The organism is Sphingobacterium sp. UBA7249 (assembly GCF_002472835.1).
Lineage (GTDB): Bacteria > Bacteroidota > Bacteroidia > Sphingobacteriales > Sphingobacteriaceae > Sphingobacterium > Sphingobacterium prati.
The window spans coordinates 13,599-128,941 of sequence record NZ_DKST01000007.1 but is presented as its reverse complement, the minus strand read 5'-3'; the positions used below and the strand labels follow the sequence as shown (position 1 = coordinate 128,941).

89 protein-coding genes (1 of these 89 only partly in view) are annotated in these 115,343 nt (G+C 42.7%); 37 read left to right on the top strand and 52 right to left on the bottom strand.

Going from position 1 to position 115,343, the window contains the following annotated elements; all coding sequences use genetic code 11:
- A protein-coding gene (locus B4A24_RS04535) for a DUF2268 domain-containing putative Zn-dependent protease (protein WP_293943044.1) crosses the window boundary here: on the bottom strand, window positions 1-289 show its beginning. 656 nt of this gene lie to the left of the window's left edge; only the first 289 of its 945 coding nucleotides appear in the window; its start codon is at window positions 287-289; its stop codon lies beyond the left edge, outside the window.
- A gap of 34 nt (window positions 290-323) precedes the next feature.
- Window positions 324-1,460, bottom strand: a complete 1,137-nt coding sequence (locus tag B4A24_RS04530) for a glycerate kinase (RefSeq protein WP_293943043.1) — start codon at window positions 1,458-1,460, stop codon at window positions 324-326.
- Between the two features lie 647 nt (window positions 1,461-2,107).
- Between B4A24_RS04530 and B4A24_RS04525 the strand changes: the two genes are divergently transcribed.
- The 3 genes from B4A24_RS04525 to B4A24_RS04515 all read left to right on the top strand — a co-directional run bounded on the left by B4A24_RS04525 (window position 2,108) and on the right by B4A24_RS04515 (window position 4,476).
- Window positions 2,108-2,542, top strand: coding sequence for a hypothetical protein (locus tag B4A24_RS04525; protein WP_293943041.1), 435 nt, complete (start codon window positions 2,108-2,110; stop codon window positions 2,540-2,542).
- 56 nt (window positions 2,543-2,598) lie between these two features.
- Window positions 2,599-3,051, top strand: a complete 453-nt coding sequence (locus tag B4A24_RS04520) for a hypothetical protein (RefSeq protein ID WP_293943039.1) — start codon at window positions 2,599-2,601, stop codon at window positions 3,049-3,051.
- A 303-nt stretch (window positions 3,052-3,354) separates the two neighbouring features.
- Window positions 3,355-4,476, top strand: coding sequence for a glycoside hydrolase family 26 protein (locus tag B4A24_RS04515; RefSeq protein ID WP_293943038.1), 1,122 nt, complete (start codon window positions 3,355-3,357; stop codon window positions 4,474-4,476).
- A gap of 9 nt (window positions 4,477-4,485) precedes the next feature.
- Here B4A24_RS04515 and B4A24_RS04510 read toward each other — a convergent pair whose 3' ends face one another.
- The 17 genes from B4A24_RS04510 to B4A24_RS04430 all read right to left on the bottom strand — a co-directional run bounded on the left by B4A24_RS04510 (window position 4,486) and on the right by B4A24_RS04430 (window position 23,541).
- On the bottom strand, window positions 4,486-5,484 hold the full coding sequence (locus B4A24_RS04510; RefSeq protein WP_293943036.1) for a mannose-1-phosphate guanylyltransferase: 999 nt from the start codon (window positions 5,482-5,484) through the stop codon (window positions 4,486-4,488).
- A gap of 24 nt (window positions 5,485-5,508) precedes the next feature.
- Entirely contained in the window at window positions 5,509-5,946 is a 438-nt protein-coding gene (locus B4A24_RS04505; RefSeq protein WP_293943034.1) for an adenylyltransferase/cytidyltransferase family protein, read from the bottom strand.
- 115 nt (window positions 5,947-6,061) lie between these two features.
- Window positions 6,062-6,511, bottom strand: a complete 450-nt coding sequence (locus tag B4A24_RS04500; RefSeq protein ID WP_293943032.1) for an adenylyltransferase/cytidyltransferase family protein — start codon at window positions 6,509-6,511, stop codon at window positions 6,062-6,064.
- A 17-nt stretch (window positions 6,512-6,528) separates the two neighbouring features.
- Window positions 6,529-8,118: a capsule assembly Wzi family protein gene (locus B4A24_RS04495; protein WP_293943030.1), complete on the bottom strand. Its 1,590-nt coding sequence runs from the start codon at window positions 8,116-8,118 to the stop codon at window positions 6,529-6,531.
- A 1-nt stretch (window position 8,119) separates the two neighbouring features.
- On the bottom strand, window positions 8,120-8,908 hold the full coding sequence (locus B4A24_RS04490; protein WP_293943028.1) for a WecB/TagA/CpsF family glycosyltransferase: 789 nt from the start codon (window positions 8,906-8,908) through the stop codon (window positions 8,120-8,122).
- A 9-nt stretch (window positions 8,909-8,917) separates the two neighbouring features.
- Window positions 8,918-9,988, bottom strand: coding sequence for an acyltransferase family protein (locus B4A24_RS04485; RefSeq protein WP_293943026.1), 1,071 nt, complete (start codon window positions 9,986-9,988; stop codon window positions 8,918-8,920).
- 13 nt (window positions 9,989-10,001) lie between these two features.
- Window positions 10,002-10,886, bottom strand: coding sequence for a glycosyltransferase family 2 protein (locus B4A24_RS04480; RefSeq protein WP_293943024.1), 885 nt, complete (start codon window positions 10,884-10,886; stop codon window positions 10,002-10,004).
- 2 nt (window positions 10,887-10,888) lie between these two features.
- A complete protein-coding gene (locus B4A24_RS04475; RefSeq protein ID WP_293943022.1) occupies window positions 10,889-12,016 on the bottom strand; it encodes a polysaccharide pyruvyl transferase family protein in 1,128 nt (375 codons plus the stop codon).
- Window positions 12,009-13,124 carry a glycosyltransferase family 4 protein gene (locus tag B4A24_RS04470; protein WP_293943020.1) on the bottom strand — a complete coding sequence of 372 codons (1,116 nt, stop codon included), beginning with the start codon at window positions 13,122-13,124 and terminating at the stop codon, window positions 12,009-12,011. Before B4A24_RS04470 ends, B4A24_RS04475 begins: the two co-directional genes overlap by 8 nt.
- On the bottom strand, window positions 13,111-14,370 hold the full coding sequence (locus B4A24_RS04465) for a hypothetical protein (RefSeq protein WP_293943018.1): 1,260 nt from the start codon (window positions 14,368-14,370) through the stop codon (window positions 13,111-13,113). Before B4A24_RS04465 ends, B4A24_RS04470 begins: the two co-directional genes overlap by 14 nt.
- Window positions 14,348-15,460: a polysaccharide pyruvyl transferase family protein gene (locus B4A24_RS04460; protein WP_293943016.1), complete on the bottom strand. Its 1,113-nt coding sequence runs from the start codon at window positions 15,458-15,460 to the stop codon at window positions 14,348-14,350. The genes B4A24_RS04465 and B4A24_RS04460 overlap by 23 nt, the downstream gene beginning before the upstream one ends.
- Complete coding sequence (locus tag B4A24_RS04455; protein ID WP_293943014.1) at window positions 15,460-16,446, bottom strand: nitroreductase family protein; 987 nt, start codon at window positions 16,444-16,446, stop codon at window positions 15,460-15,462. Before B4A24_RS04455 ends, B4A24_RS04460 begins: the two co-directional genes overlap by 1 nt.
- Window positions 16,443-17,984 carry a lipopolysaccharide biosynthesis protein gene (locus B4A24_RS04450; protein ID WP_293943012.1) on the bottom strand — a complete coding sequence of 514 codons (1,542 nt, stop codon included), beginning with the start codon at window positions 17,982-17,984 and terminating at the stop codon, window positions 16,443-16,445. Before B4A24_RS04450 ends, B4A24_RS04455 begins: the two co-directional genes overlap by 4 nt.
- An 18-nt stretch (window positions 17,985-18,002) precedes the next feature.
- The gene (locus tag B4A24_RS04445) at window positions 18,003-20,366 is read right to left on the bottom strand and encodes a GumC family protein (RefSeq protein ID WP_293943010.1); all 2,364 of its coding nucleotides are present in this window, start codon (window positions 20,364-20,366) and stop codon (window positions 18,003-18,005) included.
- Window positions 20,367-20,432: 66 nt separating this feature from the next.
- Complete coding sequence (locus B4A24_RS04440; protein WP_293943008.1) at window positions 20,433-21,242, bottom strand: polysaccharide biosynthesis/export family protein; 810 nt, start codon at window positions 21,240-21,242, stop codon at window positions 20,433-20,435.
- 31 nt (window positions 21,243-21,273) lie between these two features.
- Complete coding sequence (locus B4A24_RS04435; RefSeq protein ID WP_293943006.1) at window positions 21,274-22,029, bottom strand: tyrosine-protein phosphatase; 756 nt, start codon at window positions 22,027-22,029, stop codon at window positions 21,274-21,276.
- Window positions 22,030-22,164: 135 nt separating this feature from the next.
- On the bottom strand, window positions 22,165-23,541 hold the full coding sequence (locus B4A24_RS04430; protein ID WP_293943004.1) for an exopolysaccharide biosynthesis polyprenyl glycosylphosphotransferase: 1,377 nt from the start codon (window positions 23,539-23,541) through the stop codon (window positions 22,165-22,167).
- A 1,462-nt stretch (window positions 23,542-25,003) separates the two neighbouring features.
- Between B4A24_RS04430 and B4A24_RS04425 the strand changes: the two genes are divergently transcribed.
- The gene (locus tag B4A24_RS04425; protein WP_293943002.1) at window positions 25,004-26,914 is read left to right on the top strand and encodes a polysaccharide biosynthesis protein; all 1,911 of its coding nucleotides are present in this window, start codon (window positions 25,004-25,006) and stop codon (window positions 26,912-26,914) included.
- Window positions 26,915-27,024: 110 nt separating this feature from the next.
- Entirely contained in the window at window positions 27,025-27,204 is a 180-nt protein-coding gene (locus tag B4A24_RS04420; RefSeq protein WP_172393880.1) for a hypothetical protein, read from the top strand.
- 155 nt (window positions 27,205-27,359) lie between these two features.
- Here B4A24_RS04420 and B4A24_RS04415 read toward each other — a convergent pair whose 3' ends face one another.
- Entirely contained in the window at window positions 27,360-28,172 is an 813-nt protein-coding gene (locus tag B4A24_RS04415; RefSeq protein WP_293943000.1) for a rhamnogalacturonan acetylesterase, read from the bottom strand.
- Window positions 28,173-28,480: 308 nt separating this feature from the next.
- Between B4A24_RS04415 and B4A24_RS04410 the strand changes: the two genes are divergently transcribed.
- Window positions 28,481-28,666 carry a CsbD family protein gene (locus B4A24_RS04410; protein WP_046675215.1) on the top strand — a complete coding sequence of 62 codons (186 nt, stop codon included), beginning with the start codon at window positions 28,481-28,483 and terminating at the stop codon, window positions 28,664-28,666.
- Between the two features lie 512 nt (window positions 28,667-29,178).
- Entirely contained in the window at window positions 29,179-30,495 is a 1,317-nt protein-coding gene (locus B4A24_RS04405) for a L,D-transpeptidase (RefSeq protein WP_293942998.1), read from the top strand.
- A 55-nt stretch (window positions 30,496-30,550) separates the two neighbouring features.
- On the opposite strand, the gene B4A24_RS04400 is transcribed toward B4A24_RS04405, so the two are convergent.
- The 4 genes from B4A24_RS04400 to B4A24_RS04385 form a co-directional block, all read right to left on the bottom strand.
- Window positions 30,551-31,549 (bottom strand): OmpA family protein, encoded by a 999-nt coding sequence (locus B4A24_RS04400; RefSeq protein WP_293942996.1) that lies wholly within the window; start codon window positions 31,547-31,549, stop codon window positions 30,551-30,553.
- 57 nt (window positions 31,550-31,606) lie between these two features.
- On the bottom strand, window positions 31,607-32,212 hold the full coding sequence (locus B4A24_RS04395; protein WP_293942994.1) for a hypothetical protein: 606 nt from the start codon (window positions 32,210-32,212) through the stop codon (window positions 31,607-31,609).
- Between the two features lie 237 nt (window positions 32,213-32,449).
- Window positions 32,450-34,204, bottom strand: coding sequence for a hypothetical protein (locus B4A24_RS04390; RefSeq protein ID WP_293942992.1), 1,755 nt, complete (start codon window positions 34,202-34,204; stop codon window positions 32,450-32,452).
- Between the two features lie 17 nt (window positions 34,205-34,221).
- Window positions 34,222-34,413: a hypothetical protein gene (locus B4A24_RS04385; protein ID WP_293942990.1), complete on the bottom strand. Its 192-nt coding sequence runs from the start codon at window positions 34,411-34,413 to the stop codon at window positions 34,222-34,224.
- A 651-nt stretch (window positions 34,414-35,064) separates the two neighbouring features.
- On the opposite strand from B4A24_RS04385, the gene B4A24_RS04380 reads away from it, so the two are divergent.
- The 3 genes from B4A24_RS04380 to B4A24_RS04370 all read left to right on the top strand — a co-directional run bounded on the left by B4A24_RS04380 (window position 35,065) and on the right by B4A24_RS04370 (window position 37,949).
- A complete protein-coding gene (locus tag B4A24_RS04380; protein WP_293942988.1) occupies window positions 35,065-36,627 on the top strand; it encodes a hypothetical protein in 1,563 nt (520 codons plus the stop codon).
- Between the two features lie 56 nt (window positions 36,628-36,683).
- Window positions 36,684-36,848 (top strand): hypothetical protein, encoded by a 165-nt coding sequence (locus B4A24_RS04375; protein WP_172393872.1) that lies wholly within the window; start codon window positions 36,684-36,686, stop codon window positions 36,846-36,848.
- A 747-nt stretch (window positions 36,849-37,595) separates the two neighbouring features.
- The gene (locus tag B4A24_RS04370) at window positions 37,596-37,949 is read left to right on the top strand and encodes a helix-turn-helix transcriptional regulator (RefSeq protein WP_293942986.1); all 354 of its coding nucleotides are present in this window, start codon (window positions 37,596-37,598) and stop codon (window positions 37,947-37,949) included.
- Window positions 37,950-38,217: 268 nt separating this feature from the next.
- Here B4A24_RS04370 and panD read toward each other — a convergent pair whose 3' ends face one another.
- Genes panD through B4A24_RS04355 form a run of 3 tightly spaced genes read right to left on the bottom strand, consistent with a single transcriptional unit; the run spans window position 38,218 to window position 40,616 of the window.
- Window positions 38,218-38,586: an aspartate 1-decarboxylase gene (gene panD / locus B4A24_RS04365; protein ID WP_293942984.1), complete on the bottom strand. Its 369-nt coding sequence runs from the start codon at window positions 38,584-38,586 to the stop codon at window positions 38,218-38,220.
- A 1-nt stretch (window position 38,587) separates the two neighbouring features.
- Window positions 38,588-39,655, bottom strand: a complete 1,068-nt coding sequence (locus B4A24_RS04360) for a DUF6695 family protein (RefSeq protein WP_293942982.1) — start codon at window positions 39,653-39,655, stop codon at window positions 38,588-38,590.
- Window positions 39,648-40,616 carry a PLP-dependent cysteine synthase family protein gene (locus tag B4A24_RS04355; RefSeq protein ID WP_293942980.1) on the bottom strand — a complete coding sequence of 323 codons (969 nt, stop codon included), beginning with the start codon at window positions 40,614-40,616 and terminating at the stop codon, window positions 39,648-39,650. Before B4A24_RS04355 ends, B4A24_RS04360 begins: the two co-directional genes overlap by 8 nt.
- Before the next feature lie 363 nt (window positions 40,617-40,979).
- Here B4A24_RS04355 and B4A24_RS04350 point away from each other — a divergent pair, with 363 nt between their 5' ends.
- The 3 genes from B4A24_RS04350 (at window position 40,980) to B4A24_RS04340 (ending at window position 47,059) form a co-directional block, all read left to right on the top strand.
- Window positions 40,980-43,958, top strand: coding sequence for a SusC/RagA family TonB-linked outer membrane protein (locus B4A24_RS04350; protein ID WP_172393867.1), 2,979 nt, complete (start codon window positions 40,980-40,982; stop codon window positions 43,956-43,958).
- 11 nt (window positions 43,959-43,969) lie between these two features.
- Entirely contained in the window at window positions 43,970-45,652 is a 1,683-nt protein-coding gene (locus tag B4A24_RS04345) for a RagB/SusD family nutrient uptake outer membrane protein (protein ID WP_172393866.1), read from the top strand.
- A gap of 306 nt (window positions 45,653-45,958) precedes the next feature.
- The gene (locus tag B4A24_RS04340) at window positions 45,959-47,059 is read left to right on the top strand and encodes a PAS domain-containing sensor histidine kinase (RefSeq protein WP_293942976.1); all 1,101 of its coding nucleotides are present in this window, start codon (window positions 45,959-45,961) and stop codon (window positions 47,057-47,059) included.
- Window positions 47,060-47,294: 235 nt separating this feature from the next.
- Here B4A24_RS04340 and B4A24_RS04335 read toward each other — a convergent pair whose 3' ends face one another.
- From B4A24_RS04335 to B4A24_RS04310, 6 genes are all read right to left on the bottom strand, one after another.
- Window positions 47,295-48,998 (bottom strand): RagB/SusD family nutrient uptake outer membrane protein, encoded by a 1,704-nt coding sequence (locus B4A24_RS04335; protein ID WP_293942974.1) that lies wholly within the window; start codon window positions 48,996-48,998, stop codon window positions 47,295-47,297.
- A 15-nt stretch (window positions 48,999-49,013) separates the two neighbouring features.
- Window positions 49,014-52,022, bottom strand: coding sequence for a SusC/RagA family TonB-linked outer membrane protein (locus tag B4A24_RS04330; RefSeq protein WP_293942972.1), 3,009 nt, complete (start codon window positions 52,020-52,022; stop codon window positions 49,014-49,016).
- 110 nt (window positions 52,023-52,132) lie between these two features.
- The gene (locus B4A24_RS04325; RefSeq protein ID WP_293942970.1) at window positions 52,133-54,142 is read right to left on the bottom strand and encodes a DUF2264 domain-containing protein; all 2,010 of its coding nucleotides are present in this window, start codon (window positions 54,140-54,142) and stop codon (window positions 52,133-52,135) included.
- An 11-nt stretch (window positions 54,143-54,153) separates the two neighbouring features.
- Window positions 54,154-55,473 (bottom strand): BNR repeat-containing protein, encoded by a 1,320-nt coding sequence (locus B4A24_RS04320; protein ID WP_293942968.1) that lies wholly within the window; start codon window positions 55,471-55,473, stop codon window positions 54,154-54,156.
- A 132-nt stretch (window positions 55,474-55,605) separates the two neighbouring features.
- Window positions 55,606-56,850, bottom strand: coding sequence for a DUF2264 domain-containing protein (locus tag B4A24_RS04315; RefSeq protein ID WP_293942966.1), 1,245 nt, complete (start codon window positions 56,848-56,850; stop codon window positions 55,606-55,608).
- A gap of 10 nt (window positions 56,851-56,860) precedes the next feature.
- Window positions 56,861-57,976 carry a glycoside hydrolase family 88 protein gene (locus B4A24_RS04310; protein ID WP_293942964.1) on the bottom strand — a complete coding sequence of 372 codons (1,116 nt, stop codon included), beginning with the start codon at window positions 57,974-57,976 and terminating at the stop codon, window positions 56,861-56,863.
- 294 nt (window positions 57,977-58,270) lie between these two features.
- On the opposite strand from B4A24_RS04310, the gene B4A24_RS04305 reads away from it, so the two are divergent.
- Window positions 58,271-62,326 (top strand): hybrid sensor histidine kinase/response regulator transcription factor, encoded by a 4,056-nt coding sequence (locus B4A24_RS04305; protein ID WP_293942962.1) that lies wholly within the window; start codon window positions 58,271-58,273, stop codon window positions 62,324-62,326.
- 86 nt (window positions 62,327-62,412) lie between these two features.
- Here the strand turns inward: B4A24_RS04305 and B4A24_RS04300 are convergent, their stop codons facing one another.
- From B4A24_RS04300 to gldL, 7 genes are all read right to left on the bottom strand, one after another.
- Complete coding sequence (locus tag B4A24_RS04300; protein ID WP_293942960.1) at window positions 62,413-63,081, bottom strand: helix-turn-helix domain-containing protein; 669 nt, start codon at window positions 63,079-63,081, stop codon at window positions 62,413-62,415.
- Window positions 63,082-63,165: 84 nt separating this feature from the next.
- Window positions 63,166-64,326 carry a homing endonuclease associated repeat-containing protein gene (locus B4A24_RS04295; RefSeq protein WP_293942958.1) on the bottom strand — a complete coding sequence of 387 codons (1,161 nt, stop codon included), beginning with the start codon at window positions 64,324-64,326 and terminating at the stop codon, window positions 63,166-63,168.
- 196 nt (window positions 64,327-64,522) lie between these two features.
- Complete coding sequence (locus B4A24_RS04290; RefSeq protein ID WP_293942956.1) at window positions 64,523-65,494, bottom strand: hypothetical protein; 972 nt, start codon at window positions 65,492-65,494, stop codon at window positions 64,523-64,525.
- Between the two features lie 2 nt (window positions 65,495-65,496).
- A complete protein-coding gene (locus B4A24_RS04285; protein ID WP_293942954.1) occupies window positions 65,497-67,356 on the bottom strand; it encodes a RagB/SusD family nutrient uptake outer membrane protein in 1,860 nt (619 codons plus the stop codon).
- An 11-nt stretch (window positions 67,357-67,367) separates the two neighbouring features.
- Window positions 67,368-70,562 carry a SusC/RagA family TonB-linked outer membrane protein gene (locus tag B4A24_RS04280; RefSeq protein WP_293942953.1) on the bottom strand — a complete coding sequence of 1,065 codons (3,195 nt, stop codon included), beginning with the start codon at window positions 70,560-70,562 and terminating at the stop codon, window positions 67,368-67,370.
- A 272-nt stretch (window positions 70,563-70,834) separates the two neighbouring features.
- Window positions 70,835-72,370, bottom strand: coding sequence for a gliding motility protein GldM (gene gldM / locus B4A24_RS04275; protein ID WP_293942951.1), 1,536 nt, complete (start codon window positions 72,368-72,370; stop codon window positions 70,835-70,837).
- 30 nt (window positions 72,371-72,400) lie between these two features.
- Window positions 72,401-73,213 (bottom strand): gliding motility protein GldL, encoded by an 813-nt coding sequence (gene gldL, locus B4A24_RS04270; protein ID WP_293942949.1) that lies wholly within the window; start codon window positions 73,211-73,213, stop codon window positions 72,401-72,403.
- Window positions 73,214-73,520: 307 nt separating this feature from the next.
- On the opposite strand from gldL, the gene B4A24_RS04265 reads away from it, so the two are divergent.
- Together B4A24_RS04265 and B4A24_RS04260 are read left to right on the top strand one after the other, a co-directional pair.
- Window positions 73,521-74,600: a mechanosensitive ion channel family protein gene (locus B4A24_RS04265; protein WP_293942948.1), complete on the top strand. Its 1,080-nt coding sequence runs from the start codon at window positions 73,521-73,523 to the stop codon at window positions 74,598-74,600.
- Window positions 74,601-74,690: 90 nt separating this feature from the next.
- Window positions 74,691-75,761, top strand: a complete 1,071-nt coding sequence (locus tag B4A24_RS04260) for an endonuclease/exonuclease/phosphatase family protein (protein WP_293942946.1) — start codon at window positions 74,691-74,693, stop codon at window positions 75,759-75,761.
- A 24-nt stretch (window positions 75,762-75,785) separates the two neighbouring features.
- Here B4A24_RS04260 and B4A24_RS04255 read toward each other — a convergent pair whose 3' ends face one another.
- Complete coding sequence (locus B4A24_RS04255; RefSeq protein WP_293942944.1) at window positions 75,786-76,568, bottom strand: DUF4249 domain-containing protein; 783 nt, start codon at window positions 76,566-76,568, stop codon at window positions 75,786-75,788.
- Window positions 76,569-76,573: 5 nt separating this feature from the next.
- Complete coding sequence (locus tag B4A24_RS04250; RefSeq protein WP_293942943.1) at window positions 76,574-78,898, bottom strand: TonB-dependent receptor; 2,325 nt, start codon at window positions 78,896-78,898, stop codon at window positions 76,574-76,576.
- Window positions 78,899-79,197: 299 nt separating this feature from the next.
- Here B4A24_RS04250 and B4A24_RS04245 point away from each other — a divergent pair, with 299 nt between their 5' ends.
- The 3 genes from B4A24_RS04245 to B4A24_RS04235 are packed head-to-tail and all read left to right on the top strand — an operon-like array spanning window position 79,198 to window position 82,359.
- Window positions 79,198-80,325: an acyltransferase family protein gene (locus B4A24_RS04245; protein ID WP_216660721.1), complete on the top strand. Its 1,128-nt coding sequence runs from the start codon at window positions 79,198-79,200 to the stop codon at window positions 80,323-80,325.
- Window positions 80,326-80,334: 9 nt separating this feature from the next.
- Complete coding sequence (locus tag B4A24_RS04240; protein WP_293942939.1) at window positions 80,335-81,513, top strand: aminopeptidase C; 1,179 nt, start codon at window positions 80,335-80,337, stop codon at window positions 81,511-81,513.
- Between the two features lie 57 nt (window positions 81,514-81,570).
- Window positions 81,571-82,359, top strand: a complete 789-nt coding sequence (locus B4A24_RS04235; protein ID WP_172393845.1) for an HAEPLYID family protein — start codon at window positions 81,571-81,573, stop codon at window positions 82,357-82,359.
- 192 nt (window positions 82,360-82,551) lie between these two features.
- On the opposite strand, the gene B4A24_RS04230 is transcribed toward B4A24_RS04235, so the two are convergent.
- Window positions 82,552-83,787 carry a tyrosine-type recombinase/integrase gene (locus B4A24_RS04230; RefSeq protein WP_288811809.1) on the bottom strand — a complete coding sequence of 412 codons (1,236 nt, stop codon included), beginning with the start codon at window positions 83,785-83,787 and terminating at the stop codon, window positions 82,552-82,554.
- 524 nt (window positions 83,788-84,311) lie between these two features.
- On the opposite strand from B4A24_RS04230, the gene B4A24_RS04225 reads away from it, so the two are divergent.
- Window positions 84,312-84,758: a response regulator gene (locus B4A24_RS04225; protein ID WP_288811807.1), complete on the top strand. Its 447-nt coding sequence runs from the start codon at window positions 84,312-84,314 to the stop codon at window positions 84,756-84,758.
- A gap of 97 nt (window positions 84,759-84,855) precedes the next feature.
- Window positions 84,856-85,575, top strand: coding sequence for a helix-turn-helix domain-containing protein (locus tag B4A24_RS04220; RefSeq protein WP_293942935.1), 720 nt, complete (start codon window positions 84,856-84,858; stop codon window positions 85,573-85,575).
- A gap of 139 nt (window positions 85,576-85,714) precedes the next feature.
- On the opposite strand, the gene B4A24_RS04215 is transcribed toward B4A24_RS04220, so the two are convergent.
- From B4A24_RS04215 to B4A24_RS04205, 3 genes are all read right to left on the bottom strand, one after another.
- On the bottom strand, window positions 85,715-86,335 hold the full coding sequence (locus tag B4A24_RS04215; protein ID WP_293942933.1) for a helix-turn-helix domain-containing protein: 621 nt from the start codon (window positions 86,333-86,335) through the stop codon (window positions 85,715-85,717).
- A 427-nt stretch (window positions 86,336-86,762) separates the two neighbouring features.
- Complete coding sequence (locus B4A24_RS04210) at window positions 86,763-88,709, bottom strand: fimbrillin family protein (protein WP_288811800.1); 1,947 nt, start codon at window positions 88,707-88,709, stop codon at window positions 86,763-86,765.
- Between the two features lie 36 nt (window positions 88,710-88,745).
- Entirely contained in the window at window positions 88,746-88,892 is a 147-nt protein-coding gene (locus B4A24_RS04205) for a hypothetical protein (protein WP_172393839.1), read from the bottom strand.
- Window positions 88,893-90,091: 1,199 nt separating this feature from the next.
- Here B4A24_RS04205 and B4A24_RS04200 point away from each other — a divergent pair.
- Together B4A24_RS04200 and B4A24_RS04195 are read left to right on the top strand one after the other, a co-directional pair.
- Window positions 90,092-90,265, top strand: coding sequence for a hypothetical protein (locus B4A24_RS04200; protein ID WP_172393838.1), 174 nt, complete (start codon window positions 90,092-90,094; stop codon window positions 90,263-90,265).
- A 43-nt stretch (window positions 90,266-90,308) separates the two neighbouring features.
- Window positions 90,309-91,814, top strand: coding sequence for a FimB/Mfa2 family fimbrial subunit (locus tag B4A24_RS04195; RefSeq protein WP_288811794.1), 1,506 nt, complete (start codon window positions 90,309-90,311; stop codon window positions 91,812-91,814).
- Window positions 91,815-91,963: 149 nt separating this feature from the next.
- Here the strand turns inward: B4A24_RS04195 and B4A24_RS04190 are convergent, their stop codons facing one another.
- Window positions 91,964-92,761, bottom strand: a complete 798-nt coding sequence (locus tag B4A24_RS04190; protein WP_172393836.1) for a tyrosine-protein phosphatase — start codon at window positions 92,759-92,761, stop codon at window positions 91,964-91,966.
- A gap of 393 nt (window positions 92,762-93,154) precedes the next feature.
- Between B4A24_RS04190 and B4A24_RS04185 the strand changes: the two genes are divergently transcribed.
- The 7 genes from B4A24_RS04185 to B4A24_RS04155 all read left to right on the top strand — a co-directional run bounded on the left by B4A24_RS04185 (window position 93,155) and on the right by B4A24_RS04155 (window position 102,719).
- Window positions 93,155-95,131 (top strand): polysaccharide biosynthesis protein, encoded by a 1,977-nt coding sequence (locus B4A24_RS04185; RefSeq protein ID WP_293942930.1) that lies wholly within the window; start codon window positions 93,155-93,157, stop codon window positions 95,129-95,131.
- Between the two features lie 183 nt (window positions 95,132-95,314).
- Entirely contained in the window at window positions 95,315-96,370 is a 1,056-nt protein-coding gene (rfbB, locus tag B4A24_RS04180) for a dTDP-glucose 4,6-dehydratase (protein WP_288811789.1), read from the top strand.
- A 2-nt stretch (window positions 96,371-96,372) separates the two neighbouring features.
- Window positions 96,373-96,927: a dTDP-4-dehydrorhamnose 3,5-epimerase gene (rfbC, locus tag B4A24_RS04175; RefSeq protein ID WP_293942926.1), complete on the top strand. Its 555-nt coding sequence runs from the start codon at window positions 96,373-96,375 to the stop codon at window positions 96,925-96,927.
- 80 nt (window positions 96,928-97,007) lie between these two features.
- A complete protein-coding gene (gene rfbD, locus B4A24_RS04170; protein ID WP_172393833.1) occupies window positions 97,008-97,865 on the top strand; it encodes a dTDP-4-dehydrorhamnose reductase in 858 nt (285 codons plus the stop codon).
- A gap of 23 nt (window positions 97,866-97,888) precedes the next feature.
- A complete protein-coding gene (gene rfbA / locus B4A24_RS04165; RefSeq protein ID WP_172393832.1) occupies window positions 97,889-98,749 on the top strand; it encodes a glucose-1-phosphate thymidylyltransferase RfbA in 861 nt (286 codons plus the stop codon).
- 450 nt (window positions 98,750-99,199) lie between these two features.
- A complete protein-coding gene (locus tag B4A24_RS04160; protein ID WP_293942922.1) occupies window positions 99,200-99,802 on the top strand; it encodes a LuxR C-terminal-related transcriptional regulator in 603 nt (200 codons plus the stop codon).
- 85 nt (window positions 99,803-99,887) lie between these two features.
- A complete protein-coding gene (locus tag B4A24_RS04155; protein WP_293942920.1) occupies window positions 99,888-102,719 on the top strand; it encodes an MSCRAMM family protein in 2,832 nt (943 codons plus the stop codon).
- Here B4A24_RS04155 and B4A24_RS04150 read toward each other — a convergent pair.
- Genes B4A24_RS04150 through B4A24_RS04140 form a run of 3 tightly spaced genes read right to left on the bottom strand, consistent with a single transcriptional unit; the run spans window position 102,716 to window position 105,437 of the window.
- The gene (locus tag B4A24_RS04150; protein ID WP_293942918.1) at window positions 102,716-104,119 is read right to left on the bottom strand and encodes a hypothetical protein; all 1,404 of its coding nucleotides are present in this window, start codon (window positions 104,117-104,119) and stop codon (window positions 102,716-102,718) included. The genes B4A24_RS04155 and B4A24_RS04150 overlap by 4 nt on opposite strands.
- Complete coding sequence (locus B4A24_RS04145; protein WP_293942916.1) at window positions 104,094-104,894, bottom strand: hypothetical protein; 801 nt, start codon at window positions 104,892-104,894, stop codon at window positions 104,094-104,096. The genes B4A24_RS04150 and B4A24_RS04145 overlap by 26 nt, the downstream gene beginning before the upstream one ends.
- A 24-nt stretch (window positions 104,895-104,918) precedes the next feature.
- Complete coding sequence (locus tag B4A24_RS04140) at window positions 104,919-105,437, bottom strand: hypothetical protein (protein WP_293942914.1); 519 nt, start codon at window positions 105,435-105,437, stop codon at window positions 104,919-104,921.
- A gap of 186 nt (window positions 105,438-105,623) precedes the next feature.
- Here B4A24_RS04140 and B4A24_RS04135 point away from each other — a divergent pair, with 186 nt between their 5' ends.
- Window positions 105,624-106,685, top strand: coding sequence for an acyltransferase family protein (locus B4A24_RS04135; protein WP_293942912.1), 1,062 nt, complete (start codon window positions 105,624-105,626; stop codon window positions 106,683-106,685).
- 137 nt (window positions 106,686-106,822) lie between these two features.
- Here the strand turns inward: B4A24_RS04135 and B4A24_RS04130 are convergent, their stop codons facing one another.
- Together B4A24_RS04130 and B4A24_RS04125 are read right to left on the bottom strand one after the other, a co-directional pair.
- Window positions 106,823-108,172 (bottom strand): amidohydrolase, encoded by a 1,350-nt coding sequence (locus B4A24_RS04130; protein ID WP_293942910.1) that lies wholly within the window; start codon window positions 108,170-108,172, stop codon window positions 106,823-106,825.
- Between the two features lie 115 nt (window positions 108,173-108,287).
- The gene (locus B4A24_RS04125; RefSeq protein ID WP_293942908.1) at window positions 108,288-109,148 is read right to left on the bottom strand and encodes a helix-turn-helix domain-containing protein; all 861 of its coding nucleotides are present in this window, start codon (window positions 109,146-109,148) and stop codon (window positions 108,288-108,290) included.
- A 234-nt stretch (window positions 109,149-109,382) separates the two neighbouring features.
- On the opposite strand from B4A24_RS04125, the gene B4A24_RS04120 reads away from it, so the two are divergent.
- The 6 genes from B4A24_RS04120 to lepB form a co-directional block, all read left to right on the top strand.
- Complete coding sequence (locus B4A24_RS04120; RefSeq protein ID WP_293942907.1) at window positions 109,383-110,060, top strand: response regulator transcription factor; 678 nt, start codon at window positions 109,383-109,385, stop codon at window positions 110,058-110,060.
- Window positions 110,057-111,337, top strand: coding sequence for a sensor histidine kinase (locus tag B4A24_RS04115; protein ID WP_293942905.1), 1,281 nt, complete (start codon window positions 110,057-110,059; stop codon window positions 111,335-111,337). Before B4A24_RS04120 ends, B4A24_RS04115 begins: the two co-directional genes overlap by 4 nt.
- Window positions 111,338-111,407: 70 nt before the next feature.
- Window positions 111,408-111,857, top strand: a complete 450-nt coding sequence (locus B4A24_RS04110; protein WP_293942903.1) for a PepSY-like domain-containing protein — start codon at window positions 111,408-111,410, stop codon at window positions 111,855-111,857.
- Between the two features lie 463 nt (window positions 111,858-112,320).
- Window positions 112,321-112,794: an LIC11966 family surface protein gene (locus tag B4A24_RS04105; RefSeq protein WP_293942901.1), complete on the top strand. Its 474-nt coding sequence runs from the start codon at window positions 112,321-112,323 to the stop codon at window positions 112,792-112,794.
- A gap of 298 nt (window positions 112,795-113,092) precedes the next feature.
- Entirely contained in the window at window positions 113,093-113,827 is a 735-nt protein-coding gene (locus B4A24_RS04100) for a hypothetical protein (RefSeq protein ID WP_293942899.1), read from the top strand.
- 35 nt (window positions 113,828-113,862) lie between these two features.
- The coding region (lepB, locus tag B4A24_RS04095; protein WP_293942897.1) for a signal peptidase I at window positions 113,863-115,343 on the top strand (1,481 nt) is incomplete at its 3' end.

The window sequence follows — 115,343 nt, the reverse complement described above, 5'->3', positions numbered from 1 at the left end:
TATTCGCCCTGACTGATTTCCAAAATTTGGGGTATTCAGCAATAAGCTGGAGATAAAGGCTGTCATTATAGTTGCGTAACTTCATAAATGCCTTTAATCCTTTTGAAGCCTTATCAATATATAATGAGTTTATAAAATGTGTTTTAGCATTAAAGTTCTCAGTTGTTTGAATGCTATCATAGGCATTCCAAAAATTTTCGATGTCTGAAGTTATTATTTTTCTATTAATTTCCTGCGCATAAGTATTTGTGAAAATAAGTAGCTGCACTAAAAATAGTATCGTTTTCATTTTGCTGTATTTAAAGGTGAGTTTGGGATAAATTTTATTGTATAGTTTGTATCAATAAACCTAGTTGTTTTGCGGTCCGCTGAAGATTTAAACTAGTATGTTTAATGGCCTGTTGTAGTTCCTCAGGACTGTTGCCAATAGCAAGTAATGTTGTGAAATAGTCTTGTAATCGTTTGTCTATGGTTCTCGGAATGCTACCGGCAAGACCGATGATAGGTTTGCCGGCTTTCTTAGTCAAGCCTGCCAAGACTACAGGAGCTTTACCTGCTAAGGATTGTGAGTCAATACTGCCTTCGCCGGTAATAACCCAGTCAGCCTGTTTAATCAACGTCTCAATTTTGGTTAGCTTACAAAAATATGGGGCTCCCTTCTGCATGTCTGCTTTCATAAATACGTTGAAAGCTGCACCCAAACCTCCGGCAGCCCCTCCTCCATTGACCTTATTCAATGATTGTCCCGTTGTCTTCTTTGTCAAAAGATCGAGTTGGGACAGGAATGCTTCTAAAGCAACGACGTCTGCGCTGCTTGCTCCTTTTTGTGGCCCAAATACAGCAGCAGCCCCTTGTGGGCCTAATAATCTATTCTCAACATCGCAAAGTATGGTAAACTTTATGCCGCTAATCTTTTTATTGAGTTTTTCTAAATCTAGTTGCACGATGTCTTTGTAGTTTTGTGGACTGGCTTGCAAAACCTTACCGGACCTATCTAAGCATGCTAATCCTAAAGCCTGCAACATACCTAAGCCTCCATCTACCGTGGCCGATCCGCCAAGGCAGATAATAAATGAGCGAACTCCCTGTGCTATATTATGCGCTATAAGCTCACCGAGCCCCCATGAACTTGATTCCAGTGGGCTCTTTAGCTTACCTTTGATCGACTTAAATCCTGACGTTTCGGCGACTTCGATAATCGCAGTTTTGTTGTCATGGAGTAGGCCATAATGTGCCTCTGTGTTTTGAAGGTAGGCGCCTTTCACTTCATGCTTATGCATGCTCCCTTTCAAATGCTTGGTCATTAGAAAGGAAGTATGATCGCCACCATCAGCGATAGGGAATTTAATAAATTTCGCTTTTAATAGACTTTGGTTCAGACCTTCGGCGATAGCCTCTGCGGCTTGTTCTGCAGTAAGGCTCCCTTTAAAACTATTGGGGGCAATTAAGATTTTTTTCATAGAAATTTGAATAAACTTCAAGGTTTAAGAGAGTAGGTCATGGTTTTCCTTCAACAAAAATATCATCCATGATACCTGATTCAGGATACTCAGGCATGATTAAGCGTATGTCAGGACCTGCTAATAGTTGCATACCGATTTCCGGCGCCTCCCGATCAACAGGAAAAGAAACCGGGCTACATTTATGTAGTAACCAAATTAGGAAAAAAATAGTGTATTGCCAATCTTTAATAATAGGTTTTTGTGCGCTCAATATAAAAATAAATACGTGGGACGAGGTTTCCTATACCAGGGACGGAAGGTCTATTTTCAGGGATAAAAGTTCCAGTTTTAGGGACGAGTGACCAATACGAGGGGTGAATGACCAATACGCGGGGTAAACTGCAAAAATCCTGATGTTTACAAATCACGAGAAACGGCAGCATGAATCAGTTTACTTCTAGAAATAGCATTAGTAAGACGAGATATTTTACTAATTATATTAGTATTTTATGCTAAAATCTCTTATCTTTGTGAAATTAACCAGTTGATAAGTTGTTATGAGCCACATTTTTTGCGGTTGACCTTTCGGATGCTGTTTTTGATTTATGGATTAGTATAGAGGGGTAGTAAGTTATGATATTCAGTTATAGACAAAATATATAAGTATGGGTACACTGGAGCAGCTAAAGCCTGCCAAGAAGAACGATGAGCTTCTGAAGGCTATTTTTGAAGATAATTTCCCGGACTTTCTGCGGTTTATGTATCCTGATGCAGATGCTGTTTTTGATCTGGAGCGTGGGCTCACCTTTATGGATAAGGAATTGTTGGAGATTATTCCTGATCGAGAGCGCAAAAAAGGTAAGCGTATGGCGGATCTTTTGGTCAAGGTTTTTTTACGAGACGGTACCGAGAAATGGATTTTAGTACATACGGAAATAGAAGGCGGCAATGACCATGGGTTTTCACATCGGATATTTCAGTACCATTACCGTCTATTAGACCGTTATCGTGTTCCAGTTGAGACCATACCATTTTTACGGGCGATCGTGGCCAGCGCCGGCCTGCTACATATAGTTATTCTGTGTTCCGTACTTCATTAGAGTTCCGTTATCTGAGTTATCAGATATTCGATCACAGCGAGAAAGAGTTGCTTGTTATGGACAATATTTTTGCGTATATTGTATTGGCCTGTCAGAAGTCTTTACAGGAAGATAAGCTTCCTGAGGAAGAACTGGCAGAGCAGCGTAGCACGATTGCACGCGCACTGATACATACAAATAAATATAGTAAAGATCGTATAATGAGCTTTTTAATTTTTTTGAAGAGTTTTCTTTTTATACGGGATAAGGAAATAAATAGTAAATTTGACCAATACATTTATCAAGTGACTGGAGGCACAATTGAAATGGGAGTAATCGAAACAATAAAAAGACAGGAACGAGAGAAAGGACTTAAGACTGGAATTGAAAAAGGATTCAAAACTGGAATTGAAAAAGGTAAACGTGAAGAAGCTATTGCCATTGCATTAGAGTTCAAAAAAATGGGCATTGCTATAGCTGATATTGCTAAAGGTACAGGGCTATCTGTAGAAGAAATCGAAAAACTGTAATAAACTTAATTTTAAGGTTTATAAATAATATAATAAAGCCATTCTCGCTAGGGAATGGCTTTTATTTTTCTTAGTATCCGGCACGAGATGGTATTGTACTATGGTAGCAGAATGGTTTTCTTTAGGGACGAAAGGTCTATTTTCAGGGATAAAAGCTCCAGTTTCAGGGACGAGTGACCAATATGAGGGGTGAATGACCAATACGCCATCATAAACGAAGCAATTATCTGTTTTCTACTAATTGCTTTTATTTTTCAGATTTTTAGTGTAAATTAATATAAATCAATCTTTTATTTGTTCTACATGGATACGTACTCAAGCCAAATTACACATATTACACCTGAACATGCGCATAAAAGTCTTGCCCCATCTAATCCGTATATCACTCATCAGACTCGGAATTTGCTCTATCAGCTTAATAAAATTGGGCAAAGTGAACAGGTGCTATTGGGGCATCAAAGTACCAATACGCTGGGGCGGAAGGGTATTACAAATATTGGAAACTCGGATATTAAAGATGTATGTGGTCAGTTTCCGGGGATGGTCAGTTATGATCTGGGCTGGATGGAACTGAATAATGGTGCAGTATGGCTAGAAGGGCGCGTCGCTCATCTTATCGATGCCATCAAATATTGCTGGAAAATAGGCTTGCCCATCTGCTTGTCTTGGCATACGCGCAACCCCATCGATAAGGTGTATGACCAAAAAAACCGAAATGCCAAAGGAAAAATCAAAGATTTGGGAAATACAGTGGCTCAGATCCTTACTGATCCTACAGTAAAAAAGACTTATCTGTCTTGGTTAGCGATGTTGGCTGATTTTTTCGGACAGCTGCAGGACGAGAACGGCAACTTAATTCCGGTTTTATTCCGCCCATTCCACGAATGCAATGGGAGGTGGTTTTGGTGGGGCAAAACGGCCTGTTCGGCCAAAGAGTATATCGAACTCTACCAACTCACGCATGATTACCTGACGAAAGAGAAAAAGGTAGATCATCTATTATGGGTATACAATACCGACAAGGTTTTTTCGGAGGCCGATTTTATGGAGCGTTACCCGGGTGATGCCTATATCGATTTGCTATCGCTAGATTTTTATGATTCCCCGCGCTACAGTACGACTGCTTTTCGGCAGAATCTTGACAAATCAATGGATGTCCTTGTCGATTGTTCGAAACAGTTAAAGAAGGGTTGCTTCATTGCTGAAGGTGGTCTGAAAAATTATAGCGATGCACATTATTTTACGGAAAGATGTGTTCATTATTTTAATAAGGATATAATCGCCTTTATTTTTTGGGCCAATACTGCTAAGAATTATTATGTTACTTATGCAGGTGATCCGCAACAAGGCGATTTTTTAGAAATGCTCAAAACGCATCCGATTTTGTTGGCGGATGAGCTCGGCAAAATGAATATATATCGTTGAGTAGCTGTGTTATTCAATTAATTTGCTTTGGTGTCTTTCTAATATATTGTAGATATGTTTCACGTCTTGTGATTTTTCTTTTTGAACCATCAGCAATGCATCCGCTGTGGAGACGAGTATGGTATCTTTGAGCCCAACGAACGCAGTATATTGCGTTGTTCCAATGGACATGTTGCCAAATTCATCCACAGGATGACCAACATCAACCAAATAGTCATATAAGGACTCGAATGAGCCCAAATCTGACCATTCAAATGCGGTCTTTACAACCCTAATTTTTGTGGATCGTTCCATCACGGCGTAATCGATACTGATGGAGGGTATTTCTTTGGAAAGTGCTCCATCAAGCCAACCTTCAGAACTGGATTTCCATGTTTTTAAGGCGGCGGAATAAACGTTGGGAGCATGTAGTTTTAATTCTTCCAGTAAGGTATCCGCCCGAAAGCAAAACATCCCGGAGTTCCAAAGGAAATTGCCGCGTTCCAAAAATGATTCTGCCGTATCCTGATTTGGTTTTTCGCGAAAAGAACGTACCTGATCGTCTTCGTATTCGATATATCCATAGCCGGTCTCTGGCTTGGTGGCCTGAATGCCGAAGGTAACCAGGTAGCCTGAGCGTGCTTTGTCGATTCCGGCAGTGATCGCCTCTGTATACGCTTCGTCGCCGATAATTAAATGATCGGAAGGTGTCACTAAAAGGATATCGCTGGGATCAGAGGCCAGGGCAGCAAAGGCAATGGCTGCTGCGGTATTGCGTGGGGAGGCTTCGATAATCTGCTGATGGGCAACCTGCATGCTGTCTAAGGTCTCTTCGCTCAATTTATAATTGTCTCTGTTGCCAACGACTAATAGGCTATCGGTCAGGAATTGATTGCGTTTGATGGTCATTCCAAAAAGGGAACCTTCTTTAAACAGATTTAAATATTGTTTAGGCTGATTTTTGCGTGATAGCGGCCATAGGCGGCTGCCAACGCCACCACTAAGGATGACATGTTTGATCTTATTCATAATTTATCGTTAAAATGTAGGATGTTAAATCATTGCTTTACTGTTCTTAAAGGATTCTTTTTCGGCTACGACCTGCCGTAGACCATGGCTGGAAAAGCGATGGGTACGTTTGTTGTAGTGGATGTTGATGTCTTTCTGAATACAAAGTTGCCTTCCTGTAAAATCACAATCGCGGTATTCTTCCCCAATGATACGGACCTGGATAGGTAAGGCCAGGAGCATATCAATCAAATCCTGCTCTGTCTCGTAGGGAATAATTTCGTCCACATAGCGGCAGCCTTCTAACTGGATATAGCGTTCAACAATGGTCTGGCTCGGCTTATTTTTTGTTGGATTGATCTCGGCAGGATCGGTATTGAGACCGACAATGAGGTAGTCGCAGTGGACTTTGGCCTCTTCTAACATCATAATGTGTCCGGCATGTAGGAGATCGAAAACTCCAAAGGTTATTCCAATTTTCATCTAATTATCTTTTTTAATGGCTGATGAGAGCTCGCAAGCTCGGTTTCATTTTTTGATCTATTAATGGTCTAAAGGTGATTAGTTGCTTATTGTTAGCTAGTATGACCAATGGACACTATGCACTGGCTTCGTTGTCTTGGATGGTCGGACTAGTCCACTCTTTTTCGGCAACTAGACGCCTTAATGCGGAGCTTGAAAAGCGATGGTCGCGGCTGTTATAATAGAGGATAATACCCTTTTCTTCACAATAGAGCCGACCTGTAAAATTTTTCTCCCGATATTCATCGCCTAAAATCCGGACATCAATGTTAAAAGATCGCAAGACGTCTTCGAGATCTTGCTCGGTGGCATAGGGAACAATCCGGTCAACATATTTGCAGCCTTTAAGCTGAATGTAACGTTCGACGATAGACTGCGTAGGTTTGTTTTTTTCTGGTCTATCTAAAGTCGGGTCGGTCTGTAGGCCACAGATTAAATAATCACAGTGGTTTTTTGCATCTTCCAGCATTTTGATATGACCTGCATGCAGAAGGTCAAAAGCAGAGAATGTAATTCCAATTTTCATTTCTTTTGATTTTATAGTTAAAAATAACGATTCACATGTAGTAGGAGGCCTGATCCACTATAGAACAATTTACCCTGATCGGTCGCAAAGGTGGCACCGATGCGGGTTTTGTGCAAGAATTCTCGTTCGGCACGGAGCAGGAAGGAAAATTGATTGACGGGTGTAAAGGAATCTTTATAGGGGGTATGAAAATGAGACCCTGTTGATTTTCCGTATTCACTGGTGGCAAATGTACCATAGTGTCTGGCTAACGTTAGCTTACTGATTATATACCATTGATATAGGCTGAACTTGGACCCCAGATGGCCCGCAACCACCCTATTACTAATAAAGAAATCTTTAGGATAATGGGCCTGGCCGGGCCTCACGGATTGTGCCGTGGCAATTAATGGGCTGCCCATTCCTAGCCCCTTATAGGACCAGCCCGCCAGATATTCTGAATTGTTATAATAGTCTTCGTCGCCAGATTGGGTAGGCTTGGACCAGGGATAACCGGCCTGATCTTTAGAATAAAAAAACTCGATTAATAGGCTCTGCCAATCAAAAGCTTTACCTGATTTGTCGTGAAAGGACTTATTGCTGAGCGTAATGCCGTTTAGCCCATCTTTTATGTTGGCCAGTTTTGATAGGGCACCTACATCATAAAAATTTTGCCGATAGACCAAGAGTTTTATATTCCCAAAATCATAGGAGACTCCAAGGTCTATCGACCCTTGGTGATTGCCCATTTTTGAGCGAGGTACTGGACTGCCTTTGCCTCCAAAGGCCTTCCCGAGAGAAACATAGCTCAGGGTTTGAAATAAATTGAGATCAAAGGCTTCTCCATAACGTTTCTTTTCGCCTCCAAATTGGGCCTGATGGTTAAATCCGCCTATCAAATTCAATTTCCAGCTGGGTTGACCAAAACTGAGGTAAAATGATTTCTTAAGGAGATAGGTTTCCAGTTCATAATCCTTAGTGGGTACGAGAAATGCACTGGGATTCATCTCCGATTTGCCCATGTAACCTATGGCAAAATTACCTTTAAATGCGAATATTCCGCCAAACCAAGGAAGACGATAGTAATCGGGGATACTGATCTCCGCTTTCGGAACACCGAGTGCATTCCCCGAAACAGCGAAATTTCCGGAGCTGAGCAGGCTGTCGCCGTTTAATCCCATGACTTCCTTACTACGACCTAGACGGAATTCGGCCGCATGATATTTGAGCTTGACATGGGCTTCAATCAGATCGCCATTGACTTTTTTGCCTAAATTGGCCCTTCCTTCCAGGGCATAACCCCAATCAAAGGAACGTGGACGCTGCCCCGGCTTTGGGTTAGCATAATTTTTAAAGACGCGTCCAATAACACCGGAAGAGGCCCCTTCAAGTGGGATGGATCCGTACTGGTTGGCACGCATCCATAAAGGTACGCCTTGATCATTGATATATCCGGCATTGACTTCCAGAAAAAAATGGGAATTACCTGTACTATCCTGTTGTGCCTGGATTTGTAATCCCGGATAGCTAATCTGCAGGAGGATTAACAGTAAAGCATACAGCCAGATCCCTCTTGTCGATTGAGCAAAGTATCGCGTGAATTGTATAACATAGTCTTTTCGCATCATATTAGGGTTTAGGTGAATCAACGAGTTCGCTTGCGGGATGTGGTGCAAAAGGATTGCGGTACCGTCGAAGCTTTTCTTTTAGGATTAAATAAAAGAAGGGCATATCGTCGAGGATGTACCGTTTCCATAAGCGTCTTGGTTCTTTCACAAGACGGTATAGCCATTCTAATCCCAGGCGCTGAATCCAAAGTGGCGCTCTTTTTAGTGTGCCTGCTTCAAAATCTATCGTGGCACCCAAGGCCATAAATAGTTTGATGCCTGGAAGTTGGCTTTTGTATTTATATATCCATTTTTCTTGTTTAGGGGCGCCAACCCCAACCACCAGGACGCTCGCTCCGGATTGATTAATCAGCGCAATGATTTCCTGACATTCTGCTTCATTTTTTTCAAAACCAAAACTGGGAGAATGGGCTCCTACCACCATATGGCGGCCTACCTTTTGGTTGATATTAACTGCTGCCTTATGGGCTATCCCTGGTGCGGCTCCCAGTAGGAATAGGCCAATGTCTTCATGCGCTTTGTGATAATGATAATACATGGGAAACAAGGTGGATCCTGGAATGACTTGTTGCACAGGTCTTCCTAATAGGCGTAAGCCTAGTTGTACAATATTGCTGTCGCAAATGATCCATTCGGCCTGATTATAAATCTGGTAAAATTCATGGTCCTTCTGTAGTTTCATTAAATGGTCTACATTAGGGGTAATCAGAACACCACTATCCATTTGCGCCAAGAGTTGTGGAAGCTGGATATCGAGCATCTCTATATTGAAGATAGGTTGTGTTTTCATATGCATTGCTTAAACGTTGGAACCAAATTTTTTGCGGAGTTTTACAAATGGCATTTCTACTTTATAAAAAGAGAAAAGGGAAAATACAATGGTGAATATCGTCACAGACAACTGCCATTGCAGCCCGTATTTTGCAAAGTACAAGGTTGATAGGGGAATGGCTAGCCAATGAAATAAATAGATGGAATAGCTCAACTTGCCAATATATACCAGAATAGGATTGGCAAAAAGACTCCAATTGATCTTACGCTGTGTCGCGTAAACAATATGGACAATCAAGGGGGCCAAGCATATGCCTTGAATCGTATACCGTAGGGTTTCTCTGAACGCTTCGTCACGCCATAGGAAGGTAAGGAGGAGCCCTAGAAGGGAAATAAAAAAAATAAGTTTACTGCTCAGTATACTATAAATCCGCTCTTTGTGCTTGCTCATATACAGCAAATAAGCCAGTAGGGAACCATATAGAATGGAATCTATACGGGTGTGGGTTAATGAATAATTGTATTTTTCATAGATCGCTGGATCTTTTAATTGGATGACGTAATAGAAGCGGAATAGTAAAGGGATAATCAACAAGAATGTACAGAGTAGGATATGGGCCGCGCTATGCTTGTAGGTCCAGAAAAGCATGAGGGGATAAAAGAGGTAATAATGTTCTTCAATGGATAGCGACCATAAAATTTTAAATGTGCTCCAAAGGGGATGTTCTTGTTGATAGTTGATAAAATAAACATAAAAGTAATTTTCAAAATAGAAGAGCGCTGCTCCAAGCTGCGCAGTAATGAGTGGCACCCGGTGAATCAATAGTATGATAACTATGGTAAGGGTAAAGAATAATAGGGCCGGGTAGAGCCGGAATGCTCTCCGGATATAAAAATTGACAAAATTGATGGTATGGGTTGTCTGAATTTCATGAAGAAGAAGTTTGGCAATGAGAAATCCACTGATGAAAAAGAAGACCGTGACCCCAAATCCCCCTGGAATTAAGTGCCCCAATCCGACATGGGATAAATATACAATGAGAATGGATATTCCTCTAATCCCATCAAGTTGTTTTATATTTTTATTGTCTAATAACATAGTATAAATTCGCTTATTTAACTCTTCTGTTTTCTCTATCGACCAAAACTTGTTTGTATTTGAATATTTTTTCTAAACCAATGAGGATATTGCTTCTATGTGCGAGTAACTGCTTGGCAACGTAGGCTTTTAGCCCGAACTTATGGGCATTGGATACGAAGTACAAAACAGAGTATTGATAACTGGACAGGTGGTAGCTTCTTAGTAAATCATTGACCCGAATGGTCTCATCAAAGCGGGATTTGAAATAGTCTGGATTTACGGTATTGACAATACTACCTTCTCGGACGGTTACGGTATAGAGGAGTTCTTCTTTGACGGTGAAGGAGCTGCATAGGATACCGCACATGCAGGAAAACCACATGTCATTTCCTGCGATGACTTCAGCAAATCGGATCCGATGTTGTTCGATAAAACTGCGCCGATAGACTTTGCCCCAGGGTACTGAATATTTGTAGCGTACATCCATCTTGCCCCGCTGTTGAAAATTGGTGATCAGCTCATTGAAAAAATGATGACGATGGCTTGTTTGATAGCTTTGCGAATCGACAGAATTTACTTTGTAACATATTAAATCTTTATCATAGGCTGGAATACGGTCGAGCTCATGGGCAAGTGCATGGGTAAAGTAGTCATCTGAATCTGCAAAGAGAACATAGGTGCCACGTGCCATCTCCAGGCCGATATTGCGGCTGGCTCCGGCACCTTTACCGATGCTATTAAGGTGTAACTTAAAGTTGTAGGACTTTTGCAGATCCTGTAATTTTTCCTTTTCGCTTGCTTGGCTGGCGTCATCAACAACGATGATTTCTAGATCTTCGCGCTTGGGAATTGACTTCATGAGCCGGTGGAGCAATTCAGCTGAATTTTTGTGGGGAATGATGATGGAGTAAGTCATAGCTAGGTAATAAAAATATCGTTAATCGTTTGATTGGATAGGGTGCTATACTGTTGTTCGGCACGTTCAAGTTGCTCGAAATGCGCTTGCCGTCGAACAAGGATATCGCTGAGCTGGCGCGTAATATCTGATGCTTCTTGCTGCGTATCTAGTAGGAGTGACTGTAAGCCTGCGTCAATAAATATCCCTTTAATCTTTACATGTTTATTGATATCGGTTACTATGATGGGCAGGCAACCGTATTTTGCCGCCAAGAGCGCAACATGTAATCGATTGGTGAGCACTGCTGCTGCGGATTGATAATAATGCGCATTTGCGAGCCCTAATTGCTGCTCATGGAAGTGAATCGTTGCATCGGTTTGGATCGCTGTATAGAGTTGCTGGCTAAAGGCTGCATCCGAGGCGACTTGATAGACGATTTCAAACTGGTATTGATCGGCATTTTGACGTACAAGGGCTTGAATAAGTTGGAGCAGATCTTGCTGATAGCCAGCAGCGCTGCCTTGATGGACGGCGCTCCGAAAAGAGAGCAGGATCTTTGGCCGGCTGTCTTTTCCGGTATCTCGCGCTGGAACTGGAGTTGTTTGTGGTTGGAATGTCCAGCATAGATCAGGAAAAATCTTGGCTTGTGATATGCCCAATCTTTGGGCATATTGAAGTGATAGACTATCCCGAACATAATAATAGCGTACAAAAAGAGCCCTAAAGCGTTCGCCGATGTCGCCAAGGGGGCTTAACGGACCTAGCGAAAAGCCGATCTTAATAATCCGTACGCCTAAGAGATAGAGCAGCAGGTAAAATAATCCTGATAGTATATATTTTAATCCGGTAACATTTGATGTGGTTGACTGATCTCCTGGGGGGGAGGCAAGAAAATAGACCTGTTGTTGGGGTGTGAAAATTGTTTGTACAGCACATTTTAGTAATTGGAGATGGAATCCTAACGGCCGGGAACTTGATTTTTCGGTTTCTTGCAGGGCTAAAATCTCAGCATAATAATCGGGCATGCCTTTGTCGCTTACAACGACCTGACTGAATTGCCGAAAGAATTTGAGCAGGCTTTTATTGATCAGTTGGTCGCCAATATTATGGTATTGTGTATATCCTTTATAAAACAAAATGTTAGGCATGGTTAATTAGGCTTTGGTAAAATGTATAATATTGCTTTTCGATTTTCAGGATATTAAAATTTTCGGCATAGTCCCTGCGTTTTTGCTGTATCGATGGATCGTTTACAGCTGAGTTGTTGAGGTGTAGGCGTAGCAATTCACTGAGATGATCTTCATCTTTGGCAATGAATGTTGGTTCTATTTGCTCAATCAATTCGGTCAAACCGCCACCATCTTGCATGACCAGGACGGGCTTCCCCAGATGGAGGCACTCGATGGCTACCAGCCCAAAAGGTTCGGAAACGGACGGGAAGACACAAACATCCATAGCCTGTTGATAGGCATGCACATTTTTTTGATAACCGGTAAAATAGATGCGATCGGTTAAATTTAGCGCTTCAACCAACCGCTCGAGCTTTTCTCTCTCTGGGCCGTCGCCAACTAAAAGTAGGGCGGCTTCTGGGTAATCTGTACTTATTTTGGCAAAGCTCTGGATGAGTAGGTCTACACGCTTCCAGCTGATAAACCTACTGCTTGTCCCAATGATATATTTGCCCTTGCATGCGGGATACTGCTCAAATACGACACTGCTGTCAGCATGTTGGACAAAATGTACACCATTGTAAATGACTTTATTGTAGGTGGTTTGCAGCCCTTTGTCCACCCAATATTGTTTGGAGTATGTGGAGTTGTTGACGATACCTTTGCAGTGATTGTTCATCTGCCACACTTGTAATCCTGCTTTCATTTTATGGTAATAGCTTTGCTTTCTCCGGATCGCGCCGGCAGTATGTACAGTGAAGATGACAGGTATACCTGACTGTGCCAATGTGCGCAAGAGGAGTGGCTTGAAAATATGAAGCTGCGCAATATCGTAGTCCTTGACAATGTTGTGGATGTTTTGATAGCGGGAAATGCGCAGATCAAACGGTTTAAGGACTTGAAAGTGTATTTTAACGTCGAGATCCAGCATTCTTCTGTTGGCTACCTTATCTTTGGCCTGGCAGCATAAAATGGCTACTTCGAGGCTCGGGTTTTGTAATTGAGCCTGAACCAGGTAATACAGGTAACTTTCTATACCCCCAAAGAGAAAATCGTGAACGACATGTAATATCTTAAGTTTTTGCATGGCTAGTGGACTTTTGCTGAAGTTGATAATGATATAATAAGTTGCCTTTGCTTAACATATATAGTGCTAAACAGAGCGTGGGGATGGTGCCCAATAGGGTAGAACCTGCAATATTCCCGATAAACAGAAAATAAATGTAATATTTAAGGTAGCTGTATTGCGGCGCGACTTTTAGCCGTATGACTTTAAAGAGCAAGACGCCGAAAAATAGCAAACCCAAAATACCGAAATAGAGAAAGATGGAGGCATAACCTACATCGGCAGGGATCAGCCCCTGACTACGCCCGTTTTTATCGACAAAATCTCCATAGCGTGACTTGCCTAGGGAAAACATGCCATTGCCAAAAATATCATTTAACGAGCTCCGGGAAACATCGTTAAAATAAAATTTGTAGGCCGCAAGCCGGACATTGTCATCCCCGTCCTGTTGGGATTCCAGCTCTTTATTGGTTCGTTCTTGTAGCCCCTGAAAGATATTGGCAGCAAGAATGGGTAGTATAAATACCAGGCTCCCCAGAACAATAAGGGCACTAAGTTTTTTGGCGAAACTCGACCCTTTCAGGTAAAATAATAATCCGAGTAGTATGCTAATCACAATGGTCTGACGGCCTAATTGAAGCACGATGGTGATAAAAAAGATCACGATCAGTAGGAGCCATTTGTTCTTGTTGCGCTGCATCTTATACTTATTTATGGCAAGGAAAAAGGCCAGATACAAGGGGCCGCCACCTATGAGTGTCAAGCGGATTCTCGACAGGCCTCGTTCGGTATCGATTTCCTTCCCTATTTCGCCATAACCCAAAAATAACCGTGTTGGTGCAACAGCTAGTGCGATGTAAAAGCAGACTATAAAGAGCGCTGTAAACCACCATAATAATTTCTCCACTTCCTTCGTTTTAAGGTTGCGCTGAAGCAAATAATAATAAAGCAGGAAGGAAAAAAAGGGCAGGCAGGAGAGCAGCGTATCGATAATACTCTGCCCCCAGGTCATCATACAGACCAGTGAGGAGAGGAAGATGATCCCAATAAATAAACGAATGGGATTTGAAAATACATCTTTGTAGCGACTGTTGAAAAATCCAGATGCTACTGATCCCATCAGATATAGGAGAACAGGGTAAAAAAATAGTTTCCAGATATCGTCTGTAAACCCTAATGGCCGGAATAAACGGACATAAAGTAAACTGAACAATAGCACGAATGCGCCTGCGGAGCTAAGTTTGTTATGCCTGCTGAAGATCTCCATCGTACTGAAAGGTCAAAAAGTTGTCAGCAAAAGTGCGTTCCACTTCCAGCGCAGCCATGGACACGCTATAATCTATGGTCCACTGGGTTACTTGGGGGAGGTCCTGAATACTGTTGATAACCCTATTTTCGAGGCTCAGTTTTTTTACAAGATTGAGGACACGGTGGGGGTTAGACGGCTTGTAGACACTATAAAAGTCTTTTTGAAAGTTAATAGCGAAGGCTGTCCCATGAAATGAATTGGAGACAACAAAACGGCATTGGTCGAGTACATCCAAAAATTCGGCGGGCCCCAGGTCTGCAAGGGTATACTGGATGGGCAGCTTGGTTTTTACTTTGAAAAGGGAAACAATCGGTAAGGATAATTCTTGTGCGATACGGTGGGCAATTGCAATGGTTTTGCTATCGTTATCAAAGGTGTAGAGCAAAATAAATTCTTTTGGTAACCCCTTTACCGGTTGGCGGATGCTTAGCCAATTGCTTTTGTTAAGTAAGAGGGTTGGATCCAAGACGACCTGCACATCCTGTTTAATGGGGTTAAGCTGCTGTCGTAAATATTCTTCCCGTACGGCGACTGCTTGATAACTGTCGAGATACCGCTTCAGTTGCTGGAGCTCCAAGGCATTAAAGTCACGGGCGCCCGCACTCGATGCGTAAGCAAATTTGCGGGGTGAATGATTGGTATCCAAGAGATAAACAGGGTCCAACTGGCCTCCGGTAAACTGGGGGTTCCAGAGCTGATCACTGCCACTCACTAAAATGTCGAAGCTAGATGAAACTGCACGAAATTCGCCGATATGATGTACTGGCGATGTGAGCGGAATATAGTGCTGTAGAAAAGCGTTAAACTTTTTTTCCTTTTTATAATTGCGCCTGAGCAAATAATAGCTTATAAAATGTTTGACATTTTGCAGTGGCGTTTTTCCCCTATCCCACAATTGATGGCTATATTTTTTGGTTAGTGCCTCCTGTTGATAATCAATACAATAGCAATTAGTGTATTTCTGATTCAAAAATTGACATAAGGCATAGGCTTGCAACATGCCGCCATAGTTATAAACATTGTGAAAAGTAACAATTCCGATTTTCATTAGGCAAAAAATTTAGTGATTTGATCGACTTCTAACCGTGGTGAAGAGGCAATTTCTAGCGTGTCTGGTAAATAGCCCGCCGAGATTACTAAACCAATCCGTTCATTATCGGGTATATGAAGAAGCTTGTGTAAACGCGTATCCCGTTTATGGTCTACGCTCCAATTAAGCGGGCAGGCTCCAATCTCATGGTGATGAAGTGCATTGAGCAATGACATGGCAAACATGCCTGTATTTATGTAGGATTCATTTCGGTCATTTGGCCCTTGAAAATAGGATATATTGGCCGTCAAAATAAATAGCGTGCTCGCCAAATGTCCAAAGCCCCGGTTGCCATATTGAAGTTTAAGTACTTCTTCTTTTACTTCGGGCGAGGTGATTACATAAATTCGATTGAGCTGCCGATTGCAGGATGTTGGTGATTTCATGGCGAGACTAATACATTTTTTTAAGATTTCTGCGGGAATGGGCCTGCTGGAATAATTGCGGCATGAATAGCGTGACGATGAGAATAGATCAAAAGGGTGATCCTTGTATTTGAAATATTCTTCCCGTGTAAATCGTAGTTGGTGAACCTGAGGGGCTTGTATAGTTGAATTGGCGAATTCCTGATACTTCTGGGTAATCTCTTCGGGCAAAGTATAAGCTTGTTCCTGATGAAAGTAAAAATATTCTGCCAATACGTTCTTGCTATGCTGATACTCTAGACACCTGATGTCATAACCTTCCTTCTTAAATTTTTGTAAGAGTTCAATGAGATCCTTGATGACAGGTAGGCCAAATCCAAGTCTAGTCTCGGGCATGGTTAAGCCTTTCTCAATCACATGGTATAGGATAGTCAGACGACCTTTGTAAGCATCCTCGTTAGAAAATAGCTGTTTTACATTTGAATAGTTGTAAAATCTGACCAGATCATAGTAATAGATGCGGAAAACACGCATGTAAACTAATGCGTTCTTACCTAATATAGCTTTTAAACGATTCATACACTAAGACTTATATTTTTTTTCTTTATCTTTTTAATAGCCGCATTCAGCATCATCCGCTCCGATGCATTGATGCCCAATAGGTAGATGCTGAGGAACATGACGATGGTATTGAGCATGACAGTAAGAAACAGGCGGAGGATGGAGAAATTAAGACAGTATTGAAGTAAAATCATGGTACATACGGCAACACTCGATACCAATATAACCTTGATAATGACCTCACTGAAAAAACGATTGATTCCTATTTTGGTGACTTTATGACAAATGATTAAACGCAATGTCAGCGATACAACTTCCATGCTGCTCATGGCTAAAAGTACCTGAAATACAGTACAACCGAATTGCAGCAAAATATAGGTTATGGGGACGATCAGAATAATAGTGCTGCCCACAATAGATTGATACAGCTTGATGTTTCCGCTGGCTTGCACAGCGGATTTTAATCCCGTTGATAGCTGGTTGATGACTGCATTGATCAGGATAACTGTACAGAAAAGACCGGTTGTTGGTGGTATTTTCGGAAGCCAAAGGTGAAGGACGCCATTCATCTCGGCAATGAGGGGAATGACAACAAATAGCAACAATAGGGTGGAACTTTTGGACGACAGCAAAGAGAGCTTGGTCATCCTTGCCCGGTCTCCAATTCCCTCACTTTTCATGATCTGTGGATTTAGGGCTTTGGAAATGATCACAGAGAAAGACTGGAGCTGGGAATTCATTTGCTGTGAAATCGCATATGTACCATTCATATTAACGCCCAAAAAGCGGTTTAGCACAACCGCAATGCCTTGGCTGGAGGCGACATAACAAATCGATCCAAATAGATTCCAGGTGGCATAGGATAGCATTTCACGAAAGAGATATCCTTCTCTTAACCATTTCATCTGTATGCTGGACTCCTGGTATTTTATTCGGCACCATAGTGATTTTGCAATACGGATCACAATGGTGGTAAACACGATGCCGGCACTGTAAGCAATCAATTTATGCGCGCTGAAAAAGGTGATATAATACGCTGCCACTAGCTTGAGCATCGTCTCGACGATGCCAATGATGGCGTCAAATCGCATGTCTTCTTTGGCATTGATCAGTGAATCATATGGGACAGCATTGACAGTAAAAAAGGTGCTGATGACCATCATATGGTAGCAACAGGTAGCTTCAAACTGCTTGTCGGCCGGAATTTTAAGAAAACCACCCAAGAGCCAAATGCTAAGTACTTCAAGGACGAAGACAAGGATAAGGCTGATCATAAAGTGGATGCTCACACTCGAATTGAATATTTTCGTTAACGTATGGCTATCATTTTTACCGAGATGATACGAAAGGTAGCGTTGGGTGGTGATGGTCATGGCTCCATTGATAAAAGCAAGCATCAGGATAACGCCTGCGATCAGGTTGTAAATACCAAAATCGGCAATGCCCAGTGCACTGATTAGGATCCGGGTACTGTATAATGTGACAAAGGCCGAGAAGATAAGTTTGCCATATAGAAAACTCGTATTCAATAATATTCGTTTAGCGGGGTTATTCATGGCGTGATTGCTTTATTTTTATTTCTTGTTCCAAAATTTCCACCAGGGCTGTTTCTCTTCTTGCCCATAGTCGCCATAACCGTAGCCGTAACCATAGCCATAATTTCGCTGATAGCTGCCTTTGGCCTGAACATCATTGACCACAAACTGTATGGGTTTGATTTTTCCTTTCTTTTCCAGATCGTTTGGAATAAATAACTGCTCCTTGAAAGTGAAGTCTTGACGGATGATATAAAGACAGACATCGGCATAGCGATTTAATAGTTGTGCATCAGTAACGAGTCCCACTGGCGGAGCATCGATGAGAATGTAATCGTAACGGTCTTTGAGGCTGTTTATCAGGTCTGCTGTCCGTTGAAGCACCAATAATTCGGCCGGATTAGGGGGAATAATTCCGGCTTGAATAAGGTCCACAAGCTCATGTTTGCCCGATGGGGTAATGATTTCATCTATTTCCATGTCGGGACGGACGACATAGTGCGAAAATCCAGTCCCTGCGTCAATAGATAATTTGGAAGTTAAGGTGGGTTTCCGAAGGTCGAGCTCCATCAATACCACGCGTTTATTTAGTAAGGCTAGTGTGACGGCTAGGTTCAAGGCAATGTAAGACTTCCCTTCGCCGGACATGGATGAGGTAAATAGGATGGTTTTACCGCCCTGCAATACAAACTCTAGATTGGTCCGCAATGCCCTAAACTGTTCGGCTATAGGTGATCTTGAAGTCTTGGTGATCACAACCTGCTCATGGCTTTGGTTGTGTGCAATCGCTCCCAGGACTGGCAGATTGCTCCGGCTCGTAATATCTTCTATCGAACGAATACGGACATTAAGCAGGTCTTTGAGGTAAATAATCACTAATGGCGTGATCAGGCCTGCCAACAATCCCAATACGTAGATAAGCTTTTTTTTCGGAGCGATGGGAAATTCATCTGCCTTGGGTGAATCAATAACTTTGGCATTGGCGACGTTGGCTGTTCGGCTGATAGCTGTTTCTTCCCATTTTTGTTGTAGAAATATATATTGCTCCTGTTTGATCTGTTGCATCCGCGTAAGATCGATAAATCCGCGCTCGATGGTAGGTACTTCTGAAAGTTGATTTGTCAGCAAGTCGCTTCTTTGCTGTTGTTTACTCCGCGATAGATCCAGTTGTTGCCTTGTATTTTGAATATTGGCGATCATATCTGCACGCAGGCCCTGCAATTGTTTGTCAATATTTTGAATAATCGGGTTATTGACTGTATTGCCCAATAGTAATCTTTCACGTTGTAAAACCAGCTCATTGAAGCGCGGGATCAGGGTGTTGAAGGAAATATCTTGCGGGATAATAGATGCCGGGACTATCCGTGGATTGCTGCTGTCCTTAAGATACTTGCTTATATCATCTAGTATGGCAAGCTGCGTTTCAGCTTCGGCGAGGGATTTGCTATACTCCGAAGAGGTATGCAAGAGGATCTTGCTCTGTTCGGAGATGTCAGACAGGCGGGCATTCTTCTTATAACCGGATATTTTATTTTCTACCCCTGCGAGTTCCTCTGTGACAAATTTAAGTCGTGCATTGATGAAAGAAAGGGTCGAATCAGCAACTGCATTTTTATCATGCAAATTTCGTTCGATGTACTTTTGAATCAGGGTCCGCAAGATCTGTTCGCCGCGCTGGGCAATGCCGTGATTTAGCGTTAGGTCTATAGTTGACACATTTTTATTGGTAACTTCAATATTGAGCGATTCTGCTAGGCTTCCGACCGCTTTTCTGATGGGGATAACAGAAAAGCCAAAGGTCATTCCTTCAACAGTAGGATATTCTTTTTTGTGCAGGATCACGGTGCCTACGCCGGGTAGGCGAAAGCCCTTGTCATAGGTGGTGCGAAAGCTCGTGTCTGCATTGGACAATTCGACGGTTTTGCTGTCAATTAAAAGGGCCGTAAGGCTCATGCCGTCACGAATAGAGTCCGGATTTGAAAGTATTTGAAGTTCAATGGGAGCCAACATGACTGGAGCATTATGTACCTGTCCGGCGTTGAAATAGGTGATATAGGTTTTTTCGGCAAGTACCGCTTCCCGAAAGAGGTCAGCCGTTTTTAATACCTCTACTTCATTGTCGACAGAATTTTTTGCGCCCATAAGGCTTGAGAGATCCAGCAAGGCTGAGGGCTCCACCATTCCACCCTTTTTATCGTCCGATACAAGTAATTTGGCCTTAATGGTGTAGGTCGGGTTAGTATACCGAAGGTAGAGATAAGCCAGGCTTAAACCGACGAGTGCACATAAGGCAAACCAATACCAGTTGCTATAGAGTCGCCGAATAAATTGGATCAAATCACGATTGTCCGATTTGGTATCTTCAAAAGTTAATTCGTCTTCCCAGTCGTTTATTTTCTTCATATAAAAGATCGTTAGAGCGTGTCAGTTTAGTAGTTGAATGAAAATACAATGATGGATTTGGATACATCAATGTATACGGGTGAATACGACGACTAATAAAGATAAAAATGAGCCTACTAGTGCAAAAGTTTGCGTCCGTGAAGCATTATTCATTGCCGCCTTGCCTTTTCCAGGCTCTACATAGATTACGTCGTTTTGTTTCAGATAGAAATATGGAGAACTAAAGAGCTTACTGTCGTTAAGATTGAGTCGGACGAGCTCTTTTTGTCCATCGTGATCCCGTGCCAGAAGCACGTTGTCTCTACGGCCATAAATGGTCATATCCCCCGCTAGTCCCATCGCGTCAAGAATGGTGACTTTCTCATTGGGTAAACTATAGGTCGCTGGTCTAGTGACTTCCCCCAGGATGGTGACTTTGAAATTGGCGAAGCGCACAAGCACATTCGGATCATTATAATATTTTTTTGCCAGATTGGTGATCTTTTCTCTGGCCTGAAAGGTGGTTAATCCCTTGACGTAAATATCGCCCAACAGGGTAATATTGATATAACCGTTTTTGTCGACCAGATAACCCGATATCAGTTGATTACCCACATTGCTAGCTGAACTGGCACCTACAGCCTGTACAGGCGTGGCCTGATTGGAAATGGCTGCCGAGGTAGGGTCTGAGGTCTGGATGGTAATATTTAATATATCATCCTGTTGGATGGTAGGATCCGTAAAGGCTGTCGACGCACGCAATAAGCGGGTTGAATCGGCCGGAAGATCGTTAAAGTAAACCGTTTTTTTTACTGAACAGGACTGTAGTGAAAAAAAGGTAAGTAGGAGATATAATAAATACTGGGCGTTGTGTAAATGGATTTTAGGAATACTCATGTTAATAGTGTTGTAGTTGTAGAATTGTAGTTTATTGTTGTAGAACAGCGTGCACCTGTCCTCCTAATTCTTGGTTTTTTAGCTTACAATTTTTAAATAAGATGTTGATATTGTGGGTTGTATAGTACTGTTCCAGTACCTTGGTATGTTTGCTATGGTGCACATCGGTGCCAACGAAATCGATTAGTCCTGCATCAATCAAGTGTTGGGCTGCTGTTTTTTCCCGGGAGCCATAGTACCCAGAGAGAGAGAGCAGGTTAAGCTGCAGGTAACATCCGCGATCACGCAATCTTTTGATTTTTTCTATGGAATCATGGTAATAGATATAGCGTTCTGGATGAGCCAATATGGGCTTGTAGCCCAAGGTCAGCAGCTTAAAAATATCCTCTTCGATGGTTCGGCTTTCGTGTATGTAGGACATTTCTATCAAGATGAAATTTCCGGGGAGTGTCAGCAAATCCTGCTCTTTTGCGTTGGATATGAGGGAATGAAAGTGGCTGTCAACCATGTATTCTGCTGCGTAGCCCCCATTCACGTTATATTGTTGCTGTAGGATTTGGTATGCAGTTGCGATAGATTTGGGCGTATTGGGATGTACTTCCTGATATATATGGGGCGTAAAGTAGAATGTGGATATGCCTAGTTGCATGAGTGAATCTATTAAGGCAACGCTTTGGGTAATGGAGGTACTACCATCGTCTATTCCCGGGAGTATATGCGAATGAATATCAACCCCAAGCCATTCTAAATTGTATTTCGAAGTATTACGTTTGAAAAAATGCCACATGTGTTTATTTGTTTTTGATTACTCCGCGAGCCTGAAGATTGTAGAAATACCCGGCCGGAGCGACCGGCCGGAATATCTCCCTACAATCACAAGTCAACACTTGAGTTCTTTGATATTTTAATTTGTTTATTCATTTTAAAATGCATTTTCTTCTCCTTTAATCATATTGATCGCTGTCATACAGACAATCTTAAAATCCAGCATGGCAGACCAGTTGCTTAAGTAGTCCAAGTCGTATTCAACTCTCTTTGCCATGAGCTGTGGGTCTTTGGTTTCGCCACGATATCCGTTAACCTGTGCCCAGCCCGTGATACCGGGTTTGACAAAATGACGTACCATATAATGCTGAATTAGTTTGCTATAGTGTTCGGTATGTGAAAGCATATGCGGTCTTGGTCCGACGACACTCATCTGTCCCAAAAAGACGTTGATAAATTGTGGAAATTCGTCAAGATTGGTCTTTCTGAGAAAGCGTCCAATTGGCGTGATGCGGTTGTCATCTTTTGAAGCCTGTTTGGCATGGGAATCTTTATTCTGAACCATACTCCTGAATTTGAAGCAATCGAAAGATTTATTGTTGCGGCCAGAGCGGGGCTGTCTGAAAAAGATGGGGCCTGGGCTTTGTATTTTAATAATAATGCCAACTAAGGGAATCATCCAACTTAAAATAAACAGCATGACGAAGGATGAAATCAAAAGGTCAACGAAACGCTTTTTTAACCTGTTTTCCATGGATGACATGGGCTCTTCATGCGATTTTAGTACCGGAAGCTGCATGGTCAAAGCTTCTTGACGACCGTTCCCATACGCAATGTTGGCGGTAATCGTGGGAACAAAATTGAGCTGTACGCATTGGTGATCTGCGGCTAGGATTAGTTCTTGACTGCAGTCTGTAATATCATTTGAACCAATGAGAAATACATCGTGAATACCCGCTTTGGAAACTTCTTCAAAGTAGCGCTTAAAGATGTCAATCTTTTTTTCTTTACTGAGGTCTTTTTCGTCCGATTCAAAGGGAATTGTGTCTACTGTGTAGAAAGCATTTTGCCTGGAGAAAGCGGCTGCAATGTTGTCTAAATTTTCATAATGGCCGATCAAAGCTACTTTTTTATTCCACTTAAATCGTTTTGGCAATTTAACATAAATGTAGGTGAGCAAAAATCGGGAAATCAAACAATACAGAAAAACGATGATCGTAAGGGAAATCAGAAAGGAACCGATGCCCGTAAATGGGTGTGCTAAAAGTGCGTAGCCTGAGAAGATGATCATCAAAGCTATTGCAGTTTTCAGGGTGGCTCTGTAGATGCGCTCAATGTGCTCGATCGTTGCGTCATTATACAGATGGTGGATGAGCGATAGTGCCAATGCGGCCAGATTGAACATGGCCCAGAATGAATAGTAGTTACTTGAAATGACCTCCGCTGTGTCAATGAATCCATTAGCTGTGCTCCATGAATTTACAAGTAAAAAAGACAAATTTAAGCAAATGGCGTCTGTTATTATCAGTAACATTTTAATACAAGTTAACGCACGGTTTTGAACATATTTTAGCATAACACTGAATGATTAGTCAAATTCAATGGATGATAAGGTTGTTTTGAAAACCATCACGATAACTATATTAAATAGTGTATTTAATGTTATATAAGAATGTAAATTTTCCTTATATAACATTTAAATGAACTAATGTTTTAAATATCTTAATTTTTTAAAAAAATAAGATTCATTTTCGTGATTTTAATTTTCTTAGTTAGCCATATTATCCAAAATAAATTTTAGCCTGCCGCTTTGATTTGATAGCGACAGGTGATTTGCGGTTTCCCGCGTACTCAGTGTTGTTTGTAGATTGTAGATCTAAGTTGATCATTTCTGTACAAATGGCAGGCCAATTATTAGTGAATTTGTTTATTTTAAATAGTTAATTATTGAAAAATAATGTTTTTGATTGGTTTTTAATGTTTTAGTTATTTATAAAATATAATATTTTGATTTTTTATTCATTTTTGTTAGTGATATTGTATTGAAAACAGGTCAATCATTTAAAAAATGTACAAAAAAATAGATATTTACATATTATTTAGTGCTTAAATTGATATTTATATAGAAATAACGCTAATTATTGTTTTTAATTTTGTTTTTCTTGTTGATATTACGCGATAATATGTAGATAATATATTTATTGTGTATTAATTATATGTTATATATTTGTTTGAATATGTTTTTTATTAAATTTTTATTGTTTTTTCTGTAAAAAAATGATTTTTTTCACGTGTTTTTTTTAATTTTTCATTTTTTTTAGGAGAATATATGTTTTTATTTGGTTCTTTTTGCCAATGTTATAGCCGGAAGGTATTCATGGGCTCTTGCTTAATTTAGCTGTTGGAATGTCTTTATTTTTGGACAGCGGTCTGGTTAAACTTTCAATTTCAGTATTGTGCCGCATGGTAAATGGCTTTCCGCAGGATATTATTTTGTGCTAATGAAAAAAGTACTCTGCCTCTACAAACTTTAGCTCCGTAGATGTGTGCTAGGTATTAGTGGATACACAAGTTTTTGGTGTTCATAATTGTAGCCAGAAATGGAGCTGAGCTTAGGGAGAGTGATTTGTGCCGATACACCGGGTATACCTCTTGTATTATTGATTGACAGTCCGGGGACACGGCCTTGAAGTTCTTGAAAGAAAGATTCCCGTTGGGTGTCAGAGATATTCGATCCGGCGACGACAGGAGTGGAATATCCCAGTGTTATCTTTTAATTTAGTAACTTCGCCTGCGATTAATTATTTTGAAAAGCCGCGGTGAATACCGCTATCGTTACAAAACCTGCTGCTTAAAAATGTTTTTTTGGAATTTGACTGATAAGAGGAATTTAGGTACGATAAATGTAAGGATTGTCTTTAAAATATTTAATTACTGAAAGGGATACTTTTTTATCGTATTTCGCGATTAAAGTATATAATATCTTATATAGTTAGATGAGTAATTTGTGGAAAGAGGGCTTATCCATTAACAAGCCGCGTTGGATAATTCTACTGTTGGACATGGCGGTGGTGGCCACTGCTTTTTTGGTCAGCTATGTGCTTATATTCAAGCATAGAGGAGCCGTAGAGCTAGACAATATGGGTAGGCAATTGCTACTTGTATCGTTGATCTATTTGATTTGGTTCTGTATCTCAGGTTCATATAAGAGCGTTGTCCATAAAACCGGGATCCGCGAATTACAACGTATTGTCTTGACGGTTGTGTTGGCATACTTTTCCGTTGAACTCATTTCTAAAACCATAGAATGGCTGTTTCCTTCCTATGGGGATATGCTTCCTTTCTCGGATACACAGCTTTTATTTCATGCATTGATAGCTGGTTTTGGCATGACCGTTAGTCGTGTGCTTTACCGTGCGCTGTATCATGCATTGATGTGGGGTAATAAAGATAACCGTATTCCGGTGATTCTTTTTGGTGCCGGCAATATGGGCAATACCACTTTTCATTTTATCCATACCACCTCGCGCAACAAATACCGGATCGTAGCCATTATGGATGATAATCCCCATCGCATCGGTAACCGTATTCAAGGGTTTAAAATTCATGATATTAATGCTTTAAATAAGGATTTTGTACAGCGGCATGGGAATGCATCCGAAATTATCATTGCGGTGGATGACCGTAACCCTGAACGCTTAGATCAAGTTTTTAAACTCGCCGAACCGATTCCCTTAATTGTAAAAATTATCCCGGATACCGCCCGGCTATTGGCCGGGGAGGTGGCGACAAGACAGATCAGGAGCCTGCGTATCGAGGATTTGTTGGGCCGTAAAGCGATTGACCTGGACAATCCTACTATTGCCTCTGAGATGAAAGGCCAGATTGTGCTTGTCACTGGTGGTGCCGGCTCGATCGGTGGTGAACTGGTCCGCCAGCTCGCTCATACGGATCTAAAGCAGCTTATTGTGCTGGACCAGGCGGAATCGGCTTTGTATGATATTCAGCAGGAGCTCAGCGGCTCCCATCATTTTTCGCGTTGTGCCTTTATTGTAGGAAATGTTAGGGATGAGTCTTTTATGGATACTTTATTCCAGTTTTATCGTCCTACTTATGTATTTCACGCAGCAGCCTATAAGCATGTGCCCTTGATGGAGGCTAATCCTTATGAGTCTATTTTAACAAATGTATGGGGATCCTATAATGTAGCGCGACTTGCTGACAAATATGGGGTGTCCAAATTTGTGATGGTCTCTACTGATAAGGCGGTGAATCCCACAAATGTCATGGGCGCTACCAAGCGTGTTGCTGAAATTGCAATCTCAACTGTCAATATGCACTCCAGGACTAATTTTATTGTGACCCGCTTTGGTAATGTATTGGGTTCCAATGGTTCGGTCATTCCATTGTTTGAAAAGCAGATGCTCAAGGGCGGGCCTTTGACAATCACTGATCCAAATATAACCCGCTATTTTATGACGATACCCGAAGCCTGTCAATTGGTACAGGAGGCTGCGGTAATGGGAAAAGGCGGTGAAATATTTGTTTTTGATATGGGGGAGCCTGTGAAGATTATGGAACTGGCTAAGAAGATGATCAGACTCAAGGGGTATCATTATCCCGAAGATATCGATATTAAAATCGTTGGCCTCCGGCCCGGAGAAAAAATCTACGAGGAGCTTTTGGCTAATGGGGAGAATACGGAGAAAACCTATCATGAAAAGATCATGATAGCGAAGGTGAATACACCGGATTTAGCCTTCCAAAAAGCGCGTGTAGAACGTTTATGCGAATTTGTAAAAAATGCAAATTCCAATGAGGACAAAATGAATTTGGTCAGATTGGTCAAGGAAATCGTTCCTGAATACAGGTCTCAAAATTCTCTTTTTGAAACATTGGATAAATAAAAATTGACGCTGTAGGGCTTTCCTGGCGTTTTGTTTTGATGGACGCTAGAAAGTATTGCACACTAAAATAGAAAATCGTAAATTAGAGCACACTAATACTATTGCCCCGAATGGATAATAATAATCCGCAAGACTTATCAACAGAATCTGACGATCGTTTATTGAATACATATTCAGCCGGAGACCCTGATCATCCTGATTGGTATATCTATGAATATGAAAACCACCGCAAGGTACTCGTAGAAGTAGACCCCATATCGGGCAAGATGCACTTTCTTAGGCAGCTCTGATTATTGCCCCGCACTTCGGAGACAGATCATACAATTATCTTTCGTCAGTTTCCTTGCAAGATAAGAATGCATAAAAAACTCCCCAATCACCGAGCGATGAAGGGGAGTCACTTTAATTAACCTAACTATGAAAACACTTAATTCGAATTTCGTATCTATTGCAGTTTTTCTTTTAATGCGTTGAAAACAAGGGCTGCCACGGCGGTACCGCCAGCTGCCTGAAAATGGGTATTGTCCTTTTGCCCTTCGGGGTAAGCCTTGTACTTTCCGGAAGGAATATTCATAAAGTAATTTTGAGTCACGTATGCTTGACCTTTGCTGGTAAACAGGTTCATGGAAAGCGCATTCAGGTCGATGCAGCGTACATTTTGCTCTTTCGCGATTGCTAGCACTGCGGCGGGATAATCGCCATGGACGTTAGCTAATTTGCCTTCTTTCCATGGATAATTGCGTGCCACCGGTGTCAATAGGATAGGTATAGCGCCTTTCTGCCTGGTTTGAAGGGTGAACAAACGCAAAAACTCCTTATAGCCTTCGATAGGTACATAGCGTTCGGTATGGGATACTGAGCCATCATTATGTCCAAACTGCATCATCACAATGTCACCCTTGTTTAGTCTATCATATACCTCACGCCATCTTCCTTCCTGAAAAAAAGTACGGGTGCTTCGGCCGCCCTTCGCCCGGTCGTCAATCCGGACTACATCGGTTTTGCCAATCAGATGGCGTAGCTGCGGCAAGCTGTCCGGTGCAAAAAATGCTTGGAACATCTGGCCCCATCCGACCAGGGGAAAACGTTTTTCCATATATCCCTCTTCAAGCGAATAGTCAGCGACAGTGGAGTCTCCGATCAGGTAGATTACCACCTCTTTCTTGTTGTTAAGAAAAGATGAAAATAACAGCAGGCAGGCTAATATAGAAGCTTTGATGGCTATCGGTACTTTGTTGATTGCTGCAGTGGTGCTCATGGATTTATAATTTGGTTACACAAGGATAACAAACTTGGCTGTCACTTCCAAGCTAGTTCTATGCAATCGTTGCCGGTCATAAAAAGGCATGGTCCCTGCCTTTTCCACTGACACCAAAGATAGGTATGCTATAAAAACGAACGTCGTCCGATAGGATAATAAAGGGATGGCTGGAATATTCCTGCACGCGATGAAGATTGCCTGAGTACATTCATTGTAAAATAGGATTTAACATTATAATAACATAATTTCTTAAACGATTCGGGCTGTAGGCTGTTCTATTTATAAAAAAACGAAAGGAAAATATTATGAGTGAATTAACATGGAAAGGCCGTTGGAACGAAATCAAGGGTAAAGTAAAACAACAATATGCAGATCTTACAGATGATGATTTACTGTATGCAGAAGGCAAAGAAGACGAATTGGTCGGTAAACTTCAGAAGAAGACCGGAAAAACACAAGATGAAGTGAATAGCTGGTTGAACGGTTTGTAGAGATAAGTGTTTTTTTGTGATAAGCAAAGCGGATAGCATTCATGTTGTCCGCTTTTTTTCGTTAACGTAGGGGGGGGGGGGGGGGGGNNAATAACCAATTATAAACCTAATAAGGTATTGCAAATATAATTTCTTTTATTGTTATTTCCTAAATTTTTGTCAATTAAATTCTGTTTTTAATACAAATTTAACATTTTATTATGAATAATATGATGAAAATCATGTTTTATGATATTTTTTGGTATTATTTTGATTTTATTTTCTGGTTATTCGTTCATTTTTTATTTATTTATGGGTGTTTTATTGTTTTTGTCTTGAGTTTTTCAATGAATTTGTTTAATATTTAAAAGTATATTTGTTTTTTTAGCGTGTTCTGCCCTAAAATGATTAAAAATATTGGTTTCCTGCCAATGTTTTGTAATATTTTCACTTCAGTACAAGCGCAAGCATTTGTAGACTACAAAGAGTCCTGCTGCTAAACTTTTTCTATCGCAGACTTGTTGATAAGGTATATGAAATACATCAACACTTATTTATTCGGAATCTTGTTGGCAGCACTTATATTAACAGGTTGCCGTGACCGCAACGCAAAAACGCAATCAGCAAGCGATAGGGAGGCGGACCTGACCGAGCAGGCTGAAAATACCGATTTTACGCTGGCCTGGCTCAATGCGCTATTCTACGAAGAAGATTTTGAGCGCACATTAAAATCAGATCTGCAGCTCAATAAAGAACAGGTCACTGCCCTAAAGGCGGCGGCCAGTGCGGCTGTCGGGGAGTTAAGTGAGGACGAGGAAGCCTCGACCAAATCGTTTAAAGCGTCCATCAAACAGGCGACGACAGAAATTGTGCGGATCCTGGGCGAACAAAAAGCCGGACAATTCTTTCATTTTATAGCAGCACGGTACGCGGATGAGCAGAACAAGCTGCCCTTGCAGCCTAATCAGGTCCCCGAAGATACACGGATCGTTGTCAATGCACCAGCTTTTCGGATGGATGTATTTCAGCAGGGAAAGCTGATCAAAACCTATAAGATCGGCGTCGGTTATCCTGAATTTCCTTTGCCAACGGGCGTGCGGAAGGCGACCAACGTAATCTTTAATCCTACCTGGACGCCACCAGATGAACCATGGGTAAAAGGTAAGGTAACGCCTGGGGAGAAGGTGCCAGCCGGGAGCAAATTAAATCCCTTGGGTCCAATCAAAATTCCTATTGGCATGCCTTCGTTGATTCATGGCGGAAAAGACGCGTCCAAGCTAGGGGCCTTTGCGTCCCACGGTTGTGTGGGCCTGACGGATGCGCAGGTGCAGGATTTTACCAAAGTACTGACCCAGGTAGCGGGCAGTCCAATTTCAGCTGAAGAAATCGCTGACTACGAAAAGAAAAATACGAAAACTGAATCGGTCAAATTAAAACAACCGGTGTTGGTGGAGCTGCGCTACGAAACCATTGTCGCGCAGGATGGCCAGCTGCATATCTATCGCGATGTATACGAACGGGGTACCAATACTATTGAGAATGCGACCCGTGTGCTTGACGCCTACGGGGTTAAATTTGAGAAACTCAGCGAGCAGGAAAAAAGCAACCTGACACAGGCTCTGAATGAGATGAATCAGGACGCGCGTGGCAATAAGATTGCGGGGGCTGATCACCCAGATCAGGGCCCTGCAGAGGATAGTGCCCAGAAAAGAGAGGCCGCCAAAGAGAACCGTAAGGAAAAGGGCCAGGTCACCCGGAAAGTCCTTGGACAGCAGGATATTGCTGTGCCGATAGCAGCGCTCAAGGATAAGGGCTATCCAGCTCCCGTAGCATATAATGCTGGTAATTAAGGCTTTTACGACTATACAGCGTTTTCTATCGAGTAAGGCGCTGTATAGTCTGATTTTATTTGACCTTAACCAATTCTACACGGCGGTTTTTAGCTCTGTTATCTTCTGAATCGTTGGCAACAAGAGGCCGTTCAGCCCCATAACCTTTTGCTGTTAAACGTGATTTGTCAATTTTTTGCCCCACCAGAGCGTTGAGTACGGCATGTGCGCGCTCATCAGAAAGTTTTTTATTATGTGCTGCGTCGCCAGTATTGTCCGTATGTCCTTCAATGGCGATTTTGAGCGTAGGATTGTTTTTCAAGGCTTCTGCAATCTGAATGACCAGGTCTGTTCCTGCTGTGGTAATACTGGATTTGTCTGTATCAAAGGTGATGTAGACAATTGATTTTCCTGTTTCTGAAAGATCCTTGCTAATATCATCTGCCGTGATTTTGCGGATCGTCTGTTTAAAATTATTTTCCTGTAGTATGTTGAGCTTGGCACCTGCATTATCCGCCGTATATTGAATAAAAATATTGCCCTGATTTTTGCTGCGGATCACGTATGTGCGGATCTGCTGATCGGCATATCCGATGTCGCCCTCATCACCTTTGTAGGGGTCTTGTTTATGGTAACGCTCGTATTCTTCGGGAGTGATGCTGCCATCAAAAATTTTCACGGCACCAATGGAGGCCAGATAATCTTCCATACTCTTTTCAAAGTAGCGTTGTGAAAACTGTGTCCCCTGTTCGTTGGTGATATTGGCTTTGTAGAGTCTTCCTTCGTAGGGTTTCATCACACCATTGATCGCAAAATAACAGACATCGAAATCCTTATTGATGGGTTGGTTCATTTCTTTATATCCTTTTGGAGGAGTAAAAAAGGGAAATACACCGATATCCGAATCTGAATAGGGGATACTGGCGAGGTCGAGCGTCGTTGATGTATCGATTTGTGCAGGCTCCTTCGCTGCTGAAGTATCTTGTTGAATGGGAGCTGTTGTGGTTTCTTTTGGTTTTTGATTACAGGAACCCATAACTGCTGCGAGTGCAAATAATAGTACTGTTCTTTTCATGATCCGTTTTTTTTCTCTTTTGCATAGACAAATTTTATGCCTAAAGGGTAAATAAAACTATGCGCCCTTCTTATAATAGAGATATGGCCTGCGCGAATCGTCTGGTTTGCGCGCTGTTCTCGGTAAAACTTTTTTCTCCAAGAGCTCAAGACCAACATATTTCTTGAGTAGTGCATACAGACGCTCGGGCCTGATCACAATATGATGTGTTACCTCCAGGTCAATTGCGATTTGATCAATCGTCCGTGCGGTTAAAAAGTAGTCCGAAGTATAGATCAGCTGTGCAAGAAATTTGCGTTGATGCCTAAGGTCGGCATTGATACCATCTGGCTTGGATCCCGGCCTTTCCTTATGACGCGGTTGCTCGAAAGAAGACAGAAATATAACCTTAAACTTGACCAAGTTTGGTAGGTCCTTTGTATGGGGAGGCAATTGCTTTTTCGGATTGAAAAAATCCGAAAGTGATATGCAGAGCGGTGTGCAGAGCCTTGCGAAACTATCAATGGAGAGTGATGAGGACTTTTTGAGTGCACTTCGTAGAGTTGAAAAGGATAATCCCGTAAAATTTGCTAAACCTTCCAAGGGTAATCCGGTTAAATCCATAAGCTCTGTGATCCTTCTTGATACAAGTGCCGCTACATCATGATCCGTTATCTTTCCCATATTTTTCAATTCTTTTGTTTAATCGTCGATCTGATAGTATCAAATCCTATTGATCTGTTTTGCTATTTCTAAATTTAGAAGTATAAATAGATTCCTACTAATTGGTTAATTGCTGAGCCCGAAATCGAGCTGATATTAAAAACAAAGACCGGCAAAGGGATATGCCGTCTAAAAGGAAATACGTGAAAAAGATGACTTCTACCGAATCAAGTGGTAGAAGCCATACTTTTTTAGTAATTATTTATTTTGGATACAACGTACTGGGTAGCCCGCACGTTTGAAATAGTTCTGTACATCCCAGCCACCATTTTCGAATCCTCGACCCTGTAGTGCTCTGTCATTACCGCCAACTTCCATATTTAGCCAATAGATTGCTGAAGCTTGTCTGAGGACTTGAGATCCATCTACAGTACTTCGATGACCCGCAGCAGGAAAGCTTAATTTAATTTCGCTGCTCTTTTTACTGGTCATGATATGTGCTGCAGTAAAATCGGAAAGTCCTGTTGATGTACCTGTATTCGGAATCCAGGTTCCGATAGACGTGTGGCGGGTATTGTTACCCAAAGCAGTGTACTCTGCCTGACTAGGCAGTCTGTCATTCAAGCCACATGGATCCAACGCTGCTTTGACAGGAGCGGCTGCAGTACCACTGTTCCAGGAACCATCAGCAGCAGGTGTCGTATTCCAGCCTGCGATGGCACCATCGCCGCTGTATGCATTTGCTACAGGTACTTGACGGCCCCATTGATAGTAATTACCGTATAGCGCTTGTACAGAAGGAACGGCATCCGGATTATTGGTCGCCGGGTTTACATTTGTTACGCCCAGGTTGTAACGATCCCAACGGTAACCGCCGATCACAGCGTAGCGGGCATCAGCTGCCGTAGCGCTTCTTGTCTCATTGGCCGCATTGACATAACGGTCGCTGTTCAAACGGATGCGTAGTGTATAAGCTTTTCCCGGTTCTAATGTGCTCGCTGTAAATTCAAAAGGAGTGACTCTTGTATTGACATCATGTCCTATTTTAATACTTCCTGCGTCAATTGCGACAGCAAAACTGGTTGTGCCGGTGGTCGCAGCTGTATTCAGGATATACGACTTGGCCGTTGCATTAATACCTGAAACGCGGAAAGGTGTCGCGGCCTCGCCACCAATGACAGCTCCTGTGCTGAGGTCTATGGATGAATTTTTGTTTAAGCCGCCCGCATTGGATACTTCAGCATTTACAGGAGTCTCGGATAGGTATCCTCCCCTGACATAGTTGCTTGTGCCAAATGTACCTGTTGCATCTGCCGTGTGCAGCTGAATGCTTACTTTGGAAAATTTATGCTGCAAAGTAGCCGCTAAAGCTGTAGGTTGCCCGGTTGCTTCGATTTCTTTTTCCACAAGCGCATACATAAAATCGGCACCTTGCTCTTCGAACGAGTCAAAGGTCAATGTCAGTGCTTTGCTTAGGTCGCCCGCGGCATTGATGTTTGATGTTGGTGCCGCTGGTGGTGCATCCGTTGCAGAACCTAGCGAATAAATCACAAACTTGTAAGTTTGTCCTGCAGTCAGCTGTCCGGCAAACATTACGGCGTCTGGCTGGGCGCTGCTGCCGATGGCCTGGTCGATGTAAGTTCCATCAAGTTGGTAAGCGACAACCCGATATTTTACCTCGGTGGCAAATGGTACAGCGGCTTTCACATTCGTACCCGCTTTTAACGAAGGCTGTGAAGTAGCGCTTAGGTCTTCAGATAGTTCAGCAGTGATTGTAAACGGACCGGATTGAATTTCTTCAACGGCTATTATTGGACTGCTTGTCCGGTTATTCTGCGCTTTGGTAACGGAACTTGGTGCAAATTCGGCACCTAAAGCTTTAAAAGTGATACCGTCTGTCTTGTTTTCGACTGGCGTAGATTCGCTGTCCTTACTGCAGGAAGAGGCTATCAATAATAGCACCATAGCGAATGATATTGTTGTTCTTGTAAATTTAAACATTGTTCTTTTCATGTGTAAGGTTATTAAAATTATGGTGTCCACCATTCGCCATTATCTGTGCCTGCATTCGGATCTTTGATCTCACTGCCACCCGGTGTGAATCCACCGTCGTCTACGCCTGGATTTACGGCAGAGCCTGCGGCAATACCTTGTTCCATCTCTACCTGTAACCGCTCGATGGCAGGTCTGAGGTAAATGTTTTTTTCAGTTCTTTTTTTCATGTGTATTTTATTATTTGGTTTTATCTTATTAATGAAGTCCCTTATAATTACCCAGCATCCGTTGAGAGATTGAGGGCCAGTAGTATCTACCGACAAGACTCTTCTTGCTATCCTGCGGTTGCTGGCATTGAATCCCGACGATTAAAAAATTAGTGCTTCGATTTTAAATTTCTCTTCATTTTAGTCTTGGCTTGTACTGTAAAAATAATTATCCGTTGTTTTGATTATTCATTACATTGATAATGTAGAGCCTTGATACATTGTAACATATCGTATTTCCTCTGTCAAAGATAGTGGAGAACAGAAAGAATCCTTAAAATACAGCTATCACATTGATATCACACTTTTGTAATTGATTGATATATAGATTCTTATTGTTATTCTTAAAGCTTTTCTTTAAACTTTTTATTCCATTCTTTATTTACTGAGAAAGTTAATTCCTTCTCAGGTATCATGTCGTATAAGGTGTATTTTGTGTTATTAATTGATAATTTTTTTCTGTTTTTATGATTTATTTATTTTATATGGAAATTTTACTTGAAACTTGGATGTGATACATCTGTGATATCTATGTGTAATTTCGTTATGGGAAATTATCACAATATTTGCTGCCAATTAAAATATTTATTCATCTTCAAACTAATTAAAGAAATGATTCTACAAGTGCAAATAAAGAAAAGTTGGAGCGCTCTGGCGTTATCAACTCTGATTTGCGGATCTTTGTATTCCTGTAAAGAAAGTAAGGATAGTGTAGCGACCAGCGGCAAGGCTAGCGTTAACATTCAGTTGCTTGGGGTTGAAAACCCAGTGGTAACAACCAAGAAAGCGGGTAATGGAACTAGTTCTTCGACTACAGCACAGACAGTCGTTGTACCTTTTACCCGTACAAGTTCTTTTGAAGCAACGTTGACGAACGGATCGTCTGCAACAAGTGGCAACCTGTTGCGTGCATCATCCGGTAGCCGCGCTGCTGTCACAGAAGAGATAACGCCTTTGGCTGCAAACGTTAAGTATAAAATCGTTGTTTATAACAGCAATGGGGAGTATGTAACCGAGAAAACCTATACAAACTCGGATAACAATACCGAGGAGATCGCGCTAGATGCCGAACAGACTTATACGTTTGTGGCCTATTCTGTGAACAGTACAGGAACAGTTCCAGCTGTAACAGCGCAGACCACCCTAAGTAATGCCAGCCTTGATAACATTGGTGCAGACCTTATGTATTTCAAGAAAGATCTAACGGTTCATTCTGGTGATAATAATTTGCATGTTGTATTGGAACATAAATACAGTGAAGTGACGACAAACTTGACTATGGCAACTGAGATGACCGGAGCGATAACAAGTTTGGTTTCCCCAACGATAAATCCTACCCATCCTAGCGCAAATTTAAAATTGGCCGATGGTACGATAACTTACAATGGTACGACCTCAACTGCTGCTGTTCAATTCCCGCTATTAGGAGCTGGTTTGCGCAGCGTATCAAGCGTTCCTACTTTATTGATTCATCCAGGAGAAACAAACGGCTCGTTCAACTTTGGCTCGATCACGATCGATGGTGAGACGAAAACAAATGTTTCTGTTGTCGGTTTACAAATATTGCCCGGACAACGTTACAACTTAAACCTGAACTTCAAAACCTGTACGCAACCCGTTACTGGTGGAGCGGATCTTAACTGGAACTATGCTGCTTCTGGTGGCGGCGCGGTGGTAGACGGAGTGGTCGTACCAGCAGGTGGTGTCGTGGAGAAAGACCTTACTGCTCCGGGAGCAGACTATGGGTTTGTATTTGATATTCTTCAATTGGACAACTCCTTTAATATGGAGATAAATGGTGTGAAATTGGCAACTCAGGAAATCCAGTTTGAATCAGGTATTGCAATTGCGCCTAGGAATGTACAGTTTGAGGATGGAAGTATATATAATGGTGTCAATACAGAGGGCGGTGCTAATGTGCCTCAGATCTACAGTATGACAGGTACTGCAGCAAACCCAATTATCCGTGTGGTTATTAGCCGTGATGGTAAAGTGACAATGTTTGGTAGCAAAAGCTCTGGTGGAGCATTGTATCCATTGGTACTGACACAAGGTTCTTTCAATACTGTTCAATGGTCTACGACGGACAATAACGTTAAAATTACACAAGTTGTTCAGGGAGCAACCAAAATGGTGGGATCAGGAAGTGGTAGAAAGAAAGTTGCTTGTCCATAATAATCAGCGTAAAATTTCGCAATAAATTGAAAATAATAGCGTCTAAAAATTAAGATATGAAAACTAATCAGTCAAAAAAAATATATACAAGCCCAAAGATTGAGGCGACAAATGTTGAATTGGAGCAAGGTATTGCTGCAGGTTCTGCAAATACCATTAGCAATGATCCTCAACAGTCTTGGGAACAAGCGGATGATGACAACCGTACGATTAACTGGTAATTTATCCGATTACATTTGCTGCAATTTATAGGTAGCAGTTGCTCGACAGGTTTGTACACCTGTCGAGTTTTTTAGCCAAATATGATCCGAATGTACTGCCGAGTTTAGGAAGCTCGACCCGAATTCGAAGTACGGAATTGGAATTTTACGCCATAGCTTTTCTCAATTTTTCAACTAAAAATAGTGCTGATTATACCAAGTCGGCTGCGCGTTGTTCGCGCAAAAGTGGTGAATCATTTTCTTTGGACGGTGAATCTAATAGCTAGATACGAGTAAAAATACAGTTTAATTAACTTGCGGATTTCCTAATCTTCATCCTTACGTTCGGCATAATGTTAGGATCGTACTGTTGTAAATAATTGTTTTTCAGCTCATTGTAAAGATGTGATATCAATGTGAAATGCGCTTTTTCTTTATTCTTTCTTCAAATGACAATATTTGTCAGCAAGATAGGTAAGATATTCTGGTTGAGAAGTTATTGGAGCAAAAGCATGGTGGAGTTGTTTTTGTGAAGAAATTTAAAAACTGGATTTTACTGCATTGTCGTTGGGACCTAATTTGCGTGAAGGTTCTACAATAATATATTTTGGATGACTCGGTGGGGGCCAAGCTGCCCCATCGAGTTTAATTGCTAGCAATTCATATTCCTTCTGAAAAATGAATATAAATCTTCTGCTTGCTGGCAGTGATACTTAGGAGTGAAAAACAGAATTGGAAATAAAAATTTACTGAAAAACGATATGCAAAATGGAAACCGATAAATTCAATAACTTAATCACTTTGGCCAAGAACAATAACGCAGAATTTTTGACTTTATTCAACGAATTGTATCCTGAATTTGTTGAATCTTTAAAAGCGATAAATCCCAAAATCCGGAGCAGTGAACTGGAATTCTGTGCCATGACCTTTCTGAATTTTTCGACCAAAAATATTGCTGAATATACTTCTGTAACGATCCGTGCTGTGCAGGTGCGGAAAAATAGGTTGCGCAAAAAATTTAATATCGCTTCGGATATTGATTTTAACAACTGGATGCGCGAACAAACACAACGCAATGTAGTTGCCGAACCGGAACAAGGTCCATTGGAGACTATGTTTTAATGCTGATTGATATAGGTTTAGTTTTTAGATAGATAGCAAATTCACCATTGAGTCCATAACGGATTAGGATTAAAAGAATAATGATAACGATGGGACAAATATCGATTATCATTTTATTAACCTACAGTTGATCAGGGGCCACTAAAGCCCTTTAAAAAAGATCCCTGGTACTAAAAGGCACCGGGGATTCTTTTTAATAACTTATTTACCTGCGGAGGAAAAAGATATTATAATCCTTCAGGAGTAATGTACAATGTAAATGATTCTATTAGTATTGATATTTTTCTATGGACTTGATCTGGTTATTGCCTTCGGTGAAGACCAAAGTGGGCTGATGTTGATCAGCTTCTTCAGGAGACATCGTTACAAAAGATAAAATATGGACGGTATCGCCAACTTGTGCATGAAGTGCCGCACCTCCGTTCATACAAACCTCGCCGCTGCCCCTTGTTCCGGGTAGTACGTATGTCATTATCCTGCTGCCATTGACCGCATTATTAATATATACCTGCTCATATTTCTTTATTCCTGCGGCTTCCAGTAATGCGGCATCGATGGTAATAGACCCATTATAGGCGACGTTAGCTTCCGTCACGGTGACCGTATGTATCTTAGCTTTTAATAGTGTTACTTCCATGTTAAATTGCTTTTGCTGATTGGTTTAAATGTGTGTGTGCGATTTTCTTGAACAGGAATTTTTGATTATCCTGTAGTAAGGTGAAATATGTGCCGTCCATCTGCGTTAAGACCTCAAAAGGGGCGTTGATAATAAAGCGTTGCTGGGGACATGATGTCCAAACTTGGTTTATGTTTTCTCCAGTATAGCTATAGCTGGACATGATGTACTGAGCATCTTGTACGGTACAGGCTGCAAGATGAAACCACATGCCTTCGCCTATCCCACCCAGCCATTGTGCGTCTATTGGAACATTGGGCGGTCTTAAAGGCATCTCCAAGTGGCCTTTGGTCAGGTCACATCCTAATGTTGAAGCCGATCTGCTGTTTAAATTCTCTTTAAGTAAACGCCATTGGAACGTTAAAGATTGTGTGCGGTCCATGTTCCAACTTGTTAACTGTCCGTCTTCATAACAGTATATCTGTTTATTTTGATGGGTATTGACGATATTACTTGTTGGACTGGGAATGATGGTCTCAGGAATGCATATCTTTCTTATACGTCTATCTGTTGACTGCATGCCGGCTTTGAGCATCTGGGCGACAAAGCGGGAACAGCTGTTGTTTCCGGCAGCTAGTGCGCCGTAGGGGATCGGTCCCATGCTACAGAGCTCTTTTGCATACGCCGTGGCTAGCTCATGATCCACATCGGGTACGATGGAAAATAATAAGCGTCCACCGCCATGTGTAACATGTTCAATAGTTGTCAAATCCCGTAATATTTCCTTGATATTGGTGATGGTGGAATACGAAGGGTCAAAGATAGCCGATGTCTGGATGGTTAGCCTGGGATCAAAATCTTTTGAACGGGCACGGCCAAAACCACGTGGACAGACATAACGGCCAAAATCATAGTAGGAGACCTCTCCTGTACGCTGTGACACCAGTAAGATGGCTGCATGACCTACTTTGAAGTTCAGGTTCTTTACCAGTCCGCAACGTTTTAAAAAACTCATCCATTTTTCGTCTCCATAGGCAGTGACATCCGGCCAGGCCAATGGAATAGCGAAATCATGAAAATCCTTAGTCATACACGCTGTTTTTAGTAGTCAATGAATGGTATAAACTATGCAGATAACGATCGCCATAATCAGCAAATAATAGCACAATATGATCGCGCATGTCAACGGTGTTGTTCCTACAATAATCTTCCAATCCTGCCAGGATTGCTGCACTGGAAAAACCGGTTAGCATTCCTGTATGCTGATAATAGGCTAAAGCTGTTTGCACCGTAGGGCTACGTTCGACTTGAAGAATCTGGTCTACAGCCATGGTATCAAAAATACCGGGTACAAATTTGCGCCCTATTCCTTCGATTTTCTCCATTACGGTGTCTGATGTGGGTACTTTGCCTGTTGCTTTATATGGAGCGAGAATGGAACCCTTTGGTTCAATCCCCAATACTTTAATGCCATTATCTTTTTCTTTTAAATATTTCCCAATTCCTGATACCGTACCGGTAGTGCCGAGCCCCGCAAAAAAGTGTGTTATCTTTCCGGATGTCTGCTGCCATATTTCTGGCCCTGTTGTTTCATAGTGCGCACGGCTGTTTTCAGGATTGTTATACTGATCGGTATAGTAGCTGTTACGGTTCATTTGCGCGAATGACCATGCCCGATATTGTGTGGAATTTTTATCCAGCAGACCATTGGAATTGTCGCAGTGTACAATCTTTGCGCCCAAGTTTTCCAAACTCCTGAGCTTTTCTTTGGAACAATTTTGTGTGACGAATATACAAGACCTGTACCCTAATTGTTTCGCCAGATAGGCAATTCCAATCCCGGTATTGCCACTGCTTGCTTCGACGAGGATACCATCGGGTTTTATTAGCTTTTTGGCAATTGCATCTTTTACCATATACCAGGCCGCTCGATCTTTTGCTGTTTGATTTGGATTAAAATATTCCTTTTTAATAGAGATTTGACACTGGTATTTGCTTGAAAGATAGTCGCATCGATGTAGTGGTGTATTCCCGAAAATAGATGTATTCAATCGTATAAAGTAAGTTTACAAATTAATTCACTACCTATTAAACGGTTTTTATATCCGGATTAGTATGAAATGCGCGTGGCGAACGGGCATGTCACATCCAATTTACATAAGCGCCCTAGGTTGTCATATGCTGTTTAATTAGATTCCAATCCGTCTCAAAATATCATCAAATTGTCTCAGTGTTAATTTAAAGTGATAGAATATTTTAATTTTACCCGGATCAATCACACCAATTATATGCAGTATCGGGAAAATAACTATTTCAATTTTTTTTGGCGCCATAGGCAATTGACAGCGTCTCTTCAGGTACTCTTTTAGTACGCCTTTATATACAATCAATATCCCTTAATAAACATTTAGCTCATGAATTTTAAAATCAACAGTTTTAAAGTGGCTACTAAATTATTGCTATTCAGTAGCAGTCTCGCTGCTGGAGCCACTTTGGCTATGCCGACTACGCTTTATGCGCAGGAAGCACAGCCCAGCCTAAAAGGTACGGTCAAGGACGAGCAGGGCAGCCCCGTCGTTGGCGCCACGGTATCCGTCAAAGGTAGCCCTACCAGCACATCTACGGATGCCAACGGCAGTTTTAGTCTACCAAATGTTAAGAAAAACGATGTTCTTGTCGTTCGTATGATCGGGTTCGTCAGCAAAGAAGTTGTCTACAGTGGGGGGACCACAATGTCAATACAGGTTATATCAGATACGCAAAACCTGGAAGAGGCTGTTGTGGTCGGTTATGGCTCGCTAGAGAAGCGGGAAGTAACCAGTGTTGTGACCAGTATCAAGCAAAAGGACATGGTATCCGGAGCGGTCTCACCGCTGCTTGCCATTCAGGGTAAAGTTCCAGGTCTTAGCGTCGTCTCTACAAATGGTACGGATCCCAATGCTGGTGTATCCTTGCAATTGCGCGGTGTCAATTCGGTCAATGCTTCACAGGGCCCTTTGGTCGTTATTGATGGTGTGCCTGGCGGCGATATTAATTCGGTCGCTAAAGAGGATATTGAATCGATCAACGTACTACGCGACGCTTCGGCAGCAGCAATCTATGGTACAAGGGCTTCGGGTGGGGTCATCCTGATCACGACAAAACGTCCTCAGGTAGGTAAGGCCCAAGTCAATTTTACGTCTGAATATTTTATCGAAAGCATCCGAAAACGGCCGGAAGTACTCTCTGCGGAGAAATTTGTGGAATATGGCCTGGGCAAAGATCTGGGGCACCGGACAGATTGGTATGACGAAGTGACCAACAACAATCCATTTAGCCATCGGCAGGTGGTTAATATTAGTGGTGGTTCGGAGAATGCTAATGTCTATACGACATTTACCAAAAGAAATGCCAACGGTATGGCCATCACGTCCAAAAGGGATGAGATCGGTGGACGTATCAACAGTGCCTTCAAATTTTTTGATGGTTTTGCCGAATTAAATACCAATGTAAGCTACAATGAGGTGAAAGCCTTTGGTGCCAACGGCGATATCTTTAACAACAACGATATCTTCAATATGGCATTGGTGATGAATCCGACCGAAACGCCTTATGACGCGAATGATGTCAGTGGATATAATGTGATTGAAGATGGTTATGATATTTGGAACCCTGTTGCGGAGGCACGATTGCGATCGGATCAGAAGCAGTTTAAATATCTATTGGCCAACACGACATTAAAGCTGAATCTGACCGATCACCTGACCACGAGTGCGACGATTGGCATAAAAAATAATACGGAGCACGGCAACTATTACCGATCTGCTCAGCATCGCCTCTCTAGAAAGAATAGCGTGGACGGATTTGCCAAACAATATTACAGCAGATTCAATGACCGTGTGTTTGAATGGACGGCCAACTATACCAACCGTTGGGACAGGCATTCCCTCAATGCTGTTGTGGGGTATAGTTATCAGGACTTTAATGGACAGGGATTTTCAGCGGAAAACTCCAATTTCCCTGTCGACGGGATTAATGAACATGATATGAACAGCGGAACTTATCTTTCTGATGGACGTGCTGGATTGGGGTCATGGAAAAATCCTTGGGTCAAACTTGCCGCCTTCTTTGGCCGTGTTAACTATTCCTATCTCGATCGTTATATCCTGACAGCCACGGCACGTTACGAAGGTTCGAGTAAATTTGCCCCTAAAAATAGATGGGGCTTTTTCCCTGGTCTATCTGCGGGATGGCGTGTCTCGCAGGAACCTTTCCTAAAGGATATCCAGTTTATCAATGACCTTAAACTACGTGCGGGCTATGGTGAGACGGGCAATGAAGGTTTTGATGCCAAGGTGGCTACACGGATGTACAGTGCCGACACCTGGTTTCTGCAGGATGGCAAATGGTTCAAAACCTATGGCGTCATGCACAACCAAAATCCGGATATCAAATGGGAAGTCAAAAAGGAATACAACCTCGGACTGGACTTTGCTGTGCTGAATAACCGATTGAGCGGCCGTTTTGATGTCTACAAACGAAAAATAGATGACCTTATTTATGATATCAGTGTATCGCAGCCGCCTGCCATCCACGACAAAACAACAATGAACGTGGGCAGCATGCAGAATACTGGGTATGAGTTTGAGCTTAATTTCAGGGCGGTCGAAAATGACAATTTTAGCTATACGACCAGCATTGTAGGGTCACATAATAAAAGTAGGCTCAATACCCTGTGGGGAAGTCAGACATTTACCGACCTTAAGAATTTTCCGGCGCCGGGTTCCCCGGGCTCGGCTGTTAGATTATACCCCGGTCAGGATATCGGGCAATTCTTCATCTGGAAATTTGCAGGGTTCACGGATGATGGCTATTGGAAACTCTACGACAAAGATGGGAATGCTTTTGATGTAAGAGATCGTAGTAAAACCCTTGAAGATAAGTCCTTTGTGGGTAATGCGATACCCACGCTTCAACTCTCCTGGAATAACCAGTTTACTTATAAAAACTGGGATGCCAGCATCTATATGCGTAGCTGGATCGGGCATGATGTCTTTAATATGATCAATATGTATTACAGTCTTCCCAATGTGACAGGCCAAAATGTGCTAGAAGAAGCTTATGATAAGCATAAAAATATCAAAGGTGAAAAAGAACTGAGCGACTACTGGCTTGAAAAAGGTACGTTCCTCAAAGTCGATGCGCTCAATATAGGCTACCGGTTCAATCAACATTGGATCAAACCACTTAAATCGATGCGGGTTTATGCGACGGCACGCGATCTTTTTGTTTTTACCAACTACAGTGGCCTGGATCCGGAAGTGAATATCAACGGACTGGAACCCGGCTTTGAGGAACGCAATGTCTACCCTAAGACAAGGACTTTTATGATGGGACTTCAAGTAAACTTTTAACTGTTAATAACATGAAAAAATATAGCACTATAGCAACAATATGCCTGGCATTGCTGGTGTCAGGCTGCACTAAATTAGACCAGGAATTCTATAGTTCGGTCACACCGGATACTTTTTTTAAAAGTGAAAAAGACATTAAAGCTGCGCTGTTTAGGCCATTCACACATGCCAAGTGGTATTTAGGTGAAGACCGTTGGCGCCTACAGGAATATACCGCAGATAATTTTGCCGTGACGACCAAAGGCCGCCATTGGTACAACGGCGGAGAAAATGAGCGTTTTCACTATCACCGCTGGACGCCAGACGACAATTGGATCTGGGAAAGCTGGCGGGGGACGCTAATGGGTATAGCATTGACCCTCGATGCAAAAAGCGACCTGGACAAACTGGACTATACCAAATTCGCCTTGACGGCTGAACGGAAGGCTGCGGATCTTGCCCAGTTAGATGCATTAGTCGCATTCTTTTATTTACGTGGACTGGACTATTTTGGGGGAATGCCCATCTTTGAATCCTTGGAACAAGAGTCGTTACCCCGCAATAGTGACCAAGAGCTCTTTGATCATACCGAAAAGCTGCTCAAAGCTGCGATCGAAAACCTGCCGGCAAAAAAAGCGGACGACAAAGAGGAAGGAGCAATACGGAAAGCTGCAGCGGCGGCAATGCTCGCTCAGCTTTACTTTAATGCGGAATCGTATATCGGGAAACCGATGTACGCGGAAAGCCGTAAAATTGCACAAGATATCATCGATAAGGTCTATGGTGACTATGCACTCGACAGCAAATGGAATGGCGTGCACGGATTTAAAAATAATTTATCACCCGAAATTATCTGGTCCATGCCCTCTGAATTTAAAAAGTTGGAGTATAACTGGTTTTATGCGGACTTCTACCATTATAATACCCGTCAATTTTTTGATCAGGATATGGATGGAAATAATGGTGCACACTTGACGCCATCGCGCAAGCCCAATGGTGCGCTCTACACGGCTGACTTCAAATTAGGCGCTCCTTTTGAAACGTTTGACAAGGGTGATCTACGCAAAGCACCTTATGTTTATCATGGTACAGACCAATACGATGGCATGTTTATCGTTGGCCCGCATAAGACGCCTGAGGGCGAGACCATTGTCGGCGGCGAAGAATATAATGGTTTACCACTGAATTTTGTAGATCAGGTAGCCCGTTTTTCAGATGTTGGTCCGAAGAAAAAATACAGTTCAATCGATCAGCTCCCTTCCAAGATGTCCGAGGGGGAAGAAAATACGGGCATACGGCTGGTGAAGGTGCCAATCCCGAATCTTGCCAATAATGAATTGCGATGGGGCGCAGATCTTCCGGCTATTCGCCTTGCAGAAATTTACTATATCCTAGCAGAATGTAATTATAGGCTAGGGGACAAGCAGCGAGCTGCTGAGCTGTTTAACGCAGTGCGTAAACGTAATTTTGCCAATAACGTAGACCCAAATCCAGTGACTGCAGCATCCATCGACAAATATCGTATCTTGGACGAGTGGAGCATTGAATTTATCGGTGAAGGGCGTCGCCGTACAGACCTGATCCGGTGGAAAGCGTTTATAACGGAAGAATGGTGGGACCATAAGCCCAGCAACGCTACGCATCTAAATCGTTTTCCAGTACCCAATAAAGCCATTGCGGGTAATAGCAACCTGACACAAAATCCAGGTTATTAACAGACAATATAGGTCACTTTCTTCAGAAGGTGACCTATATTTTACACTCTCATGCTTCCTCCTTAAAAATCCCATGTGGTGCCCCCTTTTCGCTGAGCCAAAACATCCCACTACGTCCATTGCATAACAACTTTATTTTCATTAGAATAGCTTGCCAAGATCGCGCTCAACGAATAGCATAGCACGAATTAACCCCGAAGAACTAATTTAAGTTTAATGAAAAACTGGCATCATTTATGTTATTGATACAGTTCAATTCTTACAATACCAGGAGCTATTTCCAACTATTTTTTTCTTAAAGAATCAATGAAAGTACGTGAAAGTTTTTTGTTGTCCGTTCTCCAGCAGTCGCCGCATGCGACGGCAATTTATGACAGTGCTGATCTAAATATTGCCTTCGCAAATCAGGCCATGTTGGAGATGTGGTGTGCAGACAGTTCAATCCTGGGGCGTACTTTTTGTGCCTGTTTCCCGGGTTTCAAAGCGGAGGGCTTTTCTTCCATTTTAAAAAATGTATGGAAAACCGGGATTACCTATCGTGCAACAGATACGCCGGCGAACATTATAGACCAAGAAACCAAAACATTACGGTATTTTAATTTTGAATATAAAGCATTGGTTGATGAAACGGGAAATACCTACGCTATCCTTCATACAGCGAGTGATGTGACAGAGCACTATCTCGCGCGCACACGTTTAAAACAACAGGAGGAGCAACTTTCCTTTAACAATGAGCTGGACTTGCTGGCAAATACGCTTGCCCACGATATAAAAAATCCGCTTGCGGTCTTAAAAATGGGTAGTGATTTTTTGAGTAGAAATATTGATCTACAAGTCAATATAAGCCAAAGGTGGTTTGAGACGATCCGCGCAGCTATAGTGAATATAGAATCTATTATCAATCAGACATTGCAACTCGGCCGGATACGTAGTGCCAGTACGCTGACCGAATGCATCGCCATGGATAAGAAGATCGCAAATTGTATTGATGAGGTCAAACTAATTTATCCGGATCAGGCTGTCGCATTTGAGCTAGGCGATTTGCATGCATTGTATGCAGAACGGGGGGCCGTTTATCAGATTTTTATGAATCTGATCGGAAATGCTGTTAAATATGCAAAAAGAACCGAAAAGGCAATTCTAAAAATTTATAGTGAAAAAATTGATAAGGGGACAGTCTATTTTATCGAAGATAACGGGATCGGTATTCCAGAAGATGAACTCCGCCAGGTTTTTCTGGCAAATGAACGCGGTAGCAATACGGAGTCCGCTTCGGGCTCCGGAATAGGGCTGACTTTGGTCAAACGGCTGATGGAACGCATGGGTGGGACGATCAACTTGTCCAGTGAACTGGGCAAAGGTACAATCGTGCGTTTATTTTTTCCGGCTACCTGTGCTGGAAGCTAAGGTGTCATCCCTGTTTAAATCAGAATTATTTTTTCCCAGTTTGTCCGGCTTTGGGCCCTCATCGCAGTAGCCGGTACACTGCGGAGCTTTCTACTGAGCCCAATATTACAGTGGCTCGTTAAACGCAGATAAGGAAAAGGGCTTCTGTTTGTGCAGAGGCCCTTTCCTGTTTAGAATATAGAGGCAATTATTACCCCTTTTGTAATCGGGTTTTCTCTAGTTATTTTTTCACAGCCTATTTATACCCCGGATTTTGTTTCAACGGTTCGCCCTCTTTGTTGTTCAGCTGGATTTCCGTTAATGGGATAGGCAACAGGACGTTGTGGTCCTGGAAGCCTGTGATAATCTTATTGGCGGGGCCGGCATCTCCGTTTAGTGAGATACGCTCTTTCAGCTTATTCATGCGCACCAGGGTCATTCGACGGTTTTCTTCCGACAGCAGTTCCCGGGCACGTTCATCCAGAATAAAGTCAATGGATAAATCGCTTGTGCTTACCCGGCCTAATGTGCTGTTTCCGGATTCGGCACGGGCAGATTTGAACGAACGGTCCCGCAGTTTGTTGATATCATCGGCCGCAGCAGCTACATTTCCTTTACGCAATCGTGCTTCGGCGCGTAGTAGGTAGGTTTCGCCCAACCGCATTACTGGCCAGTCCTTGACGAGTGCATAACCAAAGTCATCCAGGGGATCGTATCCACCCCACTTCGTTGGAAATGGATACCAGACTTCGAGGCTATCGTTACGGAAAGGGATAACCTTATCTCCGGTTTTTATTGTAATATTCTTTACACCGGCACCTTCCGCTACGCGGTACCCGTCAGCGTCAACACCGATGGTCTTGCTAAAGCCGGGTCTATTGTAGTTTGTGGTTCGTCGTATATTAAAATTGCTGTTCCGGATATCTCCGTTGAGGCCTTTCCAGACTGTATACTTCATAAAATTGCTCAGCCGTAACCGGCCATTGCCACGTCCACCCAGGGAGTCTGCATTCACCATCCCATCCCATTTATGATAGGCGGGCTGCCATACCCGGCGATGCTGTGGATTGTCGATCGTACCGCCATTGATAGATCGGTTAAACTCGACCTCAAAGGTCCAGATCGCTTCGGTATTCCCCTGGTTTCGGCGCATATTGCCTTGCCGGAACATGTCCCGATAGTAGTCGCCGCCTTCGGTGAGATACTTGCCATAGCGGGCATCCACCAATTTATAATTGCTTCCGTCGATAATGGCGGTGGCCATGGCTTCAGCCTGGGTCAGGTACTCCGCATCACGCATGCCCATGCGTAAATAGGCTTCGGCCGCAAGCTGTCTGGCCATATCTTTGTTGATGCGGCTTGGGGCAGCTGCTTTGCCCAGATCGGGCAGCTCTTTAACGGCATACGCTAAATCCGCAGCAATTAATTTGTCGACCTCGGCCACAGCGGTACGCGTATAGTTAAAGGTCGGTACTTTGATCGAGCTGGTCAGCAAAGGAACATCGCCCCAGAGGGTAACCAGCATATTATAGGCGTATGCACGGAAAAAACGCGCCTCGGCACTGGCCTGTGGATTGCTGTCACCTACACCATCAATGATCAGGTTGGCATTATTGATAAAGGCATAACAACGTTCCCATAAATAATTGACGCCACCATTTTCTGAATTTAAATCCGCATATTGGTAGAAGGGATTTTCCACACCCTCCGTAGAGCCCGCACTGGTAATGTCTGTGCCGATCTGCCAGCAGGAAAGGAATCCCTGACGGCTGCTCATGCCCCATAATTGCCCAAAGTTATAGTGTAAGCCCAATAGCCTATTTTCTACTGTCGTAGGGTCCACCGTATTGGCGTCATAATTGGAATAGGGTTTTTCGGTCAAATAGTCCTTACCACAGGAACTGGCTCCTAGCGTAGCCATTGCCAGTAGCGAATAGATCACGGTATATTTTTTCATCATCTTTTTCTTTAATCGTTAAAAATTAAGGTTAACACCTAAAACATAGGTACGTACCATAGGGTAATTGATCGCATCATTTTCTGATCCACGTGTAATGTCGCGGGCTTCTGGGTCCCAGCCCAACCAATTGGTCCAGGTGTACAGGTTGCGGCCACTGGCATAGACGGTGAGCCCTCCGACGCCCAGCTTATTGGCCAGTTGCTGTGGCATGCTGTAGCTTAACGTCACATCTTTCAGGCGGGTAAAGCTTGCCTTAGAAGGAAAGCCATAGCCATACACGTTGGAGTGGTTGCCTAGGGAGCGCCATTCATTGCTTTTATTCTCTGGAGTCCAATAGCCCAATGCTGCTGGTGTGCTCCTGCGGCCCATTTCGTCCGAAGCCGCGCCGATCTGTGGGTTATTGCGGAGTGCGCCCTGTACCGTATTGATAAAAATATTGAGTGTAAAATCTTTATAGCTAAAGGTATTGGTCAGTCCGGCAGTCCATTTAGGTGCTGTCTGTCCGAGTACCGAGCGGTCAGCATCACTGATCTTGCCATCGCCGTTCAGATCGGCGAGTTTAAGGTCTCCGGCTTGTGCCGCATCATCCCAGCCCTTATTGGCGCCTGAAGCAATCTCGTCTTCCTGCCAGATGCCGACCTTCGTATAATCGTAAATAACGCCTACTGGCTGACCGATAAACCAGCGGTTGCCCAGGTCTTCCTGCCCATTGCCGTAGACTTCCTTGATTTTATTTTTATTGCGCGAGAAAACCAAGGTAGATGACCAGTTAAAGTTTTCTTTTACAATATTTTTGGTGTTAAGCGTTAGGTCAATACCGGTATTTTCGAGTTTGCCCATGTTGGAGAAAACGTCCACGAATCCAGTTAATTTGGGTAGCAACTGTCTGAGCAACATGTCATAGGTGCTCGACTTGTACACATCGATACTACCTGAAATCCGGTTGTTGAGTAGGCCAAAATCAATCCCGGTGTTCAAGCCTTTGGTTTTTTCCCATTGTAGGTCATCGTTGCCCATCTGCGTGCGGATCTGCAGTGCAGTATTGGATAGCCCATTCATCGCCATGGGAAAGGAATTCATCAAAAATTGGGTCTGATAGATACTGATCGCTTCATTTCCGGATAGGCCATAGGAGATCCGCCATTTCAGGTTGCTGACGATATTTTTGCTATTTTGCATAAATGCTTCGTTATGGATATTCCAGGCCGCAGCTGCGGATGGGAAAACGCCATATTTATTGTTACGACCGAAGACGGACGAACCGTCCCTTCGTACGGTGAAGGTAAACATATACCGGCTGTCATAGCCATAATTGAGTCGTCCCATCTGGGAGATAGTCCGGTATAGATCGGCGCGTGAACTGACCTTTTGTGTGTTTGCAGCACCTAGATTACCCCATCCCAGTGCATCATTCGGGAATACCTCCCCCGTGGCTATGGATTCTTGCCAGTACTTGCTCTTGGCGGCATAGAGGCCCGTAAAATCAAAATGATGCTTTTCGATATCTTTGCTATAGGTCAGGATGTTCTCCACGGTATAGGATTGGGTCTCGCGGTTGGTAATGCGACCCAGCCCGGCAAAATTATAGACTGATTCGCCCTCGTATTCATTGTTGCGTACCGGGACGTAGGAATAGCCCGCATTCAATTTATATTTTAATCCGGCCAGTGGCTTAAAGAGCTCGCCAAAATTCAGCTCGGCATAGCCATTCAACGAAATATTGAACTGCCGGCGCTGCGGATCCAATGTCGTTGGCAGCAATGGATTGGCCCAGAGCTGCTCGGAATACATCGGATACTGTGTCAGCGTGCCATCGGCATTGTACATCCGCGCATAGGGGCTCATGGCCGCGGCTTGCAGCAAATTTGCACGTCCGCCGTCTTTATTGTGTGCAACGATAAATGAAGAGGTTCCCACCGACAAATATCTGGTGGCTTTAAAGTCGGTATTGGTCCGGAAGGAATAGCGTTTGTAATTGTACCCTTTTACTACGCCTTTTTGGTCAAGGTAGTCGCCCGATACAAAATATTTGGCATTTTCACTTCCTCCGGATAGGCTGACGTTATGATTCTGCACCACGCCCGTCTGCATCACGGCATCCAGCCAGTCGGTGGTCGCGCCATTTTTGTAATTGTCGAACTCATATTCATTGCGCACCGGCCCGCCATTGAAGAGGCTGGTATTGGTGATGCGTGCATACTCGGCATAGCGCTTGAGCAATTCTTCGCCTGATACAGGTTCTGGAATATGGGCAGCCTGCTCTATCCCACCGTAACCGCTATAACGGATCGAAGGTTTTCCGGTGATACCTCTCTTGGTCGTAATCAGGATAACGCCGTTAGAACCATTTACCCCATAGATGGCCACAGCAGATGGATCTTTAAGTACCTCTACTGATTCAATATCGTTGGGATTAATATCATTGATGGAGCCGTCTGTGCGGGTCAGCGGAATACCGTCGACCACAATGTAGGGTTCGGAAGTGGCATTGATCGAATTTTTACCACGTACCTGTGCCGAGGGGGCATCGCCTGGGATGGATGATGCCTGCGATACGGTAACATTCGACACCGCACCCTGGATCGCTTGCATGACATTGTTGACCGGAATTTTGGAAAGACGATCCTTGGGCACCGAAGCGACCGAACCGGTAATATCGGAACGCTTTTGGCTGCCATATCCGACCACGACCAGCTCTTCCAGCACATTATCTGCTGGCATCAGGGCAATGTCAATAATTTTTTGCGCTCCGACAATTAGCTGTTTTTCCTGATAGCCGACCGATGTGATGATCAAGGTACTGCCGGTTGCTGCCTGAATGGAAAAACTGCCTTCTGCGTTGGTCTGTACGCTCGCGGTACCACCCTTTACACGGATCGTGACGCCGGCAATGCCTTTGCCCGCCCCATCCCGGACAGTTCCTTTCAAGCCAGACTCCTGTCCATAGCTGGACAGGGCAATTAAAAAAAGACTATTTAACAAAAGGCCTTTTCTGGCATACTTGCTGTAGTAATGCTGTAACATAATAGATTTAATAATTGATTGGAAAATATATTCTCTGGGCGCTACATGGTGTAAAGCCTAATACAAAGATCGTCGAGAATGAAATTTAAGGTGTTTAATTAGGGGTCAATTCAGTTGAAATTGGTGTCAAATTGGTCTTTTTCCTTTCCTTTCCAAAGCACTTGAATGCTCCCATGGCTTTGTTTTACCGTTGGAAACAGTTCTTCATTGCGCCAATGTTCCCCCGATTTTTTCCAAAGCTGCAGGGTGACAAGCCAGGGGTGAGATAGCGGACTAGCTTTTAGGTAGCTGCTAAGGATTGTGCTTTTCGTTGCAGCGGGATGAAGCCCCTCGCAGGCGATATCTTCCAGGCTTTGCCAACCTAACAAAGGGACCATGGCCAATTGGTATTGTCCATTATCGATAATCGTCGCTTTTAGACCTTTATAACGACGCTCGGATGTTTTGATCGGTAAATTATCCCATTGGGGGAGTGCATGGTGTCCCAAACGCAGTGCAATCGGACGGCTAGTGTGCAACCTGTCACAGCGCAAAATACCCTGCGGCAATGGTTTTTCATGCAGCTCGATCTGCACAGTGGAATCTCCTACGAGGGAACCCATCCGGCTATAGATCTGCTCCTTATAACCTTTGAATTGGTAATGGCGCAGGGATTCCCATTCACCGGTTTTGATTTCGAAAGCATAGTTCATCGACACCAGACCATGTTTCCCGTCTGCCTGCCAGGGAAAAGCACTATTGTAAGCCAATTTGTTGTAATTTTCGGTGCCCTGATAGTAGCCAATTGTCTTACTGCTGTTACAGGAGCGGATCTCGGATGCACCGATGCCTGTGTAGTCAGTAATCAGGAGTTCGGCGCCACTGACATAGGTATTGTATACTTTACTTTGGGGAATTTCTTTTTCCCATGCCCCCAGGTTTTCCGAGGTGGTCCAGAAACTGCTGTCGTCGGAAATAAGCAAGCCGAGGAAAAATTTACCCAACCAATAGGCGCTGCCGCGGCAGCTATACTCCTGTACCGCTGGATCAAATGCGCCGTAAAAACCCAAGGTGGGTATGCCATCTTGGAGAAAATCCGGATGTTGCACAAATTGGAGCAGGCAGCCAGAGGCAATGCGCCGCATCCAGCCATAATTGACCGTCGGATCTTCCAATTCACCCAATAAAGCGAAAGGCACGGCCGCGCCCATGCGATAGGATATGCTGCGTCCCCACATGATCATTTCGCCATCCCTGCTGTATTGATAGGGATAACTTTTTGCCAGATCCCGCAAATTGGACCGAAACTGCGCTGCAAACTCTGGATACATGGTTGCACCGTAATACTTGGCCCAAAGCGACCCGTAGAGCTGAAAGGCCCACATGCTGTAGTAATCATAATAGGGACTGTCACTATACCAGCCCTCGCCTTTATAATCACCGAGGCATTTTTCGAGCAAGCCTTTGAGGTAGTTTTCGGATATCGCATAACCACGGCTTTTAAAGAAGCTCATGATCATGATATTGAAAAACCGCCAGTTCATTTCGATGGTGGGTCCTTGTCCATAGCTCAGCATGGTATGTGCCAGGCTGTCCTTTACCGGTTGGGGTAGGGGATCCCACAACACTTCGGGGGCGGCTATAAGAGACACTGCCAGGCCGCCAAACTCAACAAGCTTTTGGCTAGGTCCGCCCTTATCCGGTAAGGGGGCGATGTAGCTGTCTGTTTTGGGGTCGAGTAGGCGTTGCAATTGATGCCGGTAATAATCGGCAACACGGATACCCCGGATCGTATAATTGGGATTCTCCTTGAGCAGTGGCAATGCGACAAAAAGGGTACGGCAGAGCCCCTCCAGTTTTTCGGTCTCCGTATGCACGCCATCCCGCGGATAGCTCCGGCCAGACTGTTTGGCAAATTGCATGGGGCTGTTGAGGTCCTGCACGACCGAAAATGCGCCTTCCAGCAGATAAGATGCCGCATCCAGCCAGTGCTGTCGTGTCATCCCCGTATAGGGGCTTTGCTTAAAATCCGGATTGACGATCTCAAAAACTGATTTCTTATTCTCCTGAGCCGAGGCCTGTAAGGCAGGCAGCATAGCCAGACAGATGGCCCATATGGCCGATTGTATGCGTTTTTTCATCTTTTTTTAGCTTATTTGGTTGCATGTGGTGTCCACTCCATCACGTTTACTGCTGTGGGGGCATTGCTCGTGAGCCCCTCACCGTCCTTCTGCAGGGTAGCCTGAACAAACAGGGCGATTTTGCGCTTCCGCCGCCACAGTTCGCTGTCATAATTGGGTTCCCAGGACCCCACGCTGGTCTCACTGAGGTCATAAAGTGTTCCGGTAACGTCATTCAGCCCCTTTACTTGCAATATACTGGGGCGCGAGCCGCGTTCCTGATCTCTCAGGATCAAGGTCAAGGTCAGCTGCTCGTCTTTTCCGCGTATGAGCAACTGGGGGCGGGCAATGGGGATCTCCTTGGTGCCATGGCCACTTAGACTAAAGGCTGTTTTTCTGAAATCAAACGAACGAATATGCCATGCCCCCTGCTGGCGATAGATAATTTTGTACTGTGGAATGCGGCTTTGCGTATCGCGCCAATAGGTCGCTATATAAGGATTCCCTCGTTCGTCGGCGGCCATGGAGGTCTGGTTGATCAATTCATGGTCTTGCGGGATGTAGGCAGCATATTCTACTGTGGCTGCATTCATCGGTAATGCATAGCTTGCTCCGGCACTGTTTTGCCAGGTCTGTCCGCCATCTTTGGAGCAGGCGTAGGCCATGTCATGATTGCTGGCTACATCAGGGCTCTCCCGCCAAACCCAAGACAGGTGGATGGTTCCCTGCTCGTCCACGCAGCTCTGCCAATAGGCATTCCGCTTTCCCTGACCATCGATCAGGTTGTTGTGCAGCCGTTTCCATTTATCCTGCTGTATATCGTAGCTGTTGACGACGAGGTTGCCATTGCCTGATCCGCCGTCGCGATACAGAAAAAGCAACTGACCATTGGGTAATTTTAAAAATTCGGGATAGGTAACTGCTATTTCGTTGTCGCCGGTCATTGCCCTTTCGGGACCAAGCAGCAAGCTATTGGGGGCTAGGGTACGCGCATACCGTAATTTACTGTTGTGCTGATCCCAGCTGACATGCAGGTAGCCGGTCTTGTCGACCATGATGCTAATGACGTTGTGGGCATCCTGCGCATTTCCCTGATAGGCTGTCCGGGTAATTTCCCAATGCTCGCTGGATATTGGGCGCTTGCCCAGCACTACGTAGCCCGCATCATCATAATACGCAATATATTGGTACTTATCATTGCTGACTAATGCGTTTTTACGGAATACCGCGGTATTCACAGTGTTTTTTGCCCAGCCATTCCCGACGAATAGCGCTTTGACCTGCGGCTGTTGGGCTACCGCTGGATATGCGCCAAGCAGACAGTAGGCATAGATCAAAATTCGGGTTATCATTGCGTGTATGTTCATCGCTAAATTAGTATACTGATGGTTTGTCCATTGCGTGTTGAAATACATGTACTTATTGCTGCTGTGCTGGATTGTGTCTCGTCTAGCACAGGGATAGCCTTGCGAACGTTTTTTAGCTTATGGAATAGCCTGACTATGGTCCTTGGCCCAATCTTGACCCGACCAGATGTGTTTTGCACTCCAGTCCTGGGCCTCGGCAGTCCAAAAACTGTCGGCGGCGGGAAGGCCTAAGGGCAAAAATATCGTACTACATAAGTAGGGGCTTCCTTGGTTATTGTAAAAATCGGTGAGGCCAGGCTGTTCACCATATAACCCTAGACTGAGCCAGCCATTGCGGTAGGTATCGGCGCTCTCCGTTGTTTTTTTCAATACTGCAGACAGTGCAGATCGCACCTGCCCTTCGCTAAGTGTCTTAGGTAGGCGTTTTTTGAATGCCATATCGGCCAGATGATGAAAGGCGCCAGCGCGATAGATCAACGAGCGGCCAGTAGGGGGGAAGCTTCCGTCCGCGTTGATCAACCGTTCTTGGATGATGGCATAGCGCTCGTTGCGCAGCCTTATTTTGGCAAACATGGCGTCATAACTTTTTGTCTTGTCCTGGATGACGTCCATGATGCCGGCGAGAAAAGGGTGGATGACATAGCTATTGTAATAGTCGAAGGCATAATGGGGGCCGTCTTTATACATGCCATCCCCAATGTACCATTGTTCCAGTTGTTGTAACGCGTAATCCACGCGCATCACATCCCAGCCGCTGGCATATTTCGCCAGAAAAGCTTCATTCATGGCCGAAAAGAGCAGCCAGTTGGAAAAGACCGGACGAAATTGGCGGGTACTGCGTATGGAGGCTACTAGGCGTTCTTTGGAGCTGGTATCCAAGTGTTCCCAAAGCCAGGGGCTGCGCACAAAAGCCAAGGCGATAAAAGCGGCGTCGACCAGCTGCTGTCCGCCAATGTCAAAGCGCATAAAATCATGGGCATTGCTGTCCAGGGCATGCTTTAACCCTGCCAGTGTCCAGTCCCGATATTGCCTGCGCAGCTCGATTTCAGCGGCTGAGCCATCTTCCTGCCCCAGCCAGGGAGCAATGCCGGCTAGTACACGGCCCAAGACCTCAACATATTGGACCTTGATCCGTTGTGCTTGATCGTCTACCTTTGGTGCAGTTGTCTGGGGCATGGTCAGGCGCAAGCTGTCATGCGCCAGGCTGCGAAGTACAGGGCGTACCAATTGGTCCATCTGCAGCAACCAGTATTCCCGTTTGGTTTCCGCCAGTTGGACTGTTTGTTTTTTTGTGTTTTGTGCGTATCCCGTGCTGCACAGCAAGGGGAGCAACCATAAGTAGCATAATAATCGTTTTTTCATCCTATAGGGTTTATTTTCGATCTAGATAACGGTACATCTCCGTCCCGGTCAGCAGGTATGCGCCAACACCGAAGGGGGCTGTGGAGCTGGCATCCACGACCTGTCCCGGAATGGCTTTTTCACCGATGGGCTGTACATAGCCTAGCCGTCCATCGGGCTGTACGGCCGTCTCACTGAGGTATTGCCAGCCCCGTAATGCTGCATCGTGATAAGGCTGCTCGGTCAGTAGGCCCTGGTTTATTCCCCAGAGTAAGCCGTAGGTAAAAAATGCCGTGCCGCTGGTCTCCCGTCCCGGCGCATGATTGGAATCCAGCATACTGCGGGTCCAATAGCCCTCAGGCTGCTGGCAAGCGATAATGGCAGCGGCCATCTCAACAAAGCGGGTTTTGTAATGGGCATAATGAGGGGCGTCGGCGGGCAGCTCCTGTAGCACTTTGGCCAGCCCGGCAAATACCCATCCATCACCCCGGGCCCAAAAATCTTTTTTGCCTGATGTGGTTTTATGTTTCGGATACACATATTTTGCATCCCGGTAATAGAGTTTTTCTGTTTTGTCGTACATGATGCTATCGGCGTAGGACAAATAAGTGCATAACTTGTGCAGATATAAAGAGTCTTTGGTCAGCTTATACATTTTGGTCATGACAGGCATCACCATATACAGACCATCTGCCCACCACCAATAGTCGTTATTGGTGGTATGGATCTGATAATCCATCACCTCCTTGGCACGGGCGATCTTATGCGGCTGGGGCGATAAATGGTAAAGATCAATATAGACCTGAAAACAGATCTGCCAATCACCGAAAAGGACATGATCGTCGGTTTCACCGTAGCTATATTTCCAGTTGGGCTTATCATCGGATTTTGCCCCTTTCCAGGCATTGAATTTGGCCCAGTCTTCTGTATAGTTCAAATAGGTTTTGGACGGCTGGATCTGGTACAGCGCCATATTGCCGGTATGATAGGCCGCCTGATCCCAGAAAGCCCATACTTGTGGCTTGTGCTGTGATTGCCAGTACCCATTGACAAGATTGAGCTGGTCAAGCACGGCCTTTTGTTTGATGTTCTGCGCGAAAGACAGCTGTCCAATAAGGAATAAACATAGAATAAAATAGCTACGCATGTTGTTAGATTTAAAAATTTCTGTGATCTCTTTTTGAGAAAAACAAAGCTACTTTTTATGTGGGCAGCCAATGTTTAAAATAAGGTTATTCATGTCCTAAAATCGGATCATTTTTCCACTCTTGGTGAAGGAGAGGCGTGATTGTGCATCGCTGTAGCCGTTAAACTAGGCTGACCACGATGACCACCAACTGAATGTATAAATGTAAAATAAACATATATTCTATCCAAAACATTCCCTATCTTTAAACAGGAGGATAACCAATATTTAGCCAGTGCGGTAAACGGAGGGACTATGGGACGTATAACGCAAATTTTCATTTTACTTTACTTGTCTGTTTTTGCCGCTGTATTGGGGTATGGTCAGCAGATGGCCCTCAACCCAATGGCCAAAAATTATGAGCTTCCATCCTTGACCATTAATCAGACCATACAAGATGCAGAAGGTTATATCTGGTTTGCATCTACCCAGGGGCTTAGCCGTTTTGATGCCTATAATGTCCTTAACTTTAAGCTGAAAAATGCTGAGGGTAAGGCTGCCGCTGACCAAAATATAAGGACCATGGCCGTCTATGGGCACAACCTGGTATTAGGAGGCGAAGAAGGTGTTTATATCCTCGATAAACGCAATTATACGATCGCCCCGCTCAAAGACAGACGATTGGAACAGGTGCGCATCCATAGCCTATTGGTGGATCATCGCCAGCGTCTTTGGATCGCCACGGATGATGGGCTATTTATCTATGATAAAGATCTCAACCCGATACCAGATCGTCAGCTCAGTACGATTCTCGATCGAAATATGCGCGGGTTGACTGTCAACACCGTTTTTGAAGATAATGAACACAATATCTGGATTGGCGTCTGGAACCAGGGGCTATTTCAACTAGCTCCAGGCAAACGTAAGCTGAAAGCCTACCCACGGATCGGAGCACGCAATGCGCCTTTTAAGCTGATGCAGGATGATAGGGGACAGCGATGGATCTGTACCTGGGGGGACGGCTTGTACCTCTTCCACCCCGAGCGAGCCAACAATCCGTATCAGGAAATCAAAATAAAGAACAAACGGCGCCAGGTTGACAAAGAAGATTTGTTTTACAATGTGATGCAGGATCCCCACCGTCATTATATATGGGTGTTATCCTTTTCGGGTATCTCTACATTGCGGTACAACGGTGACCGTCTGGAGGAAGTTGATCTATCGGCTTATTTCAACCATACGACAAATATCTTTAACGACATTTATGCCGATCGAAATGGCACCTTGTGGTTGGCTGTTGGCGGGGAAGGGATGTCCTTGCTGCATTTCGACAGACCTTTGATCAGAAGCTATGCCTTCAACCAGATCAAAGAAAACTACAGTATTACACCTAATCTCAAGATGCTTTATTATGACCCGCAAGGAACGCTCTGGTTTAACCTGGAACGTCTGGGCTTTGGAAGTCTTCAGCTGGACCGCAATGGCCTAAGCACATACAGTAATTCCACCTATAAGGATCTCATTTCGATACGCGCAGTGACCGCGGCCATCGATGTGCAAGACCAGCTGTGGGTAGGCTCCGCCTATGAAGCATCCATCAACGTATTTAAGCGCACGCAAAATGATATCCTATTGTCGCACAAAATTGAATTGCAGCAACAACTGTCGCACAGCGGGATCCCTTCTTTTTTTTATAAAGACAGCGCGCAACACGTTTGGGTAGCCACCAGCCAGGGATTGTTGTGTAAAAAGCCACATATGGAACGACTCCAGCAGGTGACAAGTATTCATGATGAACCCATCAGTATAGCCGAAGACAATCACCATGGTATCTGGATAGCGACAAAAAGTAATGGAATATATTACCTGGGCGATAAAGAGCGCCAGTCGGTAACACTACACCTTGGCAAGGAAACACCTGGCTTAAAGACAGACCAGATCGAAACAATGGACATCGATCGGTACGGAAACCTTTGGATCGGCACCAAAAGCAACCGGCTGGTATGCTATCGGACCGCCAGCAAGATGGTCGAAGAAATTGCCAACACCGCCCTTTTCGGTAAAAATCAAATACTCGATATAGTCTGCCTGCGCAATTATACCTGGCTTTCGACTACGCGTAATTTGTATAAAATCAATCCTTTAAATAAAGATGTTATTGAATTTTCGACCTCTGATAGCCTACAGGTTAACATGTTCTCCAAACGGGCGTTTGCGGCTGACGATAAACGCCATGCTGTTTTTTTTGGTGGATATAATGGTGTGGTACGGGTCGACGATCACAGTACGATCAGCAACTTTAAAGAAAAGGTACTTATCGCAGATGTCAAAGTGAATAATAAGTCGTTGATTTTAGCAGCCAAGGGTAAAAAGTTTAACCAGCATTTCCGTCAGCTGACCCTAGCGCCAGAAGACCAAAATTTGGAGATATCCTTTTCGGCCCTGCCGTTTACACAGCACGACAAGATCCGGTATATGTACAAACTGGAGGGCGTAGATAAGGACTGGATCATGGCACCCAGAGACCGCTTATTTGCTACCTATAATAACTTGGGTAAGGGAAGTTACCGTTTTCTGGTGAAAGCTACCGACCTCCATAATCAATGGAACAACGACATTACAGCTGTTGAAATCACAAAAATGCCAGCATTCTATGAGAGCAATATTGCCTATGTATGCTATACATTGGTCGTGGGAGCAGTATTATTCTTTTTCATCAATTATTCCTTCAATCGCATCCGGTTGCGTAGCGACCTGAAAGTCGCTCAGATAGAGAAAGAAAAAGCCGACGAACTGACCCAGTCCAAATTGAGCTATTTTACCAATGTATCCCATGATTTGCTGACACCGCTCACGATTATCTCCTGTCTGGTGGACGATGTGCAGATGACGACTAGAAATAACCTGGCGCAGTTTGACAATATGCGGCTCAACCTCAGCCGCCTCAAGAGGCTGCTTCAGCAGATCCTCGACTTCAGAAAAATAGAACACAATACAATTAAACTGCAGGTCAGTCAGGCTCATTTTCCCACTTTTGTGGAGCGGCTTGGGCAGGCTTATTTCAGTCCCATTGCCAAAAAGAAAAATATACAATTTGAAATCGTGCATGGCGAATGCCCTGCCCTGGTTTTCTATGATGAAGATAAATTGGACAAAGTCCTGTTTAACCTGCTTTCTAATGCATTTAAGTACACAATGCCCGGCGGAACGGTGTCACTGTCTTATTATGTCGCACCAAAGGGAGAGAATGACTTTCTTCATATTTTTGTGCGTGACAACGGCGAAGGGATTCACCCGGAAGAATTGGAAAAAATATTTACGCCCTTTTATGCAAATAAATCCTCAAATCATGTGGAAAGCAATGGAATAGGACTGTCTGTCAGTAAACAGCTCATCGATATTCATCATGGTTATATTGCGGTCGAAAGCACACCACAGCAGGGGAGTACGTTTACAGTGGCGATACCTGTAAACAGAAGTTACTACGCCGATCAGGATATGCAGATTATCGACGGGTCATTTTCCACCTCCCTGCAGGACAGTTCATTCGGAGCAGCGCAAGGAGATGCAGTTATACCAGATGCCTATACAACAGAAAACAGGCTTCGGCTGCTCCTTGTGGAAGATAATGAAGAACTGAGCAGTACCATGTTCAATATCCTTTCCAGAAACTATCATGTGCACCTGGCCGGACATGGAAGACTGGGGCTGGAAAAAATTCAGCAGGAAGAAATAGACATCGTCGTCAGCGATATTATGATGCCCGAAATGGATGGGCTGACGTTGTGCAGGGCCATTAAGTCGAATGCCGAATATAATCATATTCCCGTGCTGCTGTTGACCGCCAAAAGTAGCCTGGAAGATCGTATCGAATGCTATCAGGCTGGTGCGGACGGTTACATCAGCAAGCCCTTTGAAATCAAGGTGCTGGAAGCAAAGATCCAGAGCTTTATCATCAATAAGCGATGCAAACAGTTGCGTTTTCACAACAATACACAGATTAATATTGCCGCGCTTGACTATACGCCGCTGGATGAGAAGTTTATTCAGAAGATGGTTACCATCATTGAACAGCATTTGGCCGATGATCAATTTGATGTACTCCGGCTTGGTGACCTGCTTGGTTTGTCCAAGTCCACATTGTATAGAAAAACAAAAGTTTTATTGAACATCTCCCCAAGTGAGTTTATCAAAAATATTAGGCTAAAACATGCTTGCTTGCTGATGGAGCGGGACAAGTCTATCACCGTAAGTGAAGTCGCTTATGAAACCGGATTTACAGATCCGCGCTACTTTGCCACTTGCTTCAAGGCCGTATTTGGCATGACGCCTAGCGAGTTTCAGAAAAATGCACATAAAGTGGCTCCTTAGGATTGAAACGCTGTAATGTGCCGCGCTAGGACTCCAGTATCCCTATTGCTTGCGGCAGCGGGTGCCGTAAATACGGCGGATTTCTGCTACACGATGATGCTATTGCGGATCCAATTATAGCCAACAAGCTTCTTAGGATCATTTAAAAGATCTTTTTCATCCTTAAAATAGACCCAAGTGCGTTTCGGTAAATAGTAACCTATACCATAATCCCATGGGGTTGTTTGTCTTTTGATAGTACCATCTGCTATGCAGCGTTGCAAAATGCCTTGCAACCTTTGTTCGCTTACATTGAGGTGGTAATCCTTGGCAAAATCGAGGACCATCTGAGACAAGGTGCGGGGATATAGAAAATAATCGCTGGTATGGACAAAAGTGATTATTTGGTCGCGAAGTATGCTGTCCTTCTCCTTTTTTTCTCGCTGTTGGAGTTGGATGGCATCCATTTCTTTATCCAGTGGTCTTTCGGGTTTTTGTTTTTTGGTAGCAGTTACAGGGGTAAATCGCTGCTTTTTTAAACTTAACTTTTTGTTAAAGTCACAGAACGTATCTAGGTCAAGAGATAGCACGGCGCAAATTTTTAGGGTGGACTCCAGGGTAATGGGGAGCGTCCCCCGATGATAACCATTTAGTGACCGGGGATTGATACCTGCTAAATTAGCGAGTTCTTGAATTGGAAGTCTAGTCAGGCTTAGGATCTCATCGATACGCTGGGATACCGCTTGCGAAAGTTCATGCTTTTTAATTTGTATCATAAATAGTATGGTAATGAAATAGGTCTATTATTGCGTAATGTAAAGAAAATTATTAATATTAATATAAAGATAATATTTTGGCTTTTAACGTTTCTTGGCATGCTTTGGCTTTTTTAATAGTTCGCGTAATTGTTCTTCTGTGTATTGTTTACTACCGCCTTGATGCAATTGAAATCCGCAGAAAAGCCTTAACCCATTCATCGAGAAAAAGCGGTGTTCGTATACCTCCCTGGAATATCCGGTAAGTTCTTTCAGTTTACCACGGGGCATTCCTTTTGGATAACCATGTTCGATACTTTTGGCTTTATAGATTTCGGCCAACTGCTTTTTACTGAGCTTGCAACGCGCTGGTGTGCTATTGGCCGGTGTCTGGCCGAAAGATTGGATAAAATGATTTAAGCGCTGGCCAGTTTTCCAGGTCATAGCGCCGGCGGTGACACCCATTTTGGCTTCCAGTTCTTTCGTCGTCGGTGTTCTCCCGAGTTCCCTTGCAAGACTGAGGTAATAATCCTTAATGCTGAATTTGGTCACGGGAACTTTCGTGCCGGCAAGATAACAGAGGTTGTTCCAGCCAAATTTTTCCTTGAGATACCAGCTCGAGGGATAATTGGCAGGCTTTAGCCGCTGGTAATCTTTATAATATTTGATGCGGTGCTTTTTGATCAACTTGATCACTTTTTCTTTGGCCTCAGATGCTGTCATCGTGGTAATCCGGAAATGTGATTTTAACTTCACATGCTCCAGTACATCAGCCCAGCTGTTGACGTTCAAATGCCTGTAATAGGATACTGGATTATAGAGACCATTCTTTCTGATACAATCTGCAATCGAGGGGGATCGACCATGTTTGATATAAAACTTGACCAGTGAATTTTTTAGCTTCCCAAGGGAAGGGATTCGGCGGTCATTTGGCTCAAAGCCTGCAGCGGCAATAAACTTGTTCCAGGATCCGAAATACTTATTTATACTGGTTGACTTTGCTGAAAATTCCCTGCGCATAGGAATGCGTCCGTGGGTGCCGTAAAACTCATTGATGAGGGCTAACAGCTCGGCCTCAACTTCAGCTTTTGTTTTATTTACATTTGGTTTGAGCCCAGCAGTTTTGATAAAATTGTTCCAAGAACCAAAATAGCGGCGTGCGATGGTATTGACTTGTTCCATTTCACGGCGGACTGGAGTTCTGCCATGTTTACTGTAAAATTCACGGACTTTAGAAAAGGCATTTTCAATGAGCTCTTCTTGCATTTCTTAAAATTATCTATATTATTGGTTTATCTTGGCTGTGATAAATTCGACTAAAGATAATAATTTTCTCTATAATGGCAAAATCTATGCCTCGTTGTCCTGATCTACCAAAGACTCCTCTTGACGCATGAATAAGGAGAAAGGGGTACGCACAGGGATGTGGTACCCCAGTTATTAAGGGAAAAAGGGATCAGTTTTAATTTTGACGTTTGATACTGATGTTCAGGTAACGGTTGTTGTCGAAACCACTCAGGGCATTGACGATAACGACGCCATATTTTTCGTCCGGAGTCTTAAAGTAAAATAGGCTTCCCACCTTCAGGTCGTCTAATTTGAGACTAGCAGTTTTACGCGAGATCGCATTAGTTTTTATGACATCGCCGGAGGTCAATGTATTTAAAAATGCGCTTGCCTGGTTGTTTTGTATGCCTGAAAAGTAGGTTGCGCGGCCTTTACCGGCAAGGTCGGTAAAATCAAAGGCACCAAATGGAATGGGACTGGCCTGAAGCGAATAGATGTTGTATCTAAAAGTGAGGCTTCCGTTGGGTTCCACAGTGTACGTCCGGTATATGCCCAGGTCTATTTTCTCCGGATGAAGTTTGGCCTCGGCATAGGTATAGGTTTTACCTTCCATCAGGTCGATAAAGCAGGCACTGCTCCGGTTTACGCTATCAGGCATATAAAGCACACGGTTGTTGAGATGAACGTAATCGGACAGTACATTGTAGGTGACAGAGGTGTAACCATCTCCCATAAATACACCCTCTTTATCAACGGCCATAATCCGGAAGGTGCTCTCGCCGACTTTATCGGCCCGGATCTTGTATACATAGCGAAAATTTCTTTTTTCTGTTTCGCCTAAAGGTATTTTTAGGACAGCGGCACCAGCTCCATTATAAAAGATCCAGACCTGGTGCATGTCTTTGGATTTGGAGCTGATGGTAAAATCAACGAAGATGGAGTCGCCCACGGCAACATCCTTATAGGTACCAATATTGTGTTCGTTTTCCATATGAAGCGTGACTGATACATCTTCAAATAAATTGAAAATATTGTCACCTTCACGTTTACAGGAAAGTAATGTGCCCAATAGGAGCACAACGAATAAATAGTTTGCTTTCATCTGTAAGTAATGAGGTATAATAGCTGTTAAATAGGAACGGTTCATAACTAATTATTTAATGGGTCAAATGTACCGCCTTCATAACCTATAGTCTGCTCCAACAAAGGGGAGGAGTTCATAAAGGTATTGGGAAGGGGATAGAAATAATAATAGTCACGGAAGGCAAAGGCACCATTGGAACTCTCTGCACGCAGGTTGTAAGGATACTTGAAATAGGTCAGTACCGTATCGCGGTTGTTCATATCCAGGCTTTCCCGATGGCGAATACCAGCCGCGTTTTTCGATTCGAGCACCTTTTTTACAGCATCGGATTTTGCTTCGAATAAATAGGTCTGTATGGTCCCCTGCAAGGTATGCATACGCCGTGTCCGGCGTAGGTCATGATAGCGTTTGCCTTCAAAGGCAAATTCAATCTGCCGCTCGTTCATCATAAGATCGCGCATCTGCTCTCTGTTGGATGCCAGCGACAAGCCATAGTCAAAGCTTCCCTGTTCTATTCCGGCGCGCTGGCGGATGCTACGGACAAGCTCCTTGGCAAGGGAGAGGTTGCCCGTTTCATTGGCTGATTCAGCATAATCCAACATTACCTCAGCAAAACGGATTTCGATCCAGTCCATGCCATTGCCGCCCATATCGTTGGCAATCCCAACCGCTGCGGACGAAAGTGCCGGATTGACAAATTTTTTACAATAAAAAGATTTAATGGAGGATTCATCTTCGGCATTACTGTAATTCCATTGCCTTCTTCCACTCTTACCGCTTAAAGGCCATTCGGCACCGTTATAGACAATGGTATGTTTAAATCTGGGATCGCGGTTTTTCCAAAACAATGCGTCGTCATAACTTGTATTGCTGCTGTTGGCCGGGGTGCCGTCTTGCATGGGGTAGGCGCCTAGCAATAGGGTCGTAGGCACATAATAATCTGCTGGTGACCCGCCCTCGGATGCAGGACGTGAAGCGCGTTCAACAACCGTGAACCGCTTTGGTGATGTCGCTGAATAGGAACGGACAATCACGGCCTCAGTATTCGCAATGCCTTCTTTGAGAAAGATCTCGTTATAATTGGGCAACAGTGCACGGCCGGCGGCTTTGCACAGGTCATAGGCCTCTTTGCTGGCCTGCAGGGCTGTTTCCCAACGTTGCGCCTCATAGGGGTGTGCCGGATTATCTGTGGGGTTGAACTGCGGACTTGCCCAATACAGTAGTGCTTTGGCTTTCAGTGCCGCCGCGGCTGCTGTTGTTATTTTTCCGCGACCTGTGGCATCGTCCCAGGACACACCGTTAAGATTGACCATGGCCGAATCCAGATCGTTTACGATCTGCCCAAAACAAGCCTTTGCCGAAGCTCGGCCCTCCAATTTCAGGTTATCAGGATTTTGAGGGTCAAGAACCAAAGGTACGCCGCCGTACAGCCGGGTGAGCTCAAAATAAACCATGGCCCGCAACGCATAAAACTGACCTAAAAATTTTTTCTTTACATCAGCCGCGAGTGTGCCTGTTGGGATATAGGCAATGGCATTGTTGCAACGGGCGATGTCAAAATAACGGTTGTCACCCACATTGGTGCCCTGGTATTTGCTTGCAATGTATTTAACATCATTGAGCGTAATTTCACCACTTAATCCCAATACTTTTTTGCTGGGGCCATTGGTTCCCGAGAAATAGTTTTCGTCACTGGCATAGTGCATCTGCATGTCATTGGGGGTGATCTCATGGGGATGGGTCGGCATAATCATGGCATAAGTGCCTGCCAAATAGAATTCTATTGCGCCTTCGTTGTCCCAGATACGGGCATCAAGACCTCCGTGATCGACCAGCTCAAAAAAATCATCTTTACAGCTTTGGGTCATAAGGACGGTACTGGATGCCATCAGTAGGGCTATGATATAGTTAAAATGTCTTTTCATGTCTTTGTATATTAAATGCCAAAGTTTAAACCAAAGGATATCGTCCGGATGGTCGGATAGTTGTATAAGGATGAGGAATAGGGATCGCGGTGTTTAAAGGGGGCTACGATCGTCCATAAGTTATTGCCGGATAGCATCAACTTGAGTGAACGTACATTGATCTTATCGGTAAAATTTTTGGGTACACTCCAGTTAAACACCATATTGTTGATCCGGATCGTCGTCCCGTCCTTCGCCCAGAATGTCGAGTTCCATTTTCTCATCATGGCTGCATCATCGTAACGGGGGAATCTACCATCGGGATTATCCAATGACCAATGGTCTTCCCAGAAGCTGGGTACATTGACTTTATCGGTAGGGGCAGTCATAGCCTGTGATTCATAAAACGCTTTGCCGCCAAAAACTGCACGGAAGTTGGTGTTCAATGAAAAAGATTTATAGGCTAAACTAATGGTAACACCCGTAGAGAAAATAGGCGATGTATTCTCAAACATGGTGGTGAGATCTTTTTCGGTAATTTTTCCGTCGCCATTGGTATCTTCGTATACCGTCCAGCCGACCTGTGGCACTTTCCCATCGATTGTATAGTTGGGGTTTTTAGCTAGAAAATTATCCACATCCTGCTGTGTACGTAGCATATCCACATAAATCAGTCCATAATTGCCGGTATTGTATTTGCGGGAGTCGGTACCCATTTCGACCTTCCAGTCGGGATAGGAGAAATCATACAGCTGGAATTTGTTGAAAAACATCTGCGTGGTATAGCTCCCCGAGTAGCCAAAGTTCATGTTGGTGGATAGCTTAAGCCCGTTGGAAAATGTATTCTGGTAACCCAGGGAGAATTCGGTCCCCCAGCCTTTGCGTTTTTGATAATTCACCACCGGTGCTTTGAATCCGGCATACATGGGGAAGTTCTCATCATTCCCTTTGTCAAATACATCGTAAGAATCGCGGAAGTAATACTCGAATCCGAAGCTCAATTTATTATCAAACCAGCGCGATTCAATACCAAAGTTAAACGTGCGGTGTTTTTCCCAGGAGATATCCGGATTGGCAATAATGGTCGGGTTGAGGGAGGCCACTGGGGTTTCGCCATAGAGGTAACCTGTATTGACCAGGTCTACACTAAAGCGGTCCTGCCATAGACGGGCGTTGACGCGATCCTCGCCCACAAGCCCGTAATTGGCCCGCACTTTTAGATAGCTGATGTAGTTCAGGTCTTTAAAGAAGTTTTCTTCGCTGACTACCCAGCCTGTTGCGACTGTCGGGAACAAGCCCCAAATATTGCCCTTGGCAAAGCGGGAGGATGCGTCCAGACGGGTGATCACCTCCACGAGGTATTTTTTCTTATAGTCATAATTGAAACGACCAAAGACAGAACGTTTTACGGCTTCTTCAATGGTGCGGCCATTATTGGTAAAAGTAGATTGGTCGAAAGCCCAATATTCATCCAGATTCAATAGCTGTTGGTTGGTCCAATAGGCCGATAATCCCTCGGAGTTGGATGCTGACTGCTCCGCGCCAAGCATCACAGCCATATTGTGATCGCCGAAGCTATTGGCATATTGTAACACGAGATTACCCTGATAACTGCTTCCCTTGCCCAGTGACGGAGCAATTTTTGTTTTGTTCCCATCCATACGAAAGGTGGTATTGACGGTATTGGTATAGAGTAAGTTGTTATTGCCCGTGCGTACAAAGTCGTATAGGTCATAGGCTGGAAGGTATTCCTGACCACTGGATGATGTGCCGGAATGCGACACCTGGATACGTGCATTAAAGCCTTTTAAGGCCTTCGGAGCATAATTTAGCGAAGCATTGATGCTATAGTTTGAATTGTTTTGCTTCTGATAATAACCTGAATTAATAATGGCCAATGGATTGGTGTTGCTATTGGCGTTGATGTTATTAAAGTTGACAGGCAGGCCATCGATCTGAATGGGTACCCATTGCGGGGTGGTAATCAGGGTCTGGTAGAAATTCTGGTCGCGGTCATCGGACAGGCTATTTTGGCTGTTGGTTTTGGTATTATTGACGTTAAAAGCTACATCTGCTTTCAGTCCATCGATGATTTCGGCATTGAAGCCCGATCGGAAAGAGTATTTTTGTTGGTTCATGCCAGCATAATTGCCATCTTCTTTTTGGTAACTGCCGCCGGCAAAAAAGGTGACTTTTTCACTTCCCCCGGAAATAGATAGATTATGCCGTTCCATTTTGGAGGATTTCCACAGTTCGTCATACCAGCTTTTATAGGGATTGGTTTTGAGGTAGGCGAGGTCTTCATCCGAAAAGAACGAAGTGGGCTGCGCATTGTTCAGGGCGTAGCTTTCGTTCAATAATTTGGCATGCTGATAGGCCGAGAGCATTTTGGGTTTGACGGTGGCATCTGAGATGCCAATATAGCCGTTGTAGCTCAATTGGGTCTTGCCGGCTTGTCCTCTCTTGGTCGTGACAAGGATAACTCCCTTTGCGCCCGAAGCCCCATAAATAGCTGCTGAAGCATCTTTTAAGATCGATATATTTTCGACCATGGAAGCGTCTAGGTTTTCAAATACATCCGAAGTAGAGATGATTCCATCGATGACATATAGGGGCTCGTTGGTAACACCCTGTAATTTTGCCTGATCCGAAGCAAAGGCATTCCGAACATTTAAAGTAACTGCTGCTCCTGGTCGGCCGGATGATTCGCTGACACCTAAGCCCGCGACACGGTCACGAAGGGCTGCGGCAATATTTGCTGCGGGAATATCCTGGATTTCTTTGGGATCGACCGAAGCCACAGCGCCCAGTACTTCGCCACGTTTTTTTGTACCATAGCCTACGACGACGACTTCATCAATACTTGTATTGGATTCAAGCCGGATGGTGATGCTTGTTCTTCCGGTCATGTCTATCTCCTGTACTTTATAGCCGATGTAGCTGACAATGATGACCTGGTTGTCGGCAGGAAGATTGATATGGAATACCCCATCTTCGCCAGTCTTGACCCCGGCTTTACTGCCTTTGACCAGGATGGTCGCACCGTAGACAGGTTTACCTTCTGGGTCGAGTACACGACCTGTTATACCGGCATACTTAGTGGTCAATAAAATGGGTCTTTCGGTGAAGCTGTGGGGGTAAAGTGTGATGGGGGAGAGCGCCATCAAAGGACAAAGCAACTTAATACTACTTTTCAGAAGTGATTTTGTCAATAATCGATTATTCATGCGTATATGGTTATGTTTATTATAGGTCTTAAGAAATTGGCGTTACGGCTTAAAATAATTGGTCATTCGAATGCCTCTCCTGCTGTATGGTACACCGATGTGTCTAATGATAGGACTGTAGTGTTGAGATATACGTTTATAAGAGGCTTATGTTGCAATAATGAAAATAAATTTTTATTCAACTGTCCTGAACTGTTGGTGAGGTGCCAAAAAAAAGCCTTCTCCAATAAAGGAGAAGGCCTGATGTATAAAGGTAGAGTAGGGTATTTTGATTAATTTGCCGTCAATGCTACAGCATTGAGCTGCCTAGAAGTCCCATCAGGACCTACAGCAACGATATTATCGAAAATGACGCGTGTGCCCGGAACTATACCCTTCAGGGCTGAGGACATGCTCGAACTTAGCTGACCGCCTGAGGTGGATAGTACAATCGCATCTGCGCGTGGTTTGGCAATGATCATTGTAAACTTGGTTACTTTAAACGTGGCGTCAAAATCGAAGTTATCCAGTTTCGCAAATAGTGCATTTTGGGCTTTAATGGCTACAGTAGCCATAGAGCCGCCTGTCTTTCCTGCAAATTTGGCAATCGGATCTGGGATTCTTTTGACACGGAATTCGGTCGAACTCAAGGTCTGCGTTTTGCCTGGTGCCACTTCGGCGGATACGGCAATGCGGGCAGTGCCCGGTGAACTTACGCGTACATTATACTTGCCACCACCGGCACTGGATATGCTACCGCCACTCATGCTCACACGGACTTTATCGGTAGGTGTGCCTGGAGCGGAAACCGAAATCGGGTTATTGACACCGATATAGAGTACATTCATCTTATCAGGTGATACCACTGCCGAAGGACGGGCCACCTGGTAGGTCTGTTGTGGGGTGCGGTATTCCTTATAGGAACCGTCGGTCTGTTTGACTTTAATGACCCCCGTCCAAGAGAAAATACCCTCGCGGTTTGTCGGTACGGAATAAACACCTTTACCGTCTACAATCTGTAGGGCTGATCCGTTGACGGAAATCGCTGGCTCCGATTTTGAATCGGAAGCGGTCAAAAACACTTCGGCTTTATAAGGTTGGCCTTGGACTAGATATGAAGTGGGGGCCACGGCTACAGCGGCAAACTTATCCAGATTGACTACGGCCTGATCCATTTTACCCAGAATAATCTTGACGACATCTGATTCCGCATTTTTGGCATCAGTCTGGATTTTTGTCAGGATGGTCATTGCCGCGGTCAATGGCGTGCCACTACCGAAATTAATCTCTTCCCAGGATTTTTTGCCATTCACTGACTTTTCGGGATTCTTAGCTTCCAGGGAAAAGGAAACCATTTTTTGTTCTTCGGGTGTTAATAGCGCCAATAGCTTCGCACGCGTATCATTAATCTTATCCTTGAGAAGGGTTCCCTTTTTCTCGTTGATCATCAAGTTGGGGGAGATATCCTCATTTTCCCGCTTGACCAGATCACCTTTCTCTTCATCATAGCCACCGCCTTGTTTGGCCAACTCTTCTTTCAGGGAGAGGATATATTTATCAAGATCGCCGATAATGGCCTGTGCTTTTTTAGCCTTATCGTAAATAGGCTTGGCCCTCGCGGGTTCTTCCTTTAATTTGGTGTTTTCAAATGCCGTGAATAGCTGCTGCACAGCGGTGTTGACATTTGACTTGGATGTTTCGAGACTATTGTTGATATTTTTGAATGCATCCAAGATGGAATCTGGTACATTGAGTGCCAATAAAGCAAGCAAGACCAGATAGAGGATGCCGATCATCCGCTGTCTTGGCGTTTCTCTTCCTAATGCCATTTTTTTTAATTTAAGTGATACAAGAGTAAATTATACACGTGGCTGATTCATGGCACTGAGCATATTGCCGTAGATGGCATTTAATGCGTTCAGATTTTTAGCCAATTTGCCCACTTCTTCTTTAAACGCTTTGGAATCATCCAGCGATTCGTTGAAGTTTTGCATGGTATAGCTTAAGTTCTCATAAAACTTATTCATGGATTGCAGGTGAGAAGCGGAATCGCGTAGCTCGCGCTCATACATAGCGTTCAGCTGACCAAGATTGCTGGTCAGATTTTTTACCTGGTCGTGGTAGTTGGCTGTATCACCGGAGGTGTTGGACATCGCTACGAGATTTTGTGATGCTTTTTCAAAGGCTAAACTTAAGTTGTCAAATTTGGAGGTTGCTGTCCGCAATTTTTGTGTGAATTCATCTGTCGCCAGGGAGACATCAGACAATTTGTTAATAGCAGATACTTTTTCGCTAAAATCACGTAATCCACGGCCGAGGTTTTCGATGCTCGCAGGCTCAATATGGGCGTCGGCAAACATTTTGTCCAGGGCGGCGGTAGCGGATGGCCCTGCGGGCTGTGCGACCACTGTTTTACCACGAGCAGGAAGCTCACCATTGAAATTATCGTCCAATTCAGGATAGACCCGGCTCCAGTCGGGTTCCGGCGGTGGGGGATTGAAACCCATTAGAAAGAAGAGGAGTGCCTCAACACCAAGTCCGATACCGATCATGTAGTTGGCTGTGCTGCCGCCAATGTGGAGGATCTTGAACAATACGCCGATAATGACGATACTCGCACCCCAGGATATGGCCACATTCAGCCATCTTGAATTGTCTTTTTTCTTGCTCATAGTTTTTATGTGTGTGTTTGGTTTAATTCTATTTTCGGATAGTTTTAATTCAGTTTTTTTGTATAAAACGGATTTGTCTGTTTAATAGTATATACTTGCTGTATATCGCAAGCGGATTAGTGTCTAGTTGAAACGACCAGCTTTGTTCAAAAAATATACCAAAGATGAATCTTGATCTAATTTTATGCTCTTAGGTGATCCATTTGTGATAGCAAATGGTGTTTTCTCAAAATAAAACAAACGTTACCTCCGCCCAACAGTTATACATAGTAGTAATTTAAATGTAGTGCAATAGAAAAATAACGTTATGACCGAAGCATTAATCCAACTTTCACAGAATTGGCCTGCATGGCTCTGGAATATGGCATTAATCCTATTTTCATTCCTGATTGGTATTCTCATAAAAATGTTGTTTATACCCTTGTTGCGAAGGCAGGCGATCGAGCAGTCTTCTTATTCCCTGTTTCGTTCATTCATTCGCCGATTCAACAGGATATTGAGTATTTTTATTCCATTGCTGGTCTTTAACAGTTTACTTCCTTTTGCGCATTTTAATGCTAGAACATTACAGGTGGTGACCAAAATCAACGAGATATTGTTGGTCAGCTTTTTCGCCTTGGCTTTGATTCAGACGATCAAAGTATTTGAAGATTATCTGTACCATCGGTTTGATGTCAACAAGGAGAATAACTTACGTGAGCGGAAGGTCAGGACACAGATCGTTTTTATCCGCAAAGTGGTGGTGACCATCATTATTGTGGTCGCACTGGCGATTGTTTTATTGAGTTTTGAAAGCATGCAAAAGATTGGTGCGGGGCTGCTGACAGGTGTCGGTGTCGGCGGTATTATCATTGGTTTTGCGGCCCAGAAATCGCTGGGCAATCTATTGGCCGGCTTTCAGATTGCTTTCACGCAACCGATACGGATGGATGATGTGCTGGTGGTCGAAGGGGAATGGGGAAAGGTAGAAGAAATTAACCTCACGTATGTGGTGGTGAATATATGGGACAAACGACGTTTGGTACTGCCAATAACCTATTTTATTGAGAAACCTTTTCAGAACTGGACCCGGACGACGGCCGAGATATTGGGAACAGTTTTTATCTACACCGATTTTACCATCCCCGTGCAGCAGCTTCGGGACAAGCTGACGGATTTACTCACTGGACATCCCCTATGGGATGGTAAAGTAAATGTATTGCAGGTCACTGATCTTAAGGAGTATACCATGGAAATTCGTTGCCTGATGAGTTGCCGCAATTCGGGGCAAGCTTTTGACTTACGCTGTTACATACGTGAACAGATGATCGCGTATATCCGAAACTATTTTCCGGATGCGCTGTCCAAAACGCGGGTAGATTTTACTGCAAAAGAAGTCAAAACATAACAAGCCTTATTGGATCTTTCTGCCATCAATTATTAGATACGGAAATGTCTTGCCCAAGCAATATCTTTGTAGTGTACTTTTGAAATTTATATGCAAATCTTCTTTCTTATTTTATCAGGATTATTGATCGTCCTCAGTCTGTTACCGTTTATCCGGAGCCAGCATTGGGTGTTTCGTGTGGCCGAGTTTGTCAAACTGCAGCTGTTGGTTTTTCAGGTTCCGGTTTTGGCCTGGGGTTTTTACCTCGTCGCGGAATCACCCTGGATCTGGAGCATTCAGGTTCCGCAGGCGCTGCTGATCGGTTATCATGTGTTTATCCTGGTGCGCTATACCAAGTTTTGGCGTAAGGAAAAATATCAAAAAGGGAACGATGCTTCTGATAGCATTAAAATTATATCCTGCAATGTGTTACAGTTCAATAAAGAATATAGCCGCTTTGTTGATCTGATCCGGAAAGAACAACCGCAGATCTTTCTGACCATGGAAAGTGACGCGGCCTGGGAGAAGGCTTTGCGCGTATTGGAGTCCGATTACCCCAATGTTGTTAAGGTTACCTTAGATAATACGTATGGTATGCATTTCTATACCAACTTGCAGGTCAATAAACGTCAGGTGCATTATTTCGTAGCAGAGGATATTCCGAGTATCGAGGCCGAACTGGAAACAGCGGATGGCCATCGTTTTATCTTTTTTGCTGTACATCCGCCGCCGCCGAGCCCTACAGAGGAAGAGAATTCCAAAGAACGGGATGGTGACCTGCTCAGCGTTGCAAAACGTGTACGCGATTATAAAATGCCTGTGGTGGTAACGGGCGACTTTAACAATGTGGCCTGGGCCAGATCTTCTATTCTGTTTAAGAAAACCAGTAAACTGATTGATGCCCGCATTGGGCGGGGAATCTTATCGACCTTCCATGCTAACTATTGGTTTTTTCGGGTTCCCCTGGATTTGCTGTTTCATAGCCCCAATGTATTCATCGATAAGTTGTTTATTTATCCGTCGGTAGGTTCGGACCACTTCCCGATGGGATGCACCTTTTTTATTGACCGTTATTCGGACGAACAGGCCGAAGATATCGAACAGCTCGAACAGGGTGAAATGGCTGAGGTGGACGAGCTCATTCACGAAGGCCGTCAGGAAGAGAGTGATAATCGCGAATAGCTTCTGGACGCAAGTTTTTCTCCATTATTGTCCGATCTTGAACGGATACTCTTTTACCGGTGCAACGGAGAAGTAACCCAGCGCACTGTTAGAGATGTTGGATTTCGGATTGCTTGGCGCAGCATTGCTGAGGTTGTTGTTTTGGTATTCATTCCAGTATTGGTACGTTTTCTCGTCCACACAGTAGCGGCGTACAATGACATTGTCACCGCGGGATAGGTCTGTATCCAGATCGGCGATATAATGTGTCACTTTGAGGCCATTATTGAACTGATCAGACTGTGCGCTTGCAAAACGAAAAGGTCCGCCATTGATGGATAGTGTATAGATATAATAATTGGAGACCTTGGCCGGATCCTGGAAGGTCAAAGTCGCAAAAAAATAGTTTTCTCCAGCAATATTTTTCTCCGAAATTCCGCTGGATTCCACGGCAACATAGGCTGGCATCTGGCAGGTAGATGTATATAGCGTTTTTTGCACGTTTGCTGTAAGTGTATATCTCCGGCCTGCCATGGGCTTAAAGTTACGATGGATGTAATAACCGTCCTTCTCATATTGAAAGGAATAGCTTCTATTTTCATTGTCTTTGACGGAGACTGTTGCCCCTTTGATCCCCGAAGTATTGACGGGGTCATCAAATCCGACCGACCGTGAAATCCGTATCCGCTGAACGGCACTCGCATCAGACAGCTGGGCATCAATGACTACACGCGCTGCGGCCTCGTTGAGATCGAGGTCCATTTTTTCCTCACAGGATGAAATCAGCAACAAAAGACTGGATAGAAGAAGGTATTGTCTAGTATTCATGCTATTTAAAATTTAAAGTTCCAGGTGACGGAAGGAATAATTCCGAATAAAACAATTTTGTAAGCTTCTGTCAGATTCGGATTGTGCTCGTTCTCCCGAAAGTCAATGGTATAGGCATTTTTGCGGTTGTAGGCATTGTATACACCAATTGTCCAGCTTGAATGAAAACGTTTGCTGGTCTTATTTGGGTCATATGTAGCTGATAAATCTAAGCGGTGATAGTCTGGCATACGGTAGCCATTTCGCTCAGTATAGTAAAACACTGATTTGCCATTGACTAGGTATTTCCCACTTGGAAAGGTAACGGCATTTCCGGTATTAAATACAAATGTACCGCTGAGTGTCCAGCTTTTTGACAGTGCGTAATTGGCTACAATGGCAAGATCGTGCGTACGGTCCTGACGTGCATTGAACCATTTCCCTTCATTGATACCGTTAAATTTACGTCGGCTTTTGGATAGGGTATAGCTGATCCAGCCCTTAAGACGGCCGCTGTTTTTGCGGAGGTAGCCTTCCAGTCCATACGCCCGGCCGATGCCATAGAGCAGCTCTCCCTCAAAATGGGCATTGGCTTGCAAGGTGGCGCCATTGCGCACATCAATCTGATTGCCCAGGCGTTTATAATAGGCCTCGACCGAAAAGTCATATTGTTTATTGGCGAAAGTACGAAAATAGCCCAAGACAGCTTGGTCCACATGTTGTGGTTTGATATTGAGACTACTTAGTACATACTGATCGGTAGGGAGGCTTGCCGTGGTATTGGTCAGCTGATGGAGATTCTGCACGATGCGGTTGTAGGAAGCTTTAAGACTGCTCTGTTCATCAAGCATCAGACTGGCCGACAGGCGTGGTTCGAGATTAATGTAATGTTTAGCAATCTGGCTGTTATCTCGCTTTTCGGAAATAGGGTTGCCTTTGTTGTCAAACTGATAGAAAGTCCGTTTGCCCAGCACCATAAAATCATGTACATGGATGCCATAGTGTATAGAAAGGTCTGCGGTAGGCTTCCATTCATGGGCTATATAGCCACCCAGATCAACACCGCGCTGACTTTCAATCGCTGTCGGATTGACGGACTGATTTTCATCGGAAGAAAGATTGGCCGGCCGGATAGCTTGTGCCAAGGCCCCTATGCCCAGTCGGATGATATTATTGGCATTCGCATAGTAGGAAAAATCCTGCTTGGCATTGACATTACGGATTTTGGACGCGACCTGGAAATCGATCTGCTCGCTGGAGACACCTGCCTGATAATTGAAACCACTGTAAATAAGGGAAGTGTTGCTGGATATTTTTTCACTGAATTGGTGGTGCAACCGTGCCGTTGCCGTGGTATTGCCCCATGCGATATTAAATAGGTCGCTATACTTTAACTTGTCTTTGCCATGATAGCCCGATAGGTAAAGGTTGGTTTTCTTGCCCAGATTAAAACTGAGCTTGGCATTCAAATCATAGAAATACAGGCTATTGTTGTCCATGTCTTTACTTTTGGCCAGTTTTAAAAACGAATCCGCATAGGAGCGGCGGGCACTGAATAGAAAGGAGCTCTTATCTTTTGCAAGTGGCCCCTCAAGTTTGAGGCGGGAAGCAATAATCCCTAGTCCGCCCTCACCGGAAAAACGTTCTTTGTTGCCATCCAACATGGAAATGTCCAATACAGAAGATATGCGTCCACCAAACTGGGCTGGTATACCACCCTTGTAGAGTTGTACATCCTTAATCGCATCGGAATTAAAGGTGGAGAAAAAACCAAGCAGATGTGAGGCATTATATACAGTAGCCTGATCCAGCAAGATTAAATTTTGCCCGCCGTCTCCACCACGTACATGGAAATTGGTAGAACCTTCGCCACCACTTTGTACACCTGGTAATAGCTGTATGGTCTTGACGAGGTCTTTCTCCCCAAAAAGTACGGGTACATCCTTAATATCTTTCATGTTGAGATGAACAGTACTCATCTGCGGGTCGTCGATAGCTTTGCCCCTCTCTTTGGCCGATACAACAACTTCATCGATTCGGTTGGCTAAGGGCTTTAATGCAAAGTCCTTTGCAAGGCCCTGCTGCAATTCGATCGTAACGGTCTGTTGCTGATAGCCGATGTAACTGACCGTTAACTGCTGAACGCCCTTGGGCAACATGATGTGATAATGTCCCTGTGGGTTGGTGGTCGTACCGATGCTGTCCTTAGCCCTTTTAATAATGGCTCCGTTCAGTGGCTTTCCGGTCATGGCATCGCGGATAGTACCGCTTAAAAATGTTTGCTGTGCCGAAACGAGTAAAGGGGATAGTACAATAGTGAGGGAAAAAATATACGGAATGATTGAGCTCATTTTTAGTACTGGTCTGGGATGATCTTTTTTATAAATGAATGAAGCACTTTATATTAATCTTGTGTTAATATTTGTTGCTGTAGTTTAAACACTGCTGTACTGATAATTGTTTCATTTTTTTCGCTGGTTTAGTTAATATGTAACGCTTTTGCTACATTAAATATTGTTCGAAACCTGTTATTAAAGCGTTAAGTTAACTTAATGTATGAGATCGTTCTGTAGGATTAAAAACAATGTGTGGGATATTTACGTATAAATGTGTAATTTAATGGCGCTAATTCATATTGTAAATCTAACTAATGGATAAAGATTATCATTTTAAAATGCCTGAAGATAAGCTGCAGTCAATGACCATTGATTTTTTGCGCTTTCCCCTGATTGTGGGTGTGGTATTTATCCATACTGATTTTTCTGATATTGTTATGGCCGGAGCAAAACAGATCAGCTTTAGGGATTATCCCATTTTCTCTTCTGTTTTTTTCTTGTTTTCGAAAGTTATTTTTGAGGTCTGCGTACCACTTTTCTTTTTTATTTCAGGGTTCCTGTTTTTTTATAAAACCGCTGGTTTTTCCACAGAAATTTATTTGCAAAAATTAAAAAATCGTGTCCGATCGCTTTTGGTCCCCTATATTTTCTGGAATCTCTTGGTGATCATATTCCTTTTGCTTGCGCAAACATTTCTATCAGGCAGCCTAGTTTCTGGAAGAAATAAACTAATATTGGATTATAGTCTAATGGATTGGTTATGGTCCTTCTGGGATACCTCTAAAGTTAACCCACATTTGAATAAATCCCTGCCCATTAATTCGCCATTTTGGTTTATCCGTGACTTGATGGTGGTGGTGCTCTTTTCTCCGGTTGTCTATTTCCTGATCAAAAAGTTAGGCACGTATGCGGTCATTATACTTGGCCTGCTCTGGGTATGTAATCCTTTTTTTTATTTGCCTGGGCTGAGTACCGTCTCTTTCTTTTTTTTCACCGCGGGGGCTTATTTTAGCATCAACACAAAAAATTTTGTCATTAGTATGCGGCCGATGTTAGGGATCGTTGTACCGCTATATGTCCTGCTCGTAGTGGCACAGCTTTTTTTTCTTGGTCAAAGCTGGTGGGCCGATTTATACTGTGCCGGAATTATTGTAGGCCTTGTTACCGTAGTATCTGTATCTGCTCATTTTATAGACCAAGAACGATGGGCTACAAACGCATTTTTAGCCAATAGCAGTTTCTTTATATTCGCATACCATCGATTACCTTTAGTCTTTGTTATCAAATTTTTATTTAAGGTACTTCGCCCACAATCTGAGGCGCTATTGCTATTTTTATATTTTGCCAGCCCGGTTATCATTATTGTATTGGGCTTGTTGATTTACAGCTTATCAAAGCAGTTTTGGCCCCGGTTTACAGCAATCATCAGTGGTGGACGTTAATAGGAGATTATGAAAAAATATAAAAGGCTTGTCGTTATTATTTTTGTATTGGTTATTGGGGCAATCTTTGTGATGTATGGACGCAAGATGCTCCATAAAAATAAGTACAAGCGGATCAAAACGGAATATGTGTTTACAGCTATTATCAACCTGGGCTGTACTTCGGTGAAGCAGCAGGGGGCGTCGAATACCTGTTGGTCATATACCGGCAATTCATTTTTGGAGTCGGAGATGATCCGGATGGGAAAAGAGCCCGTGGAGCTCTCACAGGTGTATACTGCGCGGCAGGCCTATTTGGATAAAGCCCATAACTTTGTACGCCTCCATGGGGGACTGACGATGGGTGAAGGGGGACAATTGCGTGATGTATTGAATGTATTCCGTAAGTACGGTGCGATGCCCAGGTCTGCTTATTCCGGCCTGCGGGGCAATCAAACTTACAATGATTTTAAGAAAATGACCCCCATGCTCAATGCCATGCTCAAGGTACTGGTCAAAACCAGGCCGTCAAAGCCCAACTGGGAACAAGCCTACAGTAGCACGCTCGATGCACATCTTGGGGAAGTACCCGAAGAATTTGAATTTAAGGGCAAAGCCTATACGGCACGCACATTTGCCGATCAGGTGATTGGCATTGACCCGGAGAATTACATTGGATTTGCTTCTGTAACAGATCAGCCCTATGATAAGCCATTTGTGCTGATGGTACCGGACAACTGGTCATTCGATAGCTTTTATAATGTGCCCATGCAAGATCTACCGGACATTATTGATCGGGCATTGCAGCATGGGTATACGGTCGCCTGGACCACGGATGTTTCTGAAAAAGGATTCTCCTGGCCTTATGGAATTGCATATGTTCCCGAAAAACCATTTGACAACATGTCGAACGAAGAAAGAAAGACCATGTTTGTAAGACCAACGGCTGAAAAGAAGGTTACGGCCGAGGAAAGGCAACAAGCTTTCGACAATTGGAGTACTACAGACGATCATGCCATGCATATCGTTGGACTTGCCAAAGATCAGCATGGGAAGGAATACTACCTTGCTAAAAATTCCTGGGGTAAAGCCAACGAGTTTAGAGGGTATATGTATGTCACTAAAGAATTTGTCAAGTACAAGACGATTACGTTGATGCTGCATAAAGATGCACTCAACCCACTCTTGCGAGCTAGGCTAAAAATTTAGAAGACTACTGCCTAGAAATTCCCAAATGTTTCCATAATTGTGTAGGTGATTTGTCGTATGAGCTATGAAAATCACGCGAAACGACTATTTGGAATATTTTTATTGATTGGAATTTTATTTCTTACAGATGCAGTCAATGCGCAGGAAATTAAACCCTTGCCGGATAAGGTGCACCATGCCGAACCATTGTATAATGATCTCGTTCGTGACTTGGGGGCCAGGAAGGGTGAAAAGGAGTTTAACATCGGAGCAGATATAAAAAAAATGCCGAACATGGATGAATACGGCTATTTATTGGAATATGAGTTTGCGCCGATAGATCGTCTGGGCTTGGAAGTGGAAACAGACTTTGCTTATTCAAAAAGTCAAATGGCCAATGTTTCCTCCGGCAATGAGATCGAACGGTTGAGGTTATCATCGCAGTATTCCTTTTTTGTGTCCAAGAAACATGCAACAACTTTAGCGGTCGGTTATACGCAGATTTTTAATTTTGTAGCAGGGGGTACAGCATTTAATCCTTTTTTCGTGGCTGCAAAAAGTTGGCATAGCAACTGGCATACCTTAATTTATTCCGGCCCAGAAATCGCCTATCGGTATAAATCGCATAAAACGGAAGTGAATTGGCAGATCAATACCTCCTTTCATTATACCTTGCCACAGACCGACCATTTTATAGGATTAGAAATCAACCAGGAAATTGCCTCTGGGGGGCTGGAAACAACACTTCGTCCCCAGGTGAAATTGGGCTTAACCGATAAGTTGGCTATCGGTATGGCTATTGGGTTTCCGGTTGGGATAAAAGAAAATTCAATAAGTTCATTTTTTCGTTTGATTTACCAGTTGTAAATGTGCTAAGTTCCGCAGTATGATCATTGGCCGTAGAACGCATTTTATTACTACAATGTGTTTTAATTGTTTTTGCAACTTGTTTTTAGAAAGTGATTTATTATGCTTCCTAATTATGAAAAAGCAAAACGGTATTTTTTACCTAAAATAGCTTTTTTAATTCTTGCTGTGTGAATGTGATCAGCATTTTTTTTAGACTAAAAACTTACTCTTGTAAACCTCATCAAGATAAGCCCCCAACGAACGGGTGCGTTCGGTATCCGTATTGCTGATATAACGTTGAAACATAAGTTCGGTACTATGTCCAGTTGCTTGCATAAGCAATGGCGTGGGTATTTTTCCATAAAAATTCGAAGCAAAACTACGTCGGCCAATGTGGCTGGTAATAGCCTCCCATTTTTGGATGAGTTTTTCGGTCGATCTAAAACCGGTTCTTGTGCGCACTTTTATCAGGCTATTGATGCCAGCCAAACGGGCTATCTCTTTAATCTGTTCGTTATATTTTTGGGCCGAAAGTTTTGATGGAAAATTGTTCCCATTATCCGACATGATATGTATAGCTGTCGGATGGAGGGGAAGCAAAATTGTCTTTTGCGTTTTCTGCTGTGTAAATGATAGACAGGGTTTTCCATCGAGAATTTCCATCATATCGAGGTTGAAATTCATAAAATCCGAAACCCGTTGGCCTGTGTAACAGCTAATGACCAACCAGTCTTTGGCCGCTTTCAGTTGTGATGGAACTTCGGTTTCTTTGATACGGATGAGCTCATCCTCCGTGAGACTAATGACACGGTTATGTTTTTTTACTTTAGGGAGTTCAAGTTCATAGACGAATGTGCGTATTCCTCTCTTTTCTAAAAAGTTAAGGATTGTCCGGACAAAATAAATAGTGCGATAGATTGTGCTACTGCTATAAGCCTCTAGCTCTCCAAATTTAATGAAGTCTTTCACAAAGTTGCTATTGACTTCATTGATCATCAGGTGTTTTTGCTGAAAACCTTCAAAACGTCTTAACATGCTAAAAAAGACGTTGTAGCGCCTATGTGTATTGCCGGATATGAGGTGTAGACGGCTTTGAATAAAATTATGAGTAGCTTCCAGTAGGCTTCCTTCTGCAAATAGTTTTTCGCTTAAAATACAGCATTTTTTTATAAGCCGGGTTAAAACATTTAGGGAGAATTTACGTTGTTTAGAGGCGACCTCCTTTAGGTAATTTGATACGCCGATTTTGATGGAATCTAATTTCGCATTAAGCTTTTTAAAGATTTTTAGGTAAATGTTTTCTGGACGCTGTTTATCTGTATTCCATTTGCCAGGATTGATCTTTAATGAGGTTTTTATAGTGAACTCTTTTTGTTGTTCATCAATAAATTTTAGGGCTATTAAGGAAGTTGACCCCATACTCAATAAGGTAAAATTGAATGTCATCGCTTATACTTTTTAGTATTATCTGAGTATAAAGATAATAGTATACGCGAATTAGTCTAATTCAGACTACAATTCCACTTAATCAAATATATCATTTTTATTTTAAAAGCGTGCAAACGATTGCGTTAAAAATCACTGCAGAATTAAAAAAAGGTGCGGTTAGTAACTGTATGAGCGTTGGACAAAATTGTTTAAAAATTATCTATTTGAAAATCAGTTGAGAAGATTTTTTTTCTAGTCTGAATTAGACTAATAATTTAAGCTCAAGCGCTTATTAAAAAAACGTTTGGAAAATTAATAAATACCAACATAATGAAAGTCAAGCAAAATTATATTCAGCCGAAAGTTGACATAATACTTGTCGAATTGGAGAATTGTTTGAGTAATATTTTTCCAGAGTCCCTCAAAAAAAGAATGCAAAAGAATTGTAACAATAATAGATCGACAGGGGCGAAACGGCTTCCCTCGTGATCTGAAGTGATTAAGAACTGTGTTCTACAAACTCAAACAGCAACTAAGCGTACATGGAAAATAAGATAAAATTGGTTTTTGCGGATGACAGCAAACTGCAACAGAAAATTATTGCGCTGCTTTCAAAGCAATTCGATCTGTTTGATTTGCAATTTTTAGCGAATAACGGGAATGAATTGTTGCAGTATCTTGATTCCTGTGAAGTACTTCCCCAAGCCTGCATACTAGATTTACATATGCCTGTTATGAATGGGATAAGTGCGGCTGGTGAAATAAGCCGCCGGTTTCCTACCATTAACATATTTGGATACACGGCAACGGAGAGTTTGATCGAAATACATGATTTCAGGCGGAGCGGAGCAGTGCAGGTATTTTCAAAATGCAATCCTGAATATATGTTGCAGGTAATTGGCAGCTATGATAAACAAGGGAGACAATATAACAGCCCTTCAATTGTTAAAAAGAATATTTCAATAACTCAGCATGACACCTCTCAGTAAATTTGGCAATATAACATCTGTTGGCTTCCAACTGTTCAGTTTTCGAAACTTTGTGGATCGAACTATTGAACAAAACGAGCAAAATTTTTTCACAATCATGAAGGCTTTTGAGCCGATTAATGTGCGGATTGACGCAGAAAAATATCATCTAACGAACGACCAAATGATTTTTATAGGTCCCGGTAGATACATTGAGCTTTCGAATACAAACGCGGGTAAAGGCTATGCTATTTGTTTTACTGCTGCATTTTATGAACGCTCGGTTGAGGATGCGGCCACCATTAATTCACCCTTGTTTTTTGGGGAGTTCCCGCTGTTGTATGGTGATGCTAGTTTTGGAGAAGATGCTTTTAACCAGTTGATTGTGGATCGTCTTAGCCGGGCACGTATGCAGAGCGACCATGTATTTGAACTTGTTGCACATCATTGTGTGGAATCGCTTTTATTGGATGCGTATCATGAGGCTGCTGCTAATAGTAAGTTACAACTGAAGAGCGCTACCGATATTGGTTTGGTAAATCAGTTTTCGATTTTAGTTCATAAATATTGTAAAGAATATACACATGTACAGTTTTATGCAGATCAACTTCACGTCACTGCGCGCAGACTGACGGAAGCCTGTTTGGCAACGACTGGAAAAACGGCAAAATCGATGATTTTAGCTGTTTTGGTACAGCAAGCTGTACGGTATATTAAACATACAAATTTGTCTATTTCACAGATATCCTATGAAATGGGATTTAATGACGAGTCCAACTTCCGAAATTTTGTCAAGAAACAGACGGGCCATATTCCTCGCGTGTTTCGGATGCAATGAATTTTTTTAGCAAATAACGCTCGGTTATGATCTGCGAATCGCGTCAGCTGTTAGTTTTTTTGCCGTTTGAGTTTTAGATAGTAGGGGAGAGTCTTGATCTTAGGGAAAGCGCAGTTGCCGAGTTATGATGAAATAAATTTTATAGATTTTGGGTTTCGACAGTTGACTTAAAATATAAAAAGGGTCTTCTGCTTATGCTACCCTTACATTTGGGTCTTGGCAAAGGCTTGCGTTGCAATACTTCACCGCCCACATATTTCCGCAGCAAGCTATAGATCCTTTCGGTGCTGAAATTTATATTATAATTTTCCTGGAAATCATCGGCCATCTGTTCAAGTGTTTTGGGCTCAGTAAAATAATCGGATGCATACACGACATGGGCGATCAGCTCGCGTTGGCGTCTCAGATCTTCATTGACAGATTCACTGATTGGTTCGATTTTATGTTTTAATAGATGGTTTTGTTCTTGGGAGAAAGTTGTTTCCTTAAAGGTGCTTAAGCCCGGAACGTTGTCAATATCGATAACGAGTACTATTTCAGGATTGAAAAAATCTGGAAGAGGGATGGAAAAAGGCTGGCATATTTTTGCAACATGTTCGACAGTGATCGTAAGGGTCTTATTGTAGTGGCTGCGAAGCGGTCCTGCAGTTAACCCAGAGAAGCTGGCCAGCCCGTTGAGTGAAAGCCCGGTCTGATTCATAATCTCCGTAATCCGTGATGAAATCAATGTAGCAAGTGCATTGTCTTTAACTTTTCCCATAATATTCTATAAATGATATGCTGTAGCGCAGCTGCTCAATTGTTGTACGATCACCACGATTGAATGCTGGTCAGCAATGTTTTAAGAAGTGTTTTGGGTAAAAATCGTCAGCTTCTTATTGTACAGAGACTGGCATTAGGTAGAGTGATTTTAGTACTAACAAATTGATTATCAGTAATAAAAAAAATAATGGAACGAACGCCTTCGTTCCATTTTATCCAATAATATTATCAAGTCGAACGCAAAAAAAATGACTTGATGTTCCAAAAGTAGAAAATATAATTGGAACTTTCCGTGTGAAAATTGACGATAATCGTGTTAAAAAATGTGAAAAAAATGATTCGTAGGGAATAAGCTACAATAGAAAAGCGGCTAGATAAAATCTAGCCGCTTAGAAATGACTTACTGAAAAATATCAGTTTTATTTTTAGTTTGTGCGTACGCAACGAACGTTTTTGAATGACGTACTCAAAACATTAGCGCCCAATACGCTTACACCGTTTAATAGTTCACCCGTGTTATTTGCCATGTGGAATCTGGAACCTAATCCCAACAAAGAGAATGACCTGCCTGCATTTCCATTGTAAGCCCAAGTACCTGTGCCAGCTAAACCAAGGATATTTGCACCTTGTTCATTTGTCCACAATGCAGTTGTTCTGCCATAACTATCCAAAAGAGGAAGATTTAGATTAACAACTTGGAAATTAGCGATATCTACACTAATATCGTTAAGGCCTAAATTAGCTAAACCACCGTTGCCAAGTAGAGGCAATACATTTACATTAGAGATTTGGCCGTTATAATAAAAGCGCAATCTGTTCGATGCACTGTTTACATCACCGAAAGCGTTTGAGTTACCAGCTGTTGGAGCACCGTTAGCACCAGATGCAAGTGTGTATTGCCCAAAGTTATAAGGGGAAGTTGGTGCAAGTGATGAATTTGGCGCTTGTGTATTAACCAAGACGGAAGTGACATTGCCCAACAAATTTGTAATGATATTTACAAGTCCGGTTAACCCTGTAGCATCAACTACTTGGCCCAACCCTCCTAATGCACCTGTAAGTTCATCGGCTTTAATATCTCCGCGTACCATATTAGCGAAATCAGCCTTGGCTGGTTGCTTCCAAAGACCTGCAGGATATACCAGTGCGCAAGGATCTCCATTATTAGTCGTCGTTGTTGCAAATTGTCCAGGCACGACACTTCCAAATGCGAAATACCCGTTAGCTTTTGCAGTTAGCTGATTATTTGCATAAAAAGCATAATTGCGTCCTCCGCCATTGTTACCTCTGTAAAATAAGTTTGAACGGCCCCATTTTACTTGGCGTCCGCCATAATTAGTAACCAAAGGTGATTCGACCACATTTAACAGTAGGTGATGGCTCTTGCCTAATTCTGGCGAAACAGTGAAATTAAAATTTGTAGCCGTTGTAAAATATCGACGAGCTAAGCTTCCATCCACGTGGCTAATATCCAAGTCTTTTAGACTTACTTGAATCGCATTTTGTGTGGCAACAGATGCTGTATACACATAAGCAATTTTAGAATCGTTATACAATGGATCAACATTTTTAAAATCAGCGTAGCTTAGTGTTGGCGCAAATGTTGCACCTGCAGTAACCGCACCAGTCAGTAGATCAATACTACCTGTTGCTAAATTCAATCCTGACACAGATAAAACCGGTTCTCCAGTGATATTACCGAAAACACCGATAGTGTTTAATTCAATGCCAATGCGTGAAAACGCATGATTGAAAAGGATATTAATGTTCGAGCTGGTTGCTAAATCGACCGTTCCGGAAGCATATAGAACATCCTTATTTTGTGGAAGTGAAATTGCTCCGCTAGCAGGGGTTAACGATGGTGCATCATCCTTTGAATTGTAAGAGAGTGCTACCCAGGTGTAGGAGCCAGCTGGATCAAGTCCTTCAATAGTACCTGCTATGCCAGATTGCAATTCTTTAGCTGCAACCAATGTGCTTCCAGAGTAAATGTACACGACATATTTAGTGTCTTGTTCCATATTCTCTGTAACGCCAGGCGCAGCATCAGCAGCTGTACCGTTTGCTCGTGCGGCGTTAGCACTGGTAGTTTTTACCGGAACAGTATTATCCGTAGAAACCGCCATGTCAACATCAGAAAAAGAATAAATTTTTGGCTGTGCAGTTTTATTGGAAGAGGAAACGCCCATGCGCTTTACTCCCTCGTCGTTGTTTGTTTTAATTCCACCAACGGCGATGGTTAATTTGTCGCTTTTTGTGTCAACAATTTCTGTTTTCGAATCTTTGGAGCAGCTCGTTATTAACGTAGCCGGTAGCGCAAGTATTGCCATTGCAACAACCCAGTGAGCTCCCTTTTTTTGTAGAAATTTCATTTGTGCTTTTCTTGTTGTTAATAATTACAATACTTCCTAAGATCCTTCACCGTTGTTGGTTTCATCCGTTCCAGCTCCCCAGCCGCCTGATTGTGGAGTCGCGCCTGGTTGTGCTTGAGAGCCTGCAGCAATGCCTTGCTCAAGCTCGATTACGTTCTCCTTGATGGACGGAGCAACGTACATTTTTTTTGCGTTCTTATTCATGATAATATTATTTGGATAATTCCACGCTTTGCGAACGTGGGGTTTAAAATTTAATGGACAATTTAATACTTCATTGTTAAAATTTAAAAATTGACGTTTTGGTAAACTGTTTGTCTCTGCGTACAGACAAAATTTTGTGTTACCGCTGTGTCAACTTTGATGTTATACTTCTGTTAATGTAATGTAAATTATATATGTCTATATTCTTTTCTATATTCGGCTAACTACACTTATCCCATTCGAATTGTAATATTACGACTAAATATCAACTTGTGCAAAAAAAAATTGTAAATTATTTTTTTATATAAAATTCGCTTGATATTTAAATGTATTTTCTTTTCATTTCTGTATTATTTCATAATTAACGTATAGCTGTCTTTTAATATAAAATATGTGCAATTATTGATCAGTTTTACAAAACTATTATTTACAATAGTCTTAGGCTTAAACAAAGTTCTTTGGGTTTTGTTTTAGCTGCTAATGATTTTTTTAATGATTATTTGTTTTATAATTAAGATGTTTGAACAGGTAGTTTTTGAGGAGCCAATTTTGATGAGGAGGTTTTGTTTTTTATGTTTCGTTATATTGCGATGTAATAGTGTAGGTGATAGCTAATTTCTTAATAATATTCCATTCTATCCTTGGTAGAATGTTTTGGTGGTTTTCTATATACAATTTATTGATAAATAATAACCATTTTTTGTATTTGTCTTATTAAAAAAAAATATATCTGTTTTTGATTTGGTTTGTTTTTTCGTTTTGCAATTCTGTATTATATTGTAATTAAATTGTTTAAGCAATTAATTAGCTTTTTCAATTCCAGTCATATGATATGTATTTAGCCAAAAGGTTGACTGCGCTTCAAAAACATTAAAAAGCAATCGTCACTTCTTCTCGTTGTATGTTTGGCGCCCATATTTGTGTTAATCTTCATGAGAATGTCATCGAAAATATCCCTCTTGGGTGTACTTGTAGTGCTATAGCTACAGAAAAATAAACACCACCTCATTTACTTCGGCTCCTTTCAAATATTCTCTACTTTCGTGCAACTTCTGATAAGGGAGTGTCATATTATTGTGCTATAAAAGTCTTTATATCAATTGAATAATGTCTTTTATGTGACGTGTGATAGTTACACGAACTTAGTATTGCCTTAGAGTATTTTAAATAGATAAAAAATGAAAACGAACAAAGAAAACTTGGCTAATCTAAATGGCCGATTACCTTATGAATCTCCTTGCATGAACACGCAACATGTTGAACTGGAATATAGCGTTGCAGCTGGTTCCGTAAATAGTTCGGTGACCGAATCTTGGCAGACGGAGACACAAAGTCAGGATGTAGAGTGGTAGTATTATAGGTAGTTTAATTAATTTGTGTAATAAACAATCATTTATGAAAATGTTTACAATAAAATCTGGGTTGGCTTCTATGCTTGCATTGCTATTATTTGTCTCTTCATGTAGTAAGGATAACACACAAGCTGTGATATCTGAAGGTACAACCGTACGTTTGAATATTGGTGAAGCTTTCGCAAAGACTGACCCTGCTAAAGCGGCTTCGGTGGGTCGTACGTACGCATCATCGACGCAAACTTTAGAGATTCCTTTTGATAATCAATATACATTGGTCGCAACCTTAACGGCTGAGTTGGCGCCTGCTTCGGGGCTGAAAGCGTCAAATCGTGCGGCAACTGTTTCCACAGGTACCGATCAAAAGACCTTGAAACAAGGGACTATTTATTATGTGGCAATTTTTGACGCAGCAGGTGGATACAAAGAGACTAAATCATTTACCCAAGGGAATGCTGTGCAGGATTTCGCCATTGAAAAAGGAAAATACACATTTGTAATCTATGCGTCGGGTTCGAATAAAACGCTACCGTCAATCGCTGTCGGTACAACATTGAGTGAAGTGAATTTTGAAGGTCTGACTGCTGATCAGGACTTTATGCTTGATCAGGTGGTCTTTGAAGTAAAAGATGGCCAGAATATATTGAACGCTGACTTAGAGCACTTGTTTACACAGGTGACATTGAAGTTTGACGCTTCAGCTATAGGAACAGTGAGCAGTATTTCGGGTGCAACAATTGAACCTTCTAATGCAGCTGTAGATGTGAATTTGGCGACTAGTGCACTTACTCATAAGGGTAACGTAAGCCCAGTAGCATTCAACTTGAAAAATACAAATGGAACTGTCATCAACTCGGATTCTACTTTCATCGCTACAGCGGCAACAACAAGTGGAAAAATTTCTTTATCAGGTGTTTCTATTGGTGGAAGTGCAGCTAGAACGATATCAAGCGGTAATTGGAACTTAAGACCTGGCGTAAAATATGTATTGGAATTTAAACTAAAGGCACCATTGGGTGGTATAAATGGTGGCGGATATATTTGGGCCCCTGGAAACTTGCAGTACACTAATGGTAAATATAGTTTTGCGGCTCCAAATCAATTAGGTAACAATTGGTATTATAACTGGCTGACTCCGGAGGGAGCAGGTGTTGCGCCTACTTATCACGATATGCTTGATTACAAAGTAGAGAGAGACCCTTGTAAATTGGTCAGTGCCGAATGGCGGACACCTTCGCAAGCGGAATATAACATATTGCTTGCGACATCGGGTGCGGCCACTGACTGGCAGTATAAGTACAACGGAGTGGAAGGGGTTTTCTATGGATCTACCGATTTGCAGGCAATGTCTGCTAATCCAAGTGCATCCATATTCTTTCCGTCAATCATAGGTGGAACAACTCCTTATTGGACGTCAACTAATATTTCTACTGACGCTGATATGTCTACGGCGGTTAGTTTGCAATTTGGTGGATACAATAAACCTAGTACGGCATCGGGCGTGGATAGCAAGGAAAAGGCTTTTCAGATCCGTTGTGTAAGAAACTAGCATGCTGAATATCAAAGCTATTTTTTTGGATCATAAATTTAATGGAAACGCATTCCCCGGCTTGGGGAATGCGTTTTTTATGCAATTTCTTGTATTCACGGTCTGTCATCTTTCCTTTGTTGGACACAAAATAGGACAGTAAGTTATTTTTAACCAGCTATTCCCTGTGATTTGCTATTGTCGAAATAGTCTGACAAACTTTGGTTTAAGATGGGAGAGGTCTTTAACATTTCGCGAATTGGGTATTTTTCTACAATTTTCTGCAGTGCTTCAAGATGACGTTCATGATGCAAGTCCGTTCCTACAAAATCATACATGCCTGATTTTAATAAGGTCATTGCAATGGCTTTGGTATCTACTCCATAATACCGACTTAGGGAAAGTAAATTGAGTTGTAATAGGCAGCCTGCATCCTTAATCTGTTTATAGATATTAAAATTATTGTGGTAATAACCGTAACGTTCAGGATGTGCAAGAATTGGTTTGTATCCGAGATTTTGAATCTCTAAAATAGTATGAAAGAGGGCTTTGGATTCGGATAAATAGGACATCTCGATTAGCACATAACCGCCGGGCATTACACAAAGTTCGTCTTGTTGGATAAGTGCGCTTAGGCCATCATCAATCATGTGTTCGGCCGCGGCAAAAATAGGGGTTTCGTTGCCGCTATCTTTTAATCCCTTAACTAGAGCAACCTGTGCTTCTTCAATAGTTGATTTGTTATTTGGATGTACACCGGCCATAATATGTGGCGTGCAGATAAACTTCTTCAACCCCAACCGTTGTAATGCTTGAATATAATTGATCGAATTTTTTACCGAACTACTTCCGTCGTCAATTCCGGGCAAAAGGTGGTTGTGCATATCCACTTCGAGAAATTCCAATTGCGCCAAAGGTCTAACGGATGATGACTTTTTATGTTTGAATAAATTGGTCAAAAAATTCATAATATATAATTCAAGTACATGGTATTTACTTTCTTTCCAAATGTTTACAAACAATATGCCAGTTTTAATGTTGAAGGGAAATAGATGCTGTGGACAGGTAAAAGTTTAATTCAAGTATAATACAATCGAATGACTTTTGAGTTTGTAATTTTTAAATTTTATGGATGATTGTAACAACTTCGGTATAATAGTTGCTTAGTCCACGATGGTATGCTGATAATATAGTCAATGCTTATTGTTGTTTAAATCTAAATTAAATGGACAAAGCATTGTTAAATTTTAAGTATCTTGGTCTTTTCTATATGAAATGCGAAAAGGCCATAGCTGTTGTGTCCAATATAAATATGGATGCAGCATAATTAACAATAAACGACAAGAAAAGGGAAGAAAGCTATGATGGGATCTCTATTGGATTTAAGAAAGCGTTTGCGTAAAGATAATCCACGATGGGTCATTCTATTGATCGATATGTGGTTTGTATTTGCAAGTTATGTGTTTTCAAATTATGTCATCAATAATTTCAAGGGCGTCTTTGACGTTTCTTTAATGTTAAAAAAGCTGGTAGTGGTGTTGCCGGTATATTTACTTATGTTCTTGTTTTACAATACATTTAAAGGTATCGTTCGCCAGACAGGAATACGGGATACAATCAAGATCTTTAAAACTGTTGCATCTGCCTATTTGCTGCTGATGCTATTTACTTTTATTATCAAGGCTACCGTCGATAAAGGAACAGCCCTAGAGGATTTTCTCCGGCTGTCATACGGGATATTGACCATGCAGGCTTGTATCCTGATTGTGACAATGGTAGGGGCGCGCGTCGTGTACCGGACCATCTACGAGTATCTTTTTTTGCCAGCACGGAAAGTCGAAAATGTACTGATCTTTGGTGCCTCACGCCCAGGGCTGGTGGCTTTCTCCCTATTAAAGGAGGATCCAAGGATCAAATTCCAAGTGGTCGCCTTTGTAGAGGACAAGATATCGCGCATCGGCAAGCGGCTTGCGGGATTGAAAATTAGAGATATTACAGAAATTACGAAGGAATTTGTTGAGAAATGTCAAATTACGCAGGTCATTATTGCTGTCGAAAATAATGATCCCGAGCGGCTACAGTATGTGTCTGACTGGTTTCAAAACATTGGACTTGAGCTTAAAATTATGCCTTCGGCCCGGATCTTGCTCAACTCCGGTGTCAAGCGAGAGATCCGACCATTAAAAATTGAGGATTTGCTTGGTCGTAAGCCAATTAAATTGGACCATCCGGAGATTGAAGAGGAGATGAAGGACAAAGTGGTTCTTATTACTGGTGCCGCAGGCTCCATTGGTTCGGAACTGGCCCGTCAGATCGCAAGACGCCATTATAAAAAATTGATCCTGGTGGATCAGGCAGAGTCTGCTCTCTATGATATCCAACAGTCGATCAAGGCAACACAGCCTGATCATCTGCATTGTATTGTCGGAGATGTGCGCAACTATGCCTTTATGCAGAATATATTTGTACAGTATAAACCGGAGCTGGTGTTTCATGCGGCTGCTTATAAACACGTGCCATTGATGGAGGCAAATCCGTATGAATCCATTCAGACAAATGTGCTTGGAAGTAAGAATATCGCCGATCTTTGCATACAGCATGGTACAAAGAAAATGGTCATGGTTTCGACAGATAAGGCCGTAAACCCTACAAATGTGATGGGGGCCACCAAACGGATGGCTGAAATTTACGTAAGCAGCTGCAGCGGTAGGTCTGAAACAAGTTTTATCATTACCCGTTTTGGAAATGTACTCGGCTCCAACGGCTCCGTCATACCACTCTTTGAAAAACAAATGGCAAACGGCGGCCCGCTGACCCTGACTCACCCTGAAATTACACGTTTCTTTATGACGATTCCTGAAGCTTGCCAGCTGGTGCAGGAAGCCGGCGTCATGGGAAAAGGCGGCGAGATTTTTGTCTTCGATATGGGCAAGTCGGTTAAAATAATGGACCTGGCAAAACGGATGATCAAATTGAAAGGTTACCGTTATCCGGAAGATATTGATATCAAAATTGTTGGCCTGCGCCCGGGCGAAAAGATCTACGAGGAACTGTTGGCGAATAACGAGAATACCGTCAAAACGCATCATCCGAAAATCATGATCGCTAAAGTAAGACATGATGATTTGATCCTAAAAGCGGAGCGAATCAATGCTGTCTGTCAACAAATTGTAGATGCTGATCAGCATTTGCCCAATTTTATGGACCTGGTTGCTGCGATGAAACGGATCGTTCCGGAATTTAAATCTCAGAATTCTGAGTACGAGACATTGGACAACGCGATCGAACAGGAATTTGTAGACGAGGTCCCTGTTTATTCAATCGTAAAAAAGGCTTAAGGGGCTCAAAAATTTACCCCTATTTATTTCGCAAAAGTCCCTTTGATGGGATTTTTGCGTTTATTATGCATTCTCCATCGTTTAAAACTTGCCAATTCGCAAAAATCAAGCTAATTTTAGCGAATTATTAGTTAATAAATTTAGACAGAATAACGCAAAAGGTTTCCGTCAAAAGCACATTATATGAATAAAAAAATCTTAATCACTGGCGGGGCTGGGTTTATTGGATCCCATGTTGTTCGTGAGTTTGTTACTAAATATCCGCATTATCAGGTTATTAATCTGGATGCCCTGACGTATGCGGGCAACCTTGAAAATTTGAAAGATATCGAGGATCGTCCAAATTACAGCTTTGTCAAAGCGGATATTACCGATCAGGCGGCGATAACTTCGGTATTCGAACAATATCAACCTGACGGGATTATTCATTTAGCCGCGGAATCGCATGTAGACCGTTCCATTGCAGACCCTTCAGCATTTGTCCTGACCAATGTAATTGGAACCGTAAACTTGTTAAATGCCGCCCGGGCAATCTGGAAGGATAATTTAGAGGGAAAACGTTTTCACCATGTTTCTACGGATGAGGTATTTGGTGCTTTGGGCGAATCTGGCTTTTTTACAGAAAATACCAAATATGATCCGCATTCACCCTACTCGGCCTCCAAGGCAAGTTCGGACCATTTTGTACGGGCCTATCACGATACCTATGGCTTACCGATTGTCTTAACCAATTGTTCCAATAATTACGGCCCCAATCATTTTCCTGAGAAGCTGATTCCACTGTGTATTCACAATATTTTAAATAATAAACCATTGCCGGTGTATGGTGACGGAAAATATACCCGGGACTGGCTTTTTGTGATCGATCATGCAAAAGCGATAGACTTGGTTTTTCATGAAGGTAAAAATGGTGATTCTTACAATATAGGTGGTTTTAATGAATGGCAGAATATTGACTTGATCAAAGAACTTTGCCGACAGATGGATGCTAAATTAGGCAGGGAGGATGGTACAGCTGCTTCCCTGATTACTTTTGTCAAAGATCGTCCCGGTCATGATTTACGCTACGCGATTGATGCAAGTAAAATAAATACTGAGCTGGGCTGGAGACCATCGGTGACATTTGAAGAGGGATTATCGCTGACAATAGATTGGTTTTTGTCCAATCAGGAATGGCTGGATCATGTGACTTCCGGTGATTATCAGCATTATTATGACAACCAATATAACGGCGCTTAAACATGAAATATACAGAAACGAAACTGTCGGGTTGTTTTATTTTAGAACCGGCCGTATTTGAAGATGATAGAGGCTATTTCTTTGAGTCTTATAATGAAAATAAATTGGCTGCGATATTGGGGCATAATCCTCATTTTGTACAGGATAATCAGTCGAAATCCCAATTTGCCGTTGTCAGGGGGCTGCATATGCAAGCTGGTGAGCATGCGCAGGCAAAACTGGTGCGTGTACTCGAAGGCCGTGTGCTGGATGTGGCTGTTGATGTTCGGCCGAATTCACCGACCTATGGACAGCATGTCGCCGTGGAACTTTCTTCCGAGAATAAAAAGCAATTATTTGTGCCACGCGGATTTTTGCATGGTTTCTCTGTATTGTCTGAGCAGGCGGTATTCTCTTATAAATGTGATAATAATTATAGCAAAGAAGCGGAGGATGGTGTACACCCTTTAGATGCTGAATTGGCGATTGACTGGCAAATTCCGGTAGATCAAATGATTTTGTCAGAAAAGGATAAAGAGGCACAAAGCTTCGCCGCATTATCTGATAAATTGAAATAATAAAATAGCGCGCTTGACCTGCTTAAGGCCTCATTGGAACTATAAGCAGACCATATTGCTTCCACCATAAAAAGATATTGATGAAAATTGTCATTACAGGTGCTTCTGGACAATTAGGGTCCGAGTTATATGATTTATTGATGAATGACACTGAAATGGAGTGTTATTTTCTGGATCGTAAGCAATTACCATTGGATCAGATTCTCCTGATTCAGGATATTTTGGCCATGTATCAGCCTGATTTAATAATTCATACTGGCGCTTATACCGCCGTGGATAAGGCGGAGGAAGATGCTGAAACAGCTAATGTGGTCAATCATTTAGCCTGCGAAGAGATTGCGCTATATTGTCATGTACATGGGGCAAAGCTGATTGCTCTTTCGACCGATTATGTGTTTGATGGTGATTCTGCTGTTCCACTAACGGAGGATGCAGCTACGGCGCCAATCAATGTCTATGGACAGACCAAGCTCGCAGGAGAGAAGGCGATTCAAAAATGGTGTCCAGAGGCAATTATTATCCGGACATCCTGGGTATACTCTGCTTATGGAAAGAATTTTGTCAAGACCATGTGTCGCCTCATGGCCGAACGTGATGAGATCAGTGTGATCAATGATCAGATTGGTAGCCCAACCTATGCAAAAGATCTGGCGCTCGCGATTTTAAAAATTGCTGATACACCGGTTTGGAAAGCTGGTATTTATAACTACAGCAATGAAGGGGAAATATCTTGGTATGACTTTGCTGTAGCAATACGGGATTTCCGTTCATTTGACTGTCAGGTAAGACCAATTCCCACGTCTGCTTATCCAACCCCAGCACAACGGCCAAAGTATTCACTGCTTGACAAATCGAAAATTAAAGCAGCCTTTGATGTAGCTGTACCAAACTGGAAGACAAGTCTTGGGGACATGTTGGCAGAGGAAATTAAAAACTAAAATATCGCTAATACTTAATACGAATGAAAGGAATTATATTGGCCGGAGGATCTGGAACCCGTTTACACCCTTTAACGCTTGCCGTGAGTAAGCAATTAATGCCTGTATACGATAAACCAATGATATACTATCCGCTATCTACGCTGATGTTGGCGGGTATTCGCGAGATATTGATTATATCGACTCCACAGGATTTGCCCAACTTTAGAAAGTTGTTGGGAGACGGCTCCCAATTGGGCTGTCGGTTTGAATACAAGGAGCAGCCAAGCCCGGATGGGCTAGCACAGGCTTTTATATTGGGCGAAGAGTTTATTGCTGATGATAAAGTAGCACTTATTCTGGGCGATAATATTTTCTATGGCTCGGGCTTATCAAAACTGCTGCAATCTTGCGCGGATCCTGACGGTGGTGTGGTATTCGCTTATCCGGTACATGATCCCGAACGCTATGGGGTAGTGGAATTTGACGCAAGCAAAAGGGTGGTATCCATTGAAGAAAAACCACTCCAACCAAAATCCAGCTATGCTGTTCCGGGAATTTATTTTTACGATAATGCTGTCGTTGGAATAGCGAAAAGTATCGAACCTTCGGCACGGGGGGAACTGGAGATTACGGATATCAACAAGGCATATTTAAGTCAAGGGAAACTAAAAGTAGGGATTTTTGATCGGGGGACTGCCTGGTTGGATACGGGCACGATACAGTCATTGATGCAGGCCGCTCAATTTGTACAGGTTATCGAAGAACGCCAAGGAATGAAAATCGGCGCGATCGAGGAAGTGGCTTATCGTATGGGATACATCAGCCGGGAGCAGCTGGATGCCATTGCGGAGCCTTTGTGCAAGTCAGGATATGGTGAATACCTGAAGCGTATTGTTAAATAAGATTTTTCTCCGTTATAATCACTAAACCGTAACGACCCTTTTTATTAAAATCCAGGGCGTATATAATTAACATCTCCAAGCTGTTGTTTATATACGCCATTGTTTATATACCCCATGTCTGCGAATAGGTAATTAATCACAGCACATAATATTATTCCCTTCATCATATTTTATTAATTCAATTTATAAACAGCATACCTCCTGAAGCTTTAGATGATTTTCATTAATAAGGTTATATATGCTATATTATGGAAAAAATACACTAAATTATGATAAAATTTTATTTTTTAAAAACAATTGTTTTTTAATAGTTGTCTTTAAGTAGATTGATAAAATAGAGGTTGTCATTTTTTAATAATGGTACGATTAAGCCTGAAATTGCGGTGGAAATAAAATGTAACCTAACTATAAGTGAAGTAGGACCGATTATTACACGAAATAATAACAAGCATGATTACTGTAGGGATAATTGATAGTAATGAACAGGCACGGCAGATTACCTTAGGCGTACTTCAAGAAAAAGGGCCGATGCATAAAGTTAAGGTCCTTTTTGAGATGGGCAAAGAGCGTATTGACCAGGCCGCCGTAGCTCCAGATGTAATCATTATGGATATTGAACACCAGGAGCCATTAATTGTCGAACATGTAAAAACTATTTTTCCTAATACAGATATTGTGATATTGACCAATATCTGTGATGTGAAGACTGTACGTGCTTGCTTTAGACATGGTGCTGTGGGCTATTTGTTAAAGCAAACCTGTATGGATTCACTCCTTTCGGCGATCAGTATCACGTTGAATGATGGCTCTTTTGTAAGCCCAGGAGTGAATAGGGCACTGATTGATCAAAGCTTCAGTTCAAAAAAATACGTGGATCTGCTCACTGCCCGGGAGCTCCAGGTAGCAAACGGAATTATGGAGGGATTGAGCTATAAAATGATCGCTCAAAAGTATACCATTTCATTGGATACGGTACGTATTTATATAAAACGGATCTATCGAAAGCTTCAAATCAATAGCAAAGGGGAACTGATCGCACAACTGACTGCTTAACATTTTGTTACATGAAAATGTGACGATGTATATTTTTATCTCACAGAATTAAGCCTGATTTTTATGGATAGTTGAATCGTACGATATGCCGATTAGAAGCCGCTGGATTTTCCTGTTTCTTTTTTATTTTGCTGTTTTGTTATCCGAAGCGAAAAGTCAGCAACAGTACGATATTGCCATTAAATTCGATCATGACACGATCCCAATTGCTGTTTCCAAATCGTTTGCCAATAAATTAAGAATTACAAATCACAGCGATAAAATAATTGAGCTAAAGCCGAGCGCTAATAATACATCTGCGCTGCAGGGCTTAATAAAATTACCCCACTCGATTACGTTAATGGCTAAAGAAAGCAAAAGCTTTCCATTAAAATATATGGCCGATCGTCGGACAATTGCCAAGGGAACCCAGACATTTACAATTGGGTTTCAATCAAATGATCCAACCGTAAAAATACAGCCCCCGCAATCTTTCTCTACGCGGTTAAACGAAGCGCAGTCGTTACTTCTGCAAACCGAGCTTCCTGAATATTACATTGATCAATCAACGGGCCAGGTACAATTTCTGGTGCGAGCAGTGAATATTGGTTTGGTGCCGCTTACCATTCAGGTGCGTTTCCCAAATTTACCGGGCGAGTTGGAAATAAGGGGGGAGACTTTACCTGTTACGCTGGCAGCAGGTGGACAATCACTATTGTCTTTCACGGCAACGATGCGTTCAAAAAAAACAGCCATAGATGTAGATTTTACTTTGGAAGCTGTTGAAGCCGGCGGAAAGGTAGTCGCCAATAACAGGGTGCGGATGATGACGGTGGGTAGTGTAAAGCGTTTTGGAGCTGACCTAAATCTGCAGAATCTGCCTTATAATAATATGCTAGCATTGCGTTACCTCAATATGGGGCAAGATATGTCCGTATATCAAGTTCAGCTATTCGGTGAAATGGACATGCCTAAAGGACGTAAACTGACTTATCGCTTGAATACGGATTATTATCAAAAACAAAAGGCTTTGAATATGTACGATACGTACATAGATTATCAGACAAAGGACTGGGGAGTAAAAATCGGTAATATCTATGAAAATCTGGATCAACCGATCAACGGACGCGGAGCAAAAGCAAGCTATAAATTGGATAAGGAACGATCGATCAGTCTTTATGCTGTTGAAAATAGCTACATGTTGATCAACCAGATGAATAGTCTGCTTAGCCGTGGTAAAATCATTGGCGCCAAATATACCTTTCGTTCGGATCGGCCCCAGGAAAATAGTGTAAGCTATCTCCACACGAACAATGACTACCGTGCTGTGAACAGTGACCTGATCAGTGGTAAGGGAGTTATGAAGCTAGGGGCCAAACAACAACTTGGGGTAGAGGGTGGATACAGTGTGGAACGTCTCCAAAAGGGGGGCGCAAAAATGGCTGCCGCGTTAGGATTTAACTATAACTATGCCGATGAACACTATCAGATAAGCAGCATCAATTATTATAGTACGCCATATTACGTGGGCTTACGTCGGGGATTGATACAATCTGATACGCGTATTAGTAAATTGTTGAAAAAGAATAAAAGTGTATCCGTCCGGGCAAGTTACATGGATAATGATCCAAAATATCTACCTGGTGATCGAGATTACTATTTTAATAATGCCAACCGTATTCAGATCTATGAGTTTGGCTACCATACGGGAAAAGAAAAATTACAGCTTGATCTTCGTCCCTATTTTATGGGACAACGCGGTACCTATCAGGATTGGTACGGACTCGCAGAATCGCAGTTGAGCTGGAAGTCAAGCTCCATGCGAATAGTGGGTGATCTGAATTTTTTTACAGCTGCGCATCGCTTTTCAATACAGACCGATTACGGTTATACGTATAGAAATACATCCAACAGACCAATTGCTCCTTTTCACTCGCTACGGATAACGGGCAATTATAACAACCGCTGGTTTGGCTTTAATACGTTTATTCAGGTCAACCCTTATTACCTGAGTGATTTATTGGCATCATCAGGGAATGGCAAATACAGGATATATTCCTTCGGACCAAGCTCACAGCTCGATTTGTTTGACAACAGGCTGCAGGCTCAGATTGCGACCATGTATAGTTATTACGGATTCTCGCGCAGCAATAATTTTTCTGTTACAGGCAATGCACGTTGGCGAATGAAAGGCGGCTGGAATCTTACTGCTGATCTCTATTATACCTTGATTAGGGGAAATTTAGTATTTGGTGTGGTAACAGATCCTCAACTTAACGAAAATATGCCGTATAGTTATGCCTTTAATAATAGGCAGTTGCGGCTTGGCATAGAAAAGAGTTTCGGACATAGGGGAGGCCGACGGGGACATAAACTGCAATTGCTCTTTTTTGAAGACCGCAACAGCAATGGGGTACGGGACAACGATGAATCCCAGGCTAGATCAGTATTGGTAAAGATAGGAAAGGAAGCGGCGGTGACGGATGACAAGGGAAGAGTGAAGTTTGTTGATATGGATCCTGGGGTGTATAACATTCAGGTAGAAAACAATCGCGGTTGGGTCTCTCGCGACACGATCAGTGTCGTGCTGACAAAAAACCGGTCCATGGAAATTCCACTGATCATAACCCGAGCCTTAAAAGGGCGCATCAAATCCGTAACAAATAAATACCTGGAATCAAGACCTCAGCTTGGTGGTATACGTATTGTTGCAAGGGATCTCCAAGATAAAGAATACAGCACGTTAACGAATGAAGATGGAAATTATGTAATTTATCTGCCGATCGGGCACTACAAGGTCGATGTTGTTACTGAAGGAATGTCATTTTCAATCGAAAACCCAAGTTGTGAGATTGAAGTGAAAGAAGGTGAGGCAACTGAAATCCCTGACTTTAGATACAGGGACGAACGCCGTAAGGTTGAGATCAAGCGATTTTAGGGGGCTACAAAGCTAAATATGATATTTGCCGTATAGGTACCTGCAGGTTTGTTAAGAAGTTTGCTGGTCTCGGACGCAGGTATACTGTAACGTATATTCAAGTTGCGGTCGATTACTGGATCCGCACTTTGGATAAGCTGCTGTGCAGTAGCGGAAAGTGTGATGGTATTCATGCCCGTCTGATTAGCCATAGGACCAATGCGAAGCGCATTCAGGGGAATACTGTTTATCCCTGATATAAAGGAGGAGGAGGAAGCGCGTACATAGAGATTATAGGGTGTTGTCTTACTGATGCGAAGGTGAGTGGGCATATCTTTGCTTACGCCATTTTTATAATCGGCGGTGGTACTGAAGTCCAGGTTGACGGCCTGTTGGTTGGCGACCAATTCGGCTAGATCACTCACGACAATTTCGAGGTTTCCACTGCTTTGTGCCTGTAGTGCGCCTGTGGGATATGCGGTTGCCAATTTACTCCAGGTGTGAGTCAATGGGACGGAATAGGTGCCGGCTTGGATAAAGCTCATTTTTAACTGGCTGGCACTGATACTGTAGTTCGCTGTTAGCGATTGCGCATTATTGGCAGGTACTGCAATCCCCGTCGTATTGGTCAGTGCTTGGTCGGTCGTAGATAAAGCGACAGTGGTAGAATTGGATACGCCTGTTAATGTGGTATTTATTGCCGAAACGGGAGAAATAGGCAAGGTATTGTAGGGTAAAGGCGTATTAAAGCTAAACTGTGTGTTTGTGGTCTTTAAACTGGGAATATAGGGTACGGTCGTCGTTAAGGGAATTACTTTTTCCGTGCTGATGCCATTGGTTGAGCGATAAAAGCTTAAGTTGTTGACCAGAATACTTGTTGTACCTACCTGAACTGGAGGACTGATAAATCCGGGAACATTTATGCTAAAAGGCAATGTCGTTGGTGTAATGGAACCGGCCAAGACACCTTGTGTAGAAAAGCTCAGGTTACTATCATAAATTCCTGCAATCCAGGTTTGGCTCCCGGTAGATAAACGAACGTTGGCCGTAATGGCTCCGGAAGAGACAGTCGCCAGTGAACTATATAAATTTCCATTGTTAACCGATAGGGTGACTTCGCTACTGGCCCCGAGTAAGGATAGACTACCAATTGAGTTCAGTTTAATATGAGCGATACTGAGCGGGATACTGCCCCCAGCAGTGCTGCTAAAACTCGTGGTATTGGCCTTAACCCTAAATGTTGGCAATAAGGTAAGTACGCTGGCGTACTGGCCAACATTAAAGATCTGGTTATAGTCGGTCCTACTTTGAATGTTTGCCTGAGGAAGTGTAATAGTGACCTGGGCCACTGTCGTACGGACACATAGAGCAAGGCACAGCGATAGGATTGCCAAGTTAATATTTAATCTCTTTCTCTGCAATTTTTAAATCATATTGGCTGCCGGCGTCGAGTATAGCAACCGCGAGGTAAGGAGCGGGGGAGAGTTTCTCCGGGAGATCGACCTGCACCCATTGCTCGGCTTCGGGAAGCATCGCGATTGCAATAGCTTTAATTGGTATTTCTTCTCCTGTCTGGGTATTGGTCAACTCAAAACGGACATATGCATCTTTATTGACCTGACCCGTATTCTTGACTTTTACATCCATGCGACGGACAGCGACTCCATTCGTGTTTTTTATAATCCCCCTATCCTCAAATGCAAGAAATTCCAGATCTCCCGTTTTTAAGCCCGTCGGGGTATGGTAAATTTGGATGCCCACTTCAAGCAATACATTCATGTTCAGACCCTGCGCGAGATCTTTTTTCTGTTCCTTGACTTGCGTAAAAAATAACATGCTATTGGTCAATTTATTTTGTTCGCTGCGGGGAACTGTCATAGTAAGATTAATGCTTTTGGTTTCTCCTGGGGCTAAAAGTACAGTATTATCCGAGAGCGAAAGCCAGGAAGCATTGGACAGGGGCTTATTAGCTGTTGGATAGTACCGTTTAATCCCCAAGGAATCACGATCCCAATCTTTGATATTGGCTACAAAATAAAATTCGTTGGTCGAGGTATTGCTGAATGTGATCGCCTGACTAGCTGTCTGCCCAGCTGCACCTGTAAAAAATATGCGCGAAGGGGAAACTGAAATACCCTGGCCATAGGTCAGGGTATTAAATATGTAAGTAAATAGTATTGCTAGATAATATCTCACAAATGACAATATTTTTATCGGATCTTATAACTGTGTTGCTGTATACGTTACGGTAGTGCTATAGGCGGCGGCCGGAAGGTCCAATAATGGTGCTGCATCCGGAATAGTGTAATCGACATTATATACTGCTCCAGTAGAGGCTGTCGCGCCGTTGACCAAAGCAGCAGCCGTGGTACTTAGCGGAACATTGGCCACTAAAGTTCCGCCATTGGCAGTTGTAGGGTCCACATTGACAGTAACAATGCTCAAGGCAGGACCTCCGGCAGGTGCAAATGCCGCAGTCGCAGCGACTGTGATATCGTAAGCTCTATTGCTGACCACGGTAAAATGGCTCGCTTTCGTGACAGTTTTAGAAGCAGCATAATCGGCGGCGTCATCATAGACAAAATCAACAGTTGGAGTTGCACCCAGCGTAATTGAGATGGCGTCTGTCAAATTGATGTTGACAGTGACTGGAGCTGAAGTAACCGTCTGAGCTTTCGTGTGATGACCAAAGCATATGGCGGCGATGGCAATAAAGACTATTATTAGGTTCTTTCTCATAATTTCCTCGTTTTTTACTAGTATAACATAAATTTAGCAAGGTTGGTGTTGATTGGCAATAGGCTAACAGTCACATAATGATGTTATAAATTCGACGGAATATTTTAGATTTCAAGTCTAGCAGCAATTTCACCATGGAGATGATAGCATTTAAAGCATTCTTTACGACTTTACCTGAAACTATAAATGAAACAGCCTATATTTGCGCTCAAAATGTCCCAGACAAAAAGAATTTACCAAATCGATCTGTTTCGCTTTATAGCGGCATCGGCTGTATTGCTATATCATTATTTGTATCGGGGGTATAAAAATGGAGACATGTCACTGCTGCGTTTTGATGAAATCGGCGACTATTTCAAATATGGATATCTTGGAGTAGACCTTTTTTTTATCATCAGCGGTTTTGTGATCGCCTTTTCCATAAAACATCGTTCACTGCCCAAATTTTGCTATTCTCGGTTTAAAAGGCTTTATCCAATGTATTGGATCTGTTTGGTTATCACGTTTGTCGTAACTTATTTTTTGGGAGCACCTCGGTATCTCGTCACCTTCGAACAGCTCTTAGCCAACTTGACCATGATTCAGGAGTTCCTTGGTCAGGGAAATATCGACGGTGCCTATTGGTCACTCTATGTTGAATTGAAATTTTATCTCATTATTGCGGTATTTCTTATTACAAACCGATTCAAACAGGTCAGCCTAGACTATCTGATCTACTTTTGGCTATTTTTGTCGAGCTTGCGTCTGTTTGTTGGGCCCTCAACAACCTATGATGCCATCCATCACCTCTTTATTCTGGATTGGAGTGCTTATTTTATTGCAGGAATAGTGTTTTGCCAAATTTTTATTCATGGACCTACATTAAAGCATTTTATTATATTGCCTTGGTGCCTTTATTTATCCATCGATGGCGCTATTGGTCGGATTCATTGGTTGGCAAGGACTTTTCATAGCGATTTTTCACCCTATATTATTGGGGGCACCATCGTTGTATTTTATATCCTCATGTTGCTTGTTTCTTGCAGAAAGCTACAATGCCTCAACTCGCCCAAATTTATTAAAATTGGGATGCTTACCTATCCCTTATACCTCATTCATCAGCATATCGGATTCATCGTTTTCAATCAACTTCATGGCTATTTAAATAAATATGTACTTGTTTCTGCAGTTACACTGTCAATGCTTGCTGTTGCCTATATCTTGAGCGATTGGGTAGAGCCGCGTGTAATGAGGCTCTTTAAGCGATGATGAAATCCATCACATACTAATTTCAATTTCTTTGAGTCACCACAACGTTTACACAATGGCATTCAAAAGCTTAGAAAAAGAAATTGAATGCCATTGTGTGAAAAAATCTGTTGCGCTGTGCCTCGTTTGTCAGATGCTTAGTAGACAATATTTCCTTGATAGATAAGAGATCCGACTGGTGAAATCCGTGAAATAGCTTCTGCCGAACAACTTGCATCGATGAGGACGATGTTTGCGTCGTCGCCAGGTTTTGGCCATTGCTGTTGCCCTTTATCGTCCAATGGAATCGGGCCTGCTGTTGCTAGTTTTAGCATACGTGATAGGCCATACTCCGTAACCTGTCCATATACTTGGGCAGCCATATTGGCTTTTTGCAGAACACTTCCTGACCCGAATGTATTCCAGTGATCGACAATACTGTCGTTCCCGGTCATCACGGTGACTTTGTTTTCTAGGAGTGTCGGAATAGGCATAATCAGCCCGGCGAAAGGAATGGTCGAAACAATACCGATCTGTGCTGCACCAAGTTGTTCTGCGATTTCCTGTTGTTTGGCTTTCTCCAGTCTTGCCAGAACAAAGCAATGACTGAGGTAGGTCTTGCCTTTCAATGCGGGGTTTTCATTTACTTTTTTGATCAGGTACTCGACTGTTTTCAGTCCGGACTCACCAGACTCATGTAAATGGATATCGATACCTTTGTTGTGATCCAATGCCAATTGAACGGTGAAATCCATTGTTTTCTCAATGGCACCATCAATGGTAAAAGGATCCACGCCGCCGATAAAATCAATATTGGTTTTCGCGGCTTCTTTAAGATAGGGTACGGAATCTGTATAGTATACCCCATGTTGTGGGAAGGCAACCAGTTCGGCCCCGAAACTGTTTTTCTTATTTTCCAGTGCAAGTTGGAGGTGGTGTAGTGAATCTAACTTAGACGTAGGCTCTATATTGACGTGGCTGCGTGCAAAGGCTGTCCCCTTGGATTGAAGTAATTCTATCAGCTTTTCTGCTTTATAGGTTGAATTCTTTAACAGTTCAGGAAGGATCTGCTGCTCGAGTGCAATCATGCCTTTGACACCACCTGCACCTCGGCGCACAGCCTGCCATTTTTCGCCATAAAATGTCTTGTCTAGGTGGATATGCATATCGCTAAACGATGGAAGCATCAATCTTCCCTTCGCATCTATGGCGTTGGCATCGGTACTATTGGGTCCGATTTTTTTGATTTTTCCGGCTTCAATCTGCACCGCGAAAAGACCAGTTTTTGTCGCGATGACACTGCCATTTTCATCATATTCAAAGCCTGTTTCTAATAAAACATTCTTTAGGGTATAACTTTTTTTGCCTTGATGCCCAACCAACAGCTCAGGAGAGGCAAGTTCGTTGCGCTCTTCTGCAACAAGCATGTTTGGGATCAACGTTGTTCCGGCAAGTGCCAGAGCGGAGTTACGTATAAATTCTTTGCGCGAAAGGGCTATTGGTTTCATTTTATTCCTATTTACGTTGCGATCTAGGCGATCCATAAAATGGACTGGCCTTTTGCAAAAGTAACTACTGAAAGCTTTAATAATACTGGGTAATTTCTGCTATTTCTTGTGCGATTTATCTTTTTTCCCTAAAATCACTTGGACTTACACCAGTCTGTTGCTTAAAGAAATTAGAAAAATAGGCTTGATCTGCGAAACCTAATTCAAATGTAATTTCTTTAATGGATGATTCGGAGCTCTGGAGAAGACGCTTTGCCTCAATACAAATCCGTTGATGAATAAGCTGGGTGGCAGATATTTTCAAATATTTTTTACACAGAATATTGAGGTAGTTGGGTGAGATGTGAAGTTTTTCCGCATAAAAAGCAACTTGTTTTTGTTCTCTGAAAAATTCATCTATCAACATGTTAAATTTGGCAAGACGGGGAACGGATTGATAGACTTTGAATTCGGTAAATACATGCTCTGCTTCCCGGCTGACAATGGCGGCGATTACTCCGGCACGTGCTGTAATCAAGGGAATTAACGAATGCTCCCGTTCCAATTCTTTTTTAACGGATTCAAATTCATAATGCAACTGTATGAAGGCCTCTTTGGTGAGATCAATCACGGGATGGTTTTGGTAATTGGTAAAGGAAAAACGAAAAAAGGGCGCGAAATGCTCAAAAAATGAACGTTCGATCATCAATTGGTAGCCAATTGTACCAGAATGGATATGCCATTTGTGCATCTGGCCGGGGAATAACACATGTACCTGATGATCTTTGATGGTGTAGTCAATAGAATCAATTGTATGTGTACCAGATGCTGTATCAAATAAATTGATAATAAAAAAATCGTGCTTATGGGGCTTGTCTATCAGCCTTTCTCCATGTAATTCATTGAAGAGAAGTTCTTCGCGCCCGGCGGTCTGTTCTTTGCGGAAACCCTCCAGTCCAATGACAGGAGCCCAGATATTGGCAGTTCGTCTATCCATAGTAGCATATAATCAGACCTAAAATACGAAAAGCCCATAGCATTTTAGACGATAGGTTAAATTTTAGGTAATCGTCACGATAAACCGGCTATTCGATTTCTGCTGTCTCACTGTCGCAATTAACAATAGTCATTTTCCTAATTCTTTCCTAAATTCGGAATACATTTGTAACGCATAGCGAAGAATTGAAGTAGGAAAAAGAGGTGAAATCTGATTAAAAAAAACAATTGTCCAATGAAAGTACTTGTAATCGAAGATGAGGCAGAATTAAGGGAAATCGTGAAAGACTCTCTTATCAAAGAAGGTTATATCGTAGAGACAGCATATGACTTTAGATCGGCACTGGATAAAGTCTCGGTCTATAATTATGATTGTATCTTGCTGGATATCATGCTTCCAGGCGGGAGTGGGCTAGAGGTGTTGGATCTGCTAAAAAAGGAAGGCAAATCGGATAATGTAATTATTATCTCCGCAAAGGACTCCTTGGATGATAAGCTGCGAGGACTGGAACTTGGAGCGGATGACTACCTGACCAAGCCTTTCCATATTGCAGAGTTAAATGCTCGTATCAAAGCTGTGTTGCGGAGAAAGCAACAGGAAGGCAAAAATACATTGGATATGGGAAATATCGTACTTGACCTGAATGAACGATCGCTTTCGATTGCGGGTGAATTGGTCGCACTGAATCGAAAAGAATTTGACATCCTCCATTACTTTTTGCTGAATAAGAACCGTCTTGTCAGTAAGAATGCGTTGGCGGAGCATGTTTGGGGTGATAATACGGATCAGGCAGATAACCTCGATTTTATCTATTCCCAGATAAAGAATTTACGGAAGAAATTCTTGACAAAACAGGCAGATGTGGATTTTGAGGCGGTCTATGGGATAGGATATAAACTTGTTGAAAAATGAAATTAGCCAATCAGACGCTCAAATATCTCTCTATTTCCGTACTGGTCGTCATTGCGCTGTGGTCGACCATCTTTTATTTATTTATGCTGGAGGTGATCCATGATAATATCGATGAGGAACTTGAGAATCAAAAGCGCTTAATTATTCAGGAATTGGCTTCTGAGACGATTGTATCCCCAGATTTGGAATTTGGGGTGAACAATTATAAGGTACGTGAGATTTCCGAACAACAGGCGATCAAAATGCAGAATGTCTACAAAGATACCATGCTGCTTATGCAGGATGATGACGATCCTGAACCCGAATTGGAACCTGTGCGTATGCTGACGACGGCATTTGAGCATAAAGGACATTATTACGAGCTTTCGATAATCAATTCCACGATTGAGGAAAGTGACCTGATCAAAAATTTATTCTACTCTGTTGTGATCCTGTTTATCTTGTTGGTCGTCAGTATTGTCTCGATCAATAAGGTGGTTATTGAACGATTATGGAGCCCTTTGTATCGCTTTTTAGATCAGCTCACAAAATTTCGCCTTGGAAAATCGGGAGATAAACCAGCTATGGATACCAATATTCAGGAATTTAAGGATTTGCAGCTTGCTGTAAGTACTTTAATCAGACACAATGAGGAAACGTACGAACAACAGAAGCAGTTTATTGGGAATGCCTCACATGAACTGCAGACTCCTTTGGCGATCATGATCAATAAATTGGAAATGGTAGCCGAAACAGAAGGCTTGCAGCCTGAGCAGTCAAATGCTATTGCAGAGGTATTGAACACGGCAGAAAGACTGGTGCGTTTGAATAAATCATTATTGCTGCTCACTAAGATCGAGAATAGGCAATACTTAAATAACGAGGATCTTTCGCTCAATAAGCTTGTGACACATACTGTCGATGAACTTGAAGAGATTGCTGCATTTAAAAATATTGTGATCAAGGTTCATCAACATCAGGAGCTGAACCTTCGATTAGATAGTTCATTGGCCAATATCATCGTGTCAAATTTGATTCGTAATGCCTTATTCCATAATAAAGAAGGTGGTGAAGTAAATATCGCGATCACTGAAAACTCACTTGCGGTAGCGAATACAAGCGTACAGGGGGCTTTGGATGCGGAGCAAGTATTTTCCAGGTTTTATAAATCGGATACCTCCTCCAAAGGCTCTGGGCTAGGGCTCGCGATCGTGCAGGCAATCTGTAATCTATATGGATTTTCGATTTCATACAATTATGCTGATAGTCAGCATACATTTAAAATAAATTTTCGCTAAGTATGACTTTCATTCCCAAATCTTTACAGAATCAATGCTTTACTTTGTAATACACTAAAGCGATAAAGATATGAAACGTAACATGATATTAAGTGCATGTATCCTTGCACTCTCAACGATTGGAGCTTTTGCTCAGGATATTCCACAAAATCAGGTGCCAGCGGTTGTGGTCAATAGTTTGCAGCAGAAGTTCCCAAAAGCTAAAGCGGTAGATTGGGAATTGAAAGCGGGATTGTATGAAGCGGAATTTGAAACTGGCCTATTCGGAACTGACCATGAAGTCTGGATTCAAAATAACGGCAAAATTGTGCGCCATAAAGAGGAACTGGCCAAAAATGATTTGCCAAAAGGGGTGATTATCAAAATGAAAAAGTACTTTCCGGGCTATCGCATAGAAGATGTGAAAAAAATTACGGAGGAACAAAAGATTACATATGCATTCGAGGTAAAAAGTCGTACGGATGAATGGAAACTTGTTGTCGATCCGCAAGGAAATATCTTGGGAAAAAGAAGAAATTAAGATAGATAGCTCGTTTAGATTAGAAACAGCACCTTGTCAGCAGAGCTGGCAAGGTGCTGTTTCTCTGTTAATAGATTGTTTTTAAAGGACATCTTATCGCGCAAATTTAGTTGCGTAGTCTGTTAAGTTAGATTCTTCTCGCGTAATCTTTGTTGTCATGATAAGGGTAAATTTACAGTAAATAGGAACGTGAAATCGTGCGTTTGTTCATGAATAGTTTGTAATTATGTATTGAAATTAATCCGTTAAACGCCATTAAAGAGATTTTAGAAGCAATTGAGCCGCAAATTAATTGGAGACAATAAAATCCCTGAAATCAGTGATTGAAAAAAACTGTAAGCTCAACTATCTTTGGATAAGTCAATTAAAGCTGAATTGATACGGGTCGTTCCGGATTGATCCGGAATGGATAGAAAAGAACATTTATAACAAAGTGTACAAATAAACTTTAAATAGAACAACAATGATCAAACAATTAATTACAGGCATCCTAACTGTAGCGGTGCTAACGATGTCAAGTTGTGGCTCAGGAACGAAGGATCCTGCGGCATATAACAATTCAATTATTACGGTCATCAATGGAAGTGAAAAGCATATTACAGACATGAATGCAGCCATGAATGCTTCTGACTATGCCAAGGCTGAGCAGGTCCGTACGGATTGGGAAAAATCCTTGAACGACGATATCAAAAAAGTAGAGGAACTCGGTGATTTTAAAGGAGATGCAAGCTTCCAAAAAGCAGTGCTTGATGGGCTCAATGGTTATAAAAAGATCGTAACCGAAGATTATCCGAAGCTGATAGAGTTGCGCAAAAGCAAGACTCCTGATGCAGCTACTGAATCAACTCTGCTTGACAACATCAATAAAGCCTTCGAAAATATGAGTAATGGGGTCAACAAAGCCTCTACCGAATTTGAAGGTAAATATAAGGGATAAACGCCATATCATTAATAATCAAAGGAGTCGTATCATATTTTGATACGGCTTCTTTTTTTATGTGGAATAGTCAGGTTCGCTTGGAACTAGAGAAATAAAAAAGATGTAAATGAAATGTTAAAGCTGAGGGACTTTTCATTGTGTATTGTATTTTTATGTAGATTTATGCAATAAAAGCTGATGAAAGCCCTGCCCTGTGTGATCGATACATGAATAGTTGCGGGCATGCCATCATGCCTGTGAATGGGTTTGGAGAATCCCTATTTAGGCGAAGAATGATTTAATATATTATTAAGTAATGAAAATTGTATTGGTTTTATCAAGTGCTTTCATGTTGTGTTTTTTCTTCTCAACGACATTGCTCTGGGCACAGGGGGATCTAAAGAAGTTAGATTATTTGATATTGATGAATGCTGATACGCTTTACGGGAAGATCACCTCTGTTAAAGACCATAAACTTAAATTTGAAAATCAACAAAAGGAAAAGTTGACTTTTACACCTGACCAGGTGTACCGTGCGTACTGGCAGACCAAAAAGAAAGTATATGCACCATCCTATGTAGAAAAAGGATTGGAACCTGTACCGGGAACTTCTCCTCAGACCTATCGGGTAAGAATGGCTAACGATTTAGAACCTACATTTGCAGAGGTACTTGTCGATGGTGAAATCATGGCTTACTTTATTTCTGAATTACATTTTGGCGGTAGTGGCGGAATGATGATTGGTAGCGGCGGCGCAGCCCCAATGATTGGTGTTGGATTCACCAAGTCAAAGTATGCATATGCACTCAAAAAGGCAACGGGAGAAGTTATTGAAATAAATAGTAATTCAAACGGACTATTTAGCAATAATAAAAAGAAAAGAACGCTGACATTAGGTCGTTTAATTAATGACGAACCTGAATTGTTTGCCGAATTTGAAAAGGAGCAAAAGTATAACTATGATGTGTTTGTCAAATACATTGTACGATATAATGAGCTACAGCGGGCAAAAGAATCTCCTTCGGACCAATCCAGACTGTTTATTTATTAATATTCATCCATTTACATTTCGAAAAAAAACAACATATGGCGCTTATTATTTTTATTGTACTGACCATCATTGCTGCTTATGGTTTTTGGCTTTTGTTTGAGAAGGCAGGGCGTCGTGGCTGGGAGGGTATTGTTCCTGTTTATAGCCAATGGATTCAAGGACAGATAACCAATCGGCCTGTCTGGTATATTGTATTGTTGATCATTCCGATCGTGAATATCTTTGTTTTTTATAATTTATACCTGGATTTCATCCATTGTTTTGGTAAAAGAAGGTTTTGGGAAAATTGTGCTGCGGTGCTGGTCCCTTTTATCGTATTACCATTATGGGGCAGAGATAAAAATGTCCAATTTCTAAATGGACTTTATGCTAAAAAACTGAAAACAGCAACTGCCGAAAATAAGCAATTGACAAAAGACGATCGACTGGTACTGCTACACGAATCGTATAATGAATTTAAGACCAAGTATCCTTATAAAAAATCTATGGTTCGCGAGTGGGCGGATGCCATTGTCTTTGCGACGGTTGCCGCAACGCTGATCCGCGGTTTCTTGCTGGAAGCTTTTATGATCCCTTCAGGTTCAATGCAACAATCGCTTTTGATCGGAGACTATCTATTCGTCAGTAAGCTGAATTATGGGCCACGTATTCCAAATACACCCATTGCCTTTCCTTTTGCACATCACACCATGCCTGTTATAGGCGGAAAAGCGTTTTCGGAGCTGATCAGAATTCCTTACAAACGGCTGCCGGGTTTTCAAGAGATTAAACGGAATGATGTCATCGTATTTAATGCGCCTGCGGGAGACACTGTTGCGGTAGAGAATCAAGATCAACCTTATTACGATCTGGTTCGTTCCATGGGGTACGAAGCGGTCCATCAACAGTTTACTATTCAAACGCGTCCAGTGGACAAGCGGGAGCATTTGATCAAACGCTGTGTCGGCATGCCGGGTGATAAAATCAGCGTGCGCGATGCTGTACTCTATGTAAACGACCAACCCGGTTTCGTTGCTCCAGAAAGTCAGATGGATTATACCGTGATGACTGATGAGACAGGGCTGGATGAACAGCGAATGCGGGATATGGGGATCGAAATCGCACAGATTCAGCCCGGAATTTATATGGTCTTTCTAACACCTGAGCAGGTGAACATGGTGAAATCTTGGTCCAATGTTAAATCCATGCAGATGAACCTGCGCAAAGCAGGGGAACCGGAAGCCAATACATTTCCGAATGATCCACAGTATAAATGGAACTACGATAATTTTGGGCCTTTTGTGATTCCAAAGAAAGGAATGAGAGTAGCATTAAATGCTCAAACTTGGCCCCTATATGAGCGTGCTATCCGTGTTTATGAGAATAACCGCTTAGAAAAGAGAGCGGACGGTATATATCTGAATGGGAACAAGACAGATTCTTATACGTTTAAAATGGATTACTATTGGATGATGGGAGATAATAGACACAATTCCCTCGATGCAAGAGACTGGGGATTTGTTCCCGAAGACCATAT

Excerpts from the sequence above, each read along its gene's own strand:
- B4A24_RS04530 (WP_293943043.1), bottom strand. The coding sequence starts at position 1,460 with ATGAAAAAAATCTTAATTGCCCCCAATAGTTTTAAAGGGAGCCTTACT.
- B4A24_RS04525 (WP_293943041.1), top strand. The coding sequence starts at position 2,108 with ATGGGTACACTGGAGCAGCTAAAGCCTGCCAAGAAGAACGATGAGCTT.
- B4A24_RS04520 (WP_293943039.1), top strand. The coding sequence starts at position 2,599 with ATGGACAATATTTTTGCGTATATTGTATTGGCCTGTCAGAAGTCTTTA.
- B4A24_RS04515 (WP_293943038.1), top strand. The coding sequence starts at position 3,355 with ATGGATACGTACTCAAGCCAAATTACACATATTACACCTGAACATGCG.
- B4A24_RS04510 (WP_293943036.1), bottom strand. The coding sequence starts at position 5,484 with ATGAATAAGATCAAACATGTCATCCTTAGTGGTGGCGTTGGCAGCCGC.
- B4A24_RS04505 (WP_293943034.1), bottom strand. The coding sequence starts at position 5,946 with ATGAAAATTGGAATAACCTTTGGAGTTTTCGATCTCCTACATGCCGGA.
- B4A24_RS04500 (WP_293943032.1), bottom strand. The coding sequence starts at position 6,511 with ATGAAAATTGGAATTACATTCTCTGCTTTTGACCTTCTGCATGCAGGT.
- B4A24_RS04495 (WP_293943030.1), bottom strand. The coding sequence starts at position 8,118 with ATGATGCGAAAAGACTATGTTATACAATTCACGCGATACTTTGCTCAA.
- B4A24_RS04490 (WP_293943028.1), bottom strand. The coding sequence starts at position 8,908 with ATGAAAACACAACCTATCTTCAATATAGAGATGCTCGATATCCAGCTT.
- B4A24_RS04485 (WP_293943026.1), bottom strand. The coding sequence starts at position 9,988 with ATGTTATTAGACAATAAAAATATAAAACAACTTGATGGGATTAGAGGA.
- B4A24_RS04480 (WP_293943024.1), bottom strand. The coding sequence starts at position 10,886 with ATGACTTACTCCATCATCATTCCCCACAAAAATTCAGCTGAATTGCTC.
- B4A24_RS04475 (WP_293943022.1), bottom strand. The coding sequence starts at position 12,016 with ATGCCTAACATTTTGTTTTATAAAGGATATACACAATACCATAATATT.
- B4A24_RS04470 (WP_293943020.1), bottom strand. The coding sequence starts at position 13,124 with ATGCAAAAACTTAAGATATTACATGTCGTTCACGATTTTCTCTTTGGG.
- B4A24_RS04465 (WP_293943018.1), bottom strand. The coding sequence starts at position 14,370 with ATGGAGATCTTCAGCAGGCATAACAAACTTAGCTCCGCAGGCGCATTC.
- B4A24_RS04460 (WP_293943016.1), bottom strand. The coding sequence starts at position 15,460 with ATGAAAATCGGAATTGTTACTTTTCACAATGTTTATAACTATGGCGGC.
- B4A24_RS04455 (WP_293943014.1), bottom strand. The coding sequence starts at position 16,446 with ATGAATCGTTTAAAAGCTATATTAGGTAAGAACGCATTAGTTTACATG.
- B4A24_RS04450 (WP_293943012.1), bottom strand. The coding sequence starts at position 17,984 with ATGAATAACCCCGCTAAACGAATATTATTGAATACGAGTTTTCTATAT.
- B4A24_RS04445 (WP_293943010.1), bottom strand. The coding sequence starts at position 20,366 with ATGAAGAAAATAAACGACTGGGAAGACGAATTAACTTTTGAAGATACC.
- B4A24_RS04440 (WP_293943008.1), bottom strand. The coding sequence starts at position 21,242 with ATGAGTATTCCTAAAATCCATTTACACAACGCCCAGTATTTATTATAT.
- B4A24_RS04435 (WP_293943006.1), bottom strand. The coding sequence starts at position 22,029 with ATGTGGCATTTTTTCAAACGTAATACTTCGAAATACAATTTAGAATGG.
- B4A24_RS04430 (WP_293943004.1), bottom strand. The coding sequence starts at position 23,541 with ATGTTACTGATAATAACAGACGCCATTTGCTTAAATTTGTCTTTTTTA.
- B4A24_RS04425 (WP_293943002.1), top strand. The coding sequence starts at position 25,004 with ATGAGTAATTTGTGGAAAGAGGGCTTATCCATTAACAAGCCGCGTTGG.
- B4A24_RS04420 (WP_172393880.1), top strand. The coding sequence starts at position 27,025 with ATGGATAATAATAATCCGCAAGACTTATCAACAGAATCTGACGATCGT.
- B4A24_RS04415 (WP_293943000.1), bottom strand. The coding sequence starts at position 28,172 with ATGAGCACCACTGCAGCAATCAACAAAGTACCGATAGCCATCAAAGCT.
- B4A24_RS04410 (WP_046675215.1), top strand. The coding sequence starts at position 28,481 with ATGAGTGAATTAACATGGAAAGGCCGTTGGAACGAAATCAAGGGTAAA.
- B4A24_RS04405 (WP_293942998.1), top strand. The coding sequence starts at position 29,179 with ATGAAATACATCAACACTTATTTATTCGGAATCTTGTTGGCAGCACTT.
- B4A24_RS04400 (WP_293942996.1), bottom strand. The coding sequence starts at position 31,549 with ATGAAAAGAACAGTACTATTATTTGCACTCGCAGCAGTTATGGGTTCC.
- B4A24_RS04395 (WP_293942994.1), bottom strand. The coding sequence starts at position 32,212 with ATGGGAAAGATAACGGATCATGATGTAGCGGCACTTGTATCAAGAAGG.
- B4A24_RS04390 (WP_293942992.1), bottom strand. The coding sequence starts at position 34,204 with ATGAAAAGAACAATGTTTAAATTTACAAGAACAACAATATCATTCGCT.
- B4A24_RS04385 (WP_293942990.1), bottom strand. The coding sequence starts at position 34,413 with ATGAAAAAAAGAACTGAAAAAAACATTTACCTCAGACCTGCCATCGAG.
- B4A24_RS04380 (WP_293942988.1), top strand. The coding sequence starts at position 35,065 with ATGATTCTACAAGTGCAAATAAAGAAAAGTTGGAGCGCTCTGGCGTTA.
- B4A24_RS04375 (WP_172393872.1), top strand. The coding sequence starts at position 36,684 with ATGAAAACTAATCAGTCAAAAAAAATATATACAAGCCCAAAGATTGAG.
- B4A24_RS04370 (WP_293942986.1), top strand. The coding sequence starts at position 37,596 with ATGGAAACCGATAAATTCAATAACTTAATCACTTTGGCCAAGAACAAT.
- panD (WP_293942984.1), bottom strand. The coding sequence starts at position 38,586 with ATGGAAGTAACACTATTAAAAGCTAAGATACATACGGTCACCGTGACG.
- B4A24_RS04360 (WP_293942982.1), bottom strand. The coding sequence starts at position 39,655 with ATGACTAAGGATTTTCATGATTTCGCTATTCCATTGGCCTGGCCGGAT.
- B4A24_RS04350 (WP_172393867.1), top strand. The coding sequence starts at position 40,980 with ATGAATTTTAAAATCAACAGTTTTAAAGTGGCTACTAAATTATTGCTA.
- B4A24_RS04345 (WP_172393866.1), top strand. The coding sequence starts at position 43,970 with ATGAAAAAATATAGCACTATAGCAACAATATGCCTGGCATTGCTGGTG.
- B4A24_RS04340 (WP_293942976.1), top strand. The coding sequence starts at position 45,959 with ATGAAAGTACGTGAAAGTTTTTTGTTGTCCGTTCTCCAGCAGTCGCCG.
- B4A24_RS04335 (WP_293942974.1), bottom strand. The coding sequence starts at position 48,998 with ATGATGAAAAAATATACCGTGATCTATTCGCTACTGGCAATGGCTACG.
- B4A24_RS04330 (WP_293942972.1), bottom strand. The coding sequence starts at position 52,022 with ATGTTACAGCATTACTACAGCAAGTATGCCAGAAAAGGCCTTTTGTTA.
- B4A24_RS04325 (WP_293942970.1), bottom strand. The coding sequence starts at position 54,142 with ATGAAAAAACGCATACAATCGGCCATATGGGCCATCTGTCTGGCTATG.
- B4A24_RS04320 (WP_293942968.1), bottom strand. The coding sequence starts at position 55,473 with ATGATAACCCGAATTTTGATCTATGCCTACTGTCTGCTTGGCGCATAT.
- B4A24_RS04315 (WP_293942966.1), bottom strand. The coding sequence starts at position 56,850 with ATGAAAAAACGATTATTATGCTACTTATGGTTGCTCCCCTTGCTGTGC.
- B4A24_RS04310 (WP_293942964.1), bottom strand. The coding sequence starts at position 57,976 with ATGCGTAGCTATTTTATTCTATGTTTATTCCTTATTGGACAGCTGTCT.
- B4A24_RS04305 (WP_293942962.1), top strand. The coding sequence starts at position 58,271 with ATGGGACGTATAACGCAAATTTTCATTTTACTTTACTTGTCTGTTTTT.
- B4A24_RS04300 (WP_293942960.1), bottom strand. The coding sequence starts at position 63,081 with ATGATACAAATTAAAAAGCATGAACTTTCGCAAGCGGTATCCCAGCGT.
- B4A24_RS04295 (WP_293942958.1), bottom strand. The coding sequence starts at position 64,326 with ATGCAAGAAGAGCTCATTGAAAATGCCTTTTCTAAAGTCCGTGAATTT.
- B4A24_RS04290 (WP_293942956.1), bottom strand. The coding sequence starts at position 65,494 with ATGAACCGTTCCTATTTAACAGCTATTATACCTCATTACTTACAGATG.
- B4A24_RS04285 (WP_293942954.1), bottom strand. The coding sequence starts at position 67,356 with ATGAAAAGACATTTTAACTATATCATAGCCCTACTGATGGCATCCAGT.
- B4A24_RS04280 (WP_293942953.1), bottom strand. The coding sequence starts at position 70,562 with ATGAATAATCGATTATTGACAAAATCACTTCTGAAAAGTAGTATTAAG.
- gldM (WP_293942951.1), bottom strand. The coding sequence starts at position 72,370 with ATGGCATTAGGAAGAGAAACGCCAAGACAGCGGATGATCGGCATCCTC.
- gldL (WP_293942949.1), bottom strand. The coding sequence starts at position 73,213 with ATGAGCAAGAAAAAAGACAATTCAAGATGGCTGAATGTGGCCATATCC.
- B4A24_RS04265 (WP_293942948.1), top strand. The coding sequence starts at position 73,521 with ATGACCGAAGCATTAATCCAACTTTCACAGAATTGGCCTGCATGGCTC.
- B4A24_RS04260 (WP_293942946.1), top strand. The coding sequence starts at position 74,691 with ATGCAAATCTTCTTTCTTATTTTATCAGGATTATTGATCGTCCTCAGT.
- B4A24_RS04255 (WP_293942944.1), bottom strand. The coding sequence starts at position 76,568 with ATGAATACTAGACAATACCTTCTTCTATCCAGTCTTTTGTTGCTGATT.
- B4A24_RS04250 (WP_293942943.1), bottom strand. The coding sequence starts at position 78,898 with ATGAGCTCAATCATTCCGTATATTTTTTCCCTCACTATTGTACTATCC.
- B4A24_RS04245 (WP_216660721.1), top strand. The coding sequence starts at position 79,198 with ATGGATAAAGATTATCATTTTAAAATGCCTGAAGATAAGCTGCAGTCA.
- B4A24_RS04240 (WP_293942939.1), top strand. The coding sequence starts at position 80,335 with ATGAAAAAATATAAAAGGCTTGTCGTTATTATTTTTGTATTGGTTATT.
- B4A24_RS04235 (WP_172393845.1), top strand. The coding sequence starts at position 81,571 with ATGAGCTATGAAAATCACGCGAAACGACTATTTGGAATATTTTTATTG.
- B4A24_RS04230 (WP_288811809.1), bottom strand. The coding sequence starts at position 83,787 with ATGACATTCAATTTTACCTTATTGAGTATGGGGTCAACTTCCTTAATA.
- B4A24_RS04225 (WP_288811807.1), top strand. The coding sequence starts at position 84,312 with ATGGAAAATAAGATAAAATTGGTTTTTGCGGATGACAGCAAACTGCAA.
- B4A24_RS04220 (WP_293942935.1), top strand. The coding sequence starts at position 84,856 with ATGAAGGCTTTTGAGCCGATTAATGTGCGGATTGACGCAGAAAAATAT.
- B4A24_RS04215 (WP_293942933.1), bottom strand. The coding sequence starts at position 86,335 with ATGGGAAAAGTTAAAGACAATGCACTTGCTACATTGATTTCATCACGG.
- B4A24_RS04210 (WP_288811800.1), bottom strand. The coding sequence starts at position 88,709 with ATGAAATTTCTACAAAAAAAGGGAGCTCACTGGGTTGTTGCAATGGCA.
- B4A24_RS04205 (WP_172393839.1), bottom strand. The coding sequence starts at position 88,892 with ATGTACGTTGCTCCGTCCATCAAGGAGAACGTAATCGAGCTTGAGCAA.
- B4A24_RS04200 (WP_172393838.1), top strand. The coding sequence starts at position 90,092 with ATGAAAACGAACAAAGAAAACTTGGCTAATCTAAATGGCCGATTACCT.
- B4A24_RS04195 (WP_288811794.1), top strand. The coding sequence starts at position 90,309 with ATGAAAATGTTTACAATAAAATCTGGGTTGGCTTCTATGCTTGCATTG.
- B4A24_RS04190 (WP_172393836.1), bottom strand. The coding sequence starts at position 92,761 with ATGAATTTTTTGACCAATTTATTCAAACATAAAAAGTCATCATCCGTT.
- B4A24_RS04185 (WP_293942930.1), top strand. The coding sequence starts at position 93,155 with ATGATGGGATCTCTATTGGATTTAAGAAAGCGTTTGCGTAAAGATAAT.
- rfbB (WP_288811789.1), top strand. The coding sequence starts at position 95,315 with ATGAATAAAAAAATCTTAATCACTGGCGGGGCTGGGTTTATTGGATCC.
- rfbC (WP_293942926.1), top strand. The coding sequence starts at position 96,373 with ATGAAATATACAGAAACGAAACTGTCGGGTTGTTTTATTTTAGAACCG.
- rfbD (WP_172393833.1), top strand. The coding sequence starts at position 97,008 with ATGAAAATTGTCATTACAGGTGCTTCTGGACAATTAGGGTCCGAGTTA.
- rfbA (WP_172393832.1), top strand. The coding sequence starts at position 97,889 with ATGAAAGGAATTATATTGGCCGGAGGATCTGGAACCCGTTTACACCCT.
- B4A24_RS04160 (WP_293942922.1), top strand. The coding sequence starts at position 99,200 with ATGATTACTGTAGGGATAATTGATAGTAATGAACAGGCACGGCAGATT.
- B4A24_RS04155 (WP_293942920.1), top strand. The coding sequence starts at position 99,888 with ATGCCGATTAGAAGCCGCTGGATTTTCCTGTTTCTTTTTTATTTTGCT.
- B4A24_RS04140 (WP_293942914.1), bottom strand. The coding sequence starts at position 105,437 with ATGAGAAAGAACCTAATAATAGTCTTTATTGCCATCGCCGCCATATGC.
- B4A24_RS04135 (WP_293942912.1), top strand. The coding sequence starts at position 105,624 with ATGAAACAGCCTATATTTGCGCTCAAAATGTCCCAGACAAAAAGAATT.
- B4A24_RS04130 (WP_293942910.1), bottom strand. The coding sequence starts at position 108,172 with ATGAAACCAATAGCCCTTTCGCGCAAAGAATTTATACGTAACTCCGCT.
- B4A24_RS04125 (WP_293942908.1), bottom strand. The coding sequence starts at position 109,148 with ATGGATAGACGAACTGCCAATATCTGGGCTCCTGTCATTGGACTGGAG.
- B4A24_RS04120 (WP_293942907.1), top strand. The coding sequence starts at position 109,383 with ATGAAAGTACTTGTAATCGAAGATGAGGCAGAATTAAGGGAAATCGTG.
- B4A24_RS04115 (WP_293942905.1), top strand. The coding sequence starts at position 110,057 with ATGAAATTAGCCAATCAGACGCTCAAATATCTCTCTATTTCCGTACTG.
- B4A24_RS04110 (WP_293942903.1), top strand. The coding sequence starts at position 111,408 with ATGAAACGTAACATGATATTAAGTGCATGTATCCTTGCACTCTCAACG.
- B4A24_RS04105 (WP_293942901.1), top strand. The coding sequence starts at position 112,321 with ATGATCAAACAATTAATTACAGGCATCCTAACTGTAGCGGTGCTAACG.
- B4A24_RS04100 (WP_293942899.1), top strand. The coding sequence starts at position 113,093 with ATGAAAATTGTATTGGTTTTATCAAGTGCTTTCATGTTGTGTTTTTTC.